This is a genomic window from Neobacillus canaveralius, from assembly GCF_047237705.1.
Taxonomy (GTDB): domain Bacteria; phylum Bacillota; class Bacilli; order Bacillales; family Cytobacillaceae; genus Neobacillus; species Neobacillus niacini_K.
In genome coordinates this window covers 2,793,701-2,909,043 of record NZ_JBDFLL010000001.1, presented here as the reverse complement: position 1 = coordinate 2,909,043, position 115,343 = coordinate 2,793,701, and the positions used below count along the sequence as shown (strand labels likewise).

The window sequence follows — 115,343 nt, the reverse complement described above, 5'->3', positions numbered from 1 at the left end:
TCTGCGATTCTGATACTGTTATGTTTTTTCAGTTCCATGCTTGTTACCAATGATGTGGCATTATTAACGTTCGTCCCTTTAACCCTTGTGATTAGCAGAAAAACGAAAATGCCCATGATGGAAACAATTATCCTACAAACAATAGCGGCAAATATCGGAAGCAGTCTAACACCCATGGGAAATCCACAAAATTTATTTATTTATTCGTTTTATGAAATAACCGCTAAGCCTTTTTTCGGGACAGTGCTACTGATTGCTATTCTTGGTATCATTTCTTTATATTTCTTCATTCAAAGACTGGATAAAAAAGAATTGAAGGTAGAGATTCCTCCGGTACAGATTAACGATTCAAAGAGTACAACGGTTTGGTGTATAGTTCTAGTTGTCATCATTGCTTCCATTTTTGATGTCATTCATTACCAAATTGCATTTATCATCACCTTAATGACAGTGGCAATTTTGAATCGTAAACTAATGTTTAAAATTGATTATTTCCTGCTTTTAACCTTTATTTGTTTTTTTATTTTTGTTGGAAATATCTCGAATACAAACGCTGTGCATACCATTGCCACAGCTAATCTGAAAGATGCTGATTCGATTTTTTTCAACTCAATTCTAATAAGCCAATTGATTAGTAATGTGCCTGCTTCCATCCTTCTTGCTGAGTTCACTTCAAATTGGAGGCCCCTGTTATTGGGTGTAAATATAGGGGGACTTGGGACAATTATTGCCTCAATGGCAAGTGTCATTTCTTATAAGTTATATATTCAATCCTATCCCAACCATGGTAAAAAATATTTACTAAAGTTTAGCTTGTACAACTTTTCGTTTTTAGCATTTTTAACTTTTATTCCATATGTAATTTTAAAAATCCTTCATATATTTTAATCCTTTTTCAACCCGCTATCGATAAAAATAGTGGGTTTTTCGTTTCTGATTCATTCATCTTTATTTTTATAAAGCTGTCGGTCTCGCATGTGGTCTATTCCTTTGTAAAAATTTACACATTAGCAATTTGGACTAAAAAATTTACGAACGCGCATAGTAAAAATATTACCAATAAAATGATACGAGGAGTAATAGGATGAAAAACAAATGGATGATCACCATTTTGACTATTTTTCTTTCAATAGGATTGTTAACAGCATGTAATGCTGAGAAAAGAGATGCGTTAAATGAGGATGACAATGTAAATTTCCGTCCTGTACGATATGAACGGAAAACTAACGAAAATGAGAGCAATAATGATTATAAAAACCGAGAAAACAGCCGATTCCCTCATAATGAAAACCCTCATCGTACAAAGGATGAATTGGAATAAGACAATGATCATTTAAAATAAACCGATAAATATAAATATGGCTATGGCAGGAGGAAAAAAATGACCAGTCATATCAAATCAGAATTATCATTATTAAGTGAGCTCTTCTTATCAATTTTGTTAACAGCATGTATAGCCATCTATTTATACAAAACATTTGAGACTTTTCCCTGGCTGCCCTTTATTGGGATTCCTATAGGGTTAGCAATCATGGTTGCTTGTTGGGAGAGGAAAAAACACAGTTGGAGTGTGTTTATTACAGGCTTAATAATTAGCAGCATTGTTTGGTCAATTGTATTCAATTGGTCCTATCTCCTAAGAATATTTCATTAAAAAACTCGTGGAGGATTTCATATGAAAAAAATATGGGCTACTACTGGAATCAATATCATTTTAGCAGGATTTCTTGTATTTTTGCTCTTTAATTACGAAGGAACTCCACATGCAGACAAAGCTGTTGAGAAAACTGCAGGGGGCGAAACAGACACTTCAGCAAAAGCAGAAGAAATTGCAAGTACCTCTTGTATAACATGTCATGGAGAAAATCTAAAAGGTGGAGCAGGTCCTGCTTTAAATAAAATTGGTTCAAAGTATGCCCAAAGTGATATCGAAAATATTATTAAAAATGGAAAAGGAGCGATGCCCGCAGGGGTCATTTCTCCAGAAGAAGCAAAAATCGTTGCAGCATGGTTAGCACAGAAAAAGTAATTATCATTTTTTTCACTCCCCGCTTAACCAACTGTCCACCCTAGGCGGACAAAATGGAGTGTTTTGTCCACGAGTGGTGACAGGCACCAAAAAAGGCACCGAATGGCGCCTTTTATCCTGTTTTTTTCATTAGGTATTTGATTTTGTCTACTACGCTTTTTGGATGTGGTGTGCTGTTGATAAGCAGCAGCAGTTGAATGATGACGACAGGCAGAAAGGTTTCTCTGTAGGCAAGGTACTTAGGTTCCCATCCGCTGGCGAATTTGCTTTTGAATTCTTTAAGTCCTTTGAAGTTATACATTGAATTTCCATGCAGGTAGGCTAATCTAATGAACTTTTCACTTTGAAAGGAGAATTTGCAATCCCCTACATTTGAAAGTGGAGCCATACCCAAACTACAATTCAGGTACCCGTTTTCTTTCGCCCACTTAAAGATCTGAATAAATAAAACATCCATTGTTCCATGTGGACTATTTGGGAATTTTCTCATTAAGTCGATGGTGATTGATTTTTTGTGATCAGTTGCAAGTGTCGCAAAAGCCAGAACTTTCCCTTCCGGATCGTACAATAGAGCAACCGGAAAACAAGAAACATATTCCTCACTAAAGGAAACGACGGAGAATCCCTTTTCCTTCTGGTTACCAAGCCACGAATCTGATATTTCCTTTAACTCAGAAAGGATTGCTTTTGAATACGGCGGCATGATTACGCTAAACGTATAAGAATTACGGGTAAATTTATTAACCCTCGTTCGTAATTTAGCTCCCTGCTTGCCCTCAATCGAAAAGTTATGAAGATTTACAACTCCTTCTTCCCCTAACTTTAAGAATCGATAGCCTGTATCATGATACAAATGCATGAATCGCGGGCTGATTTGGTAGAATATTGGCTTAAGACCTTTACTTACTCCGTATTCTTGAAATTCTTTAATAGACTTAGGAACCAATGCCTCTGGACCTATCGGGTCTCCTAATACGACTATTTTATTACCTATCCTCTTATAAACAATTAGTACTTGTTCTTCCACTGCCCAATATACATCCTTATCCTGTAACAAAATAAGATGGGATAAATGATTGCCGCCAGTTTCTTCTAAGAAAGCTATGACTCGGTCTAGTTGAGAGTCTATATTACTGGTAGTTAAGCTATTTTTAGTTTTTAATTTATTTATTTTATAAAAAGTTACAAAAGCAAAAATCAGGATTAAAAAATACCATAATGTGGTATCAAACATGCAGGCACTACCCCCTAGTAAAGTTCACCTTAATAAAGATACCATATTTATAGTTTTATATGTACATTGATTTTTTTCCAATTTTAGAACAATAGAAAACTTTTTAACTAAATAATAAATTTTGCCAGTCAATTTTAATCTTGGATTACTCAAAAAACTTTGAAACCATGATTTATTTCACATACAAGTTAATCTCGATAATTTAGAATATTCTTTAAAAACAGAAATCAGGTGAAGGAATGTCATTAGTAAAAGAAGACTTAGATGTAGAAGTATTATTAAACTCATTTAGCTCACTTGGGGTCGACTGTTTCTTTGGCAGTGATGCACAAGAATTTATGGTATCGAAAGACTCCAATGTCCGTTATTATCAGATGGTGCATGAGCAGGCAGCTGTTCATGCGGCCGATGGATACGCACGTGCAACAGGCAGACCTGGAGTGGTCCTGCTTACATCTGCTTCTGGAATTACCAACGGTGTAACAGGAATTGCAACCGCCTTTAGTGATTCCGTACCGTTAGTCATTATAGCGGGTCACCTTGAACAGCATGATCCGTTGAAAAAAGAAGCGCTTCAAGAAATAGTTATTTCAGGACTCACAATGGCGATCACTAAGCATGCCTTTAAAATTAAGGCAATTAATGGTCTTAAAGATGTTATTAAAAAGGCAATAACAATAGCGGCTTCTGGCAGACCAGGTCCTGTATTAATTGAACTCACCACAGATACTACGATAAAGGATGTTCCAATTCAGCGTCAGAGTCCAACAAAAGTGAACAAGACCATTCTAGAAAAATCAATTAATGCCGCAAGAGATTTAATTGAAAATGCAAGAAAACCTGTACTTTTTGTAGGTGGCGGTGTCATTGCTTCGGGGGCAGCTGATGATTTAAGAGAGTTTGTACAGCGGTCTCGAATTCCTGTCGTGAGCTCCCTTTTGGGAATTGGCTCTGTGGAAACGGGAAACCCGTTTTACTTAGGGATGTTAGGGATGCACGGAACGTTTGCCGCCAATAAAGCCGTACACCATGCTGACCTATTAATTTGTATCGGAGTTCGTTTCAGTGACCGTGTGACGGGAAGAATTAGCGGTTTTTCACCAAAGTCAAAGAAGATTCATGTCGATATCGATCCGGCTGAAATCAATAAAATCATTTCTGTAGATTTACCCGTTGTCAGTGACGCCAAACAATTTATTCAAAAAATAAAAAATAATTTAGATTATCAACAAATTAATAGAAATGCTGAAATTTGGACTAACGAAGTGGTGGAATGGAAACGCACAGTCCCCCGATTTGATAAGTCCAACAGTCTACTTAAACCTCAGAGTGTAATCCGGCTTATGAGTGACTATTCCAATCAGGATACCATAGTGGTTACGGATGTGGGTCAGCATCAAATATGGACCGCTCATCATTATGCATTTACGAAACCTAGGACCCTCATTACATCCGGCGGTCTAGGAACGATGGGCTACGGGTTACCTGCTGCGATTGGAGCAGCTGCCGCTCATCCTGGAAAATCCGTTATTTGTGTCTCTGGTGATGGCAGCTTTCAAATGAATATACAGGAATTGATCACGATAGTGAAGTACCAACTTTCAATCAAAATTGCCATTTTAAATAATGGCTATCTAGGCATGGTACGTCAATGGCAAGAATTGTTTTATCAGGGTAGGTATTCAGCGGTAAAAATGATTTCACCAGAATTCGCACAACTCGCTCAAGCCTATGGTATAAAAGGTTTTAAAGCCCAAACCGAGGAAGAAGCACGACAGATGATTCCTGAGGCATTTCAGCGTACTGGACCTGTTCTTTTAGAGTTTAATGTATTAGAGGAAGAAAACGTCTATCCAATGGTACCTCCAAACCAAAACAACCATCAAACCATACTATCCCGCTAATCAAAGAAACGCCAAACCCTTTTAAATATAAAGGTTTGGCGTTTTTCATATTATATAATATTCATATATATTCCAACTGTCCACCTCAGGCGGACAGTGTCCATGGACGGTGACAGGCACCATAGGTTAGCATTTTTAATCTATTTTACACTTCCACTTTTTGGGTGTAATATTGATAGCCTAGGTATTGATAGTTTTGTCTCTTGTACATTTCTTTTGGAGTGTCCTGACCATCTGCAACTAAAATAACTGTCTTATCATGAAAGGTATCCATCACATATTTTTGGATTCTGCTGCCGATTCCTTTCTTTTGAAAGGCCTCATCCACACCTAAATTATCAATTTCAGCTGTATCCTCTGAAATAATGACGTCCACTGCCCCCGCTGGCATTCCTTTATAAATAGCAAGCAGCTGCATGAAATTCGGGTCCTCAAAAATCTTCTTATTTAACTCAACCTTTTGATTGGCGAAATTACTGCCAAACATGATATCTTGCTGATACTGTAAAGCAAGAAAAGTCTTCAAATTCTTTTCTGTAACAATTTGAACCTCAATGTCAGGGTGATCCTTTACCTTTGGAAATTGATTCGGCTCAATTGCATATAATTCTAGAAAACCAATATCATAATGTTCCTTATTTAAGTAATTTACTAACTCAACTGGGATAGTTTTATTGACAGGAAATTTAAATTTTACATGCTTCTGACCATTTTTTCGATGGAAATCTCGTAAAAAACGTTCTGCCTCTATTATTTCATCTAGTGTAGGAAAGGTTTTAAACTCGATATAATTACTATCGTAGCGCGATAACATTTCCGGAAAGTGATAGTGTTGGTATAGATCATTTTCTGTCAGTAAATGAGTATGCTTATGAATATTTTCAAATGTAATTTGCATGAATACGTTCCCCTTTTTCCTAGATAAACTAATGAGTTTACTTTTTTCATTCCTGCCTTTTCCAATATTCAGAAATATACTCTTTTATCATTTCGTTTAAATCAGCTTTTTTTTGCTTTTTTAACCATTCGACCTGATCGATGGGCAAATTTAATTTTAGGCTAATGTTCTCATTCGGCATTTCGACTTTTCTTATCTCTTCTAATGTAATTCCCTCTTCTACATTGGGAAACGATGAACTATTTTCATTTACCCTTTCAAGCTCTTCGTAGTCATCAATGGATTCGAGGTCACAGAATAAATTAAGCTGCGGCAATCCTCCTGACAAGCTTTTTAAGTGCATAATGGAATCAATCAGCCTGCCACTTTCTAATTCTATCTCTATAATTAAATTTTGCTCTTTCTTATATTTTCTCTCCGTCACTTCACTAACGACCAAATCCAATTCAAGTGTATATCCCGAAGTAGATTCAAAAATATAAATCTCGCTATTAAAAATATGTATAGTCTCACCATCAATTTTAACCAACTTCACTGCAGCCATTAAACCATTCCCCCAAAAAGCAATAACAATAATAATTTCATTTTATACCAAAACAGAAGGCTTCTTCAAAAAATTTTCAACATATTTATTGTTTTAATTATTACATATGAGTAAACCATTATTCGTTCATAACATAAAATGGTAAGAGTGATTTTTTGAAGGAGCGAGGATTAATTTTAATGCAGGAATTAAAAAACGGAAGATATAAATATTTACCTGAGCATATAGGCGAGGGTCGAACCAGCCAGGTGTTTAAAGGAATCGATACAGCTTCTAATCGTGAAGTTGCCATTAAGCGCATGAGTAATAGTGAAGATGCGCATAAAGAATCTGATATCATGAAAAAAATCCCCAAACATCCCTTTCTCTGTGAATATATAGACTTTTTTGAAGATCAGCTCTACGTCTATATTGTAATGGGCTATATAAACGGCGAACGACTTGGTTACTATAAATATGGCAAAATTTATCCCCCTAACAAAGCACTAGAAATAACACTAAACATTCTAGAAGGGATAGAACCTTTTCATAATGCTGGGCTGCTGCACTGTGATATTTCACCGCACAATATACTCCTCTCTAAAGATCAACAATCTATTCAAATTATCGACTTTGGATGTACAGTTCACAAAGACAAGAATGGACAATTTAATGGCAAGCCTATGATAGGTACACTAGGTTTTTACCCGCCCGAGCAGAAAAGGAAAGGTTTATTGCCACTGACCGATAGTACCGATCTTTATAGTATTGCTTGTATCCTTTTATATTTATTAAATGGCAAAGCCCCCTTCTTTCTCGAAAAGGCTTGTAATCAAGTGAATGATGCTTCACTACAAAGTGTACTAAGAAAGGCTACAAGCTATAAAAAAAACGACCGCTATCAATCAGCAAATGAATTAAAAATGGCTATTTCCGCTCTCAAAAAAAGCTTGTAATCAAGTACAAGAGCTCGTATTACAGAGTGAATTAAGAAAGGAGTAAATCATGCAAAACAGGTCAATTGGCATTATGATCACAACCGTTAAAGTTAGGAAACAAGTATTGCTTGAGAATTTAGATCGCCTAGTTAAGTTTATCCCGCAACCCTTCGCGATTTATATTTATAATGATGCAGGACCACAGCTTTATGATGAGATTAAGAACGTCATACCTGAGTCGAAAAGTAATGAAATCATTCTTCATTGCTTCAATGACCTTGCAGAAATTGACAAGAATCCGGTTGGGTGTGGAGGGGGTCGGCATTTTTTATTTGAACAAATGAAAGAAAAATTTGATATTATTATTTCTCTCGATGATGATATGCTCATTCATGAAGGATGGTTTGAAGCCATCATAAAGGGCATTGAGGATCACCCTAAGCACTCAATCTATACGGGAGTTGTAACAGATTCACGCGGAAGAGTTCAAATTGCAGGATCCAGGATGAATTTTAGAGGTAATACCTTGAAAAGGAGAGCAAATCAAACTATCTCGGGAATGTACAGCGTGACTGACTGGGGTCCATTAGGTTGTTTAGTCCTTTGCCGCGATGCATTAAAGAAAGAAGTAATCATACCAAAATTGTTTGTTCGAGAAGACTCAGCCTTTTTTCTGATCTGCAAAAGTTTGGGCATTAATGAAACCATCGTATGCAAAAACGCTGTTGCGATTCATAAAGCAAATGCAGTTCCCAGCTCAAATCTTCGTCAGCCTGAGAAACTGCAGGAAGCTAAGGAATACTATAAAAAGCACTATGGGCTGGATATGTGATAAATGCAAAACACCTCCTTTTAGAAATCTAAAAGAGGTGTTTTTTTGCGGTGACCTTATATTTATCTATTATTATTTTTAGAAAGATTCACTTTTTCAATAAGACCATTTTTTTCAATAAATTCCGGTTTGTAAATATCCCCCCATTCTTTAAGCACTTCCTCTATCATTTCTTTTATTTGTTGCTCATTTTCTTTTTGTTGTAATAAAGTAATGTTATTCTTATGACGGCGCTGATTATAAAACGTTTTGTCTATCCAATAAAATTTATAGTGGTCTGCCAGCTTTAACATAATCTTAAAATCCTCAGCTTTACTTATTGGCCATCCACCAATGTGATTGAGTGCACTTTTTCGATACAAACGAGGGCAGTGTGTTTTCATTTCTGTTAATACTTCATATTTATTTTTATAATTCATCCCTTTGTATACAGGACCTGGTACAGCACTGTATCTCCTTTGAATCCATTTCTTTCTATTCCCATAGCATAGACCCACATCGTCCGGTTGTTTGGACATTTCTTCTACCATGGTCTGAAGCGTATCGTGTTCTAACCAATCATCACCATCAAGTTCCAAAATATATTCCCCTAATGCAAATGCTAATCCTATGTTTAATGCTCTTGCCTTCCCGCCATTTTCAATTTTAAGTGGGATGATTCTTGAATCGTTATATTTAAAAATCTCTTCCCAAGGATTATCTGTAGAACCATCATCAATTAATATTAATTGAAAATCTTTAAACGTTTGATTTAATACACTTCCGATTGCTTGTCTAATAAATTTTCTCTCATTATAAAAGCTAATCATTACAGTAACTTTAGGAGTATCCCCTTGCTTTAAGCGATGATAATTACTTGCCGCTGTACTTTTTATCTTTATGTCTTCTCGTGGTGTGATTGTTGTATACGAATGTTCCCCATTTAATCTGTATTCCATCAAAAAATGAGGGATAAATTTAATTTCACCAATTCTTAGAAGTCGAATCCAAAACTCGTAATCTTCAACCTTTTCGAACATGGAATCGTATCCTCCAGCTTTAACAAAAGCAGATTGTTTAAATAAAAAAGATGCTCCAATAAAGTTTTGTTGAAGTATTTCTTCTTTATTCTGTGACATAAAATTTACCATTTTATTTCGACGAATTTCATCATTATCCCTATTTATTCCATTTTGATCAATAAGATTAAAAAGTGAATAAACTAAAACTGTCTCCTTAGATGCATTTACCAATTGTTCGTAAAGTGTTTGTAAAAAATCAGGATAATGTCGATTATCACTTGAAACCCAAGTTAAAAATCTACAGTCATTTAAATGTGAGAATCCTTGATTTAAAGAATACGCAATCCCTTTATTCTCATTTCGCAAAATAATTTCATAAGGAATGGTTAACATTTTAGTTGCTTCATATACAGCTTGAACGGTTTCCTGATTAGCACCATCAATAACAATGACTATTTGAAAATCACGAAAATTTTGGGATTCTAATGATTGAATACATTCATCAATATAGTGTGGCTTCTGATTGTAAACTGGAAGAACTACTCCAATCTCCATTTTTATCCTCCTTGAAAACGATTGATACATTATATAACTCTCTTAAAATCATTTAGACAATTTCCAACAAACAATTTAACTATCATATTATTGTATGAGCTTATCCAAATTATGTTTGTATAAAGCTTTTATTTCATTAAAATAATTTTATTGTTTTGATACACGACCAATCACTTACCATCATATTATTCAAATAAGTCGAAAAAAGGATGTGAAAAATGGATAAAGACAAAATTAAAGTCCTAACTATTTTTGGGACGAGGCCAGAAGCAATTAAAATGGCTCCGGTAATACATGAATTAAACCGATATAAAGACAAAATAGAATCCATTGTGGCAGTAACAGCACAACATCGGGAAATGCTTGATCAAGTTCTTAGGGTATTTGATATAAAACCTAATTATGATTTAAATATTATGACAGACCGCCAATCACTCTCCAGCATTACTACTCGAGTTCTTAATGGTATCGATGAAATCATTAAAATAGAAAAACCCAACCTCGTATTAGTCCATGGGGATACAACAACAACTTTTGCAGCAAGTCTTGCGGCTTTTTACAATCAAGTATTAATTGGACATGTCGAGGCTGGCCTTCGCACTTATAATAAACATTCTCCTTATCCTGAAGAAATAAACCGACAATTAACAGGTAATTTGGCAGACCTGCACTTTGCCCCAACATTGCAAGCTGAAAACAACTTACTACGTGAAAATAAAAGCAGAGAATCTATTTTTGTGACAGGTAATACAGCTATTGACGCACTTAAGTTAACGGTTACAACATCTTATTCTCATGAAATATTTGAGAAAATAGGAAACGATCGTCTTATTTTAGTAACAGCCCATAGACGGGAAAATTTAGGCCAACCTATGCGTAATATTTTTCGTGCAATAAAAAGATTGGTTAATAAACATAAGGATATTCAAGTAGTCTTTCCAGTTCATTTAAATCCCTTAGTACAGGAAGATGCAAAAAATATTTTAGGCGGCCATACACGAATCCATTTGACTCAACCTTTAGGGGTCATAGACTTTCAAAATTTCGCAGCCCGATCGTATTTAATATTAACCGATAGCGGCGGCATCCAAGAAGAGGCTCCTTCGTTAGGTGTTCCAGTATTAGTCCTTCGAGATACAACAGAAAGACCCGAGGGAGTTAAAGCCGGAACACTAAAGTTAGCAGGAACTAACGAAACAGCTATCTTTTCAATGGCTCATGAACTTTTAACAGATACACAGGTTTATCAAAAAATGGCTCAAGCTTCAAATCCATTTGGAGATGGTGAAGCCTCAAGACGGATTGTTGAGACGATCCTTTATAAGTTTGGTAAACGTAATAACCCAACCGATTTATTTAAATGCCCACCTGTTGATTGACCCCCATAAAAATGCAGAGATTCCTTAATCTCTGCATTTTTATATTTCATCTGATTTTCTAATAACCGTACTTTTAAAGTTATCTGTATATGCAACAATTTCTCCATGTTCAATAAGTCTTTTATCACTAACTTTCCAGGTATGTTCATTTACATCATTTTCTCTTATCGCTGCAAAATTATACTTGCTAGTTGAATAGATTCTATAACCATGTTTAATGCATTTCTTTTGAAATTCAGTATCTTCTCCCAATGTCAAGTTGGGAAACTTAATTTTATCTATTATTGACTTTTCAAAAACCAAGGTTGCTCCACTAACATGCTTGACATATTTGTTACTAAGCCCGCGGCCTCGCAATAATAGCGCATTCATACTTTTCAAAAAAACAAAAAATTCTTCTTTACCAACGATATTAGCATTTGTTTTTTTAAATACATTCATTGCCTCAGTTAAATACTCTGGACCATAATAATCGTCATCATCAAACTTGGCGATGAAATCAAATTTTGCTTTTCCTATACCATAATTTAAACATTCGCCTAGTGAATAATCTTGGGGAAGCTGATAAATAGTAATTCCCTTAACGCCTCCAATTTTTCCCTTTATAAAGTTAATATCCATCTCATCTTTATTTAAAATAATGATAAGTTCCTTATCTTGAAATAATTGATTCGTATAGTTTTCAATGATATTACTAATTAAATGTTTTCTCACTGTACAAGTAATGATTGAAATTATTTTAAATCCCCCATCCTTATATATTTCTTTATAATATGTAAAATTTCAGGACAGGTTCCATTTCACAATATGCCTTTATCCTTAGAGGCTTCCAATAATGCTGGACATCGTAAATTATTCGTTTGTTATGACATGCACACAAACCAAAATGATGAGTTTTAATATAATAATATTGCATTCTTAAAAAAACCACCGATACAAACAATAATTACTGAATAGGCAGTGAATAAATTATGAAGGTATTAGTTACAGGGGGAGCCGGTTTTATTGGTCTTCATTTTGTTGAAAAATTATTAAATGAAAAAATGGATGTTGTTATTGTAGATAATTTATCAAGCGGTATCAAAGAACGAATCCCAAAATCTGCAACATTTTACGAGGCAGACATTGAAGATTTATTAATTGAAAACATATTTGCTACGGAGAAGCCTGATTACGTCGTTCATCTTGCAGCACAGGTATCCGTACCAGTCTCTATGAAAAACCCTTTAGCTGATTGTCTAGCAAATATTGCTGGAACCGTTAATCTCCTTCAAAATTGCGTGAAATATAATGTTAAAAAGTTTATTTTTGCATCATCAGCCGCGGTATATGGTGAACCAGCATATCTCCCAATTGATGAAGATCATCCACAACACCCCATCTCATTTTATTCCCTTTCGAAACAGACTTCAGAACAATATATCAAGTTATATGCTAAACATTTTGGTTTGAACCACAGTATTTTAAGATTTGCCAATGTATATGGACCGGGGCAAAACTCCCATGGTGAAGCAGGTGTAATTTCAATATTCTTAAATTCTATTTTTGAACAGATCCCTCCCATAATTTATGGTGGTGAGCAGACAAGAGATTTTGTCTATGTAAAGGATGTAGCAGATGGGATATATTGCGCACTCTATAATGGAAGTAATCACACATTTAATATCAGTATCAATACGGAAACGAAAATTAATGAATTATTAACTTTAATGTTGACCAAGGTTAACACTAATTTGACTCCAGTCATTAAACCACAGCGAATAGGTGATATTGCTCAAAGCAGATTGGATAATACTAAAGCCTTAACGGAACTACACTGGGTCCCTAGGTATTCACTGGAAAGAGGATTACAAGAAACCATTGATATATATCAATAAGAACTCATAGAAGCAAGACAGAAAAAATGGAGATGGTCGAATTGATTAATAGAGAAAAGAATTTGGTCAGTATCATAATCACTAGTTATAACAGGGAGAAATATATAAAAGAGTGTTTAGAAAGTATATTGGCACAAACTTATCAGGATATAGAAATTATTTTAGTAGACGATTGTTCCACCGATAGAACATTAGAGATTTTTTATGAGTTTCAAAGGGAAGCTGTAGAAAAAAGACCAGAAATGAAAGATCGAATTATCGCGGTATCACTGCCGAGGAATGTTGGATATGCAGGTCCCTTAACATTGGGGATGTTCCTCAGTAAGGGTGAATTTATCGCTATTCAGGATTCAGATGACCTTTCACATTCAAAGAGGATTGAGAAACAGGTCAGCTATTTAAACGCTAACCCGCAATATGAGCTTGTAGGAACTCTATTTTCCTCATTCTACAATTACAAAAACGGAAAATTTTTCGGCATACGTCGTCCTGTAAGCTGGATTAAATTCGATGAAGAAATTTATAAAGTTTATCAAAGTGGAGGACATTGCATCTGCCACGGGACAACCCTTTTCCGGGGATCAGTTTTTGACCAGCATGGCGGCTTTACTAGAAAATTAGGTAAGGAAGCAGATTTTGAATTTCTTCAAAAATGTATTAATAATGGTGTTAAGGCGAACAACCTCCCAGAAGTACTTTATTACTACAGGAGACATCCTGAACAAATGTCAAAACAAAAAGGTGATTGAGGCAAAAGAAGTGAAAATATCTCGAATGAAACCAAGAAATAATCGAGTGTAATACCAACTCGATGTTTCTTGGTTTTATTATATTAATAAAAAAGTTTACTTTAAAAGCATAATTAAGCCACAGACCAACACTGCCTGTGACTTTGTTTCTTCATATTATCTCTTCTATCAAATTCCGGTAAAGCTTTAACAGTCTTTCAACAGTATGCTGCCAGGTAAAATAGTTTCTTACCCGTAAAACACTTTCCTTGCCCATTTGCTCTAGCTTTCCGGGGTTTGAAAGTAAGTCGGGAATGTGTTTGATCAATTCTTCACTCACATTAGAAGGGTCTATTAATAAGCCTGTTTTTCCATGATCAATGATTTCAGGCATACCCCCGGATTTTGTTGCAATGACAGGAATACCCGTTGACATAGCTTCTAGATTTACAAGTCCAAAAGCTTCATTTTGCGCGGAAGGAACCAATAGTAAATCTGAAACTTGAAACAATTCGTGGATTTTATCATTCGGTATAAAAGAAGTAAAAACAACGTGGTCCTTTACACTTTCAGCGAGATTTCTTAAATGTTCAGAATATACCTTGTGTTCTCTTGGGCTACCTGCAATTATCAACCGAATAGTAGGGTCAGCTTTAATAAGCTCCGGCATAACTTCTAAAATATAATGAACCCCTTTAATTTCAACCAATCTACCTACATAAAGCAGAACTTTATTATTGGAAACACCTAGTTCTTGTTTTATGATCTCTAATGGTGCGGTACTGTCTAGCTGCCATTTGGGTTTAAATTGATCCGTATTGACTCCTAAATAATTAACAAATATTTTATTTGTATTACAATTAGTTTTTTCTATTAAATGATTTCTTAAAAAACGGCTATTTACAACGATTGCATTAGCCTGATCTAAATAATATGGCAGCATTTCATCTTTCATGTATGGGGGAGAGATAAATGTCACTGAATGCAGGCTAAGGATAATTTTAACATTTGGTATTGCCTGACGAATGTATTTTACAAATCTAGGGCGGTTCTCAATTTGAATAATATCGGGCTTATCCTGTTGCAGCTGCTCAACTATTTTTTTTATATATGTTTTGGTATTAAAGTGATACCGATAATACGTTAAATTCCCTTGTCTTTCGATAAAGGATTGGTTTTTAGTTTTCTTTCCAAATATGTTCACATCTACATATTTCTGAAGAAGATTGGATGTATTTTGTACAACTAACTCAACAGAACTAGATTTATTACCAGGAATCGGATAAACGCCTGGAGTAATGATAGCTATTTTAAGCCTCGACACCTCATTTGCACTCCTTTCTGAAACCCTTATTATACTAACTTACGCACCGAGGATAGAAAGGTGTGGACAAGTCTTCAATTATTTTTAAAGTTAATGAAATGTTCACAGCTTATTATGCCTTATTGCGTTAAAATAAAGTCGAAATTAATAATATGTGATGTACTTCACAATTAGAGTAATAAGAAAGAAGGAAAAATAGTCATGTCATTTTACAAGCCCGATCAAATACTAGAAATTTCAATTAAAAATGGAATTAAAAAGACTAGTTATCCATTATTAACAACAATTTTATTAGGTTTCCAGGCGGGTGCTTTTATTTCATTAGGATTCCTGCTCTATATACGTGTTACTGCTCCCTTATCCGAAGGTTTATCTGGACTTAGCGCAATTTTAGGTGCCTCTGTCTTTCCGATTGGGCTCATCCTTACATTAATAGCAGGCGGAGAACTTCTCACAGGAAATATGATGGTCGTTCCATTAGCACAATTCGCAAATAAAATTAACACTAAGCAAGTTGTGAAAAACTGGTTTCTCATCACAGTAAGTAATTTTCTAGGTGCGATTTTCGTTGCTTACTTTTTTGGACATATTGTAGGATTAACAGAAACAGGCGTCTATTTGGATAGCACTGTTCATATTGCTGAACATAAGGTAGATGCTACCTTTCTTCAAGCTTTTGTCTCAGGTATCGGGTGCAACTGGCTTGTGGCTGCAGCAGTGTGGTTATCATATGGAAGTGAAGATATGATGGGCAAAATCGCTGGGATTTGGTTCCCAACCATGGCTTTTGTAGCGATCGGTTTCCAACACGTTGTGGCCAACATGTTTGTCATACCAGCAGCGATTTTTGCTGGACATCTCACATGGATGGATTATTTAGGTAACTTTATTCCGGTTTTCTTAGGAAATGCCGTTGGCGGAGCACTCTTTATTGGAATGGCGTATTGGTTTGCATATAAAAAGAATGAATACACTGTAATCGAAGGAACTAAAAAGACTGGAATCTTTGACAAAAAAATACGAATTAAACCAGACAGCCTGCAACAACATAAAAAAAGCTGAAACGATTTCGTTCCAGCTTTTTCATATTTCTACAAAGACTACCACCGTGCAGTCAACATTTTCTTTCTAGTATAAAACTCTACACCATCTGTCCCATTTGCATGAAGATCCCCGTAAAAAGAATCTTTCCATCCTGAAAATGGAAAAAACGCCATAGGTGCTGGCACACCCATGTTAACACCTAACATTCCTGAATCAATCGTTTCCCGAAATTGTCGAACGCTTCCCCCATCTTTCGTATAAATGCAGGCACCATTTGCGAATCTAGATTTATTGGCAATTTCAATGGCTTCGATTAATGATTTTACACGGATAACCGATAAAACAGGAGCAAAAATTTCATCCTCCCATATTTTCATTTCTTCTGTAACCTCATCAAAGATCGTAGGACCTACAAAGAAGCCTTCGCCATTTACTGCACCATCTTCCCTGCCGTCACGAACAAGCTGAGCTCCTTCTTGAACACCTGTAGAAATATAATTTAACGTACGCTCTTTATGACCTTCACGAATTACAGGTCCCAAAAATACATCTTTTGCTAGACCATTACCTATTACTATATTGTCTGCAGCATCTTTTAATTTTTTCACGAATACATCTGCCACTTCCTCTTGAACGGTCACTACCGATGCAGCCATACATCTTTCTCCTGCTGAACCAAAAGCTGCAGAAGTGATTTGCGTAACGGCAAGATCAAGATCGGCATCATTTAAAACAATGGAATGGTTCTTTGCACCCGCTAAAGCTTGAACACGTTTTAAATTTCCTGTTCCTTTTTTATAAACATATTCAGCAACAGGCTGCGAACCAACAAATGAAATTGCTTTGATTTGTTTTTCCTCTAGTAATCCATTTACAACATCATGTGCCCCATGCACAATATTCAGTACTCCCTTTGGTAATCCCGCCTCTTCAAACAACTCAGCAAGGCGATTTGCTAATAGTGGAGTTCGTTCCGATGGCTTTAATATAAAGGTATTACCACATGCGATTGCAAGTGGGAACATCCAGCATGGTACCATCATAGGGAAATTAAATGGAGTGATTCCGCCCACAATCCCTATTGGATATCGATACATTCCAGACTCAATGTCTGTTGCAATATTTGGAAGTTGTTTTCCCATCATTAGAGTAGGTGCCCCTGCCGCAAATTCAACACACTCGATTCCACGCAAAACTTCTCCATGGGCCTCATTGTAACTTTTCCCATTTTCAATGGTAATTAATTTTGCAAGTTCATCCCAGTGATCGACCAGGATTTGTTGGTATTTAAAAAGAATTCTTGCTCGTTTTGGTACAGGAACTTGAGACCAACTTAGAAATGCTTCTTGAGCAGATTTTACAGCCATTATCACATCTTCATTTGTGGATAGTGGAACGTTCGCAATGATTTCTCCTGTTGCTGGATTATAGACAGGCTCTGTCTTAGTCGTTGATGCCTCTATCCATACACCATTTATATAATTTTGTACAACTTTGACTGTTGTCTGTGTCATGAATAAATTTCTCCCTATTAAGATTATTTTTAGTTTGCAGTCGCTAATACTTCGTCTGCTGTATCCATAAAACCTTGTATTTCTTCTAAAGTTGGCATAGCTTCGGAACAACTGTGCTTGGAAATAACAATTGAAGCAGCAGCACTTCCTAGCCTCATAGACTCTAAAACATTGAATCTATTCATTAATCCGTAAATAAAGGCAGATGCATAGGAATCACCTGCGCCAAATGTTTTTAGTACATTGGTCTTGAAAATTCCACATTGGAATTGATCACCATCTTTTGTATAGGCGATAGAACCTCCACCGCCATGTTTGATCACAACGAGTTTTGCATAGTATGAAAACCACCTTTGTGCTGTAGCTAGATTATCGGAATCGCCAAAATTCCTGATTTTTTCAATCATATCAAACTCCTCACGAGTTCCGATTATGACATCACACTTTTCTGCAGCTAAATGATAATAGATGGCAGTATCCGTTTCGGATTCCCATGTGTAAGGTCGATAGTCAAGATCAAATATAACCACTACATCATGTTTTCTAGCATACTCTAAAGCTAAAAATACGGCTTCTCTAGAGGGGCTCTTGGCTAATGCGGTACCTGAAACTAATAACGTCTTACATTGCTTAATATATTCCTCGGAAACTTCTCGAGGATCAAGTTTTAAGTCTGCAACATTATCACGGTACATTAAAATGCTGCACTCAGTAGGGCTTTTAATCTCAGTAAAAGCTAGACCTGTTACGGCACCTGTTTTATCTGTAAAAATATTATCAGCTTGAATATTATTTTCTTTTAAATACTGAAGGATAAAACGTCCCATTTGATCGTCAGATACCTTTCCAATAAAACCAGCCTTCATTCCAAGACGCGAAACCCCAATGGCTATATTCGCTGGGGAACCACCAACATATTTTGTAAATGTTTTCGTCTCTTCCATCGGTCGTTGTGTTTCATTCGCATTCAGGTCAATACATAAACGACCAATCGCGATTAAATCCAATGGACGATCTTGTTTAAAAACTAGTGAATCCATACACTCTACCTCCACTTATTAAATCTTTCAATTGCACCATTTTCTATTATTTATTAAATAGCCATTCAAGGTCTTTATCGTTATGGAATCTCCACAAGCGCTTAGGACCGGCCATAACATTTAGATAATATAGTTCATGTCCTGGGCTTGCAGCTACAGGATGATATCCCTTTGGCACGACAACTACATCTCCATCTTTAATGGCAAGAGCTTCATCTATGCTTTGATCGTCGGTATATACCCTTTGAAATGCAAAACCCTTATCTGGTTTCATCCGATGATAGTAAGTTTCTTCGAGCAAGGACTCTTCAGGTAAATTTAATACATCATGTTTGTGTGGGGGATAACTGGACCAATTTCCTTCAGGAGTAAATACCTCCACTACTAGGAGGCTATCTGCCTCCTTATCTTCGGGAAGGATATTATGAACATATCTTTTCATATTTCCCTTTCCCCTTTCAATCACTCCTACATCCGCAGGTTCAATTAACCTCGTTGGATAGCTTCCTTCTGTAGGTGAGGAACAAAATGCAATTTCGACCACTTCAGTTAGGGCTGCCATTTCACAAAAATCATTTTTTGTCACATAAACAGCATATGGGGGGATTTTTTCGAAAATATCCAATCGATTGCCGATTTCATCAAATGTCAGATCCTTCGTATTAATTTTCACCTTTCCGCTTAAGATTACAGCACAAATTTCATTTTCCTTGGCTTCCCTCTTAATCTTTTCACCTTTTTGAATTTTACATGCCTCAAAACCAACAAACTGTAGACCAGATTCCTCAGGCATCACTCGAACAAGCGATGGTAATTCTGTTTTAATAGATTTATATATAAACTTTTTTGGCATACAAACCCTCCTTCTAATTAATTTACTTAACACTCCCTGCAGTAAGTCCTTGAAGAAAATATTTTTGAACAAACAAAAAGACAATAATGAGTGGCGCGCTTGCCATAAAAGATAAGGCCATTAAGGCGTTCCATTCTGTTGTAAACTCACCAATTAACATTCCAATTCCAATCGTTAGTGGTCTAACCTCAATAGAATTGGTTAGAATGACGGCAAATAAAAATTCATTCCAAGCTAATATAAAAGTATAGACACCAGTAGCAATTAATCCTGGCAGACATGGGGGTAATATAATATAAAAAAATGATTTTAGTGGACCACATCCATCTATTTTCGCTGCCTCATCTAATTCTTTCGGAATGGTATTTATAAAATCTCTCATCATCATGATAGAAAATGGTAGTGCAAATGAAGTGTATGCCAAAATTAAGGCAAAATAGGTATTATATAAACCCACTCGTGTAATGAACAAAAAGTAGGGGATAACCAAAAGAACCATAGGAAACATCTGAGTTAATAGAATGTAAATTAAAGCTGACCTTTTTCCTTTGAAATCAAACCGTGAGAACCCATAACCCGCCATCGCAGCAGCAATGATACAAATAAACGTTACCGATAAAGCAATAATATAACTATTAACGAATAATTGAATTAAATCCCTGTTCTCAAAAACCGTTCTAAATGCATCTAAAGTAAATGTTGGGGGTAATAATTTTAAAGGAGAAGCAAATACTTCTGGATTTGTTCGGAATGCAATGCTAACCATCCAAAAAATTGGAATCATCGCAATACTACCAAGTACGATTAATGATAAATAAACGCCAAATTTGTTTTTCCTAAACAATTTATTCCCCCTCCTTCTTAATTGAAGATTTCAAATAGAAAAAGGATAACGCAACCATAATCAGTAGCATAACGATAGCTGTTGCAGAAGCATATCCAAAATCTAATGTTCTAAATGCATGATGATAAATATATGTAGACAGGACTTCTGTGCTATTCATTGGTCCCCCACCGGTCATAAGAAAAACCAAATCAAATGATCTGAAATTCCAAATAAACTCTAATACTACTAAAGTAAAAATAATATTTTTAAGTTGCGGGATCGTAATATAGAATAATTTCTTAAAAAATCCAGCACCATCAATATCAGCAGCTTCATATAAATCATTTGAAATGGTTTGTAACCCAGCTAATAGCATTAACATCATAAAAGGAAAACCTCTCCATATATTCGCGACAATTACAGCTAGTAGGGCTGTATTTTCATTTCCTAACCACGCTGTCTGGGAGAGTTCAGTTAACCCTAAGCTACTTAGAAATTTATTTACTAAACCAAAAGGATTGAATAGCAGCATGAAAATGGCGGCCACAACCGTCGATGACGTTAACCAAGGAAACATTAATACAGACCGAAAAATAGCCCTAAATTTTGTGTTGATTTGTTGATTTAAAAGTAATGCAAAAATTAAACCAATAGAGAGGCCAAAGAAAACACTAACAATTGTGAAAACGACCGTGTTCCCCAATGCATTCCAAAATAGGGGATCGACAATAAAATCTGAGTAGTTTTTAAGGCCTGCAAATATTGGGTTTGCCTTGTCGGTATAATCATAAAAGCTCATTAAAATAACCTGATATAAAGGATATGCCGTTAACAAAAGCAGTAAAGTAATTGCTGGTAGGATAAATGAAACTTTTCTAAAATACTCTACAAGATCATTCCTCGCATGGTTATTGTTCATTGTGTTCCTCCATAATGTCAGAGGCTCAAAATAAGCCTCTGACATTTTATTCATTTATTTATTTTTTTCAAAAGCGTCATTCCAGTAAGCTGCTGCATCATCTAGTGCTTCCTGTGCAGTCTTCTTACCAGTAATAAAGTTTTGGATTTCAATGGTGAATTGCTTTCTCAAATCAACAGCATTTGGTAAATAATGATCGATTACTTCTACACGATCAAAGGTTTCTAATTCCTCAACAAATACTTTCAAATATGGATCCTCTTTAAAGAACGGATCATTCATAGTGTCTTTGTTATAAGGGAAGAAACCTGTAGCTTTATCCCATAATAATTGTCCTTCAGCACTACTCATGAATTCAATAAACTTCCATGCAGCGTCTTTATTCTTACCCTTCGCACTTAGTGCTAAAACAGAACCTTGGGCGATTGTACCCGTTTTTTCACCTTTTGGTAAAGGTACAACACCGAAATCTAAGTCAGGATTTAAACCTTTCTGAATGTTTACACCCCATGGACCCTCAAACATGAAAGCAACATTTCCAGAAGAGAAATTTGCTCTTTTTTCCTTTTCCCCTGCACTTAATTCCCCTGGAGTGGACACCTTATTTGTTACTATTAAATCCTTCAAATAGTTTAAGGCTTTAACACCTTCTGGAGAATTAAATACTGCTTTGCCGTTATCTAATATCTTTCCACCTGCCTGTAAAATAAAGGGCATAACCTCATAGCTTATGACAGTTGGAGGTTCCGCTGCTAGATTCCCTGTTAATGCGTATCGATTTTTGCTTGGATCTGTTAGTTTAATAGAGGCCTCCATAAATTCGTCCCATGTAGTAGGAACTTCTACACCTGCTTCTTCAAGCAGCTTTTTATTATAGAACAATGCGATATTTCCATTTGTAACAGGAATCCCATAAAGTTTTCCTTTATATGGAAGCACCATTGGCCCTTCGTTTGCTTTTTTTATGTCTTCTGGTAATGAAGCAAATCGCTCATCAATTGGTTCAATAATACCTGCATCAGCAAATTCAGTTAACCATGCTCCGGATGCCGTGATAATATCTGGTGGATTACCAGCCAAATCTAAAGACAAAATTTTATCATGTTCTTGTGCGAAAGGAAGATCGTCAATGATTAATTCAATATCTGGGTTTTTTGCCTCAAATGCTTTTTTAACTTCATTGATTTTATCTGGTCCTTGCTCATTTACCCAATGCTGAAGCCAATGAATTTGTGTTTTTCCATCCTTTGTTTTAGATCCACTATCATTATTATTTTCCTCTGATGTATTGGCTGTTGAAGGTGGTCCACATGCTGCTAACAATAACAATAAAATTGTAAATAATGTGATCAACTTGAATTTTTTCATCTAAATAAAATCCTCCATCCTAATTTAAACTTTCAGTAGTTAAATAATCCGATTCCAAATTAATCTCTCTTTCTAACAATGGCTTTAAATAGTTTCTAAATTTATCTGTCGGCATAAAATTGGAATAATCCCAAAAGTCGGAGGGTAACACCCTTTCCTTTCCAGAAATTTCAGACAAATCAACACAAGTTAAGTTATATTCATATAGGGCACTTGAAGACCTTTCAATCCCAATCATCTTCCCGCTTTCCCCTCTTAAAGCAACTCTTATTGCCTCCCTTCCAATTATTTCAGCTTCATGTAAATCCTGATGTGAAACCAAGCACATAGAACTTCTATATAATTTGTTTGGGATTGTAATACTTGTTTTAATCTCAAATCGCTGCTGGATTTCTTGGGCTAGTCGATAACTTATGCCCCCGTTGTACTTTTGTCTTGGGTTATGGGTGGTAATATCAGAATTAAAAGATGCTAGTTTCATATGATCTGGTACCATTATTAAAATATTTGTATTTTCTTTCAATACCGATTCAACATCTGATAATATTTCATCGATTGAGGTTTCTCTCTCAGGTAAATAAACTAATTGAGGAAAGTCATTCCTGTGCTTTTTTCTTACAGCACTTGCCCCAATCAACCAGCCTGCGTTCCCTCCCATTACTTCCATAATCTCAATTTGTGGAGGAAAAGAATTCGATCGCATATCTGCTTCTATTTGATTTAATGATTGGATTAAGAATTTTGCTGCGCTTAAATAACCTGGAGTGTGGTCAGTACCACAAATGTCGTTATCTACGGTTTTAGGAATAAAAATACAATTAATTCCTAAATTTCGTGATTTACATATCTCATGAACTTTATTTGCAGTTCTTGAAGAGCCATTTCCACCAATGTAACAAAAAACATCAATAGAAAGTTCCAGTAATTTATCTACAATTCTTTCGAAATCTAGATCTGTAAGTTCAAACCTTGACGCACCTAAAATCGCTCCAGGCTGTTCTTTTGCTTTTTTTAAGAGTTCAACTTTATCATTTAATAGGATAATGTTATTTTTTAATAGACCTTCTAGTCCATCTACAGAAGCATAGACGTTTTTTATCTCATCAACGATTAGTGATTGGTCAAGGACACCAAATAGGGTGGAATTAATAACGGGTGTGGGACCGCCAGATTGTGCGACAAAAATATTCATATTTCACCTTCCGTCGATATTATGCAATGATAACATTCATCAATTTTTCCAGTTCATTTTGATTTTCCGGTTGGAGATTATCGTCCGTAATAATCGTGTGTGATGAATCAAAAGGAGAAATATGAAAAGAACTTATTTTCCCAACCTTTGATGAATCAACAAGCCAATAAACTTCTTTTGCTGATTTAAGCAATTGTTTTTTCACATCTGCTTCTAAAATGTCGTTACAGGTAAATCCATGTGTGTAGGACAAACCTGTAGCGGCAATAAATAGCTTATCTACATAAATAGAAGAAATCATTTGCTCCATCATAGAACTGACCATTGTTGTCGTTTTAGATCTGAACACACCTCCCAATACTATTTTAGTAATGTTTTCCCTATCTTCTAATACTTCTGCAATATTCATTGCTGTAATGAAGGCTGTAATCGTTAAATTAGGATTAATACTCTTCGCAAACTCGTATAAAGTAGACCCAGCATCAATCAGGATACTATCACCACTTTTCAGCGAAGAAGAAGCTTTTAAGGCTATCTGTCTTTTTTCTTTTAAATTCGTTTTGCTTTGTTTATGAAAACGATTGTTTAAGAAGTCTTTCGAAATGTTTCCAATACTTTCTTTGGTACCGCTTTCATTTTCCTCCCATACAGCTCCTCCTCTTACCTTTTTAATATTAGGAGTAATTTCTTCAAGATACTCTACATCCTTTCTGGCAGTCACAACTGAAATATCTAACAATTCAGCTATTTCATTTATACTAACCATTTTTTTCTCTTCAATAAACTTCATGAGGCTATCTATTCTTTTAGTTGTTATCATACCCTTCACACTTTCTTGTTTTTAGAATTTTCTTAATTTTCCTTAATTTTATTTTACTATCTTTAATTTGTAAAGAATAATTTTCTATTTTTTACTTTTACTTTCTATTTTTTTCTTTTTTGTTGTAATCGCTTACCATTTGTAATATTATAAATATTAAGTAAATTCTAACAATTAGGAGGACTTATATGAGTTATTCATTTATCGATGAATTATCTATTACAAACATCCGAATGCTGGCAATCGATGCGGTTGAGAACGCCAATTCAGGACATCCCGGAATGCCAATGGGTGCTGCACCAATGGCTTATGTTTTATGGACAAAAATCATGAATTACAATCCAAAGAATCCAAAATGGATAAATCGTGATCGTTTTGTACTTTCTGCTGGACACGGCTCCATGCTGCTGTATAGTCTTCTACATTTAAGCAACATGAATTTATCTATAGAAGATTTAAAACGGTTTAGAAGGTTGAAAAGCAAAACACCTGGTCATCCAGAATATGGTCATACCGCCGGTGTGGAAGCCACTACAGGTCCATTAGGGCAAGGCCTTTCAATGGCAGTAGGAATGGCAATTGGCGAGAGATATATGTCCACAAAATTTAATAAGGATCCATTCGAGTTAATCAATCATTATACTTACGCGATCTGTGGAGATGGCGACTTAATGGAAGGTGTTGCACAAGAGGCATCCTCTTTAGCTGGTCATCTAAAATTAGGGAAATTAATTGTTCTATATGATTCAAATGATATCTCATTAGATGGCAGTACAAGCCTTTCTTTCACAGAAAATGTGGAAGAAAAATATAAGAGCATGGGGTGGGAAGTACTTACAGTTGAAGATGGAAACGATGTACATGCTATTGAAGGAGCATTAGTTGAAGCAAAGAAAGACGAAACTAAACCTTCCCTAATTGTTGTAAAAACTATGATTGGTTATGGAAGTCCAAATAAAGGCGGAAAATCCGCAAGTCATGGATCCCCTCTTGGTACAAATGAAATTGAATTAGTAAAGGAGAACTATCAATGGAATCATGAACCGTTTTTCGTGGATAGCAGAGTAAGGAACCATTTTGAAGACTATATCAATAACAATGAACAAAAGGAAAGAAAATGGAAAGCAGTATTTCAGGATTATCAACACCATTTTCCAGAGGAGTCAAACCTATTAAAGAACGTTCTTTCACAGCCAATTGAAATAGAAAAGTCCATCCTACCAATTTTTGAAGAAAATACCTACATTTCAACAAGAGAAGCCTCTGAAAAAGTACTAAATGCCTTTGCTCAATCTAACATAAGCCTTATAGGTGGTTCAGCAGATTTATCCTCTTCTAATAAAACCTATTTATTTGATCAAGGCGACTTTAGTCCTGTTAATTATGGTGGACAAAATTTACACTTCGGAGTACGAGAGTTCGCAATGGGCTCGATCTTAAATGGTCTATCCTTATATGGCGGATTAAAACCATATGGTGCCACCTTTTTAGTATTTTCAGATTATATGAGACCTGCTATTAGGATGTCTGCATTAATGAATCAACCAGTTACCTATATCTATTCACATGATAGTATCCATTACGGTGAAGATGGTCCTACACATCAGCCCATTGAGCATATCCCAGCATTAAGATTAATTCCCAATTTATTGGTGTTCAGGCCAGCAGATGCGAACGAAACGGTTGAAGTATACAAAACAGCCTTTTCACAGACCAATCGCCCTTCTGCCATTATTCTTTCTAGACAAGATTTACCTGTCATTACCAATCCTGTAAATCTCTATCAAAACGTAAAGAGGGGTGGTTATGTTTATAAATTTGAATCAAAGAAAGAAATCGATGCCATAATTATTGCGACGGGCTCAGAAGTATATCTCGCTGATAAAGTACGTAATATCCTTTCAAATGAGGGCTATTCGATTCGAATTGTAAGTATGCCTTCACTAGAATTATTCAATGAACAAGATCAAGAATATAAGGAAAGTATCCTACCTTCTGAAGTTCTTCATCGAGTTATTCTTGAACTAGCCGCTCCATACGGATGGGACTCGGTTAAAGGTGAAAAAGGTATAAATATTGGAATTGAAACCTTTGCAGCTTCTGCACCTGGAGATGATTTAGTAGAAGAATTCGGTTTTACAGAGGAAGTCCTTTCACAAAAAATAAAGATTTATCTTAATAAAAATATAAGGGAGTTGTCCAAATGACACTTTTACCAATGACTGATATGCTTTTAAAAGCTAAAAAGGAAAAATATGCAGTACCACAGTTTAATATAATCAACATGGAATTTACCCAGGCAATTGTGGAGGTTTCCACTGAGGAAAATTCACCTGTCATTTTAGGTGTTGGTGAACCAACCATAAAATATATGGGAATGGATTATGTTATGGCCATAGCCGAGGCAGCTGCGAAAAATAGTTCTATCCCTATTTCCTTACATTTAGATCATGGCAGTAGTTTTGAGGTTGTCATGCAGTGTATCAGAGCTGGATTTTCCTCCGTTATGATTGATGGATCTAAATATTCATTTGATGAAAATATATCTCTTACAAAAAAGGTTGTGGAATCTGCACATTCTGTTGGGGTTTCAGTGGAAGCCGAATTAGGTACGATTGGTGGAACAGAAGACAATCTACATGTTCATGAAAAGGATGTCATATTGCCAAGTTCTGATGAAGCAATCGAATTTTGGAATAACACAAGGGTTGATGCCCTTGCCGTTGCAGTAGGTACAGCACACGGAATGTATAAGATTGAACCAAACATAAGGTTTGATGTCATTTCAGACATTTCAAATTCGATTCCAGTCCCTTTAGTTCTTCATGGGGGTTCAGGTGTTCCAGACCAAGATATTAAAAGAGCGATAGAATGTGGCATATCAAAAATAAATGTTAATACAGAAAATCAAGTCGCTTTTTCAAATGCAGTACGAAAAATAATTAATAGCCATGATGATATTCAAGACTCTAGATTATTCTTAAGACAAGGAAGAGAAGCTGTAAAAGAAATGGTAAGATCCAAAATACGATTATTTAATTCTATTAATAAAAATAATTCTTCCCTTCTTAATATTTAATCTATATAAAAAATCTATGTCTAAAAAACATAGATTTTTTTTGCCGTTCTTCAGTTTTATTGATCAAAATATCACTTGGTTTGAAAAGCTAAAATAAAATATTTTCAATATATTAATTACTAAACGCAGGGCAATGTTCTGGAAACCTCGCGTTGATGGAAAAAGCCGCGATTATCGCAGCTCTACTTGTTTTACCATTAATTCATTCCAATTGCCTGAATGTGGTCCCAGTATCTCTTCCTATGTTAATCGAGAAGAAATTTTATTCAAACAACGGACTTACAGCTCTTTCATTATGAATTCGGTCTATAGCATCTGCCAGTAATGGGGCTACAGACAGCATCGTAATTTTATCAATTCTCTTTTCTTCCGTCTGCTCAATCGTGTTCGTGATCACTAATTCTTGAATCGCTGATGATTCGATTTTTTGAACAGCGGATTGTGAGAGAACTGCATGTGTACAGCAAGCATAAACTGCCTTTGCCCCATACTCTACTAAAGCATTGGCTGCTAAGGCTTGCGTTGTGGCTGTATTAATTAAGTCATCACAAATAATGGCATTTTTCCCTTCAACATTCCCAATAATCTCAAGAATTTCGGAAACATTAGGTTCAGGACGTCGTCGATCAATGAGGGCGATCGGGGCATTTAAGTACTTGGCCATTTTCCTCGCTCTCCCGACAGCACCGTTATGTGGTGCGACAACAACTACATCCTCAAGTCCCTTTTTCTCAAAATACTGTGCTAGAATCGGAATTCCAAATAAATGATCCACTGGAATATCAAAAAATCCCTGTACCTGCGGTGAATGAAAATCCATCGTCAGCACCCTGGTAGCGCCTGATTTTTCAAGGAGGTTCGCAATTAATTTAGCTGTAATCGGCTCACGGGATCTAGCTTTTCGATCCTGACGTGCATAGCTGTAGTAAGGAATAACCACATTGATCATTTTCGCTGAAGCTCTTTTTAGAGCGTCAATCATAATCAATAGCTCCATGATATGGTCATTATTCGGGTGTGAAGTGGATTGAACAACATATACGTCGGAGCCACGCACACTTTCTTCTATATTTACCTGAATCTCTCCATCACTAAATTGAGTGACAGAGCTCTTCCCAACCTCACAACCTAAATGCTTAGCCATTTCCTTTGCCAAGCTTTGATTAGAATTTAGTGCAAACAATTTTATACCTTTTTTCAATTCATACGACACTTTATGTCCTCCATGCTTTGTTTATTTACAAATCCTTAACGTCTCATTTACCTATTTTACATGAAATGCAGTCATTAGAACAATATTTCATTTAGGGAACCTTAAAACTTAAAGTAGCTTTACAATCTTTTTTCTGCACAAAAAAATAGCTTAGTGTGATATCTTTTACACTAAGCTATTTCTTATTTGATTACAACCCAACTTCATCAGGTACATACAAGTCAAATGGAGTAGCGTTGTATGGGAGAATGGATAATTTCTCTTCGATGAGTCGGTAACCTCTGCCATAGGGATCTTGTCTGTTTTCAAGTTGTTCTTTTAGCATGTTGGCGTACGGTACTTCTCCCATTTGGGTCATCAAGTGTACTTCTACCCATGAGGCAAATCCCTCAAGTTCTACCGTTTGCAGCTGATCCACTTGTAAATTCTCATATTGCCAAATATGGGTTAATTCATGCGCTAAGGTGGAAAGTGTATGGGTTCTCGGTGACCCATTTTCAACTAGAACCTTGAGTTTACCATCATCATCCATACTGGCTTTCCCGGTTAATCGTGGATTACCAGCCTCAGGAATAAAGGGTAAACCGCTCATTTTGTGAATTTCTGCTGCACTTAACACGAATAGCGAGATATCTTCAGGTAAGTTTACTAAATATACATCTTTAAAAAATTGGCGAACTTCTCTATAAAGTGGCTCTACTCGTAATACATGGTCAATGGCCGACTCATTACAAGTAAAGCACCTTTGTCTGCCATCATTGAGTTGAATGACTTGCGCTGCAGAAACCGTTCTGCCACAGAACACGCATTGAGTTTCAATGCTGCTGATATTTACGACTTCTTCTTCTATCATTCGTCCATGATATCCTGTTCGAACTTCCCTTAGTTTTTTCCTCGTTAACAACGAATCTAATATCGAAAAGGCTTCGCATAAGACCAATTCCTTGGGGAAGTGGTCGTAACCAAAATAGAGATAATCACTATTTCCATTACTTTCATTTAATAACCAAAAAAGATAGTCGTTTAACATATCAAAGATTTTTTCCCAATTATGACTAATCGCTTCTAACATGCCAAGATGCATTGGAGAATCCTCAATAATAAATAGCGTAATCTGCCCCTCTTCCTCAGCGACATCATCTACATGGATGGAAGGAGTAATCCATTTTAAATTGTTTGACTGTGAATCTGACTGGTCAAAGAATAATTCCCCCAACCTAGCACAAACCTTCACAAAATGGTGTGTATCCGGGAATAAGGATACAAACAACTCATTCAATAAGAGAGAGAGAGTAAATTTGATGTTTGCGGCATTTTCAAACTTCCCCTCTTTGGAATGTATCTCAAAGCATAAAAGATGACCGTTTTCATAATTCCTTGTGATCTCTTCATCTTGATGATAAGAATGCAACTTCATCGATTTTAAGTTTAACATTTCACTCATTTCCACATATCCGCTTGTTTTAACACTTATATCCGCCTGTACCGCTCCCAAACAGACCTCAAACTGTTCCAAGAGAATAGTATTCCTCTTGAAATTGCGTTGTTCTGCCATCTTGCTTATTTTAAATTCCGTAATAGGACGGTAGTATTTCTGCTCAAAAATGTGTTCAAAGGTGACTTCCACGATTCCACGCTCAACATCCACTTTTTGGATTTTATATTGTTCGCCATTAAATGAATGGTATTGGCCAGGCAGGTATTGTTGATATAGGTGTCCTTCAAGAATCTCAGAAAGACACTTGTCGTTATGCTTAATCTGAAAGAAATGGAACCCCTTTGGCAGGATCTTTTCTTTAGCCGAATATGGGATTCTGTATCGTGTTTTCTTCACAAAGTCTTTCTTGGACCGGTCAAAGGTTACTAGTTCTTCTGATTCAATCGTAAAACGGTATGCTAATTTAGGACCAAAGGCGTTTGAGAACAACTCGTGAACACCCTCGACAACCGAGCGATAAGAGCTAATTTTTGCTCTTGTTAAATAGCTCTCTACTTCCTCTTTCATTATATAAAAATTAACTAATCGCTCTAATAGGGTATAAGCAATGCTCCAAAGTGATTGAGATAAGCGTGGAGCTAAAGGTGCAATGGTCCGATTCGTACTCATATAGAAATCCAACTGATCTGCTAAGTAATCTCGAAGTAAATAAGGAGGGCTGACGATGTGTACGAAAGAAGCCACTTTGCCGGTTCCTTTCCACAAATTTAAACGCCTCACTAAATTGTAGTGATCATCGCGAATGAGAAGAAGTGTAAAATCATCAACCGGAATCGTAAGGTTACTATCCTGGACCTGAATCATTTTTACCATGTGATCCAATGTTTCTAAATCAAACCCAAGATCAAATAACGCCTTCTTCATATCAATCATTTCGTGGATACTTTCTTTAACATTAGTGTTGCACTGGTTGATGAAGTGTACAGGTTCAATATTCGCCTTTAAAGCTAGTATGGATAAGACTACTTCAGCTTCTACTTGACGATGCGAAATTTTTGGCAGGATCTTTTGTTGAAACCAAATTTCACCTTCATTTTTCCAAACCATATAGTGTAAATTTTGACTTGTGTTGGACGATGAAACGATATCTCTAGGCTCACATTGCAGGAGTGAACGTACGGTATGTTCTAATCCTTCATACCATTCTGTTAATATGATGTACTGTGGTTTTTTCCCAATTAGCTCTCTAACATTTAGATTAAAAGTATGAATTATGGTGGAATAGGTTGGAATCAGCTTCTCAGCATGGAACAACAATATTCCTTCCAACAGTTTTGTTTTTTCCAACTGACGTAAGTAGTGCAAAAATCGTTTCTCCTTCAACGTATCGGGAGAAACAATCAATACATCTGAATTCATGTTTTGTTCAAGTGCATCTAAAAAGGTACTAACCTTCCATATCTGGTCCACCCCTGACACTTCTTTAATTCCCTTTGACACCCATTCTACCGCATCCTCTGCTGCACCTTGGCTATGTGCAATGATCAATATCTTCTTATTTTTGGCCAGCAAGTGATACAAAGCCGGAAAGAAATAGGAAGAAAAATCGTTATAATTGACATCTTCAATCACGACATCATGTTCTTGAATGATTTCTGACATCATCGTTGTATAGCTTTCATCGATAATGATATTCTTTTTCTTTAATTCCTCACAAATCGAATCAATAATCAATTGATGTTCCAGTTCTGGCGAGATATTCACATAGGAAAAATGATCTTTACGATGATGAAAATGTTCATCTTTTCTCACAATCCCAGAAGCCAGCAGTCGGTCTTCCCATAATTCCTTGTATTGATTAAATAATTCCTCATAGGTTGTTAGTCTTCTAGAGACGGCATCACTACCAGTAATAAAACCTTCACTATAGGGTACCTTTTCACCATTTAAAAACCAAGCAATCTCCATTAATAGAATAAAAGAAATAATTGGATATGCCGGCAAATACTGATTGATCGAAAGTTCATATACATTGGCAATTATAATAAGCACCAGAATAAGTAGTGGAAAAATCGCTGCAATCTTAAAAAAAGCAGATAGATAGGTCCACTCCTTTTTCAAATAGATCCTTCCTCGGCTTTTAAAATAAACAAGCGAAACGGTGCCCTTCTCCGAGAGCTTCGTTTTCGATTTTTCCACAAGTTCTTTCGGATAGAGAATAGACGAAGCCTTATTTACTATTTTCACAAATGGTTTAAAGATGCGATTATTTCCAAGATTCTTAGAAGGCAAACTTCCTGCGAATTTCCAACACCATTTTACAGTCAATACCGAGAACAAAATCGTTATATTTATCAACAGTTGGATATTCGACAAAAGAGATGGCATTCTTTCATTAAGAAATTCTTGGTATATACCCATAAGCCACTTATCCAAAAGAAGCCAGGATAAACAAATAAATAATGTCACTAGTGGAAGGTAAAGTTGTTTATATCGTTGATCCTGAGGAAAATTTGCCGTATAGAGAAGAGTGATACTAAGACATAAAACAAGGAAACTTCCTAACATTTCAAGGTATAAGTTCATAGTTTATACACCTTATCTTCTTGGATTCGAATTTGCTCAAGTTCTTTAATATAGGCTGATTGGTATTGTTCGATAGCACTACCGAGATACACTTCAATTCCATGTCCGTTTGACCCCTGTACCCCTAGCTGTTGAAACGGAGAATAGATTGGATTCTCGATGATATTTTTTTCAAACTTAATACCTGGTACCCGTATTTCTTGTTTAGAAGAAAATGATTCTTTATTAATCTGAAGGATATGAAGCAATCGATTTGACATCTGTACAAATTCGTCTAATTTAATTAGGTGGTAGCGGTAAAGAAGATTCTGCTTCTTCTTTTCTTCACCGATTACAGATAATTTTTCTTGATATTTACGTAACGAGAATAGCTTGAATAAATGGTTTAAATAGTCATTATAGCGGTGCTGGGCATCGACTTGCATTTGATAAATATTCTCGGTATATTCATAGGTTTTTTCTTGATATTTCGATATGTGTTGATGGGATATTTGTCTGGTAAAATAATACCCACTATACGTAACAAGAAGGGTGATAACCAAACCAATACCATAAAAATAGGCTGTTACCTTAGTAGATTCATTTGAACCCGAAATTTGCAGAAAAGGAATGAATAGGATCATAAAAATCAGGAAACTCATCATCAGTAACTGATGCTGGTTTGGAAGTAGCTGCAGGAGAAAATGCATTTGGTTTTTAGCTTGCGTCACAAAATTTTTCCATTTTGAAAGCGTTTCAGATGTCCCAGGAGCAGAATGGATGACATCCCTTTCCACTACACTAATTTTTTGGAGGATGTCCTGTTTATAGTCATTAATCTCGATCAATTCTTCCTCTTCCAAAAAGTCATTTCTTCTTTTTACAACATGCAATTTTTTTATCGCTTCTCTAGAATTTTTTAGCAATTCATTTTCGCGATCAAAGAGAATGGTTTCAACTTTATAAAGCTGATCCTGCCATTGGTCAAAGAATTGATAGTTCAGTTTAGTGTTCTTCATTAGTGGCTGATTAACATCTCTTCTCTTTTCAATACTTGCTGCTGTATAAGGCGAAAAATCATCGTCTCGAAATCGATTGGTATGAAACTGGTTTTGGAGCAATAATTGATCCTCTAATTGCCTTTTCGCCTTTAACAAGCTCATAAAATAATGATTGACTAATGTTTCCAGCCTCTCCATTTCTAACGAAATTTGTATCACACTGGTACTTCCCTTTTCCAACCTTTCAATTAGTTTTGGATGGTGGCTAATCGTGAGAATAAAATAGGTGAGTTCCAAATAACCTTTCATTCTTTCACGATGAGAACTTTGAACGATTTCCTGACGAATAAGGCGAATATCACCGATTTCGCTTTGGATACCAACATGGTACTTCAAACTGCTTGATAGCTCTCCTGATGGAGTAAAATTTGTTAATGACGGGGTTAATGGTAGCGTGCGTATTTGCTTAATCTTTTTCTCAAAATCTTCCATGATGATATCTAATTGATCCTTGGTCAACCATTCATCATGACTCGGCTTCTCTCCACGTAACAACAAATAATCTTTCTTTTTGTCTATCTTTTTAGCTAAGCAGGTTGTGACCCGCTCGCATTTCATTTCCAATGCCTCCATAAATTCTGCACCGGGTTGATCTAGGATTATATCTTGAAGCTGAATGGGTTCTCCCCATTCTTCATCGAGCTGTTTAATTTCCTCCTCGATAAAGGCATTACCGAGTATAGGCCACCCAGGACTTTTCATCAGATAGCCAAAATGGTCAAGTTCCCAATACCGTTTTAACCCTTCTTCTATTGGCGCATAATTAGAAGTTCTCTTGATTTTGTCAATTAAATGTAAAATACTTTGAGTTGGATAGAATCCCTTGTCCTTTAAAGGTTCAAGCAGGTCTCTTCTTATTTCCGAGAGATGCGTTGTGAGTCGTAGCCTTCTATTTAGCTCATCATCTAAATTCAATAGAATAATCAACTGCCAATCCTTTATTCGGTGACGGTCAAGATGTTCAATCATTCGATCGACTAATGATAAAAAAAGAGGATTAGAGGCCGGGGCCTCCTCCTCCCAGTAAAAGGTTAATTCATTACAACTCTGCAGCTTGTAAAAGAATGGCTCAATCAAATTCCAATCCTCATACTTTTTTCCAAAATGAATCACGATTGAGTGCATCAAAGATCACTCCTTTTTTTAACAAGCTATACTAAAACTCGTTCTTGATTTAGTGAGTTCAGTTTATTATTAATATCATTCAACCACTTGTGGTACTCCTCTGAATCCTGAGCTGTTCTTTGTCTGACCTCAGATTCCTTCCAAAGTTGGTAAATTAAATTTGCCGCTCCCCGTTTTGCCGACTCCGTTCTCTTTACTTTTTTAAAGTACTCACAAATCTCTGTTAACAGACATTGTCGCAGGCGGTCGGCCCGCTCGGTTAAGGAAGGATTGGAAATAAATTCTTGGTCATAAGCCAACACTAAATCTAAGATATTACCAATTCCATCTTTTCTAACTTTCGAAATTTCGACGGCTCCCCTAATAAAATCATGTTCATGAATATCTCGGTTATTTCTGATTTGGGTTTCTTGTATTTCTTGGAATCTTTCTAAAATTTCATCATAGATAACAGGATTATGAGGCAATGCTTCATGAAGGTTGAAAGTATCTTCCTCCACCTTTTCACCAAATTTGAGTAATAATTTTGTGCCTTGATTTCCACTATATTGATAGACTCTCTTCCCATCAGAGTTGACTAACTGAAGCCAGCCATAGATCACTCCAAGCAATAGCGCACGGTCCGTCCGATTGGTTTCAAGCTCAGCGCGTTCCGGGTTTAAGTCTGGCATATACGCAGGGAGATGCCAATTTCGGTCCAAATGCGGGGTTATCGTTCGATTTTCATCCTCATTTAGCTTACTCACTAACCGATGATAGGCCTCATAATATACACCTGGAGGCTTTCCATTTTTTCCAGAGGAAAATTTGGTAAAATCACTGACAGATAATCCATAATGGGCACGATAACAAACGATTTCATTTCGCTTAAAGGCATCATCCACAATTTGTTTTTCGTTGAATAACTCATTTTGCAGCTGCTCCGAGAGCAGGTTAAAACTTTCCGTATGGAGTCCCCAGTATTTCAAACTTCGATACTCATTTGTAATCGGAACATAAGGTTGCGCCAGTTCTTCTATAGCCTTCATTCTTTTATAAAGATACTCATCTGGGTCCAGCCCTAAACGAGCGGCTTCTATTTTGATTGCTTGGGTAATCGTTAAATCTAATTTATCATAATGCTTACTCGCCAATTCCATCCGGCAAAATTTTAAAACATTCTCTCTAAAAAACACTTCAACCTTGGTTTCTTTATAAAACTCCTCTGCCCCTCGATTGTTTTTGCGTTCGATAAACCGGTTATAGAGACTTTGATAAATCTTCTGAGAGATACTATCCGGCAAGAAACCATGATCAACCGATTGACGTATCCGCTCCCACGTTTGCTCCAGCATTTCCTTGTTGGCTAGAACATACCTTTTCGTCGGATCACTCACTCCATCAAACTTCCTTGCTAATTGATTTATTTCCATCAAGAGCGTTTCTCTTGTTTCAATTAAATGATCAAAGAATCTTTGCCAATCCTCGATCATTTCCCTGATAGATTGATTAAGAGCAGAAAAGACTAGTTCTAACAACATGGAATTTTTATAGCGATTAAGAGTACTCAGCTGATGAGACGCCTTTTCCGTATACTCATCAATAAAATCTTTAAATTGATTTCGAAACACACTGGAAACAAAGCCCTGTTTTAACGCTTTATCCACACGCCTGACCGCATCATCTACATCACCGTCATTACGGTCTAAATCATATATATCTTGATAACGATCAATCTGTTCTTTAAATCTGCGATTCTCTTCTTTTAAATGGGCAATCTTCTTAATCAATTTATTATGAATACTGTAGAGCAGATATCGCACCCCAACAGGATGAATAGGTGCATCTTTTTTCAAAATCCAAGTATTAAGCTGGAACCTGCTGCCATTCGCGCCATTGGGCGAATGATAATCCGCATCAATAATCTGGTAAACAATGAAATGACTGTATTCATTAATTTTCTTGTTAATTTCTTTGGCATAGTCTTCTAGGGAGGATTCCATTCGATTAATTTCTTGTTTCGCTCGATCTTTTATTTTCAGTTTTCCTCCATCAAGTACACAATGATCTTCATAATCCTCTTTTAATTCCACATCATCTTTAAGCACTTTTTTTGCATATTCCTCTACCTCAGATAAAAATATATCGGCTTTTGAAGCGCCTTTTTTACCCTTATCTTCGATTTCATGTACTTGGTAATCAAGCTGACGAAAAAAAGGGTTTGGTTTTTCTTGGTCATTCACAATTTGCTCAAAATACTTAACATAAAGCTCTCTTATTTTTGGTTTTTCTTTATGAATCCCGTTTCTTAAGTCATCGTCATGCCGTTTATTTTCATCATTAAATAACTTATCTAAGCGGAGCCAAGAGTCATCTAATCCACTAACAGACCATTTTAGTGCACAATAGTCAACAATCTCTTCATATGGATACGTTAAGGATGCAACACCAGCACCGCAGTACCGTGCCTGGCCGTTTGATTCTACCAAACTTCTTATTTGGTTATCTTCCTGTGAAAAGCTTCTTGCTGAAATCGGGCTAAAGAGTTGGAGATAAACAGATCGTGCCACCTGGTCTATATACTCAGAGACGTTTGTTAAATGCTGCCCTTTTGTGTTTTCATAATCAAATAGAAAGCAAAAATCATATGGGAGATGTTTATCTGTAATCGCATGTGCTGTTCTTCCCTCTAAATCAATTTGATTCGGTCGGTACTCGAGCTCAATCGTCACATTTTGTTTATGATTACCCGAAGCGCTCAAGCTTATGGCATTCAATTCTTTTAAGCTGGCGTACCCATTCCCTTGGACCGCTTCCCACTCCGTTTGGTCAACCGTATTACTTCTTACTAATATATCCGGTAGTAAAAAAACGCCGCGAATCAGTACACTTTCCGAGTTTAGCTTTCTCTCCAGCATTTCACGAAGATAAAGAGCGATTTGCAGAAAAATCCCTGAACCAGTGCCGCCAACTAAGGAACTAATAATAATCACTCGAACATTATACGCCTGGGCATGGCTGTCGACAGGAAAAATTCGTTCAATTCCATCCCACATCGCATTTAATTTCCCTTGTGACATCGCTGACCGAAAAGCAAGTCTCGATACTGCACGAACTTGACCAGCGCCATCTGTCATCGTTTTCCGCTTAATTTGGGGATTATTCGGAAACCATTTTAATACCTCTGGATTACCCTGTAGGTATTCATTTACCGAATGGCTGGTGCTGGTTTGTGTAGCGCTGTTTCTTAGGTGCTCTAATTTAGAAATGCTATTGGCATCAGTATCAAACGCATGGATAGCAACTCTTCCCCGCTGCTCGGGGGGCACACGGCCATATACCATATTGGCAATATTACTCCCTATTCCGCCTAGACCGATTAATATTGTTGGAACATTAAAGCTCATCTAGTTACCACCTCTTTAAGTACTTTTAATGGGATTTAAATATATAAACTGAATAGTCGTTATTTCTCTCAATTTGTATCTCATCGTTATGATAAATTTGTAAGTCTGCCTTTTTACTTCTTCCCTCAAGCTTTTCATGTCTCACAATAAGGTTAGGGTCCTGTGATTCTTTCACAAGCCAAACACGGTCCTTTTTTCGATCAGCCTTAAATGTTAATTCGCCAATACTCTTTTTTTCCGCCAGATATGGGACAAGCCATCTGTTGAACCAATTTGTATGGAAGTTTTCTGTCATCCCGCGCGCATCTCGGAGTCTCTCTCTTTTCCTGCTTTGCTTGTATTCTAGTGAAATATGGTTTTTGTCAAACCTTGGTTTTATGATGATTCCAAAGATATACACAAGGATGGCAAGCCAGATTAACGCTTTTACAGCAACACTCCCATATTTCTTAAGGAGTGAGATATCTTCAATCGTTAGGGTAAACGTCTCTTCCACGATTTCATTAGGGTACTGACCGGTAAGGGTAACATGAAGGGGTACGTCACCTACCGAAGTTCGGAATATCGGTGATAAACTCTTAGGGTAAATAAGAATTTGATTCCCTTTTTGTTCTTTTTCAATTTTTATATGGCTGGGGGTTTCTATTTTTAGTTGCTTGAAGACCTTTTTAAGCTCCTCCGAAGTCATTTCCTCCCCATTGACCATTGGAGTAATCACAAAGGGATCTGCTTCAGTTAACTTATCTAACGATGCACTCCAGGTATCAGTATTTGCCACTAGGCTCAACTTTCGCGTTGGGTTAATTTGAATGCTTGATTCCTTTACTTTTTGATAGAATCCCTTAATATTGACTTTTACATTGACAGGAATTTTATCCTTTTGAGGTAACGTGAAATCTCCGATGAATTTATTAACCTTAGAATCATATTTAAGAGGAAGCCTCGCCCCGTCAATTTCAGCTTCTACTTCAAACAAACTTTTTACGTCAATATCACGTAAATCGATTTCTTCTTCATTACTTTCACTCTTCAATAGTGTGGTTTCTAGCACCATCTTACTGCCTGTAAAGAAAACTTCAGGATTCTCATCACCAGTGGCTTTTTTTAAATTAACTCTAAAATCAATCGCCGGTTCTGCTAAAATCTTAATAGACTTTTGTTGTTCTTCAGATAGTCGCTTTTCAAAAACAATTTTATATGTCCCTCTGTCAATCACGCCATCACCATTCACATTTTTAAAATGCGTGAATGTTCCTTGAATGGGCGGATGTAATTTTGCTGGGTCATCGGGTGTAAATACTTTGTATGGACCCTCCATTCCTTGTTCAATGCGTTGGTTGTTTATATAAAATTCCTTAAAGGAAGCATTCTCTTCAGCGGATTGTTCAATGAGAGTAATTCTCCGTAATGGAAATGGAGACTCCAGGACTAATTGATTGCCGTCCCAAACAGGATGTAAATCAAACTGGTCCTGTTCACTCGGATCACGATTGGTCATGAGAGCTGCAACCTCGTTAATGCGTTGAATGATATCTTGCTCTCCATTGCTCACTAACACATTTCCAGCTGAACTTTCGGTCCATTGCCGTTTAAAATCGGCCATAATCTCTAGCTCTGCTGTGCTCAAATAGGACTCAATGGGAATCAAGGTACTGTGAAAACTAGCACCATTTTGGTCCATTTTCTCCTTTAATTCCCTCAAACTAGTAAAAAGGGCATTCTTGTTTTCTTCAATTTGTGCAGCTGAAAGCTTTTGTTCAAGATGGTTAAGTTCATTAAAAATCCCATCGGTAAGAACGATTAACCAGAAATCAGAGTTTTTATTGCTATCCACAGCTTTATTCAATTCCTTTATCGCTGTATATAAAGATTCTAGTGGAGTATTTCTTTTCCCAGTCCAGGTTCGAATTTGATCAATTTCATGTTGTCGAAGTCTTTCATCTAATTCAATTGGCTCCGGCACGGTGGGTGAGCTCATATAAACAACCCTTAACTGATCTTGTTTTTCTAAAAGAGAAACAAAGCTTTGAAGAGCGTAATTTGCATACTTCCAATTATCAATCGGAACATTTCCAGACTGTTCCCACATACTGCCCGAATCATCATATACAAGAGCAACAATTTTATTTTTAGGAATAGTGGAATGAGTTTTCGCTTCCGCCGCTGAAGCGAAAATGCTAAAGGAAAAAATAACCAGGACGTGCATGATAACAAGATGTTTATACTTAGCTATCATTCATTTAACTCCTTTCACGAACGAGCGAACACCTTAAAAACCCTTTTCGAATAATTACTCCTATCCTATTCAAAACATATATAACGCATGACCCAATTGTAAAAGTTTAGCTAAAAACCTGTACATAACATGGGGTCTCTACTAAAAATCTAGCCTCGAGATTAACAAATCGCTAACGCGGTTTTTATTCACAAACATTTCAGGTTTATTAACTTGGGGCTTTTCTAGGTCGCCTGATTGTGCCAATCAAAAAGGGCAAACTACTTCTTCATTTTCTTAAAATTCATATTGAAACTCTTCCACTAAATAAATTCATAGTCCGAAGACTAGCTGCATTTTGACCAGGTGACGCAGGAACCACGCTTTGTAGTACAAACATAACTAAAAGCAACAAGATAACTGGATTTTTCAGGGGGATGAGGACAAAACTCAAAAGGCTACCAAAACTTTTCCTTTATAAAGTCTATGAGGGATAAATCCTTGAAGGGTCCTTCATAATGGGGATGAAGGACAAATCCTTTAAGGCTACTGAAAGATTTGTCTTTCAAAGGGTATTAAGGACAAATCAAAATTACTATAAAAAGAATTTTCTTTAATCACTGGCGTTATATTAATCATTGGATTTTTATTAAGCTTCTCAGCCATTTTTATGACAAATACTTTTTTGGATTGAATTCTTGTGTATCCTTATCACACTCCTTCACAAACGGACATAGATTGCATTCATGAACATTGCTCGTCTTAAAGTAACTAGAAGGATCCTCAATGGAATACTTCATGACTTGTAGATAGTTAAGACCTTCCTGTAAATCTTCAGGGGTCTGTGTGTAGACATGCTTCTTTCCGTCGAGCAGTGTAATGACTTCTACTCTCTTCGGAGTTCTTTTAAATACCTTTTCAGAAAAAACAATCGTCAGATGATAGTAAAGCGTTAACATTTCTGGTGTTGCGTCAACTAAGTACTTCTTTATCACAAAAGAGGAATCAGACCACTCGGCAACATCAAATGTTAAGGATAAATCCACATCCAGCTCTTCAATATATGTATTTAGTTTTTCAAACAAAAACAAAGGTAGAGATTCCTTTGATTCGGCCTGTATATGTTGAATTAGATTATCTGTGATTTTGGCAATTACTAAATAGTATTGAATCCTTGATTCAAATAGGTGTGGAGCTACAATACTCCAATATTCATCAACAAGTCTTAGCACTTTTCCTGAGTTTCGGTGTTCAGCAGGGAGCTTATAAAAAGAATAAACTACCTTATTTACCACTTGTTGCACGACCTGTCTCCAGTTGATGGAATGCTTTCTCTTTTCGTAGTAATCAAGATAAAATTTGTAAGGACATGTGATGAAGTCCTTTAAGTTATCCTCTGTGATAGCCTGTATTTGATTCATGGACAAACCTCCCCCTAAATGTATTTGTTCAACGTAGTTATTTCGATAATAATTGATAATGATTATCAATGTCAATCGTATTTTCTAATTTAGGACCTAAATTATTTGAATAGTTAAATTGTTGTCAAGAATCTTGTTCTGCTACATATATTTTTGGCAGATGATAATAAAGGAGGACATTTAATGATGACAACTGAGAGTATACGTTTACGAAAAATTCAAAGGCTTGCTCATGAAATTATGGATGAGGTAAATCTTAGAAATGTGCAAATGCCGCCAGAACTCCTGACAATGGTAATCGATAACCTATCACGTGCCGTTGGTGATTTAACCGATCCTTCAGGAAACTTCTCTTTGAGTTATCTAGAAGAAAAAGTCGGTAATGCCCACTCCCTTCTCGTCAAAAAGAGACAATGTTAATTAGGAGGAAAAAAATCTAGAAACCAAATTTACAGAATAATAACCGTCCCACTATCAGGTCTGCTTAGGACCAATATAGTGGGTTTTCTTTTATAAAAATATTAAAACAAAGCAAAAGGAACTACATAAAGAGGTCTACATTAAGTCCAAGCAAAATATTACATAAATATATGAATAGATAGTCCTCCCTTCTTTACGTATGGAGGACTGTTCCATGCTAGTAATAAAAAACCTATGGAAAACAAATTTCCATAGGCATACAAATTCTATTCTACTTTTTTAAACTTTGTTTTCTACAAATATTTTATGGTTGGTCCCGCTTGCTTAATCCTAATATACTTGTCTACTCTTTTCTTTTGGAGGGAATCATACTTCTTATAAAAGTCCTTGCACGATCATTCATTATTCGATTTACTGGATGTAACAAATAACATTCCTCATTATTTTTAACAGCATTTATAAGTTCTCGTCTCGTATATTTTGGTCTGTCACGCATCCATTTACCAACATTAGCAGGATAAGGTTTTGATTTTACCCCTAGAGATTTTGCTAAAGTTGCAAATAACATTTCTTCTAAAGCCAATACATCATCTTCAGTTTGTTTCATAATCCTTTTCATCTCTGATAATTTGTTAAAGGAAAGTATTTGCTTAACAAACTTTCGACTAAAAACTTGTGAACCAAAACAACCATAAAAATGATCCATATCAAAAATTGGCTGCCATAAATGCCAAATCTTTTTCATTGTTTTCCCGGGATACCATTGATCTGTTGCCATTCCATAATGTGCAGCCATATAATCAAACTCGTTCATTTCCGAGATAATAAATTCCTCAAATCCCTTTTTTGCAAAAAGAGAATCTGAATCTAAATTGATTAAGTAGTCATATTCATAACCCGTATTTTCAAGCCATTCCATGATATTTAAAAAGAACCAGCCATATGTCCTTCCATATTTCATTGGATGTGACGTTGGGCAAATAGGATAACCAAGTCCATTACATAAATGATCGTCATTCCCACTTTGAAAAAAGACAATAGTAGAGTTTGGACAAAAGTAACGAATGTTCTTTATTTGATCTTGAATTACATCCCTATTTTCATGAACAAGGATCGCAAAGCAAATTTTCTTCATATTTTTATCACATTCCCTATTTCCATATTTTCCAAGGTGCTTTGTTCGACTTCCAAAGCTCCTCCAAATACTACTTATCACGCATTGTATCCATAAGCTGCCAAAAACCTGAGTACCTTCAGCTAACGTAATTTTTCCGAACACCGGATAGTGTCTAAAAACCTTAACAATCTAATCTATATTTATTAAATGATTATCATTGGGAATGTATCAGTATCATCTTTATTGTATTCTTTTGAGGAAATAGCAAGCATAATAAACGGTTCCTCTTCTTCATTTTTAAAGGCATGCACTACGTAAGGTGGAACTTTGAGAATAACATTATTATTTGCTGACATGATGATTTCTTCAAAAGCACCTGTATCCAAATTCCTTAATGCCACTCTCGCTTTACCGCTAATTACAGAAAAATATTCTAATGTTTCTTTATGATAGTGATTTCCCCTAACACTTCCCTGATTAGAAAATAGAACGTAAATCTCTTCGATTTTTTCATCTTCTTTAAGTTTACTTTTCATTAACAACTTCTTAAGGCTTCCGCGTTTATCCCCATAAGTTTGAAAGTGAATCAATTCATACCAATTCTCCATATTACCATCCCTTTATTTATTGTAAATTTTAAGCATGACCAACTCAGATATATTGGATACCCAGCTGCTTCATAGGTTGACTTACCTTACACCCTACGAGCATCAACTAATGATGGTTTTTTCATTGATTACTTGAATTCTTGAGGAGAGATTTTAATATAATCTGGCCACGGAGTAACAATTATTACAGCCAGAGCATCTTTAAGAGCAATTTTGAAATCAACAGAGTAATAGAGGGAATCATTTTGAGGAATAAGTTTCACTATCATGTGTCATCTCGTCGTTCCTATGAACTTATGTTTATTCTCCTTATACCATGTTACTGTTTTGGCAATCCCCTCTTTTAGACTTATCTTTGGCTCCCACTTTAAATGATTTTTAATCTTTGAAATATCCGGTTGTTGTCTCCAAACTTCATTTTCTCTATAGGGTAATGCCCCATAATTTGGTAGTTTAACTGATTGCATTTCATTATTAATCATATCCACGTAAAATTTAAGTTTGTGAATTTCACCACTTGCAATATTATAAATCTCATTTTTGGCGGCATTGTTTTGAGCGGCTAAAACAAATCCGTCAATCACATTTTCAATATAACAATAATCCCTAAATTGTTCACAAGGGGTCAAGTTCACTTGCTTATCCTCTATCATGGATAAAATAATATAGGGAAAGAACTTGTGTGAGCCTTCTTTTTCTCCAAAAACTCCAAAAGATCTTATTGTAACTAAATCAATATCATAGTTTCCTGCCATTTGGTGGGCAATGATGGAGGCTGATGCTTTTGTACTCCCATAAATACTATCTGGCTCTAAAAAAGAGTCCTCTTTAATGAGTTCCTGTTTATTTCCATACTCCATACTCGTTCCAACATTAATAAATTTTTTACAGCCAATACTTTTCAGGGAATGGATCAGATTCATAGTTCCATTAATATTGGCACCTGCAGCCACAAAAAAATCATTTTGTCTTCCATCTACGCCATATGCACCACAATGGAAAATAAAGTCTGGTTTTATTTGCATTACGTTTTTTTTGACCAACTCCAAATTCCTTAAATCTGTTCTATAGAGGTCTAAATTCTTTTTTACTTCATCCAGTCTCCATAAGTCAGAGGAATCCCTAACAAATACAGATACTTGCGCTTCTTCTTTTACCATTCTTTCAACCATATGAGAGCCTACGAAACCATTTGCCCCTGTTATTAAAACCCTTTGATTCTTAAAATTTGTTTCCATCTTAACCTCCATACATAGGCATGTTGTATGTCCAAGACATAGAATCCCTGTAAGCCCTCTTCTATTCATTATCCTAAAGCTACGAAGATTTTAATAGGAATGTAGCCTTATCCCCTAGACATGCATTATATGTTTATGCAAGAGAAAATTATATGACAATACTAAATTACTAATTTATGGAAAAAGCGTGCGATTTTATGTAGTCAATATTAAAAAGCCTATGGAGTTCAATACATTCCATAGGCACATTCTTTACTTTACTTATTTTTCACGTTTTGAAAAACCTTGTTGTTCAAGCATTTTTCCTACGTCTTTATAACCGTTATTTACATAAAACGGATCTTTATAAAAATTTGCCATTCTTTGTGTCCAGGTAGAACCTCCGCTTTGTCTTCCCCTCGTTGCTTCAAGATGAATTTGATTAAACTGTTGGATTTCTTCGTGAATATTCTCTTTGTATTGTTCTTCATGAAAGATGGCTTCCTTTGGTAATCGCGGTACCAAATCTGGAATTTCACTAGAATAACCAATACATAACCCTGAAACTGGAATGACATACTCAGGCAAATTCAGCAGATCAATATATTCTAGTGGACTTCTCCGTATTCCGCCAATTGGCACTGTCCCTAACCCGAGCGATTCTGCAGCAGTAATCGCATTTCCTAGCGCAATACCAACGTCTACCGATCCAACCAATAATAAATCAGGATTGACTGCAGACCGGAACTCGATTCCTTCCATTTCACAAGCCACCTTGATACGGTGGAAATCTGCGCAAAACACAAGAAAAATGGGTGCTTCAATTATATGTTTTTGGTTTCCTGCAAGCTCCGCCATTTTCTTTATTCGCTCAGGATCTTGAATGGAAATGATGGTAACGTGTTGACCGTTGACCCAGGAAGGTGCAGCTTGGGTAGAACGAATAATTGTATCCAAATCTTCATTTGAAACTGGTTGATTAGTGTATTTCCTGATTGAACGATGTGCCATCATGGTTTCAACTACTTGGTTCATTTGTTGTTCCTCTTTTTTCATATGTAATCATCCTTATACTAAATTTAATATACATTCTACCCTATCAAAAAAGTTGCTCTATAGGAAGAGCAACTCGTTTTGGGGATCACTGAAATGTAAGTGAAGTGCTCATTTCAATAATGTGGTTCTGGTCGGCCCAGAGGATAAAGTAATGATATTCTGTACCTCCTATTACAACAGGATTCGGATACCGCACAATCAATGCTGCTTGTTTTCTCATTTCGGCTGGTTGGTCTTGAGACGGGAAAATCAAGCAAGCTGGTTGATTTCCAATACGAGTGTGTTGGATGCGGGGCTGAGTGCCGTATGGGTTTAGTTGGTGGAAGGCTTCATTTTGACAAACCACTTCAATCGATTGGTCAGAGGCTATGGCTGAAATTTGAAAAAAACCATCTTCTCCTTCGTATCTTTCATCGTTTACCCGCTGCCAATGGGATGGATATTGGAAGCGAACTTTATAGACTGAATTAGAGTATGTTTTTTTGAGAGAAGTAATCGGTAACGGTGACCATTGCAATGCCGTAATCGCTCCACCTTCTACAAGTTGGATTGGAACGGGATGAGTTAAATCCATTTGCCAGATTTCGCTGGAACTGCCTTGTTGCTTACATCCAGAAAGATAAGCAATTTTCCTGCTATCTGGTGACCAGGTCACTGGGGTGGCAAAACAATCGGATATCGCTCTCGTAACTTCAGTCATCCCTTGTCTTCCAGCTGTTCTTACCAGTGAGAAATATCCAAGGTTTTCAAACGCCGTTGCACTATATGCGAATCTTTGTGAATCAGGTGACCAGGTTGGGAAGTAATTTTTCGCTAAAGGTCCTCCTTTAACTTCTATTACGTTTCCGGTTGCAAGGTTAACACTGTAAATGATGGAGATGCTCGCACCTGGGGTCGTATATAAAGCATAGGTCCCATCAGGAGATAGACGAACATCATTAAGCCGGCCACCTGTATTTCGAGTAATTTGCACTTTACTAGTTCCATTAATTTTGACACGAAAAAGCTGGCTTACTCCCGTGGAATCGGCTTGTTGAAAAAGTAATTCGGTCCCGCTCGGAAACCATTGGGCATCTGTTGCACCAACAGCATTTAGGGTTCGGGCACGATGAGTGATCACATTGTAAAGCATCAACCCATTTGGTTTTGTATAAACGATTTCTTGGCTATTCGGAGACCAATCAAGAAAAACACCTAACCCGTCTGCAAACTGGTCAATTTGAGCTATACTATTATCAACTAAATTAAGAATGTGGAGAATTCCATTTTTTCCAACAAAGGCGATCTTTGTGCTGTCATGTGACCAAAATGGAGTCGAATAAGTTTCTGCTAAACCATTCGTAATTTGTTGGTCCACACCGTTACTAGGATTATAAATCCAAATATCATAGCTGCCACTTCGATTGGAGGTATAAGCAATTACACCCCTATCACCTGGAGGAGCGTATGGAATGGTGAGTTTCATACCTGGTGAAATAACGGTAGACGACAGGTTATTAACTTTCATAATTAACTCGAAGTTGCTTTGACTTCCAGTTATTACGTTAAAACGGTTTGCGATTTGGAATAAGGTATCTCCTGGCTGGACCACATAGTAAGGAACACCAGGTGGTACTTTCAACAACTGACCTGCTTGGATTACGTAAGGGGGCTGAAGGGCATTAGCTTGAATGATAACCGAAGCTGGAACCCCAAAGTTTTGAGAAATTTGATAAACTGTATCTCCTGGTTTCACACGAATGACATCTACACCAGGAGGAACGGAAAGCTGCTGACCTACATAAATCGAGTTGGGCGAGGCCAGATTATTCGCCGCAATCAGCGTCTCTAACGGCAGCTCCCAGCGTCTCGCAATCTGGTAAAGTGTATCCCCAGGGCGGACTGTGTAAAATAGCTGCATTAACATACCTCCAATCTATCTATTACATTTGATGGACTCACCTCATTTGCAGTTCTGCTGACTGAACAACATGGGCGAACCCTTTTGCCTACATGCTATTCACCCGCAGGATGAAAGTTTCATCTTACTGTAATAAAAAAACCAACAGCATGTAAATTCTTGCTGTTGGTTCTTTGTATAACCCAAGTTTTATCTTCTTTTATTTAGAGAAAATCCTTTTCCAATCGGTGCATTGAGTGTGGTTACCATGTTGTTAACGGAACTAAACAAAGCTTTTACAGAGGATGTCATAATATCAGGGTCAATTCCACAGCCCCAATAGACAGTACCATCCATAGCAGTAATACCCACATAGGAAACAGCGTTGGATTTGGATCCTATTTCTAAAGCGTGCTCCTTATAGACCAAATCTTTATACTCGATTTCCAATTGGGTTTGAAGAACGTTGCTGATGGCGTCAAGCCTTCCGTTTCCGACACCCGTAAATTCATGCACTTCGTTATCTATACGGATTGATACAATCGTTTCATAATGGTCGCCATGGGTAGGTCGGTAATGGTTAAACCCAAGAGGAGCACTAATATTCACATATTCTTTATTGAATATTTCATAGATCTCATTAGGCATAATTTCCTTGTGCATTTTGTCTGATTCATCTTTCACCTTATACCCGAAGTTTTCACGCATTTTTGCAGGCATATCAAGTCCATAATGTTGCTGAAGCAGATAACCAATACCACCTTTACCAGATTGGCTGTTAATACGGATAATATCACCTTCATACTCTCTTCCAATATCCTTTGGATCAATTAGAAGATAAGGAACTGTCCAATATTGACGTTCTTGATCCTCACGCCATGTCATTCCCTTAGCAATGGCATCCTGATGAGAGCCTGAGAAGGCAGTAAAGACAAGGTCGCCCCCATATGGATGTCTTTCATGAACATTCATTTTAGTCAGTTCCTCATACTTTTCTCTAATTTCACGGATATTCTCAAAATTAAGGTGAGGGTTCACCCCATGTGAATACATGTTTAAAGCAAGCGTCACGATGTCTACGTTACCTGTTCTTTCACCATTTCCAAACAGTGTACCTTCAACCCTTTGTCCTCCAGCAAGCATACCCAACTCTGCATCAGCAACCCCCGTTCCTCTGTCATTGTGCGGATGCAGTGAAAGGATTACATTGTCCCGATAATTTAGGTGATCTCCCATAAATTCTATTTGGCTCGCATAAACGTGAGGCATTGACATGGAAACAGTTGCGGGAAGATTAATAATCACCTTGTTCTCAAGCGTTGGTTGCCAAATATCCAGTACAGTATTACAAATTTCAAGCGCAAACTCCATCTCTGTACCCGTGAAGCTCTCAGGTGAATACTGGAACTGGAAGTTCCCTTGTGTCTCAGCTGCATACTTTTTAAGCAATTTTGCACCGGTTACGGCAATTTCAATTATTTCTTCATTTGACTTTTTAAATACCTGTTCCCGCTGTGCCACTGAGGTAGAATTATATAGGTGGACCACAGCTTTGTTCACACCTTCCAGCGCTTCAAAAGTCTTTTTAATAATCGCTTCTCTAGACTGTGTTAACACTTGGACGGTAACATCCTCAGGAATCAAATCCTGTTCAATCAATGTACGTAAAAACTGAAATTCTGTTTCGGATGCAGCGGGAAAGCCAACTTCGATTTCCTTGAAACCTACTTCCAACAGCAACTGAAAATATTCTAATTTCTCTTCCAGACTCATAGGAACAACTAAGGCTTGATTTCCATCTCGTAGATCCACACTACACCAGGTAGGAGCTTCCGTTATGTACTCCTTCTCTGTCCATTTCAAGCTTTTGACAGGGGGCATAAAATAACCTCTTGAATACTTTTCAACATTTCTCATTCTAATGACCACCTTTTCATTTAAGTTCAGATAAAATAAAAAAAGCCTATCATCTCATAAGAGACGATAGGCTTTGCCTTCGTGGTACCACTCTTTTTGGTCCATTTAGATACAAACGAACCCACTTTGAGACTTTGTGACGGTTGTCAGCCGTTAAGACCTACATATCAGCCTTACCACTCCTGGGCGAGTTGGGGAGTTTATTGACTGTCTTTCACCAGCCGACAGCTCTCTAAACAATAAACGATCCTTAATACTCCCTATCATTGTGTTTTTATCATTTAATTTTTTATTTTCCTTATTTTATACTAAATTCAGATACTTTCCAAGACATATTGTGTAACTTTTTCTACTTATTAATACCATTTTTTGAAAATTTGATTTTTCAACCCTTATTTATTTAAGAAAAATTTAATACTTACTTTAGATTCCTTTTATATTTTCCTATTAAAATAGGTTTATTGAAAGATCATTCATTAAATTAAAGGAGTAATATTAAATGACGCATGCACACTTAACATCCCTGGTCTTGTCACTAATTTTTCTAATCATTATTGCCATTCTTCAAAATAAAGGAAAAAATATTAAAATATGGCATAGGGTTTTACGAGCTACATACATTCTTATTATCGTAACGGGTGGTATGCTCTTCTTTGCTGCATATTCCATTCCAGTAACGTACTATTTGAAAGCAATTCTCGGTATCATCATGATTGGTTTATTTGAAATGGTAATTGTCCGTAAACAAAAAGGAAAGAAAACAGACATCATATGGATTGCATTCTCTCTCGTTCTTGTTAGCCTATTTGCTCTAGGATTTACACTCCCAATGGGATTTGATTTATTGAAATAAAAATGAGTGTTTCACTGGTGCCTGCCACCGATGAAACACTCTTTTTTTATTTAAGGCAAGTTTATATTTGGGGCACACACTCTTGAAGGTTACTTCATTTTAATAGGAGTTACCACGGAAAATAAACTTTGGGCTGGATCTGTTACATTGATTTCAATAATTTTAAATCCAGTTCCGTTAGTAGTAGTTTCATTTTTGCTTGTTTTAATTATTGGATTAATATTCATCGTTCTTTCTTCCTTCCTAAGAAAATACTCACAGAAGCTACTATATGCAGGAAGGAAGAAAAGGTGCACATTAATTTTACGTGTGCCGTTTTCTAAGTTTAAACGTGAATTTACAACTTTATTATGGCTTTCATCGGATAAAATTCCGTTGTCATTAATCGTGCAATCACTGCGGGATCTTCTTCGATAAGTTTTGGTACTTGTTCCTCATTCTCGACTTCAATAATTGCCAGTCCGTGTGGGGCTGCAGGATTTAGAACAGGTCCGAAAACCAGAGCAATCCCCTGATTCTGCTTGTCCGTCCAATAGGCTATGTGTTGTAGCATAATATTCCTTTCTTCTTCAGTCATGTTCTGATGAAAAGTTACTCTTGGTGGAGTAGACTTTAGCATGAAGTGTATTTGACTCGGATTATTGCTAGAGATATTGTTCGACATTGCAACTTCTCCTTCAGTATGAATTTGTATTTTCCATAACACATTTGCTGGACCGATTATGCCATAAATTCCTTCTGAATATATAGACCGGTGCTTTTTTCATAAATCTTGATATGACCGCCACTTGGTCCATATGCAATCCCGTTATGATTCCATCTGTATTTTTCATAATAATTTTCTAGATCCGTTGTCAAATAAAGCTTCTTATACCCTTTTTTGGCTGCCTCACTCAAACCGTGTTCCAGAAGCTTCTCACCGATTTCTTGCCCCCGATATTCTCTATCAACAAATAAGCATGCAAACCATGGACATAGATCTTGACGGCTATTAATATCATTTCTCAAGATGGCATACGTACCAATAATAATACCATTTTCAATGGCGACATAGAATCTTGGAAGGTCTTCTGAAGTTTCTGCAGAATGAAGAATACAATTCTCGTAAAACTTATAATTATCTTCAGTTCCCCAGACCTTCCAAAATACCTTAATACCTTCCTCCAAATATTCATTCCCCTTTTGAAGCTCAACAATTTTCATAAATATCTCCCCCTCGTACCTATCTTTCTATTGGGAAATAACGGATTATGTCATTCAGTATTAAGCATTTAATACTATTTTTTCTTCAGTTTTTTCCTCTTTTATCATCATAGCTCCTAACACTCCCATCAAAGAAAACAGAACAGGAATGATGAACCCATAATGATATCCAATATTGATAGAATCTTGAGGAAATAAATCTAGTACCTTTCCAAAGACAATCGGTAACAAAACGGCGCTTATAAATCCACCCATATTGGAGAATCCTGTCACAACCCCGACTTCTTCTATAGGAAAGGATTTCCGGACCACTGCAAATGTCAAAGCACTTGCACCATTTCCAAAACCTACAAGAAAAAACAGAACAACTACTAATATAAATGAAGGATTCACACCTAATAAAAACAATCCTCCCCAACTAAAAAAGGTAATGATGTGAACAAAGGTATAAAGTTTTTTCATAGATCCTAGTCTGCTTGTAATCCAGCTAATTAAAGGGCCACCAAGAATGGCTCCAAAAAGACCATACATCATTAGCTGGCTGGCTCCTGAACGGGATAACTCGAGTACATGGATTCCGTACGGTACTCCCCATGAACCGATAAATCCGACATACGCCCCAACCAACCCAAAGTGACATAGAAACGTTGCCCAGGCCTGCCGTGCAGAAATGGTTCGGCGGAGAATCTTCCAAACACTTTCTCGATTTTTGTTCCTTTTCTTTTTTATATCGGTATCATTTGTAAAGATTCTTTTAGGTTTCAAAACAAGCACAGTATATAAGAAATAAGATAATAATATTAAAATGATACCTATCGTTAGGAAAGGTGTTCGCCAACCTGTGAATGAAATCCACACCGAAAAGGGAACAGTTGCCATTAATGAGCCTACGCTCGAAACAAGAGAAACCAGACCTAACAATTTTAAAAATTCATTTGCTTTAAACCACTGGCTTAAAATGATAACCAGGTTGACAAAGATCATTGAATCTCCCATACCAACCAAAAATCGAGAGAATATTAAAACATATTCATTTGGCGAGAAATTATAAATTATACAGCCTATTCCAGTGAGAATAGTACCCAAAATAAGAAAGCGATTGGGACCATACCTGTCCGATAATAAACCTACCGGAATTTGAAGTCCTGCATATGCAAAAAATTGAAAACTACTCATAAGACCTATAACAGCAGCTGAAAAATGAAAATCCTTCATTAACTGATCCGTAATAAGTCCTGGAGCAGTTCTTTGGCTTATTATGATAAAGTAAGCCAATAAGACAGTACTAAAAACGACCCATCTGTAGCTGCTTTCCTGTTTGTTCATATTGAATATCCTCTTCACTTTGAATTTTTGTGAAACCAAGGAAAATTTCTCCCTATTTGGCTGATAATAATATTATAAACTAAACAGTATTATACTAGTGAAATTCTCTCTATACTTCAAGTCTTTATTAGAAAAGCATAATATTTCTCTTTCCCGATCCTCCATTCAATAAGAAAGCAGAGTAAATTCATCAAGGAATTACTCTGCTACACTATTTTTTATGGGTTGATAATAGTTAACCTTACACTTTTCCTAGATAACTTCGGGTAAAGTTCGGCATGACGATTTTTCCATTATGGCTGTATTTTTCAAATAGGATTGTAATGGCTTCAACAAAATGTTGATATTCATCGTCTGACTCTTCTAGTGAATAGGATGCTGAAAGGTTCCTGCCCAAGAATCCTTCAAAACCCATGACTAAATCATTAGGAAACCTTTTAAGTTCGTATTGTCCATCTCGATAAAATTGATTAAACACTTCCTCACCCTCACCGATTCCACCGCTAAATCCATAAAAGTTCGGACAATATTTTTTAAATATCTCAACATTTTCCTTAATGAGAGGGCTTTTGAAATCTCTACTATTCCAAACTAGGGCAACCTTTCCCTCCTGCTTCAAAATCCGGTTACATTCTAATTTGAACTTTTCTTGGTCAAACCAATGAAAAGCCTGAGCTGCTATAACTAGGTCCACACTATCGTCCGGTAATGTAGTTTCTTCAGCTGAGCCTTTAATCGAAGTAAATTGTTCGAACCGTTGCAATTCTTGTTCAGCTTTCGTTCTCATATCATTATTGGGTTCCACCGCTAAAACGCTGACATTTCTCTCCAATAGCTGACGAGTTAGAATCCCTGTTCCTGAACCGATATCCGCTACTCTGCTAGTCTCATTCAAAGAATTTACTGAGAGTAAATAATCAATATACTCATTTGGGTAACTAGGACGAGACCTTGAATACACATTGGCCTTCCCACTGAATTTATCGGTTGGTTTCATAAACTCCCTCCCGTATCAATATCGTTTCTATGTTCATTTAATAAATGGAATAGAATACCCATGTACTCACAAAAATCAATAAAAAAGCAGAAAATTGACAAGTTGTGAACACACACTTGCAAACCTTCTGCCTTATGATTATGTTGTTTACTGTTTTCTGTATCTAATGACCTAATTATAAGCCAGTTCTTTATCTGTTAGACCGAGCGACTGCTCAGTCGAAGAATGAATTTGGCTTAACAAATCTGGGTTTTTCATTAGTGACACACCATAAGAAGGGATCATTTCCTTGATTTTGGGTTCCCACTCTATTGTTTGTTGCGGGAAGCATTTTTTGATTACCTGCAGCATAACGTGAACGGCAGTAGATGCACCTGGAGAAGCACCTAGTAATGCTGCGATTGAGCCATCAGAAGCAGTAATGACTTCCGTACCAAATTGCAGCGTTCCTTTTCCTGCCTCAGTATCTTTAATAACCTGCACACGTTGGCCAGCTACGACTAAATCCCAATCCTCGCTTTTAGCGCTCGGTATAAATTCACGTAACTCTTCCATGCGCTGCTCTTTTGATAACAACACTTGCTGGATTAGGTATTTGGTCAAAGGCATTTCTTTTGCGCCAGCTGCTAACATAGTTAACACATTATTCGGCTTTACCGAGGTTACCAGGTCGAGCATGGAACCCGTTTTCAGGAATTTTGGTGAAAATCCGGCGAATGGTCCAAATAACAATGATTTTTTATTATCGATAAATCTTGTGTCCAGATGAGGCACAGACATTGGCGGAGCGCCAACCTTCGCTTTTCCGTATACTTTTGCATTATGCTGCTCTACAACAGCAGGATTATTACATACCATAAAGATTCCGCTTACAGGGAATCCTCCAATATTTTTCCCCTCAGGAATACCGGATTTTTGCAGTAAATGCAGGCTTCCTCCTCCGCCTCCGATGAAGACGAATTTTGCAGTATGGCGTTTAACATTACCACTAAACTGATTTTGAATTTTTACTTCCCACAAGCCATCGCTGGTACGTTTAAGATCACTAACACTATGATTGTACTTAATATCTACATTTTTATTCTCTAAATGGTTAAACAACATGCGCGTTAACGCACCAAAGTTAACGTCCGTTCCAGAGTCGATTTTTGTTGCCGCAATCGGTTCATTCCATACGCGGCCTTCCATAATAAGTGGAATCCATTCCATCAGTTTTTCCGGATCTTCCGAAAATTCCATCCCCTTGAAAAGAGGATTTTTTGTGAGCGCTTCAAATCGTTTCTTTAAAAAAGTTATATTTTGTTCCCCTTGTACCAAACTCATATGAGGCAATTGTCTGATAAATTCTTGCGGATTCTTTACCAGCCCGCTGTTTACAAGGTAAGACCAAAACTGCATGGAAACTTGAAACTGCTCATTAATACTGATCGCTTTACTAATATCAATGGATCCGTCCGATTTTTCGGTTGTGTAGTTAAGCTCGCACAGTGCTGCATGCCCTGTTCCCGCATTGTTCCATTCGTTAGAGCTTTCTTCCCCTGCGTTTTCGAGTTTCTCAAACACTTTTATTTCCCATTCCGGTACTAATTCTTTTAAAATCGTCCCTAAAGTGGCACTCATGATTCCGGCGCCAATTAATATGACGTCTGTTTTAGTTTCTCCGTTGCTCATATTTACCAACCTTTTCTTTTAAAAATTTGAAGAAAGATGTAGAAAATCGCCAAGTTAGGCGTCACAAAAACACACATCTATTCTGTATCAATTACTACCATATCAAAGTCTATTATATTATTTATAGATTAACTATATACTATTATATGATAATTATAAATTATTTAAAAGATTTAAAAAGGGAGAAATAATCAAGAGGTTTTAAGTGCACGAAAAAAAAACCTTAACCTAGCTTTTGCCAAGGTTAAGGCTGTGGTCTCCCAATAATTATGGCTGCTGTTTTTTACTACTATCGAGAACTTCCTCATCTTCATCAATGATGGAAGTGGCAGTTCGTCTGAATTCGGATAATGTCTTTCCAAACGCAGACCCAATTTCCGGAAGCTTTTTAGGACCAAAAATGATTAAAGCGATGATTAATATGAGTATTAACCCTGGGATGCCTATATTCGAAAGCATATGTTCCTCCTCTTCGCATGTTTTAAGCTAATATGCCACCTTTTTGTCTATAGGATAAAATCCCTTCAGCTGCTCGATAAGCGAATGCCCCGACCGTACCGGTTGGATTATAGCCGCCATTATGGGCGAACGCTGTAGCGCCAACGACAAATATATTATCAGCATCCCACATTTGCATATAATTATTGACGGCAGAAGTACTCGGATCTGCTCCCATGATGATACCGCCTGTGTTATGGGTGGATTGATAGGTGGTAATATCATAAGGCCCAAGTTCCTCCATCGTTTCGATAAGATTAGCACCCATTTCTTTCATGATTTCTTTGCATCGATCCGTTAAAAATTTGGCTAGCTGGCGGTCCTGCTCTTCAAAATCATAGGTAATCCGAATTAACGGATCGCCAAATTCATCCTTGTATGTCGGATCAAGGTCAAGGTAATGATGTTTAAACGGCATACTTGCTCCTTGTCCGCCAACGGATAAAACCCGATTTGCATATTTGATCGAATTCGCTTTAAACTCTTTCCCCCATGTCGGAGTTCCTTTTGGAACTTTGTTATTTGAAATCGGCCGTAACCCGGTTTGAGAAATGGCAATCGAGCCTCCATGAATAAAATTAAGATTGGTATGGTCGAAATTGTCTCCATTAAAATCATCAACCACCATGCCGAGAGAACCTGCGCCAGCATAGGTATTAAATTCTTCCTTTTCAAAAAAGCCTGTCGCATTTCCTTTTTGGACTTGGTAGGCGTAATTTTTCCCAATCACCCCAGTCCCCGAAACCGGGTCATATGGTCGGCCAATGCCCGATTGTAACAATAAACGAACATTATTAAACACATAACTTGTTAACACCACAATATCTGCAGGTTGTTCGATTTCTTCTCCTGTTGTTATATCCACATACATGACTCCAGTTGCTTTATTTCCGGATTTCAATACGCGTCTGACATTGGAATGAGTGCGAATTTCAAATTTCCCAGTCTTTTTTGCAACTGGAATAACGGTAACAACAGGATCCGCTTTTGCCCCATATTCACAGCCGAACCTCTCACAATAAGCACAATATTGACAGGCTGCACGTGCTACCCCATCCGGATTTGTGTAAGCCTCTGAAAGATTTGCAGAAGGGCGATTATAGGGATGGAGCTTTAAGTTGGTAGCCGCCTTCCTAAATTTTTCAAGTGACGGTGTTGTTTTCATCGGTGGGGTTGGATATGGACTAGATCTTTTCCCGGCAAGCGGGTTTTCTTCTCCTGAAATCCCAGCCATTTTTTCAAATTTATCGAAATAGGGCTCTAATTCATCATAGGTAATGCCCCAATCTTGAATGGTCATATCCTTTGGAATCTTGTTTTCACCATATCTTTCAATGGTTTTGCTGCGAATTTCAAAATCGTAAGGGAGGAAGCGGTAGGTTTGTCCGTTCCAATGAACACCCGAACCCCCTAATCCCTCACCTAATAGAAAGGAACCGTATTGCCGCATTGGCAGAGCGCGGATTCTTTCATTTCCTCTGAATGTTATCGTCTCATTCGAAAGATTCTGCATCAGGTCGTACCTAAGGGCATAACGAAGTTCATCATGTATCATAAAATAATCTTCTGTTTTCCGTTCTTTTCCTCTTTCCAATCCAACACAATTTAAGCCTTGTTTCGTTAACTCGGCAGCAATAATCCCACCTGCCCAGCCAACACCAACAATGACAACATCCACTTTCGGTAATTTCTTTGCCACTTCACACACCTCATTCATAATCGATTTAGTGCAAATTCTCTATAACATTAATGGCCTAGGTGATCCTTTAGACTTTTTGGAGGAATGACTGTAAATTCTTTATCAATGACTTCTGTATAAGCCATTTGACTGCCTGGGTAATTCCGCATTTTCCAGCCCTCCATGTTTCGATTTCCGCTGTACAATGGATCACTATAGGCCCCTTCTAATGTGCTGCTCCTAAGCATGTTGAAAAAGCCACTTGGAGAAAGCGTCGTAAGGTTAACCTTGTCCCCAGCAAAATCTGTTAAAATATCGTCTTGTTCCTCTTCACTTAGTTCAACAAAATTCTTTTTATACTTCGTTAAACTGTGATTTTGCAATTCTCGTAAACCGATATCGAAAATTTCACGTCTTCTAAGACGACCTTGATACCCTTGGACTTTTTCTCCTTTAAAAAAAGGCGGCTGCATATATTCCCTTGAATTAAAGCCCCAGTCCCCACTTAATTGGTGATCGATAAAATAGGCAACACCTAAATCCTTTGCACCTGGTCCATTATCATCAGCTGGAAAAATCCGCTCCGTTGCGGCCTCAACCATTTTAAATTGCTCGGGGGAAAAATACATGAGTGCCAGATTATAGTTTTCTGATGTCCCTTGGTTTTTAACATCCACTTTATTCGTTGTTTTGTCTTTAAATGGGAGTAAACTCCCTAATGCCCCGCCTACAGCCAATCCACCAACCGCAATACCAGAACTCTTGAGGAATTTGCGACGAGAAAGTGATTCCTTCTTTTCTTGTTGGTTGGAGTTATCTGCCATAAAATCCACCTCCTACAGTTTAAAGATAGATTACCCCAAAAAAATCCATTCATACGTAAAAAAAAGTTGGGCATGATAACGTTAATTCTATTTTTATGAGGTGGTAAATAATGAAAAAAAATTGGAAAAATGCAGCTATTTTTAGTACAGCCTTATTCCTCTCTGCATGCTCAGGTCAACAAAATCTACTCGATGAATCCGTTAAAGCCGAAGAAAGTCAACATGACAATCATGGAGCACATCAAACAAGCGTCTATGATAAAAGTATTTCAACAAGAAATATGAATGATGGCTTAGTCATTCCAAGTGAAAACGGAGAAAAAAGACAAACAACGGATGAACATGGGGGAACCTCTCATGGAACAGGAACAAATGTATACAGCATGATTGGGAGCTCAGGTTTGAATGATGGCGGAATTTCTTCTCATCTGGAATCGAGATTAGGTGGGGAAGGAATCAATGGGGTCAAGGTATTTGTATTAGATGACACGGTCATCCTCGCGCGGGCAACACCTGAGGTGACTTCCAATCAATACGATTCCATGCAAGAGCATGTCCTTAATGGTGTCGATGGAATGTCAAGAAAAGACCAGAACAAAAAAGATCCTGCCAATATGAACAATACAGCTGCTCAAGATGTGGATGATAACCTCGACAAGGCAAAAAGTTATATGAACAAAGTCTTTAATGGAAATGTTCAAACCCTAACAGTAACAAATCCCGAGGCAGTTGTGCTAATTGAAAAGATTAAAAACAATTTAAAAGCGGAATCCGTTCCATATGATACCGTTTCACAAGATATTATTACGCTGGTAAAAATGACACGGGAAAAATAAACAGAATGGGAAAAGTGCCAGGATAATAATTCCTGAGTTTTTAAGGTCAGCCCTAAAAAAAACAGGTGTTTCGCGGCTTTCTTGACACCGAAGAAACACTTGTTTTATCCTCATGCAACTTTTCCCGATTTACGCCCCATATCCGTAAAAAGTACAAGCAGTTTGATGGTGTTCTTATTTATTGGCTCCAGTCCATTTCATGATGATTTCCTTAACCTTTGAAGATGATGTGGTAAGGTGATTTTGTCTTCCCTTTAACCAGCTTACTAGTTCTTCCTGTTCCTGTAATCGTACTTTTATAGTTTTTTCCATTCTATTAGGGCTAGGTCCGCCCTGAAGATCACGGATTCGAACAAAATATTCAGGACTCAGGCATAGTTTTAATTCCTCTTCAGTTAAAACAGATTCCTTTCCTACAACCTTTATTGATTGCTGATTCAAAAGATATAAAGTTAATGATTCTAATGAAGTTTTCCCATTCTTCATTAATTCCTTTACCGTTGAACTTACCACATGGTGGGCCTGACGGAATGATAGTCCATCTTTTCGCACAATGGTATCTGCCAATTCAGTGACGTTTGCAAAGCTTTCTTTTGCTCTTTTCAGAAGGGTTTCTTTATTCACTTCCATCGTAAGTAACACAGATGTTAATAATTCATAAATGCCGCCGAGTCTTTCAATCGCTTTCCAGATATACGGCTGCATATCATCCTCTGTGTCAACGATGTCTCCAAATGGTGTATTATGGACCATCAGTAAAACAGTCTGGCAATCTCCTGCTACACTGGATAAAAGGGCTCTCATATGCTCGATTGATACAGGGTTCCTTTTCTGCGGCATAATGGAGCTAATTTGCACATATGGTGCGGAAAGGAGAAATGCACCATACTCCTGTGTACCCCATAATAAAAAGTCTTGCATCGATCTTCCTAAATTTAATGCTGACAACTGAACGGCAGTCGCTGTCTCCGCTATATAATCTGCACCTGCAACCGCATCCCAGGCATTATCAATCATTTCTCCAAAGCCTAGGAGGTCTTTCATACGTTCACGATTAATCGGAAATCCCGAGGTGGTTAAGGCTGCTGCTCCCATACTGCTGCGATTCACCGTTTTATAAGATGCTTGAAGTCGATAGATATCACGTGTAAGCATATCTGTCATCGCATTTAAGTAATGACTTAATGTGGTTGGCTGCGCCTGTTGGGTATGTGTATATCCAATCATCACCGTTTCTTTATGTTCGTCAGTCAATTCGATAAGGCCCTCGCGAAGTGTTAACGCCTTTTTTATCAAAAATAATAGTTTCTTCCGTAATGTCATCCGATAAATGGCAATCCCCATATCATTTCGGCTTCTTGCAATATGAAGATTTCCTGCAATATCACCTGCTTCTTCGATTAATAAATGCTCCACTTCAAAAAATAAATCCTCAAACTCACCGGTGTAGCCTCTTGTTTTCACATTATCGATATCTAAGTTGGAAACTGCTTTAGCAATTTCTTCTGCTTCTTCTTTTCCCACAAGCCCTTGTTCAACAAGCATAATTAAATGGGCATGATGAATCTCCATCATAGAGTCAATAAATTGTTTCTTAGCCTCATCATAGGCAGGTTCAAGTACCATGGATGTATATGTTTTAGAAGGAAAAGTGGTACCTTCTTTCTTAAAAATTTGATCCCGAAGTGAGCTTTTCACCTTGGTCCATCCCCTCTGTGGCTCATTATTTATATATTAAAATATGGAAAAAAAAATGACGTGTGCAGTCTACGTCATTTTCTTAAGATTTCGATGTTCTCAAATATTTCTTTCTTATAAACATATTAACGAATCCCTTTACCTACCAGGGCTTCATCTGCATACATTGGTGAAATAATATTCATTACTAAAAATTTATTCTTTGTTTAGAATCTAGTCCCAGATTACAAAAAATACAATCTTTCACCATAGTAAAACTCCTTGAATCTTTTCAAAATGTTGTTAAAAAGACAGTGACGATGTAAAATTTATCCATATGATATAGACAGGGGATGAAACATGATGGAGCACGAAATAAAAGAGTTAATCAAGCAGTGTGACAATGCAATAAAAAACGAAGATTTTGATACATTAATGGCTTACTATACAGATGATGCAGTTTTAGTTGTAAAACCTGGAATGATTGCTAAAGGAAAGGATGAAATAAAAAAAGCGTTCATTGCCATTGCAAAATACTTTAATAACAGTATCGTACCAACACAGGGTGAGATGATGATCTTAGAAGCGGGTGATACTGCATTGGTTTTATCCCATACTTTCCTTGAAGCTGATAAAGAGGATTCGGAATATTCATTGGATAGAAAGGCAACTTATGTATTTAAGAAAAATTCACAAGGCAACTGGCTGTGTGCCATTGATAACTCTTATGGCACTGAGTTAATTACAAAATGAAATTGATTACTATTTTTCTAGTGAAAATAAGAAAACGATAGGTCTCTGACTGTCGTTTTCTATTTATGTACTGAACATGCTTTTTACCGTTTTTGACAAAAAATCGATTGCCAGCCTTCTTGTTCGTTCTCTTCAAAATAGAGAACCTTCCAATCACCAAATTCTGTTAACAACTCATTAGACTTTAGTTTATATTGGTCGGATACTCCTTGTTCATCAGTGAACGGTGACTGATAGTAGGTTTCCATAAAGAAATAACCCCCATCTTTTAAAACGTCTTTTACAATTGGAAACAATGACCGATCTAAGTAATAGGACATAACAATAAAGTCAAAGGGATTACTCGGCCAATTTAAAGTTTCCAAATCGGTAAGATCTGTAACTCGAGGTTGCACTCTTAAATTATCTTTGGCTGCCTGTTCTTGGACATAGTTGATAGCAACGTCTGAAATATCTATTGCCTCGACTTGATTGTTCATTCCTGCAAGGAACAAACTGTTTCCACCAAGACCACAAGCTATATCCAAGGCAGTACCCCCTTCCTTAAAATAAGAGGCCAGCTTCTTTAATCTGGGATTGGGTTGAGGTTCCTTTAGCTGAGTGATTCGATCGAGATGTTTCAGATTCCATTTGTCTTTCGTGTTCATACGAAAACCTCCTCTATGTTTAATCTTGGGGTATCTCTTTTCCTATTTTACTAGATTTTAACATAATTCTACTTAATTCTACGTATAATTCAAACTATTTTTATAATATAAATCTCAATAAAAAAACTTCCTCATCGTACTGAGGAAGTCTAATTATCTTTATTACTAAATCCTTTATAAATGTTAATCTCAATCTAATTATGTCCAATGATTAGGTGTGGTACGTATGGCTCTTCTAGATATGATACTTCTTCAGTGGTTAACTTAATGGATAGCGCACCAACGGCATCTTCAAGATGAGATATTTTTGTAGCTCCGATAATAGGAGCTGTTACTGGTTCTTTCTGCAGCAGCCAGGCAAGTGCGATATGGGTACGTGGAACACCATATTTCTCTGCGAGGGCAGCGACTCGTTCTACAACCACTCGATCAGCTTCAGCAGTCGAATCATATTTAAATTTTTGAATTTGATCGGTCTCTGAACGTTGTGTGGTTTCAGACCAATCACGTGTCAATCTTCCTGACGCAAGAGGACTATAAGGAGTTACCCCAATTCCTTCTTCCCTGCAAAGTGGCAGCATTTCTCTCTCCTCTTCTCGGTAAATGAGGTTTAAATGATTCTGCATCGATACAAATTTAGTCCATCCATTTTTATCAGCCACATGTAATGCCTTTTGGAACTGCCATGCGTACATGGATGAAGCACCGATGTATCTTGCCTTCCCCGCCTTCACAACATCATGCAATGCTTCCATCGTTTCTTCAATAGGGGTATTGTAATCCCAGCGGTGGATAATATAAAGGTCTACGTAATCAGTGCCAAGCCTCTTAAGACTCTTATCAATCTCACTCATGATTGCCTTCCTGGAGAGCCCAGAACCGTTAGGACCCTTATGCATTTGCCCGTGTACTTTCGTTGCGATTACCACTTCATCACGATTTGCATATTCCTTGAGTGCTCGTCCAAGGTATTCCTCACTTGTCCCTAGAGAGTAAACATTTGCTGTATCAAAAAAGTTAATTCCCAACTCGAGTGCTTTTTTTATAACGGGGCGAGAGTCCTCTTCATTAAGCACCCATTGGTGAATCCATTTGCTTGCGTCCCCTAAACCCATACACCCTAAACATAATCGAGATACATCTAATCCTGTATTGCCAAGTTTTACATATTCCATATAAATGCCCCCACACTTTCATAATAGATTGATATAGTTAAACACTGCTAAATCAATGAATTAATTTCATTTTACTAAATTGGTCTTCTATATATTGTAAAGCTTGAAGCTCGTCCGTCCCATTAGCCCTTATATTAAATGGAGCACCAGGTCGGATTTCCAACGACATTAAATCCATTATCGTCTCGGGTGAGTAATTTAATTCCACAGACATCCCCTCATATTCGAGAACTAGGTTTGATAAATATATAGTAGAAACACCTACTAAAATCCTTGCTGGACGGGCAAAACCCGTACTCGATTTAATATTATATTGTTTTTCAATCATTATTTACCGTCTCCTATAGCTATTCTTGAAAAATAAATTTTCTTATACGGCACTATGTATATTATGCAACAATCTAAAGAGCAATTGTTATCTCATTCCTATCAAGTTTTTGCCTAATCCTATCAAAACCATTTACATAGTCGAATATCTGAGATAGAATGTGACTATCATTGATGCAGGAGAATCCAATATGTCAGTTGAAATCTACAAACAGCAGCTTGAGCTCGTAAAACTTATTGACCGTTATTCAGAGCAGGACGGGGTTCATCCTACTGTTATCCCATCTTTATTTTTAATCCGTGAATCAATTGTTACCGAACCCATTGCAAGAGTGAACGAAACATCCTTTTGCATAATCGTCCAAGGAGAAAAGGAAGTATTGTTAGCAGAGGAACGATTTAGGTATGGTCCCGCACATTACATTGTGGTATCTGCTGACCTGCCGGTTACCGGGCAAGTTATAAAAGCCTCAGCTGATAGTCCTTATTTGGCTCTTAAACTGGAATTTACACCTAATCAAATCTTAGAAGTTTTAAGTGATTCTGAAATTCGTTCAGGAAAGAAAAAAAATGCCAAACGTGCTTTATACGTAAGCAAAGTTGAGCCAGCTCTGTTGGATGCAGCAATTAGGTTAGCCCGGTTGCTTGAAAATCCGAAACATATCCCCGTACTAGCTCCATTATTCACGAAGGAAATTCTCTATTGGATTCTACAAGGCCCTCATGGTGAGTCTCTGGAACAAATGGCCATTAAGGGTAGCAATGGCGATCGCATAAGAGATGTTATTGAACATATCATCAAAAACTATGACCGCTCTTTTAAAATCGAGGAGCTTGCAGAAATAGCGAATATGAGTGTTGCTTCTCTTCATCGACACTTTAAAGAGATTACAGCTATGAGCCCCATTCAGTTTCAAAAACAATTGAGACTCCAGGAAGCCAGGAGAATGTTAACAGCGGATACAACAGATATCGCTGATATCGCATTTCGGGTAGGCTACGAAAGTCAATCACAATTTAGTCGAGAATATTCCCGCATGTTTGGTTGTCCGCCAAGAGAAGATATAAATCGCATGAGGGAAAAATCAGACGAAATAATCAAGGCATAAGTTATGAAAAAAGCCAATCTTCAAGATTGAAGAACGGCTTTTTCTATACTTTTTGAAATGAATGCACTTAAACTTAAACTTAATTGCCTGTTAGTTGAAAAAGAAACTCCCACTGAATTTGGCAAATTTATCTCAATCTAGCTTCCTCGTCCAAATCTGCTTGAGTTATTTCTTTGTCCTTGTAATAGTATTTCATATCGTGTTCATTTATAGAGCGCAACACTTTGCAAGGATTGCCAACAGCCACGGAATTAGCTGGAATATCTTTCGTTACTACACTGCCGGCACCTATAACACAGTTATCGCCAATGGTTACCCCAGGACAAATGATGCTGCCGGCTCCGATCCAACAATTATCTCCAATTTTCACTGGATCAGCATACATATATCCTCTGTAATTTGGATTAATTGGATGACCAACGGTAGCGATAGTTACTGCCGGACCAAATAAAACATCTTTTCCGATGATAATTTTAGTGTCATCAACAAAATTGCAGTTAAAGTTAATATAAGTACCTTCCCCAATTTTAATGGACTCATTCCTTGCATTTCCAGTTAACTGGTTATTACAAAAATTAAAGGTATATAAATTAGTCAATTTTAAATCCATACATGTTTTTCTCATTTCGATGTTTTTTGCAATTGTTATATATCCCTATCAGTTATTCATATCTCAAACAGAATCCAGTGACTGAAACTGGATTTTCTGGATTTTCTCTAGGCTATTATTACCAGCACTAGTACCGTTAGAGACCATTCTGCGTAGTTCAAATAATATATGGAAAGATTTATGTTAAAGTAAAGAAAAAGAGGAAATGGAGGGAATATTGGTCAAAACTACGGTCATTTGCAGTGCCGTTTTGAGTACCAATTTTATTGATCTTTATAAGCTGGTCGATAAAAAGCTGCTGTTTCCCGTATCTAGGATAAATAGGGTGCGCACTTATCGGTAAGGGGATCAGGTTAAGCACCCGATCTGATAAATAGGCGGACATATTCCGCTTAATTAATAATTATTATTAAAAAAAGCTTCAATAGACGGAGAAATTCCGCCTATTGACTCGAAAAATTCTAAAATGAGAGAATTTGTTTTGCATAAGCGGAAAACATCCGCTTATAAACCCCGAAACGAGCACCATTTTGCATTTAACCAGAAAATCTCCGTGTATTTTACTTTTGCTGGTTACTCGATTTATCATATTTAAAATTGACCAATGTATCTTTATACGTATGTTACTGCTGAATGATTTGAATAAGATTACCGCATGTATCGTCGAAAACAGCTATTGTGACATCGCCCATTTTTGTCGGCTCCATAGTAAACTTCACGCCTATTTCCAATAACCGATTATACTCATTTTGAATATCTTCTACACCAAACATTGTTGCAGGGATGCCTTCAGAAGATATCTTAGCTTGATACTCCTTTGCAGCAGGGTGGACATTCGGTTCGAGCAAAAGCTCCGTACCGTTTTGTTCTTCTTGAGAAACAAGTGTGATCCACCTATATTCTCCGGTAGGAACGTCATGTTTTTTTACAAAGCCCAGCTTTTCTGTATAAAACTGTAGTGCCTTTTCTTGATCTTCAACGAACAAACTCGTAACAACGATTTTCATTATATATTTGCCTCCTTGGTATTAGTGCGTATGTACTGTAATAAGACCTTTCCCTATTATAAAATTACTCTACCCATCCTTTTAGCAAATTTTTAAGTGGTTCATTGTTAAAGATAATTACTCGATATTTTCCCTTTCTTTTTGATGTTATCAGACCTGCATCCTCCAATACGGCAAGATGTTTAGCTATTGCTTGTCTAGAAATGGCAAGGTCGTACTTCATAATAAGACGTACCGTTAATTCATACAACGTTAACTCGTTGCGTTCAGTTAGTTCGTCTAAAATGAGCCGCCGAGTCGAGTCACTAAGTGCTTTGAATATGGCGTCTTTGTCCCAATTCATAAATCGAGTATAAGCAACCCTACGGTTGCTTGTCAAGCACAAGTAACCCTAGGGTTGCATGATAAAGGAACCTATTATGCAATTGCAATACTTTATATGCGCAAGCCTCTCGTACTGCCAACTCCCTCCAACTAAAAAATATTAAAGAGAGCCTCCAAGACTCTCTTTTAACAACTAACCATTACCATAAAAAATCTAAGATATTAGATTGAAAAAGATTCGTGTCGATGTTACAGGTCTCTCCATCAATTCCATATTGCCAAATCGAGACTGGTACGTTTTCGGGTGAGCCTGGCTGAAATTCTGGGGCATTAGCCTGTGGAGTTACACCAGGATCCGGGTTACTACTCCAGATGATCGTTTGGGATTGGACATTCTGATTGACTGCAATAGCTGCTTGATATGCGGCAGTAAGAGCACTTTCGTTAGTAAAGACCCCGTATATACCAGGTTTATATGGCGAACCTGATAAGGTTTCGACCCATCCACGGATAAACGCCTCATCTACCGGGTAAGTCGGTTCAATATCCGCGAAAATCGCTTTCCCCTCTGGGATTCCTATTTGTTGTGCATATGCAATCGCCGCTTGTGCCTCAGAAGCCCCGCCTTCATAAGTTGTGGCGTTTGTGAAATGGTTATAAATGGGGATAATCTTAATCCCTTGTTGATGGAGAAGCTCCACTTCTTCAGGTGTCAAACCAGCCGATACCCCTTCTTTGGTCTCCAGATATCTTCCAAAGACAGAAGGCTTCCCATAGTTATCCACTACACATTGTAGAAAAGCCTGGTCTAGCGGACTAGCTGTATCAACTCCCCATAAAATTTGGGGTGGTTCCTGTGGTGGCGTTGCAGGTTGAGGCTCTGGCTCTGGCTCTGGTTGTGGCTGAGGTGGTTTATCTGGGGACTCCCCCTCTTTACCAGTTTCTGTTACAGCTTGTGGTTCTTTCACAGGTTCTGTAGTTGTGGGCGTGGAATATTGATGAGAAAAAACAAGAAGTATTGAAAGAACGAGGAAAGAACTTAGCAATATGACCCAAAACATTTTACCTGTTTTCATTTTTCCCCTCCATACGACTGACTTCAAATTAATGTATTCGGACAGTCGTATAGAGGCGTGAGGATTTGTACCTCCGCCTTTAGAATGAAAAATAACCTTTTTTTAATCAGTTAACATAATATTATTATTAAAAAACTGTCATATGTTAATGAATAACTATTCATTTTGTGTTAAAATTTGACAAAGGGCTAGTTATGGGAAGGATTGATTTTATGTTGCTCAAGAAGAATTTCAGCCAGCAGACCATTAATGGTGTTCAAGCTGGAAACGGTACTGTGGCATTTCAAGGGGTAAAATTAAATGTTCATTGCTTCGTCCTAGACGGTGTTCTCATTGATACGGGTTCCGCTTCATTAGAAAAGGAGTTTCAACCATTTTTCAAACAACAAGACCTCGATCAAGTGGTCATCACCCATTTTCATGAAGATCATACAGGCTGTGCAGCATTTTTACAAAAAGAAATGAATCTACCAATATATATGAATGATATTAAACTGGATTATTGTAAAAAGAAGTCAGATTATCCACTGTATCGAAAGGTTTTCTGGGGGATCCGCCGACCATTTCAAGCAAACGCCATTAGAAAAATTTTTACATCCCGTAATGCCACTTGGGATGTAATTGATACACCTGGTCATGCCATCGATCATGTAGCTTTTTTAAATCGTGAAACGGGACAGCTATTTACTGGGGACCTGTATTGCCAGGAAAAGACAAAGGTTATTTTACGAGAAGAAAGCATTCCAACCATAATAGATTCGTTAACAAGAGTATTAACCTATGATTTTGGGGATGTATTTTGCTGCCATGCAGGCTTTTTAAAGGATGGTCGTGCTGCTTTACAGAGAAAGCTAGATTATTTGATTGAGCTCCAAGGTAAAATTATTAAGCACTACGAAGACGGTATGCCACCTAGTCAAATTAGTAAAACCCTTTTTCCAAAGAAATATCCGATCATCTTTCTCTCTGCCGGAGAATGGGAATCTATTCATATTATAAACTCGATTATTCATGAACATAACCTTATAAATAAGTAAAATCAAAAGCCGAAATCCACATGCGATTTCGGTTGATTTCTTCTTATTCAGATTTACTTGGCAGTACATCATGGAAAATTCCCAGGTTTTGCCGATAACATTTAGCAGAACAATCCATAAAAAAGCCAGGACCATTTTTTAGGATGGTTCCTGGCTCTGAACATTTACTGGTTAACATAATATTATTACATGCTGCAAAAAGATAGGTCTATAATTTCGCTTGTACCGACTGCAACTTCCGCTCCATTGTATTTTCCTTATCGCGTCGATCATCAATGCGAACGTTCGTACAAACCCTCTGAAGACCTTTCTGAAACGGAACTTCATGAAGTTCGTTAACAATCTCCAGTAATAGTTTTAAATCACCTTCGATTAACGTACTCATTGGGGTTAACTGATACTTCACCCGTCCTTCATACTGTTGAAGTACCTTATGTATTTCAGCTACATACTCACTAACACTAGGTGTTCCTGTCCCAACCGGTATTACTGTAATATCAACAATCGCCATTTTTTTATTACCTCCTGCTTTCTTCTTTCTTCATAAGGATATCATGAAAATAGGCGGGACAAAAATCTAATAGAACTAAATGAAACGCTGTTGACCTATGGTCAACAATAGGTCAACAGCCATATCATATGTATTGAAGTAATAAGCAAGGAGAGTGAGTATGTTGAAAAATAACATAAAATTAATCGGTTATCTAATTCGTCAAAAAAATCACGCAATTCTTCAAACAAAAATGATTACCGTAGCCAATGGACATAGGATAATTCCATTAACTGTTCATGTTGCCGATACTCCCAAAAAAAGAGACAAGGGCTTAATGTTTGTTGAAAACTTGCCCGAAAACGAGGGAATGCTATTTGTATTTTCAGCAAAAACATATGGGGGTTTCTGGATGAAAAACACCTTAATACCTTTATCCATTGCTTTTCTTGATTCAAATGGAAAAATTTTAAAAATACTAGATATGGTTCCATGTAAAGGTAATTTTTGTCCTACCTATGATCCCGAACTTTATTATCATTATGCAATCGAAGTCAATCTAGGATGGTATAAAAGAAATCAAATCAAAGAAGGTGATTTTGTAATGTTTGTTTAAAATCATGGTTCTAAGAGTGATAATTTTTTTAGAACCGAATTTGAAAGAATGGTCCGTTTACCTCAATCATTCTTTCTCCTCAATTCATACACCCTCCGTGCCATTTCCTCTAATATAAAAATAACAGGAATTTGCGTGGTAATATTCGATGAGTCAAAGAACTCTTCCGTCACATAATACGATACATTTTTATCAGAAATCCTGGCAATCATGGACTGTGCGTTGTTTGTAATGCTTAAAATCTTACTGCCTTTTTCTTTTAATTTATGTATGTGAGAGATGGTAATCTCACTTTCTCCAGAAACAGAAAGAGCCACCGTAATGCTATTATGTAAGTCAGCGTGAACAGGCATATACCAGTCTTTTAAATACGTAGAGAACTTGCCTAAACTCGAAAGGTATCTTGCACCGTATTCTGCAAGGATTCCTGAACTGCCAATTCCAATGAAAAATACATGATCTGCTTTAGAAAGGGCTTCTGCTGCCTCCTCTAACTTCAAAATGAAATTCTCATTTTGCGTGCGCTCAAAAAACTCCGCTAACACATACTGGCCACTTTTAATCGTTGGGGCACTTTTTTCATCAAGTAAAAGCTTCAGTTTTACTTTAAATTCCGAAAACCCTTCGCAATTTAATTTTCTGCAGAACCGCATAATGGTGGAAGTGGAAACATGAGCTTCATCCGCAAGATCCCGTATACGCATATAAACGACTTTCTCTTTATTTTGCATGATGTATTTGTAAAGCAGCAACTCAAGTTCATTGAATGTTGCAATGACCTCATTTGTAAACAAAGTCTTCTCTCCCTTCATGGAACGTTATACCTTTTGTTAGTATACTTCAAAAGAGAAACACAGTGTTATTTTTGAGAAACAAATTTCTTTCGGTGAAATTCAAATCTAACGCTTTCAAATCTATATCATATTCCCTTTTTCTCCTCTACAATAGGTTTTGTAAATTCGTATTTATTAGGAGGATGACCATGAGTAAAGGAATTAAGATCGTAACTATTGGCGGAGGTTCAAGTTATACTCCAGAATTAGTGGAAGGTTTTATTAAACGATACGAAGAATTGCCTGTAAGTGAATTATGGTTGGTTGATATAGAAGCAGGAAGAGAAAAATTGGAGATTGTTGGAAATCTCGCAAAAAGGATGATTGAAAAAGCAGGTCTTCCGATTGATGTTCATTTAACACTTGATCGAAAAGCAGCATTAAAAGGTGCCGATTTTGTTACGACACAATTTCGTGTGGGTTTATTGGATGCTCGTGCAAAAGATGAAAGAATTCCTTTAAGCCACGGGGTATTAGGTCAAGAAACAAATGGTCCTGGTGGACTTTTTAAGGGATTGCGTACGATTCCAGTCATATTGGACATTGTAAAAGATATCAAAGAACTATGTCCAGATGCATGGCTCGTCAACTTTACAAACCCTGCCGGCATGGTGACCGAAGCGGTTCTTCGCTATACGGACCATAAGAAAATCGTTGGTTTATGTAATGTTCCGATTGGAATTGAAATGGGAGTCGCAAAGCTATTGGATGTTGACCATTCTCGTATTCGAATTGATTTCGCTGGTTTAAATCATATGGTTTATGGTTTAGATGTATATCTAGACGGCGTTAGTGTGAAAGATCGAGTAATCGAACTGTTAACAAGTCCAGAGAACAGCAGCTTTGTTAAAAACGTAGAAGGTCAAGGATGGGAGCCAGAATTTATTCGCGCGTTAAATGCCCTAACATGTCCATATCACCTTTACTATTATAAGAGTGATGAAATGCTAGAAAAAGAGTTGAAAAACTTTAAAGCGGGCACAACAAGAGCGGAAGTAGTAAAGAAATTAGAAGAAGAATTATTTGAGCTATACAAAGATACTAATTTAGCCATCAAGCCTCCTCAGTTAGAGGAACGAGGCGGAGCTTATTACAGCGATGCAGCGGTTCGTTTAATTTCTTCCATTTATAACGATAAGCGTGACATTCAGCCCGTCAACACAATTAATAATGGAGCAATTGCGAGTATCCCTTATGAGTCAGCAGTGGAAGTAAGTTGTGTCATCACAAAAGAAGGTCCAAAACCAATCATAAACGGCGATTTACCAGTTGCTGTTAGAGGTCTGGTACAGCAAATTAAATCATTTGAACGCGTAGCAGCTGAAGCAGCTGTTACAGGAAACTACGATACTGCTTTACTGGCTATGACCATCAATCCTCTCGTTCCTTCAGATAAAGTGGGGAAAGTGATTTTAGATGAAATGCTAGAAGCACATAAAGAGCATTTACCACAGTTTTTCCAAACTGTAGAAGTGTAAAAGTAGCAGGTTTACTAGAAGAAGCATATATTAATTTTTTGAAGCAGCTCAGTCCTATCAGGACTGAGCTATTTTATACAGAGGTGGAACTTTCGATTTTCATCCCTTTTTGTACCCTTAAATGCTCAGCAATTATACCAATGAATTGACCATTAGTTGGCCTCCCTTTTAATGGACTTACTGTGTTTCCAAAAACAAAATCTAACTGCTCAATACCTCCTCGATTCCATCCAACTTCAATTGAATGTCTTATGGCTCTTTCTACACGGCTTGGAGTGGTATGATATTTGGATGCAATAGCGGGATATATTACTTTTGAAAAACTAGTTTCACAGCCATTATTTATCATTTGAATAGCTTCTCTTAAAAAAAAATATCCTTTTAGTTTTGCTGGAATACCTATGGAACGTAAAATATCGGTAATTTGTAATTCTAATTTTTCATCATTATTGGTGTTATGCATTACCTTTTTTAATGCTGGTTTCATAGAAATATTTTCTGAACAAATAGACATGATCATTTTTGGTAAATGGCTTAGTTCAATTGGTTTCATCAAAAAGTAGGATGCACCTAACTCCTTTACTTGTGTTATGGCATCCTCAGTTCCTATAGAGGTAAGTATTATCACCTTTGTGGTTATGTTTTCTTCATATATATTTTTTAATAAAGAAAGTCCATCGGAATAAGGCATAATCAAATCTAAAATAATTAAGTCTGGTTTCTGATTCTTTATTAACTCCATTCCCTTCATTCCATTATGCGCAACTCCAATCACCTCCATATCAGTGAAAGTCGAAAGAAAATCTATTAGTATTTCTGTGAATTGAACATTATCATCTATTAATCCAATTTTTATCATATTATTAAATCTCCTTTTTTGTTAATCAGAATTAAATCTGTTTAATAAAAAAAGCCAAAATAGAATAACCCTGCAGGGTGTATCTATTTTGGCTTATGTTTGAGCTCAATAAAAATATTGTCTATACCATCTTCCAAATGGGAATATTTAATTATTATGTTTACTTTTACCAAGTTAAATATTACCTTACCATTTCAAAAAAATCAAGAGAAATAGATTAGATGATTACCTTGACAGGTTAAGTGTGAAAGAAAGAATATCATAATAGGAAGGAATATGGGAATTATAAGAAAAAAAATAAGGAGTCCCTAATAATGATAAGTCCTTCTGATCGTATACAAAAATTAATAAATGAACAGTATAAAACAATTGATGATGCTCATTCTAGACTAAGCGAAATTTGGCTAAACGATATTCTGTTTTCTTTCGGGTGGATAACAACATTGGTTTTAACAGTGGTTCCGTGGATAGTATGGTTTATGTTCAGGGATAAGGCGAGTTCAACCCGCTTAATGTTAGGTGGGTTATGGGCAATGCTTATCTCATCATGGTTGGATTATGTTGGGGTAACGCTGGGCCTTTGGAGATACTATAATAAATTAATTCCGCTAATCCCAGACTATATTGCATGGGATTTTGCACTTATGCCAGTTACCATTATGTTCTTTTTACAAATCAAACCTCAGGTAAGTTCCATCATTAAAGGGTTAATCTTTGCAGGCATGACAGCATTTCTAGCCGAACCTCTTTTTTTATGGTTAGGTTACTATAAATATCCTGGATGGAATTCAATTATTTCATTTCCATTCTTTTTTGTCATTTATCTTATAGCTCATAAATTGGCTTACAGTTCAGCAACTAAACCCCTTTTATAGCTAATCAACGACTTATATAAATCCTTTTAATTTCAAGCTTCATATAAAAAGGCTCTGATTTGTTAATCAGAGCCTTTAATCTATTATGTTTTTGCTTTGATTCCTAATCTTAAAGTAAGTAGGATTCTCCATCATTTGGCACTAAAACATTCGAGGAGATTCCTTTTTCATTTGCAAAATTTTTCAATTCTTCTCTAGACAATGCCCAATGGTTTACTGCTTCCATGTGGACTGCAATAATTTTCGCCTCAGGAGCAGCTTTATGCACTTCGTATACATCATCTTTACCCATGACTAAAGAACCGCCCTCAAAAAATTGGTTGTCTCCAGCATTGACTACAATGATTTCTGGCTTATGTGTATCGATTACTTCTTGTACTGCATCATACCATACTGTATCTCCGGCAACATATAAAGTCTTCTCCGTTGAGTGTTTGAAAACAACTCCACATACAAGACCAGTCATTTTTAGGATTTCACCTCTACCATGCTCGCCTTTTGTTTTAAATAATTGAATACCTTCAAAGATCGTATCCTCTTTTAATACCTCCACATTTAGAAAACCAGCGTTTCTTATTTCTGCAGCATCTTCTTCGTTTTGACTAAAAAGTTTTATATCTTTCGGCAATGCTTCCTTAGCAGCGTCATCCCAATGATCTAAATGCAGATGAGTAACGATGACGGCATCAATATTTTGAATAATATTGTCAATAGAAGTTGGTAAGCTTACCAGAGGATTATGTTGGTCTAGTCTAGGTGAATTCGGGAAAGATGGGTAAGTCCCCTTTTCCGCTAACATTGGATCGATTAGAATCTTTTTCCCGGCGTATTCAACAACTATAGTTGCATTGCGAATTTGATGTATGTTCATTTATATTAACTCCTTTTGTTTGTAATTTTCCTTGAACAATGTATATTCTAAACTATGACCCAATGACGGATACATAGATTAAATAAAGTGTTTAGTCGATTTTACTTTATTTATGAAAGGAGTTTAATAAAATGTTAGATAACACGGATCTTCTTATCCTAGATGAACTATCCAAAAATAGTCGGATTACGATGAAAGAATTGGGGAAAAAAGTTCATTTGACTGGACCAGCTACTTCAGCAAGAGTGACAAAATTAGAAGAAAGCGGGATTATTGAGGGATATACCATTAATGTTAACCAGGTAAAAATCGGATATTTAGTTCACGCAATTATACATATTTTTTCAAAAAGCACAAATCATCAACCTTATCTGTCATTCATAAAACAACAAGCTCAATATGTCATTAACAACTACAAAGTCAGTGGAGAAAGTTGCTATCTTCTCGAATGTAAATTCCCATCCAATGACATATTAAATGATTTCTTGACAGGCCTGAGTAATTATGTGAGCTATAAATTATCGATTGTTATTCATAAATAGTTGAATCATTTCACAAAAAAATGCACCGCATAAGCGGTGCTTTACTTTTTATGGATTTCACAGCCATCATCATCGCAATTTAGACCGTCTTCGTTGTTTAAAACCGTGATTTCATCTTCTGCAATCACTTTTCTCAAAGCCTGTACAAATGTCTCAGTAGGCTGGGCACCAGTCAGGACATATTTTTTATTAATCAGGAAGAATGGGACACCTGTAACCCCATATTGTTTGGCTGTTTGCTCATCTGCACGAACAACATCACTCATGTCATCACTGGCGAGCATTTTTGCGACCGCTTCCCTGTTCAACCCTACTTCAACCGCTAGATCCGTTAAGGTTTCATGATCTCCAATATGTTTGGATTCGGTAAAATAGGCACGGAGAATCCGCTCGGTCATCTCTTTCATTCTTCCCTGAGTTTTCGCATATAACGTTAATCGGTGCGCATCAAAGGTGTTCGTTTGGATGAGAGTATTCATCTGATAATCCAGTCCAACTTCTTTCGCCATTTGTACCACTCTTTCGACATTTGCCTTTGCCTGAGCGATGCTCATACCATATTTCTTGGCTAGCGTTTCGTACATAGATTCTTTTACATCTCGTCCCATTGTCGGATCCAATTCATAGCTTCGATACGTCACTTCAACGGGGTGATCTATCTGTTTAAGGGCGTCTTCCAGACGCCTTTTGCCAATATAGCAAAATGGTCAAGCAAAGTCAGTCCACATTTCAATATGCATACTAGTCCCTCCAATACATTATTCTCATATAGTATAGGAGTTGAGCAGGTATTTTACACGTATTATGCTTCAGTGTCTGCAGCTCCGAATTTTCTATATGGACAGAAAAAGCTGCCGAATTGGCAGCTTATCGAACATAAATGTAACCAGAACTAATTTCGTTTTCTAAAAATCCCTCACGGTTTATTAAACCGATGTAGCTAAGACATTGTTCAAAAAAAGTCCGATTTCTTTTGCCGTATTCTTCATACTTTCTCCAAAAGGTGGGTAGCTGAAGTAACCGTGAATATGACCTTCCATACAAATATATTGGACAGGCACACCCGCTTCTTGAAGTCGGTCAGCATACGCCTTCCCTTGGTCACGAATTGGATCAAGTTCGGCTGTAATGACAAGCGCCTGCGGTAAATTGCTAAAGTCTTCAGCCATTATCGATGAGGCATATTTATGATCACGTTCTGATGGATGATTGAGGTAATGATCCACAAACCAGTTAATCAATTCCACGTCCAGCCCATACCCTTCGCCATACTCCTGTACGGATTGATAGCCCAGATTTAAATCTGATCCAGGGTATAACAAGACTTGTGCTGCAATCGACGGTCCTTGACGCTCTTTAGTCAATTGTGTCATTACAGCCGATAGATTTCCTCCAGCACTATCTCCACCCACGATGATTTTTGAAGCATCTCCATTCAGCTGCTCAGCATTCGCATGGACCCATTCTAGTGCTTTATAGCAATCTTCCACTGGAATCGGAAACTTGTATTCTGGTGATTTACGATATTCTGCGGAGACGACGACACAATTACCAGCATTGGCAATGGAACGACAACCATGATCAACGAATTCCAAATTTCCGATCACATAGCCTCCCCCATGATAGTAAACAAAAAGTGGAAATGGTCCTGTACCTTCTGGAGTATAAATTCTCAGATTTATTTCTCCATTATCGACAGGTATGGTTTTATCTTCAATCTTTGAAACCACTTCCGGTTCTGAGCGAAGTGTAAGCATTGCATCAATTGCAGCGCGTGCTTCCACTGGAGACAACGATGTGATTGGCGGTCCAGCACTTAACATATCAAGAAATTGTTTCGTTATGGAATAAATCGTCATTTAGATCACTCCTAAATTTTCTATGAGTTTAATAGATTGAATTGCCATTTAAAACAGCACTAGTCAACAATGATAATAGCTGGAGGCTTAGGTAGAAATGCCATTAGATTTTTTAAATCTGCTGTTAATTCTTGTCCTTTTTGCGAAGCTAGGTTTTGATTTAGTTCATCTGCACTTTCAAATTCAAGTTGAACCACTAAGTAGGGATTAAGATCACTGTTTTGAACTCCCAATACTCGATTTGCTTGGACACTTTTTAAACCAGGTAACTCCTCCGCTAAAGGGATATGGGTGCCAAAATAGTGACCATCAAACCCTTCTTTGTTTGTTGGTTGGTCATAGACTACTAATAATTTTGCCATTTGATAATCCTCCGTTTTAATTAATCTAAGAAAACAGCATTGTGCCTGAATGTTCTATTAAAAAACCGTAATGTACATCCTCCAATAATCGCACTCTCCAACGGATCATGCCTCTAGTTATTTTTCTACAGCCACGTTTTGCTTTGGTGTAAAAGTAAACCCTTTGTAATCTCTGGCATTATTAAATTGTTCTTGAAACATTAAGTAATCTCCAGTGTAGCCTAAAAATCCACGCGGCTTCCCTTCAATATTGGCTCCTGTATACCAGCTGTCAACCTTAGCATAAATCGACTGTTCTCCAACTTCATTTGCATGGTTTGTCCAGGTTTCTTCTGCCTCAGAAGTTGCCTCAATTTCTTCAACACCATGCTCTTCAACATATTTAATGCAATCGAAAATCCATTCCACTATTACCTCATTCACTGTAATAGCATTCGTGGTTAACGGGAAATGGGGACCGGTAATGGTAAACATATTTGGAAATCCAACGTTACAAACACCGAGGAATGTCTTAAGGTTTCTTCCGCCATCCCATTTATCTTTTAAGAAAATCCCATTTCTACCACGGATATTTGCTTTCATTAATGGTCCTGTCATCGCATCGAATCCGCTTGCAAATACAATGATGTCAAACCCATACTCAGCTTCTGATGTTACCAATCCCTTTTTTGTGCATGCTACAATTGGAGTTTTTTTCAAATTGACGAGAGAAACGTTTTCTTGGTTATATGTTTCATAATAATTTGTTCCTACAACAGGACGTTTCCCGCCGATCAGGTAGGTCGGAAGTAAAGTCTCTGCGGTGTCAGGATCTTTTACAATTTCTTTGATCTTAGTACGGACGAATTCTGCTAATGTTGCATTAGCTTCATCATTTACTGTTATATCCAAGTATGAAAATAATAATTGAAAACCATTTTGTTCATTCCAGAGTTCCTCGTAAAACCTTTGACGTTCTTCTGGTGTATCTTCGAGTGCTGAATAAGGCCTTCTTAAGTCAAAGGTAGGCGCCCCGATAAAATGTTCTCGTATTTTACGTCTCAATTCAGGGAAATTATTCTTCATTTCCTTCACTTGATCTGGACTGAGTAAAGGGTTTTTCACGGGGCTGACAAATTGTGGTGTACGCTGAAAAACGGTAAGATGCTCCGCTTCTTTCGAAATAGATGTAATGGCTTGGACGCCGCTCGAACCAGTCCCGATAACCGCTACTCGTTTCCCCTTAAAGTCTACTTTTTCATGTGGCCAACGACTCGTATGGTAGGTTTCGCCTTGGAAATGTTCTAGACCTTTAATGTTAGGTGCATGAGGGATTGACACATTTCCTAAAGCTGGGATGAAATATTTTGCTTGAACAATGTCTCCATAACCGGTACAGACTTTCCATTTTTTACTCTTCTCATCATACTCCGCAGATGTAAGTCGAGTGTTGAACTGGATATCTCTGCGAAGGTCCAACTTATTTGCTACGAAATTACAATAGTCTAGAATCTCCGATTGCTCAGGATAAACGGAAGACCATGTCCATTCTCTATGAATTTCTTCTGAAAACGTATAACAATAACTTTCTGTTGGAATATCACACCTTGCACCTGGATAGCGATTCCAATACCAAGTACCCCCAACATTACTGCCTGCTTCATATAGGCGAACAGAAAAACCCTCTTCACGCAATAAATGAAGCATATACATTCCCGAAAAACCTGCCCCTACGATAACGGCGTCAAATTCTTTTGAAATAGTCATAGTTTTCTCCTCTCGTATCTCATTCTTCCTCAGATAGAAACTTAATTATTCATAAAATTCGAATAATTATGTATATAACTATTTTACAATGAGTACCAAACTCATAATACTCCTAGCATTAGGGGAATTACCCTTCATTTGAGGGGTTCTTACTAAAAAACACGCAAACTCCATATTTTTTATACTTGAATTTACGAGAAACAGTAAAGGATGGGGTTGCGTGCTAGATACTTTTTTCTATACCCTAAAAGAACTTGAATAGCTATTAAATAATCCCTTGCTTAATTAATATAGCAACTGCATGGGTTCGGTCTTTTACCCCTAATTTTTTGAGAGACAATTTAATATAATCCCTGATCGTGAATTCACTAAGATGCATGGACTGGGCGATAATTTTCGTCGTTTCCCCTATTGATAACTTCTGCATGATTTCAATCTCTCTCTTGTTTAACAAGCAATAATTATCATTGATAAGGTATGGTTCCTCAAACAGCTCCCCTAACATTTCTCCGAAAAGCGTAAATAAAGGAAGTAATTCTTCTATTTTCTTATTGCTTTCCGAAAACTGTGTACTACATGCCATTCCTACGACAACACTTCTAAAAGATATAGGTATAAATAAGATCGAAGAGGTCTTAGAAGTAAAAGTGTATCTAGGATTATACTTTACGAAGTCTTCCCCTTTAAGAAAGATTGCTCTGCGTGTCCTTACTGCATTGTAAACACAAGGCAAGGTTCGAACATCATCTCTCATATCCCTAATATGTTTAAGTCCCTCTTCTGGGGTGATGGCCATTATTCCTTCTGTTAAATATCCAAATGGAGAGTATCTGAATAATCCTATATCCAATAGCGGAAATAATTCAAGAAAGCTCTTAAGTACTTGGATAATCTGATCTTCATGTGATTCAATTGTCTTTATTCTTTTAATATATTTTTCTAAATCACATGTATCGTTCAATATTGAGTTATCATTAATAAGCACCATCTAACCCCTTTCTAAATCAATAAAAGCCTTTTCAAACTTAATACAATTCATAAAAATGAGGAAGAAGGTTATTGATAGTAAGAAATCCTAGTTAAGTAGAGCTTAGACATAATACTTTAACTAGTTTGGAGGTTTGTTGGTAACTTGCTGCTAACGTAATATTGATAAAATCCTTTGCCGCTTTTTCTTCCTAATTCTCCTTTAGCTACCATCTCTCTTAGTAATTCAGGCACCCGGTATTTAGAATCATTTGTCTTTACAAAAAGAGCTTCCTGTATATTCAACATCGTATCAAGGCCAATCATATCAGCGAGCCATAAAGGACCGATTGGATGATGCGCCCCCAACTTCATCGCTTTATCAATATCCGCCGGAGTGGCTGTTCCTTCCTCAACTAATGTAATCGCTTCACAAATAAGCGGCACTAGTAGTCGATTGACAACAAACAGCGGGGTATCCTTAACATGAATGCTTTGTTTGTTCATTTGCTTAACAAGATCTTCCGCAATTTGAATGGTTTCGACAGATGTCTCATCAGTTGCCGTTATCTCAACAAGCTCCATAAGTGGCACAGGGTTAAAGAAATGCATTCCACATACCCGATCCTTTCGGTTTGTGACGGCTGCCATATCGGATATACATAGGCTAGACGTGTTCGACGCTAAAATCGTCTTTGGCTCACATAATTCATCCAGTTCTATAAAAACCTTTTTCTTAACCTCGATGTTTTCCGTAATGGCTTCAATCACCAAGTCTGCATCATGTAGCTTTTGTTTGTCGGTGGTAAATTCTACGCGTCCTATTACCTCGACCGGATCAAGGTTTGCATCCTTTTGCGCAAGCTTGGTTAAGCTTTTTGTAATTGAATCTTCGGCATTTCTCAAAACATCGAAAGATATATCTACTAATGTAACGTTGTGTCCACTCGTCGCAAACACCTGTGCAATTCCATTTCCCATAACTCCAGATCCTAATACAGCAATTTTCATTTTACCTTTTCCCCTTTATTAAAAAATTCAGGTACGTCACTACTTTTTAATGGAAAATGAGCGGGACGTTTTTCTAGAAACGATTGAACACCTTCCATTGCATCAGCGTTGTTTCCTGCCCAAAATAAAAACTTTGACTCTGCTAGATGTGAGGCTTCTGGAGAATTCTCACTCAACATGCTCCATAGAAGCTGTCGGACAAATGTGTTGGATGTTGCAGCTGTTTCACTTGCAATTTGTTGAGCCAGTTCATATGCTTTTGCCAGTACATCTTCTACTTCATACTGGACTAATCCTGAGGCTAGTGCCTCAGACGTTGGTATGTAGCGAGCTGTATACATCCATTCCAATGCCTTTCCGATTCCAACAAGACGAGGTAGAAACCAGCCTGAGCACGCTTCAGGACCGATGCCTCGTTTGGCAAAAACAAAGCCAATTTTTGCGTCTTTTTTAACAATCCGAATATCCATTGCCAGTGTCATTGTTAAACCAATACCAACCGCAGGGCCGTTAATTGCCGCAATGATTGGCTTTTTCAAATCATGCACGACAAGGCTGACCTGACCGCCGCTGTCACGAAAATCTTCCATTGATTCTGATGCTGAGAACGTCTTTCCACCATCACCTAAGTCCATTCCAGCACAAAATGCTTTTCCTTCACCAGTTACAATAATGACACGAACATCATCATCCTCATCTGCGTTTTTGTAGGCGTCGATTAGCTCTTGTGCCATAACGTGTGTGTAAGCATTCATTTTCTCTGGGCGGTTTAAAAAAACCGTTAAAATTCCTTCATTTTGCTCTTTTCTAATCGTTTTGTACAAAGGCTGCCCCTCCCTCTTAATTCAAATGTTCCCTTCAGTTTAATTTGCTGATGAGTATTCGTGAATTCGATGGACCCATGTAAGTCATCCGATTCTGTTTTTGTGACCATAGTTTCAGTGACAATCAGTTCTTCCCCAGAATAGGTCGGGGAGAGAAATCGGACCTGGAAAGTTAATAATTTTCTCTCTGGATACCATTCTTCCAGTGCTTTTGAAACCAATCCCATGACATACATACCATGAGCAATTGGCTGTGGATGGCCACTTTTTCGGGCAGCATCAGGGATGGTGTGGACAGGATTTAAGTCACCTGAAGCACCCGCATACTGGACTAGGTCAATGGGTTGTATATGTTTGACTTTATATTGTTTATTGGACAATTTTCCCCCTCCATTCAAGGGCGCAGGTGCATTTTAAGGCATTTTTATCAATGTGGTCATACATATAACTGTTAGTTCATTAAATTGATTACAGTACATGGTCTTCAAATAATAAAAGGTCATGTTTCGCTTTTCCTCGATTCTTTCTACTGTAAGCGTCGCGGAAATAGTGTCACCTGCACAGATTTCCTCGTAGTATTCATACGATTGTTCACCATGGAGCACCTTTTCCGGATGAAGCTGTAACCTATCAAAAAATTGATAAAGATCGTGATCATTTGTGTACTCAATGACCGTTGGAAAAGTTGGAGGTGCCACGACATCACGATAACCCTGTCGCTGTGCTTCCTCTTGGCTATAATAATTCGAATTTTTAAGACCCAGTACCTTAGCAAATGTTTTGATTTTTCCCCGTTCTATCTCGAATGGCTTGTAGTGATGAGTCATCTCCTCTTTCATCTCATCCCTCTTTTTTACAAGATTTTGTTTGTCCGTGTTAAATTCGCCAAGTTAAATAAATTGGCAATCGGGGATTGAAGCTTCGCAAACCGATCGTCGTCTGCTGCACCTTTTTTCCAGCGATAATAAAGCTGTTGTAATATGACAGCAAGCTTGTAAAAGCCGAATGCTACGTAATAGTCAATGTGTGAGATGTCACGACCACTTTCCTTGGCATACTGTTCGGCCATTTCCCTTCTTGAAAAAAAGCCTTTCTGATTGGTCACCAGCGAAATTCCCATGTCTGGATCACTCGCTTCACCCCAGTATGCAAGAACTGCACCAATATCTGTCATCGGATCGCCAATGGTTGCCATTTCCCAGTCAAGTACCCCTTTTACTACACTAGGGTCATGTGGGTCAAGGACGAGGTTGTTAAGTTTAAAGTCATTATGAACAATCGTTGTTTCGACTGTTGCCGGCATTTGCTTTATCAGCCATGCCTCCAGTTCCGTAACTCCAGCAATTTCATGCGTTTTGGACACGCTGTAGCGTTTAATCCAGCTATGAACCTGCCTTTCTAAAAACCCTTCTGGTTTTCCTATATCCATTAAGTTTGCTTTCTTGTAATCTACTTTTTGAAGCTCAATTAAGCTGGTAATGATACTTTTTGATATGGCGGGGCCAACCAACTCTGGAGATCCATACGTGTCAGGAAGAACATCATTAACGACCACCCCTTGCTTTTTTTCCATGAGGTAAAAATGCCGCCCCATAATGGCAGGGTCGTCGCTGTATAAATAGGGTTTGGGGGCGAGGGAATAGACTCCATGAAGTTTGGATAGAATGGTATATTCTCGTTTAATATCATGAGCTTTCGCCGGAATTTCACCAAACGGCGGTCTCCTTAACACCGATTCCCAGTCCCCAAACGACAGTAAATAGGTGTGATTGGAATAGCCTTCAGAAAATTTCTTAACCTTCAAAGCTTCATTCGGAATGCCTGGAGCCGATTCACGGATCAACTTTTCCAATAAACCCCAATTAATATGTTCGTAATCAATATATTGGTTGACAGTTTTCATTATCCTTAATTCCCCCCTGTTTACTTACCGTAATAGGTTGGTATGCGTTTTTCTTTAAAGGCCTTTGCCCCTTCTAGCATGTCTTCTGTCTGACAAAGATCAGCAAAGCATTGTGTTTCAAAGGCTTGACCTTCCTCAAACGAAAGATCTAAACCTTGAGTAATCGCTAGTTTTGCTTTTTTGATGGCTAATGGGCCTTTGCTTGCGATTTGTTCAGCGAGTGCTAGTGCTTCGTTGACAGATTGACCGTTCGGCACCACTGCTTCAATCACTCCCCATTCGTACGCTTCATGTGCAGAAAGGACTGCACCTGTAAAAATCATTTTCTTTGCCCGTCCAGGTCCAATTAATTGTGTTAAGCGCTGTGTCCCGCTGTAGCCTGGCAAAATCGCCAATCCAGTTTCGGGTAAACCTATTTTTGCTTTTTGCTCAGCAATTCTAATATCACAAGCCAGTGCCAGTTCTAGCCCTCCTCCTAATGCAAGACCATTGATGGCACAAACTACCGGAAACGGTGCATAGGCGAGCTTATCAAAAATCTTTTTCCCTTTCTCTACTAATCTCGCACCCTCTCTGGCATCGAGATGAAGAAATTGATTAATATCTGCACCTGCAACAAATGCCTTTTCACCTGCTCCAGTGATGACGAGCACACGGCAGTCCACTTTGGCGATAATTTCGTCAACCATTACGTCTAAATCACTTAAAAGTGCATCAGTCAGCACATTCAAAGGCGGATTTGCAATGGTCAGCAGGTAAACAAATCCTTTTTGTTCGTATGTAACCAACATTCTGACCTCTCCCTTCCTATTTGAGATGTATAAAGTTTCCCATACCTATACACAGGCACGACCTCTACTTTTTCCACATGGTCAATGACCCATTGAGTGCAGCGCTCATAACCAGTTCTTCTTAACAGCCCTGCCGTTTCACTTTCCAGCAGGTTAACAAACTGTTTTAATTTGGCATCAACGAAAGAATCTCTTGCAAGCCTTGCTGCATCGGAAAGCTCAAAGACATTATTCCTCGTGAGGTGATCAATGATTTGTCCAGCCCCGATAAAATCTTCCATGGAGAAGCGTCCAGCATTTCCGGAACAGATAAGGACAATCGACGACCCATCGTCCTGTTGCCTAATATGTTCGGCGACAGTGTGGCCATTGATAAGCGAAGACGCATATAGCGCCTTCGCCTGCTTAGCTTTTTCAATCGCAATCGTTCCATTCGTTGAGCAAATAATGGCTGGTTGTTTTATTTTGGTTGTTTCGATTAACATGGGGTCTGGATAATTAAAATTCTCAATCGATTCTCCCTGCCATTCGCCCATTAACAAATATGGGCTGTTCTGCTTCTTTACGATATCAAGTGCTAATAATGCGTCTTTTACGGCATAGACAGGTTCATAGCCTTTTTCAAGTAAATAGGTAATTGTTGAGGTGGCCAGTAAGACATCAATGACCACCGCTGTACAATTACGAATCATTTCCGAATCGACTAATTCTTTTTGCGTGATCACATGGATTTTTCTCATTTTATTAACTATTTCTTTCTATTTTAAATAGGAAAGAAGGTTCTTTCTCCAGCAGGTTTCTTATCAGAATGAATAGGTTCTCGACAATGATTAATGCAAATCCTACGGGAATTAAAAAGAACAAAGGATATATCGGGTATAATGTTCCTGCCGCCGGAAATGACATTTTTCGTGCCAGACCATCCATGGCATAGTCCCAAGTAAATTGCGTCATTAGTACAAGAATAAAGAGTTCGACTATAATCATTCCAAAAATAAATATTTTTTTGGTTTTATTCTGAAAACGATCCATCAAAAGGTCCATTCTTGGAAGAACGTTAGAGGAATACATATACGCAAGAGCTGGAAACACGAGGACCGGCATAAAGTAATTCTGAACAATTTCAAACCCGCCGTTAATCGTGTCGCCGCCAGTGTTCCGCAAAAATACATCCACGGTAATAAACAACATCATCCCAAACAAACTGATTCCGCTAATCCATACTCCTATGAGTTTAATCCAATTAAAATATTTGTAGACATTTAATACCCCGTTCATCCTCATCATCCTTTCTGTTAAGAATCCATCGAATTTGGCAGGAATGTGGCAAGTTCAGGGAATAGAATCATTAGTCCACAGACCACAACGAGTGCCGCTAGGGCAAACACCATCCCAATACGGAATATCGGTTCTAATCGAATATTACTGACACCTGCTACCGCGTATACACTTAACCCAACCGGAGGAGTCAATAGGCCGATGGTACAGATAACACCGACAAAGACACCAAACCATAATATATCAATCTGCATGGCATTGATAATTGGAAGGAGTACTGGGATCGACATTAGAATGACAGCAGCCCCTTCAATGAACATAAACATGATGAAAAGCACCACAGAAATCACGATAAGTACTAATGCGGGTGTATCCATAATTGGCTCTAGCATCGCAATTAATTTTCTAGGTATCAGAGAAAGCGAGATGAATCGGCCAAAGATTTGAGCTCCAATCATGATAATTAGAACCATACCTGTTAAGCGAAGCGTTTCGATAACAGAGTATTTGATAAAACCAAAATTCACCTTTCCTAACACAAGTGCCGCTAAAAATGCGACAAATGATCCTACTGCACCCGCTTCTGTTGGAGTGAAAAGACCGCTATAAATCCCTACGAAAATGATTGCCATTACTAAAAAGGAAATGAAAATGACGGTTATTAGCTTTGGTACGGAGACATAATGTGCATCTTCGACTGTTGCAGCTACTTCGTCTTGAGCAACGTGCTGCTTTTTTTCCATTTTGTAATAGACCAGCATCACAGCGATAAACACAAGCATACATAGTATTCCTGGGATCACTGAACCAATAAATAAGGAGCCTATAGGAGTTTCAGTAGCTACTCCATAAAGAATTAAGATGATACTCGGCGGAATAACTCCTGAAAGAGAACCTGCTGCTGCCGCTATTGCACCTGCAAGCGGTCCACTATATCCGTGTCTGCGCAGCTCTGGAACGGCGACCTGACCAAGTGATGCGGCAGTAGCAGTACCCGAGCCTGATACTGCCCCAAGCAGTCCGCCAATAATCATGGTTAACACACCCAACGCACCATTTTTCCCTCTGGATACCTTATGTACCAAATAAAAAATGTCTTTTACAATATCAGCTTTCAAAATGAATTGGGCCATCAACACGTACAATGGAATTGTTGTTAGCGTATAACTTGCCACTCGGTTAAACGGCTCGTTTCCAAGAAGTCCAGGTAAAATATCGAAACCTTCTAATAGAATAATCCCAATGATTCCACAGGCAAACAACACGGAATGAATGTACAAACCAGACAGCAGAAAAAGGACTAATAATGTAAGTGTGATGGTAATGACGATGACTGCATCCATACTACTCCCCTACCTTCCAATAATTAAGTGTCCCTCAATTCCAAACTACAGTTCATAAGGGCAATTAGGAGTATTACCTATAAAAAATGATTTTCTTTTGAATAAATGCATGTCAGGGCTAGTCACGAACAACCGTACTGTGACTAGCACCCTTTTCTCGATTTATTTCATATTCTTAACGCCCGCTGGGACGTCTCCGCCTTGTTCGATAATAATGTCACGCCATAAAGTGACTAACTTGTTCCCTGGCTGTCCTTGTTTTTCAAGAAGGCTGGCGTAATCATTCCAGGTGTCCTCAATCCCCTTGTTAATTAAATCTTGAACTCCTTGATCGAGGGTGGAAAATTCAACAAACTTACCACCATCCGCTTCGTTTTGCTTTATCATATCTTCTGAACGCTTAATCCACTCATCTGCTCCTTTTGAGAACAATTCTTCGTTTGCCTGGGTCATAGCCTCCTGTACATTCTTTGGCAGACTATCCCACTTCTCATTGCTCATACCAATAAACGCATTAAAATGTCCGAAGTTTACTCCTGTAATCGTGTATTTGAATAGATCCTGGAAACCATAACCGGACCAGTCAGCTATACTATAGTAACTGCCATCAAATGAGCCTCTGCTGAGTGAATCATACATTTCAACCGCAGGCATCGTAACACTGTTAATGCCAATGATTTCGGAGTATTTTTCATGGATGCGTGAAGGAGTACGAAGAGAAGTACCTTTCACATCTTTGGCAGTCTTAAATTCTTTTCCAGTTGTAGAGATCGAATACTCCTGAGTTGTGGCAACTGGGAAAATTTTAAAATCGCCAAACTGCAATTCAGAAAATGTTTTTCCATCAGCAAGTTCAACATCACTGGTTAACAGTTCTTTCCATGCATTCGAACCGATATGGGCATCAGACTTTGCAAGCGGGAGCATAGTAATCTCAGCCATTGCATATTGATCCGGCTGATAGATGGGAAGTACCAGTCCGACATCTATTGTACCGCTTAAAACGGCATCTCCTTCATCCGGTGTCGAAACAAGTTCGCCTCCAGCGAATGTTTCAAACTCCACTTGACCATTCGTCAACTCTTCTACACGTTCCATCCATGGAATCATATTAGCTGACCACCACGCATGCTGGGAACTTAGACCTGTAGCTGCCCGTAGTTTAATGACTTCACCCGTCTCACCTTTTCCGCCTGTCGATCCACTTTTAGATGTTTCTGACGAACAGGCTGCCAAAATCATGAAAGCGCTTAAAATTAGTGTCAATAAAATCCCTTTTTTCCCTTTTCTCACACGTGTTTCCCCCTCGTTAATAAATGGACATGACTATATCTCTATCAAGGCTAAACGCCTTATTAATAGCCTTTTATGGACGTAACACCAATATTATTAAGAACCTGTAAAACTAGCTTTTCTTTTCTCAAAAAAGGCGGATACACCTTCCTTGTGATCATCTGTTTGAAGTAATATTGCCTGTATCGTATTCTCCTGCATAAGTGCTGTTTCATGGTGAAGAGAAGGGGCTGTATTCACAAGATACTTGACGTACTTGTTTGTTACTGAAGGTCCATTTACAATGAACTCTGCAAAAGTTTCCGCCTCCTTTACGACATCCCCTTCTGCCAAGCGGTTAATCATTTGATATGACAACGCTTCTTCGGCAGTAATAGTTTTTCCCGTGGAAATCCATTCCTTTACCAAAGGTGGTGAAAGCCTTTCTGATAGAAGCTTAATTAATCCCAAATCAGGAATTAAGCCAATATTCGCAAAACTCAAGGCAAATTTAGCTCCCCTTTCAGCAACAATGAAATCACAGGCGAGGGCGAGACTAAAGCCTGCCCCTGCAGCATAACCCTGGACCGCGGCTATTACATACTTATTGAGCTCTAAGATCTGTCGGGTGAGCCCTGAAACAAATTCGACCCACTCAGCAGCCTCTGCTTGATTTTTTAATTTGTTCATAGAATCAATATCTCCACCAGCACAGAAGGATTTGCCGTTGCCTGATAGAATGATTACTTTCACAGCTTGATTGTTTTCAAATCCAAGAAGTGCTTCACGTAATTCTGCTACTAAATCCCTTGATAGAGCATTTAACTTTCTTGGCCGGTTCAAGATAATATGTCCTATACCTTGTTCAACCTTTATTTCAATAAATTCACTCATAAGCGCCCTCCTTTGTCCCAACTACTAATTTCCCCCATGTTTCCCGGCTTCCCAATTGATTTAAGGCTGCTGGTACTTCTTCGAAGGGATAATTGTGATAAATAAGCGGTTTAATTTTTTTTGCTTTGTATAATTCCATCAGCTCGTCATGTGCCACCTTCACCTTTTCTGGAAATAACTTCCTAAAATAGCCAAAGTGAACACCAACGAGTGAGTAATTTTTAATTAAGGCATGATTCATCGGTGCTTCAGGAATAGTCCCTCCTGCAAATCCAATAATTAGGATCCTTCCATCAAATGCGATACATTTGCGTGACAAATGGAACACATTTCCTCCAACTGGGTCAAAGATTACATCTGCCCCATGCCCTGCAGTTTCCTTCTTTACTCGTTGACTAAAGTCTTCTTCTCGGTAATTGATAACAACATCGGCGCCTAGCTGCCTGCACATTTCGAGCTTTTCATCAGATCCAGCGGTTGCAATGACTTTTGCACCAAGGGCTTTTCCAATTTGGATCGCAGCGGAACCAACTCCTCCTGAACCTGCATGAACAAGAAGCGTCTCGAAAGGCTGGAGAAGTGCTTTTGTATGTAACGCATAGTAAGCAGTATGGTAGGTAATATACATCGCAGCAGCTTCCTTGTACGAAAGCTCATCTGGAATCGGAAAAACATCATCTTCTTGTACAACAACAGCTTCGGTATATCCTCCCTTGGGCAGAAGTGGAACTGCCAGAACACGCTGACCGACAGTTAGTGACACGCCCTCTCCAACTTCTACAATCACTCCCGCAACCTCCGCACCAGGGGTAAACGGAAGCGCCGGTTTCTCCTGATATTTTCCTTGGCATTGCAAAATATCAAAGAAATTAAGTGCGAAAGCCTTAACTCGAACAACCACTTCCCCTCTTGCCGGGACCGGCCTTTCAATTTCCCTAATTTCAAGAGCCTCTTGTGGGTCTCCTAACGTTGTCACAAACCAAGATCTCATTGGTGCAGCACCTCCTATAGCTGTTCTTTAATTTCCAATCTGGCAATATCTCTTAAATGGACTTTGTCTGGTCCATCAACAATTCTAAGCGTCCTTGCATTGGCATAATGAGCAGCCAGTGGGTAATCATCGGAGACACCAGCTCCACCAAATACCTCGATGGCGCGATCAATGACCCGAATGGACACTCGTGGCACAGCGACTTTTATCATGGCAATTTCTTTTCTTGCTGCCTTTGCCCCTTCTTGATCGATCTTGTTTGCTGCATGCAGGGTAAGTAATCTTGCCTGCTCGATATCAATACGGCTTTCGGCAATTTGTTCCCTTATCGTCTCTTTATCAATTAGTTTCGAACTAAAAGCCTCACGACTATTAGCACGCTTGATCATTAAATCAAGAGCACGTTCAGCAGCTCCAATCGCACGCATGCAATGATGAATTCTTCCTGGTCCTAAGCGTCCTTGAGCAATTTCAAAACCTCTGCCTTCACCTAATAAAATATTGGATACTGGAACGCGCACATTGTTGTAGTGGACTTCAGCGTGCCCGTTTGGTGCATGGTCATAGCCAAACACCGGCAAATGTCTTTTCACTTCTACTCCAGGCGTATCAAATGGTACAAGGATCATGGACTGCTGTTTGTGCTTCTGGGCATTCGGGTCTGTTTTCCCCATTACAATAGCTACTTTGCAGCGTGGATCTAGTGCCCCTGTTGACCACCACTTTCTTGCGTTTATTACGTACTCATCGCCGTCGCGCACAATACTGCTTTGGATATTGGTCGCGTCCGAAGATGCCACATCCGGTTCAGTCATCGAGAAAACCGAACGAATTTCTCCTTCTAATAGTGGCTCAAGCCACTGCTTCTTTTGCTCTTCGGTCCCGTACTTAATGAGAACTTCCATATTTCCTGTGTCAGGGGCATTGCAGTTAAAGATTTCCGGTGCCAGCAGGGAACGTCCCATTATTTCGCATAGATGCGCATACTCATAGTTTGAAAGTCCACTGCCGTATTCTTCATCCGGAAGGAATAAATTCCATAGTCCTTGCGCTTTCGCTTTCTCCTTCAATTCTTCAATCATAGGGGGAATTTCCCACCGATTTTCTTGACGGTTCAATTCTTCTTCAAAAACCATCTCGTTCCGATAAATATGTTCCTCCATAAATTCAATAAGTTGTGTTCGTAGTTGCTTAGCTTGACTCGACAGCTCTTTTAACATCGTGTTCCCTTCTTTCTTTCAAACTGTTTTTCAGAATTTTTCCAGCAGCATTTCGTGGCAGTTCATCTAGGAATTCGAATAACTCCGGAACCTTGAATTTTGCAAGATAGGTTTGACAATGGCCTTGAATGGCAGGAATATCTACTTCTTTCAGTTGGTCGCTAACGACGAATGCTTTCACACGTTCCCCGTAAATCGGATCAGGTTCACCGATAACTGCTGCTTCGCGAATCGATTCAAGCTTCTTCAGGACATCCTCAACTTCAATGGAAAAAATTTTCTCTCCTCCACGATTAATCATGTCCTTTTTACGATCGAGGATATAATAGTATCCCTCCTCATCCATTGTTCCAATGTCACCGGATTGCCAATAGCCATTAGTGAAGCTCTTAAAATTAGCATCCTCATTTCGCCAATACTCTTGAATGACCATTGGCCCCTTAATGAAAAGTTCGCCAACTTCACCAACATTGCATTCTTCTCCCTCACCTTTCATGATCTTGATATCCGCCACTGGAACCGCCAAGCCAACGGAAGCGACTTTTTCTGGTGGATGAGCTCTTGGCATTAGCGTAGCTGGAGATGATGTTTCAGTTGAGCCATAGGCATTATGTAGTTCAGCATTAGGAAAAGCACTTTGGAGTATTTGGTAGGTTTGTTTGTATATAGGTGATCCGCCATAGGCAACCTTCGTGACAAAATCAAAGGTGTGTTTTTTGAATTCTTCTTCAGTGGACATCATGATGAAAATAGTGGGTACGTTGAACAGGAAGTTGATTCGGTGTTGTAAGGTGAGTTCGATGTATTTCTTATTTTGGTAACGTTCCATGCTGTAGGATGTACCGCCGACATAGACCATGTGCAGGAGCTGACCGACTAAACCAGTAACATGAAACATCGGGACTGCAATCAAGGTTTTCATAGTGGAATTAGTGTTAAATACCGATTGGTAATTCATTAAGCTGTGAATGACTCCAATGTGCGATAATACGGCCCCTTTTGGCCTGCCGGTTGTCCCGGATGTATATAAAATAAAGGCAGGATCAACCTCTTCTAGTGGGGTAAGGTCAGGAGTTGAATTTCTACTATCCATTAAGTGGACAAATGAATCCTCCCCATCTATGAGAAAGATATTTGTCTTCTCTGGGAGAGCATTTTCATTAATCTCTTTTATTTGGCTGAGTTGTGTTGCATATTGGCTATCACTGACAATGACTTTAACTTCAGAATGACTTAAGATATATGCCATTTCATCGGGTGATAATTTAACATTGACTGGGACCATAATCGCTCCAAGTTTAACGCAAGCAAAGACTAGGAGCGGAAAGTGGTAGCGATTACCAATAATGGTGGCAACCCGGTCTCCTTTTTGAATGTTGTATTTTCGTTGAAGGTTGGCAGCTATTATGCTTGAGTATCTTTCTAGCTCTTCATAAGTGAGTGTTCTTTCCTCTGTTACAATCGCCTCCTTTTGTTTGTTGGCAGCGAGCTGCATGTTGAGGATATCGTTGATATTCTTTGGTCGGTTTGCAAAGACTTTAATCGACTGTCTTCCGAATAATTCCACTTCTTGAATCACACGGTGAACCTCCCTCTTATTTTAAAATTTTTAAAATAGATTTTGTGTATTTTTCAATCACTTCTTCTTTCAATAACCGACCATTTGGATTATACCATTGCTGCACCCAGTTCATGGCCCCAAGTATAATCATTCTCTCGATGGAAGGTTCCTCTACACAGAAGTCACCACTTGCGATTCCTCTTTTGATAATTTGGTCGAATAAACTTTCGTATTCCTTTCTCAGCTTTAACACGAGGTCAAGCTGCTCCTCATTATAAAAGCGCTTTGGCTCCATAATGAGATTGAAAACTTCTTTCTCTTCAATTGCGTACAACATGTGGGTAGAGATCATTTCCACAAGAACTTCTGTTGCACTTCCTTCCCCTGTATTCAGAATTTCTCGCAAATCCTCTGTTGCCTGGGAAAGGACAAAGTTATGACATTGGTACATTAAATCACTTTTATTTTTGAAATAATAATAGAGGGACCCTTTTGTCATTAAAAGTTCGGCTGCAATTTCCTCCATGGTTGCACCACTGTAGCCTCTTCTATTCACTATTTCAATGGCTGAAAGAAGAATTTGTTCCTTCTTTCGGAGGATTTTCTTTTCTGAAAGTTTCATAGGATCACCGCTTTGATAGAATTAGAAACCAAAGGAACCGCTTACATTATCTTTTTAAACAAGGTTCGGTTTTTAAACCTTATTTAATTATCTGAATATTTGGTGTTAAGTATAATTTAACAGCACCTTTTTAACTTTGCAAGCATTTTTTTGAATGATGTTTTATTTTTGAACAACGTTTAATTTTTGTATATAAAAAACCGAAGTAGGTGTAACTACTTCAGATGATAGAAACCTCCTGTATTCAAGGATCTTACCTTCATTGGTCTTTGAGACAGGTCGATTTATTAATATTTTGATAAAACATAAAAAGCTGCCGAATTGGCAGCTTTTCGAACATTAATATAACTAGAACTAATTTCGTTTTCTAAAAATTCCCCGCATTTTTCATCATTTGATTTTCACTCATAGCCCTTATTTTCTTAATATCAAGACGGATAAGCAGTGAAACCGTTAGAGCGACAATAAAGATTCCTGAAAAAATAACTAATGTCCCCTGATAGCTTCCGGTTGTTTCTCTAACCCATGATACAAAGATCGGTCCCGCTAGACCAGCTGCTGCCCATGCTGTCAAAATATATCCATGAATAGCCCCAAGCTGCTTAGTTCCAAACAAATCGCCGATATATGCCGGTATGGATGAAAAACCTCCTCCATAACAGGTCATAATCATATAAACGATTATAGAAAATAGAATAGCTACTGTTATATTTGGAAGCATAAAAAAGGCAACAATTTGAAAAGCAAAGAATAGTGTGTAGACATTTGGTCTTCCGATGTAATCAGAGATGGTCGCCCAAACAATCCTTCCTCCGCCGTTAAATAACCCCATTATTCCTACCATTGTTGCAGCCCCAGTTGCGGTCATTCCTACTAGCTCTTGAGCCATCGGCGATGCCACCGAAAGAATCGCAATTCCACAGGTAACATTGATAAATAACATCAACCATAATGCCCAAAACTGTCTTGTTTTGACTGCCTCATTTGCCGTTAACTGACGCAAATCTTCTTTTAATTTCATACCGCCTGATTTTTGTCCTGCCGCTGCCATACCCTTAGGTACCCAACCTTCTTTCGGTGGAGCAAGATATTGTGCAGAACAAAATATGATAATGAAGTATGCCGCTCCAAGTAAATAAAAGGTGTTGGAAATCCCATAATTCACGATTAAATGATTCATAACAGGACTGCTGATTAAGGAAGCAAATCCAAATCCCATAATCGCTAGTCCTGTTGCAAGACCCCTTCTGTCAGGAAACCATTTTACCAGCGTAGAAACCGGTGTAATATATCCAACGCCTAACCCAATTCCAGCGATCATCCCATAAAATAAATAGAGTAATAGCAATGATTCTATTTGAATAGCAAAACCTGCCCCAGCTACTCCAGTCCCAAAAAACACTGCGCTTAGTGTTCCAGCTGCTCGCGGACCAAACTTCTCCACAAAATGCCCTAAAAAAGCTGCAGAAAGTCCTAAGAAAAGAATTGCCAAGCTAAACGTGAAGGAAATTTGCTTTAACCCCCAGCCCATTTCTTGTTGAAGTGGTTTTGTGAAGACACTCCAGGCGTAAACCGAACCAATTGAAATATGTATGCCAACCGCCGATAGCGCGATTAACCAACGATTTTTTGTATGCATTCATCCATCCCTCTTTCCAAATTGTGGTCTTGTTGTCGATAATTCCACGACTAATTATTCATAGGTCACTGTCATTTTAGAAGCTCCCAATTCCGCTCTTTCTCTAGCCTCATCGACAGATTCCCCGTTGCTTAACACTACTGCCATACGTCGTCCCACTTTTGTTTCTGGTTTACCAAATACCCGAACTTGTGTATGAGGGATCGATAAGGTTTCTGCTATTCCAGATATGTGGTAAATCTTACTTTCTTTTGCAGCCTTAATCGTATGACTTGCACCCGATTTTACTAGCTGAACATCTGGAATCGGATATCCTAAAATAGCTCTTACATGTAAGGCGAATTCAGATAGATCCTGCGTAGCCATTGTTACCATCCCCGTATCATGTGGTCGTGGTGAAACTTCACTAAAATAGACACCTTGAGCTGAAAGAAATAATTCCACACCAAAAACTCCGTATCCACCAAGCGCATCCGTGATTTTTTTTGCGATATCCTGCGCCTCTAAGATTTGTTCCTCTGACATAGCATGCGGCTGCCAGGATTCTATATAATCACCATCTTTTTGCACATGCCCAATGGGAGCACAGAACGTTGTACCAGAAACAGAGCGAACGGTTAATAGGGTAATTTCAGAATCAAAATGGATAAATTCCTCCACAATGATTCGGGCTTTGTTACCTCTTCCACCAGAAATCGCCTCATTCCAAGAGCATTCTACATCCTCAATCGAACGGCAAATGGTTTGTCCTTTACCAGAAGAACTCATAATCGGTTTAATGACACAGGGAGTTCCGATTTTCTCTACGGCTTTCCTTAGTTCATAAAGGGTGTCTGCAAATGCGTACTTCGCTGTTTGAAGCCCTAGTTCTTCACTAGCCAATCGGCGAATTCCTTCCCTATCCATGGTGAGGTTCACGGCTTTAGCTGTCGGTACGATACGAAAACCTTCGTTTTCAAGTTCCACTAGTGTTTCTGTTGCAATCGCCTCGATTTCGGGAACCACCAAATCTGGTTTCTCTCTTTCTATTACTCTACGAAGTTCTTCTCCGTCAAGCATGTCCACCACATAAGAACGGTGTGCCACCTGCATAGCAGGAGCATTTTCATAACGGTCAACTGCAATCGTCTCCAGTCCAAGACGCTGAGCCTCAATGATCGTCTCTTTTCCAAGTTCGCCTGAACCAAGTAACATTACCTTTTTCGCATGTGTATCAAACACCTACTACAACCCCTTATTGTTTGTCTTTTGATTATAATATCTCATATTTTTATCGATTTCAAGCAAATGTTTTCACCAAAACACGAACGTTTAATTTTTAAAATTTAATATTGTTCGCTTTTATGAAAGTAAGCGGTATCGTAGGTTTTATTGGTTGACAGATTATCTGAATACGTGTAACTTAACAGGTAATTAAATAAGCAAGAATACTCTTATCAAGAGAGGTTGAGGGACTGGCCCTATGAAGCCTCGGCAGCAGACTAATTAATAGTACTGTGCCAATTCCAGTAGTGAATGCTTGAAGATAAGAAGAGATTGGTTATGGACTTCCCCCTCTTCTTTTTTTTAAGAAGAGGGTTTTTTTATAATATTGAAAGAAGGTAATAATAGATGACAAAAACACTAGTTAAAGCTCCTTTTAAAGCAGATCATGTAGGGAGTTTCCTTAGAACAGAACCGATTAAAGCAGCAAGAAAGGCTTTTGCAAACGGGGAGATTGATAAAGCAGACCTAAAGGATGTAGAGGATAAAGAAATCGCGAAACTAGTACAAAAACAAATCGAGGTAGGTCTTAAGTCCATTACGGATGGTGAGTTTCGACGTTCTTGGTGGCACTTGGACTTTTTAGCCGGGCTTCAAGGTGTAGAATTCTTTGAAAGCCAATATGTTAGTGCCTTCAAAGGTGCCAAAACAAGAAATAATGCCATTAAAGTCGTTGGTAAGGTCGACTTCGATCACCATTATATGATACAACACTTTCAATTTTTAAAAGAAGCGGTTGAAGAATATGGGGATGGCAGCCAAGTGGCGAAGTTCTCTATTCCTAGCCCAAATATGCTTTTTACTAGAATTCAAGGTGATGAGTATTATAACGGCAATAAAGAGGAGTTTTATAACGATACTGTTGCTGCTTACAGAAAGGCAATTCAAGCATTCTATGATGCAGGCTGTCGTTACTTACAATTAGATGATACCTCTTGGATTGATTTTGTCTCGGAAGAACGTATTACAGCTGTGGTAGAAAAAGAAGGCAAAAACGTACAGGATGTCATCAAAACTAGAGTCGCGTGTATTAATGACGTTATTGCAGACAAGCCGGATGATTTGTTAATTACAATGCACATTTGCCGCGGAAATTTTAAATCTACTTATATTACAAGCGGAGGATATGACCATATTTCAGATGCTATTTTCGCTGAATTAAATGTAGATGGCCTATTCTTAGAATACGATGATCAACGTTCTGGTGATTTTGAACCATTAAAAAGCTTTAACCGCCCTGACTTGACTGTTGTTCTGGGATTAATCACCTCAAAATTGCCGGAACTTGAAAATGTTGACACCATTAAAGCACGGATTAATGAAGCAAGCCAGTCTATACCTTTAGAAAACTTAGCTTTAAGTCCGCAATGTGGCTTTGCAAGTACAGAAGAAGGAAATATTTTAACAGAGGAAGATCAATGGAATAAGATCAAGCACGTTATAAACATAGCGAAAAGTGTTTGGGGTTCTCTCTAAATATATTGAATAAATAGTATATCCTTCAGATGTTTTTAAAATGTAAAAAAACCGGAAATATGCAAGAAATGAATAAACTCTTTCATATTTTCGGTTTATTCATTATAAAAATAAAAGCATCCTGTAGTGGAAAATGGGTTTAAAGTTTTCATTAAAGCTTTACTTCTACCTCAGTTCCATCCTTCAATTTCGTTTCAACCAGGATAACTCCACTGTGTTTTTGTAATCCCTGCAGCAACGGCTTCAAATCTTTTCTTTCAATCTCAGGGAAGATGAATTTGCTGCCATCCTTTTCAATCGCTTTGTTTATTAAGCGATTTATCTTTTTTGATGTAATAATTAAACTGACCAAATTTAACACTCCATAGGGAACGGGAATGGAGAATCGTTTATCTTTTACCTTCAACTTAACTTTTAACATAATCTACTCAATTACCACAAAAACTTTATCCCCATTGGCCGAAGTGATGTTAACAATCTCTCCGTCCAATTCGTTTTCAATTGCTTCGATGAGCAGGTCAACGTTAATATCTTTTACATATTTTTCAGCCTCAGGTATTTTTTCAGCAATATTGGTGCCTACTTTTAAAACAGCCTTTACCAGATTAATCGGTAAATTCACATTTACATTATCACCTTCTTGGGAGGTCACACGAACCTTTAGCATTTTATTTCCATACGGGGCTTCTTTCTTTATTGTCACTAGCTCTGGTTGATTTTTACCTTGTAAGATTGTAATTAATTCACTTGCTTTTTCCTTATCAATCTTACCTTCTTCTACCAGCGTTAAGACTCTCGAAATTTCGTCCTTCATTATACTTCCCCCTCTTTTAATAACTGAATAGCTTCCTCTGCCGTAATTTCGCCTTTTTCCAATAAAGATACAATTTTTTTCTTATCGACTTCCGGTTTCTTTTGAGAGGAATATCCCAGAGCAGAGATAATTTCATCTAATTTCCCTCTGACTGTCGGATAGGAAATCCCGAGCTCCTTCTCGACCTCTTTGATATTTCCACGGCATTTAAGAAAAATCTCAATAAAATGCAGCTGTTCCTGACCTAGGGCCGCCAAGCTTGATACTTCAAATTCATTTTCTACCGTTGTCTGGCAATGGTTACACTGTAGCTTAGTGATTTTAAGCGCTTTCCTGCAGACAGGACATGTTGTAAGTAAAGGATACGCCATAATGTTCTCCTTTCTTTTTATTTAAACATATCATACACCATATCTTTTTGTTTTCAAACAAAAACTTAAAATTATTTATGAAATTATAGATTTTAATTCAATAAATTAACTTCAACATTAAATAAATTGATTCATTAGACATTTAATTTAAAGTAAAAAACAGACTCACGTCGAGTCTGTTTTTTGCACTTATAGCAGATATTTAATTTGCTTCCACCTTTTTTATTTTTATGGTAAAAGTTGGACATATTATTGGTAGGAGGTGATAATGTGGCTGACAATAAGAAAACTTCCAAACCCATTGAAAGAAACAGTAACTTAGATAATTATAACAACAATCGACATAATGATAATGCTAAGGCAGCAGCGGCAAATGAAACAGGAACCCCAAGAATTAGTACAGATAATCTTTAACAGTGGGTTATTAGTATACCAAAAGTTATTAATTATTTTATTTCCACATCCTAAATTAGATTGGTTCATTAATAAAGAGCTACCCCCACAGGTAGCTCCTTTAGTCATTATAGTTCGTTTTGTTCAACAATCTGCCAGCTTCGTGACTTCATAAGAAAAAAGCGATCCTTCGTTATTGAAGCACCGCCCCCAAAATTGTATGATGATAATCCTCAAATATTAGGTTGTGAATTTTCAGCCTCTAATCTTTCATTATTTCCTTTGATACATTTGATGCCATTGCTGCCAGGAACCATGAGGATGCTGCTGATGCCATTGGTGCCAAGGGATGAATGGCATATGTGGATGGTGCTGTGGATGGTGCTGGTGCTGCCACTGTTGCCAAGTACCATGTGGATGGTGCTGATGCCACTGCTGCCAAGAGCCGTGCGGAAACTGTTGCTGATGATGATGTTGCTGTTGTTGATGATGCTGTTGCTGCTGCCAAGTACCATGCGGATGTTGCTGGTGCCATTGCGGCCAGGATTGACCAAAATGCATAAAATTCACCTGCCTTTAAATGAGTCTTAATAGCTTATGCACTACAGGGTGTTGAAGTTTGTACATATGCAAAATTTAGACTCGGCTTGGGTGAGAAAAGCAGTCCCATGACACTTTTCTAGGCATCATACTTGGATACAGTTATTAAAATAGAATGGTTTATCAATAAAGAGCTACCCCCTGGGTAGCTCCTTTAGTCGTTATAGAATTGTGTTTTTCATATTGTTGTACATCGTCTTTACTGTCTCATCAATTTCATCTCTGGACATCCTCATCGCTTTTTCAGCACGTCCGTATCCGATTTCGATTTTTCCTGCTTCAAGGCCTTTAAATACCGCATCGGCAAATTCATCTACAGGGGCGCCAAAGGTATGCAGGCCAATTCCGCCTAAATCGGTATTAACTGCCGGCGGCGCAACTTCGATCACCTCAATGGACGTATCTTCAAGCTGATGCCGTAAGCTCATCGTAAATGAATGAACCGCCGCTTTCGTTGCTGAATAAATCGGCGCAATCGCCATTGGGGTAAAAGCTAAACCGGATGATACATTAAGGATAGCACCATAATCTTTATTGGCAAAGTACGGCGCAAATAGCATGGCAAAATGAAATGGCGCCTCAATGTTAGAAGCTATTTCTTGACTGTAATAGCTCCACTCTTCCTTCGCGTTCGTTTTAAGAACATGGTAGCGCTGCTGTATGCCTGCGTTGTTTATCAGTACGTTAACATCGGGGTGCTCGCTCGTTATCCAGTCGAACAAAGCAATCCGATCAGATTCTTTGGTGACATCACAAACGCGTGTAATCAGTTCAGGATATTTTTCCTTTGCTTCCTGGAGCTTTACTTCGCGTCTGCCGCAGACAATGACTTTATTGCCTGCTTTTATGAATCTCTCTGCAAACGCAAACCCGATTCCTGCCGCACCGCCCGTAATCAGTACTGTATTCCCTGATAGTTTCATCATATCCCTCTTTCGTAGAACGTTAGGTAATTCCTCATAACTATTTAACCTTTTATTGTTAGTTGTACACTCGTTGCGCTTGTTAAAGTAGTTAACTTATATCTACGCCACATTAAGTATAATAATCATTTATCTCTTCTATTATGAACAGAGTTTCTTTTTATTCTATAAGCCACTTATAGATTTCTACTGTTGTTTTTTCTATATTACTTTGTCCATTTAAATAATATAATGGTGTTTTTATTTGACTCAATTCTTTCATGATTTTTTCATAAGGCTCTGTTAAAGTCTGTTGTTGATAATTTGATTCAGGAACTTACGTTCTATAACAGGGTTACCTATATAAAAGTTGGTGATGAACGTGAGAGCAACTGATATTCTTAAAGCCATTCAAAAACTATCTGAATAATTACCTTGTTTGGTTTCAGGTGTTAGAATCCATTCAACATCAAAGGAATCCTATTACTAAGAATGACTTGATGATTAAAGGGAATTTAATACAAAATATGGAAACATATGATACAATTAGGTTATCTAGATTCACGATATAAACGTTACTGCTTGTTCAACTAACGAAGCAGGTTAGTTTAATAAGGATACTTCCAGTCTTTGGGTAGACTACATTGTATTGGAGGGAAGTTATGTCTCCGAGCAAGTTTTTAAGGTGGATATTATGAAAGTTATGCACTGATCTTTTAATGAAAATGAGTTTATTTAATGTAATTCTGTCGGGCAGAGCTACAGTGCAAAACATAGCATCATATGAATCCGTGGCAACCCTCACTGGCGGCGAAACTCGGCTGGGATTAAAGCTCGTCAATGAGACCCGAATGATGAGGAACTCCTATTATTTACTTTGCTCCCTTTGGTTTCCCCGCAAAGATCAATCAAATGCTTTAAATGTTCTAATCCCCACTCATGCATTGACACCAATAATGGCATTAAACCTTTGCCGAGTTGGATATGTACAATTGGTCCAGGCTTCACAAGTGTCGGTGGACAAGAACTTGGTACTATTGCCGATTTGATAAGATCTAATAACAACATTATATCTGCTTGATTGTTTGAAAGTCGTCCATTAAGTAACTGAAACCTATTCCTTGTCTCTTTTATGGATATCTTCCGTTCCAGCATCCAATGCAGATTTGTAATATGAGCATTTATAATCAATGACTTCCAATGTTCTTTTAAGTTCTTCCATCTGAGCTTCTACAGCAGCCTTCCGCTCGAGGAACATCTCATATCTTTGCTGCAGAGTAGAGTCTCCCTCGGAACACCACTCTATGAAATTTTTAATTTTTTTGATCGGCATCCCGGATGATTTTAGGCACTCAATGATTTCGATCGCACCCATATCTGACTCTTTAAATAATCGTATTCCACTAGGTGTTCTTTCGACAAAAGGCAACAAACCTTCCTTATCGTAGTAACGCAGAGTGTGTGATGTAAGATTAAAGTGTTTCGCAACTTCGCTTATGGAATATTTCTTCATTACGTATCCCCATTCTTTAGTTCAATACTTAAAGTTAACTCTAACATATAGTTTACCACAGCAGGAGCGGATTGCCAGGATTGACTTATAAGAGCAAACTGAAAGACACCTGGGCGACAGATGATGTGATGATTATAAAGATAGCAGTTTAAGTAGGTAAACTACATGTTATAGAGGACAAAAAAAAGTAAAAAAAAATAAACCGACCGCTTGACTTAGAGTTAACTCTAAGGATTATCCTATGAAATGTGATTCCTTTACTACAAAAAATAGAAGAAGAGAGGTTGTTAAAAAAATGTCACAAATAGAGATATGATTACTGCTAATGCGCGTGCTTTATTCAATCAAGAAGGTCCGTTCAAACTGACCGAGATCAAACGGAGAGAACTTCAGCCGCATGATGTTCTCATTCAAATTAAATATTCCGGTATATTTGCATGAATTTGTTGAATAGCCGACAAATCCAATGAAATCAACGATTTATGTCTATAAGAAATGATTTATTGTTTATCTATAATTATAAACGACAATAATTATAAACGACACCAGTTGACTAATCAATTGGTGCTCTCAAAATTAGAAAGGGTGCTTTAAAAATGTCACATTATATTTTTAAGTTAAGCGAGAAAGTAACAAGGGAATCAGTTTCATATAAGAATAGATACGGAATTAAAGTTTCGGCAGATCTTTATTTGCCAAAGGATTTGGACGATTCAAAGAAATATCCAGCCGTTATTATCGGCGGACCCTATGGTGGGGTAAAAGAACAAGGTTCTGGTATTTATGCACAAAATTTGGCGGAACGTGGATTTGTAGCTCTTGCATTTGACCCAGCATACAACGGAGAAAGCAGCGGAGAACCTCGTCACGTTTCTTCACCTGATTCATTTGTAGAAGATTTCAGTGCAGCCGTTGATTATGTAGGTACTCGTTCATATGTCGATAGAAATAAAATTGGTGCAATCGGCATCTGTGGCAGTGGCGGATTTGTTCTTTCTGCTGCGAAGGTTGATCCTCGCATCAAGGCGGTCGCCACCGCAAACATGTACGAAATAAGTCGCTATGTACGAAACGGATGGCAAGATAGTATGACCAATGAACAACGTAAGGAATTCCTTAAACACCTTGGCGAGCAACGCTGGAAGGATTTTGAAAATGGGACTCCTCAGTTGGGTCCAACATTCCCTGACGAAATCCCAGAAGGATTAGACCCTATTACAAGTGAAATTTATGAATTTTATCTAACACCTCGTGGACAGCATCCCAATTCAATAGGTGCATTCACACTTACAAGTAATATGTCTTTTATTAACTTCCCTTTACTTACTGATCTCGAATCCATTTCACCAAGACCGATTTTGTTTGTCATGGGTGAAAATGCACATTCACGTTATTTTACTGAAGATGCTTTTAAGATGGCTGCTGAACCAAAGGAATTGGTTGTTGTCAAAGATGCAAGACATATCGATTTGTACGACAGAACAGACCTCATCCCATTTGAAAAATTAGAATCATTCTTTATCGAGAATTTAAAGTAGAATCTTTTTTAAACTGCCCCATTTACATTTTTGGGGCAGTATTTCTTCATTTTAAAGAATGGTTGATGGTGGGCTATGGTTGAAGTATGTAACAAAAGCTTTATAAATTACAAAGTAGTAAAATGGATTTCATAAACCAAGAGAGAAAAGGAGTTGTCAGAATGAATGTGTTAATCTTAGCTGCAAATGGTCGAATTGCGAGAATTGTAGAGCAACGCTTATTGTCAGCTCCAAAATTTGACAATATTAATTTAACTTTAGTCTTAAGAAACAGTAAACGCTTAGTTCATTTATCTGACCAACCTCGTGTAAATATCATTGAAGGTGATATTGAAGATTTTGATGTTGTAAATCAGGCTATGCAGGGGCAGGATTTGGTATATGTGTCAAATGTTGATATAACCCACGATAACAGTATAACCGTAAATGTTATACAAGCAATGCTTAACAACAATGTCAAAAGAGTAATTTCAAGCAATGCCATTGGAATATATGATGAAGTGCAGGGCGAGTTTGGTCGAATGAACAGAGATGCAATTGATTATGTGTTTACGGAAATAGTCAACTCCGAAAAATTGCTTGTTAATTCAGGCTTGGATTACACTATACTTCGCCTTCCTTGGCTTAACGACAACGAAGAAATTAATTATACAGTAACAACAAGATATCAAAAATTCTATGGAGATTATGTTTCAAGACAAAGTGTGGCAGAACTTGTGTTGAAAATCATAGATAATCCCGTATATGGCCTGAACGATAGCTTGGCATTGGCTATTCCAAACAAACAAGAGCAACCCCACTCAGATTTTTAATAAATCAGAAAAATAATAAAGCTCACATACATAATCACTTGCTTATGTATGTGAGCTGTTTTTTTTGCAAAGTAAGCAATAGAAAATACGTTTTTCAATATCTCTAAATTAAAGTTTTAATAAGAGGTCTATAATAACAGTCAACCCGAGTGGTACATCAGCCTGATAACACCCTTTAAATATTGAAAGGGAGTTTTTTAATTGTCTATAAGTTTGTGAATTATTTCACTTAAACTAACGGGGTGCGTTAGTTTAACAAGCAAATATTATAAAAATGGAACTTCCACAAATTGGGAAAGAATGAGCAAAAACTGATGTATTGATAAAGACTGCATCTACTCGTTTAATCTTTGAAATAACTCGATTTTTCTCATCTACTTCAACAAATTCTACTGTAGGTAAATGCTCTCTTAATTTTACTTGCCAACTTTGGGATCCCTCAAAACTCAACAAAACCAAACAAAACTTAACGATTTGTGATAAAAATTAAAGGAAGGTCCTTTTTGAAGGGTCCTTCCTTTTTAATCAAATTTTAGATATATCTATTGGTTAATCCTTCACCATTTTTGTTATCCGAAGATAATTAGGAAAATTCGTGATTATGTGATAAACTCAATTTACCATTTGATTTACTTGTTTACATGTGCCCTACTCATTCGTGAGTGGGGCTCCTTGTTTTTAAAAGGATAAATTAAAAAAACAGACTCTAAAAGAGCCTGCTTTAGTTTGTTCTTAATTATTAAGCTTTACGCACGTTAGCTGCTTGAGCTCCACGTTGACCTTGCTCAACGTCAAAAGTAACTGCTTGACCTTCGTCTAAAGATTTGAAACCTTCGCCTTGGATAGCTGAGAAATGAACGAATACGTCTTCTCCGCCTTCACGCTCGATAAATCCGAAACCTTTTTCTGCATTAAACCATTTTACTTTACCTTGTTCCATTTTGTTTCCTCCAGCTGTGCTTTACACACAATGTATTACTATCCTTGCACTCAGTGATCATCAAGACGAAAAGTTAATCTGATACTATCCTTTACACCGAACAAAAATAATTCTTCTAAAGCATAACACTTTTTAAAAGCATTTGCAAGCAGACAAATGGACAACCATTTTTTCAATCATTAATTTTCAAATATGGTTTTGGATTCGCTATGCGTGATCGAGACTTTTTATGCGGTTGGCACACGTCAATTTAGGAAACTGTTAAAAACCCTTTTTTTAATAAGACTTTTCTAAAATCCGGGTGCTTGAATAATCGTAACAAAATTCCTACGGGAATATTTTTATATCTTTTACCTTTGAATAAAGTTTAAATAAGTATATAATTAATGATAATTGTATACGTAAATGTTTTCTAGGGTTCCGCAATACTTGTGTTGGTCTGGACCGAGAGAAAACTCACAGCTTTGCTGTGTCACGGAAGGATAAAAGCCTGGGAGATACTGTTTAACAGTGGTCTTTCAGGTTTTTTTGTTTATGAGAAAAATCAACTTCTTACTTTAACAGAACCTTGTTTTTTAAAATTAATGGAGGTAATAGGTAATGAATGCAAATTGGATGAAAGTGTTTGTTGGAGCATTTTTCGAAGTATTTTGGGTGATCGGCCTAAAACATGCAAGTGGCTTTTGGACTTGGACAGGAACTGTGATCTCGATTATGGTGAGTTTCTACTTAATCATCATCGCTAGCAGGAAACTTCCCGTCGGTACGGTATATGCAGTTTTTGTAGGATTAGGGACAGCAGGAACGGTCATATCTGAAATTATATTCTTCGGTGAACCCATCAAGGTGGAAAAAATCATGTTGATAGCACTACTACTAGTTGGTGTTCTTGGCTTGAAGTTATTAACAAAAGACGATAATCAAGAAGGAGATGAGTCCTAATGGCTTGGATATCTTTAATTTTAGCAGGATTATGTGAAGCATTTGGTGTTGTTACCATAAATAAATTGAATAACAGTCGTAATTGGCAATCGTTATTACTATTAATTCTCGGATTTGGAGCTAGTTTTCTTTTCCTTGCCTACGCAATGAAAACTCTACCTATGGGGACCGCATATGCGATATGGACAGGTATTGGCTCAGCCGGTGGAGCACTTTTAGGAATCATGATTTATCGCGAATCAAAAGATTGGAGAAGGATCGCTTGTATTGCAATAATTTTAGGTGCAGCCATCGGTCTAAAACTCGTTGCATAAATCTAGTAAAGATAATCTAAGATTTTTGCCAGTATCCATTCATCTTCAGCTGACTTTTTATCATGATGATAAAAAGTCAGCATGATAAATCAATGATTACATTCTTGTAATGGTTTCCTTAACAAGGTTGATAAATTTCTCTCTTACCAAAGCCGCCACTTCAATGACTTCATCATGACTTAATGGTTGATCTAAAATCCCACATGCCATATTGGTTAAACAGGATATACCGAGTACTTTCATTCCTCCGTGAATCGCTACTATCGCCTCTGGGACAGTTGACATCCCAACTGCATCCGCTCCTAATGTTCGAATCATACGGATTTCAGCAGGAGTTTCATATGCTGGCCCGCTCCACCAAGCATAAACGCCCTCTTGTAAGGTAATGTTTTGTTCTTTTGCTACATTAGCGGCAATAGATCGCAATTCACGATTATATACTTGAGAAACATCAGGGAAACGGGTTCCTAATTCATTATTATTTGGCCCAATCAATGGATTTGTACCAACTAAATTAATATGATCCGTAATTAACATTAAATCTCCTGGGTTGAAACTTGTATTGATTGCCCCGCATGCATTCGTGATGAGTAGATTCTCTACACCCAGCGCCTTCATTACACGTACAGGAAAAGTGACTTCATCTAACGTAAAGCCTTCATAATAATGAAAACGTCCCTTCATCGCCACTACCGTTTTTCCCATTAATTCCCCTATTACTAATTCGTTTGCATGGCCGACTGCTTCAGATTTTGCATAGTGAGGAATCTCGCTATAAGGAATAGTGACAGGGTTCTCAATTTCATCTGCAAGCGTTCCTAATCCTGATCCTAAAATCATCCCAATCGTTGGACGATCGACAGTTTTACTCATGATGAAATCTCTAGCTTCTAAAATATCTTGCATTTTATGCATAGTAAAATATCTCCTTTTTTCATAACAATTTACAAAAGAAGTTTAATTGATTTTGCTATTAAAGTAAATGTATTGATCGATAACGGAACAAATCTGGCAACATTAGCGCAAATTACGTAAATATATCAACTGTGAGCCGCCTACAACATCGTAGCCCAAAGGAGCTGGATGTATGATACTGATTATTTCATTGAAGTGATCCGGAAAAGTTGTTGATTGACATCCAAGATGAATCGCTTTAGAATAAACAAAGTAATATTGAATCCAAAAAAATTTGTTAGTGGACTTTTCTAGAGACATCTCTATTTTCGCCACACAGCTACTATAGCTGTGTGGCTTTTTATGTTTTATAGAATGAAAGGGGTATTTTAATAATGAAAAATTGGCATTACGCTCTACTTGTTTTACTCGGGGGATGCTGTTACGGTGCATTATCGACTTTTGTAAAGTTAGCTTATTCAGCTGGATTTTCCTCCTCAGCGGTAACCGGAAGTCAACTCTTAATGGGGACACTAATAATCTGGATCGCAGCTCTCTTTTCGAAAAAGAAAAAACTAACGCTGCGGAAAATAGGCAAATTACTTTTATCGGGAATTCCACTTGGTTTAACCAGTCTATTTTATTACCAATCACTGCAATCACTTAACGCTTCGCTTGCGATTATCTTTTTATTTCAATTTGTCTGGATTGGCAGCTTATTTGAATGGTTTTTTTATAAGAAGAAACCAACCATGGGAAAAGTGGTTTCAATTGGCATTCTGGTGATTGGTTCCATATTTGCTTCAGGAATTATCGCTGAAGGCAGCGGGGGAATGACATGGCAAGGCACCATTTGGGGTATGCTTTCTGCACTAACCTATACCACTTTTATCTTTCTTAGCAGTAGTGTGGAGAAAGATACACCCGTTGTGCAAAAAAGTGCTCTATTTACCACGGGGGGCATGATTACTGTTTTCCTTCTAAGTCCGCCAACAGAGTTACTACAATTACCAGTCTTAATGGAAATTGCACCATACGGATTGTATCTTGGTTTATTAGGAGTAGTATTGCCGCCAATTCTATTTACCATCGGCATGCCACATATTGGACCAGGACTTGGTACCATTTTAACATCCGCTGAACTTCCTATTGCTGTTATCTTATCAGCGCTAGTCTTATCAGAACAGGTAAGTACGTCGCAATGGCTTGGAGTTATTTTAATATTAGGCGGGATTATAGCGGGAAATCTGAAGATATCTAAAACGAAAATAAAGTCCTCTTATTTGGAAAGGGAATCTACTTTATAAGAATAATATTTCGGGGTGGAGAGAATCCTTTGCGGTTACCTTCTCCCCCTTTTAATTACTCTATATAGCTCTCCTTTCTATTTCTTTCTATCTTTTTCTCCTAGTTTACTAGCTAAGGTGATTAAACTCTCACTCCTGAAAAACCTCACTTTCTAAAACATCTCCACTAAAGTTGTGTACTCCAAATGGATTAGCCTAATACTAGTTACCAAGACTCATAGACCCTTTCTTATATTATTCGTATAATTTAGAACAATGAAATAGAAATGACAACAGACAGGAGCAGCAGTAATGGAATACAGCTATGAGTTAATCAAACTCCGTGAGGATTTGCCCATTAAATTGATCACCCATACTTCAGATAATCAGGCATTCATCCCTAGGCATTGGCATGAAAGTGTAGAAATCTCCTATGTTCTTTCTGGAAAGATTGACAATATCTATATTGATGGGAAGGAGTATGAATCAAGAGAGGGGGATATTGTTGTGATCAACTCTAATGCCATACACTCCTTTTCGGTCAACAGGGGACAGAACAGAAAGGCACTCACGCTCTTTATTCCCTATGAATTTATAAAAGCCGTTTATCCTGATATTGACGAGGTGGGGTTTGACTGTATTTCGATTGATCAACAAAACGGTCCGAAAAAAAGAGAGTTTGCTGAGCTGCGCGAGAATTTGAATTCTATCAACAATGCCTATCTTGATTCTGAAAATAACCCTTTAGCCTACATAAAAGTAACAAGCTTAACCTATAAGCTAATTTATCTTTTATTAAAGCATTTTAAAATAAAGAAAAAGAGCAGCAGCAGAATCAAATCATGGAAATATATTGAACGGCTGACCATAATCACAAATTTTATCAAAGAAAACTACCAGCAAAATTTATCCCTGGAACTTCTATCAAATCAATTTAATTTTTCACCAGAGTATCTATCCCGATTTTTCATGAAGCACACGGGGATGACGTTACTGAACTATATTACTGCAATCCGCCTGGAAAAATCGTTCCCTGATTTGATGAATACCGATCATCCTATCATCCAGATTGCCTTAAATCATGGTTTTCCGAATGAAAAATCATATATTAGAGCCTTCAGGACCGTGTACCAGCTTACGCCTTCACAATATCGAAAAGATCAAAAATCCAATCGAAATTATAGACAAACTTGATCTCTCTATCAGTCTATGATTTTTTAATTGGTCAGGATTTGACCATAAACAGGTTAAATAATGACAGGATTTGAACTACGCAGTCTAGTAAAGTATATGTAAGTGCTTTCAACGGATAGCACGTTATATTTAAAAATCGGGAGGCAATGGAACATGTTAAAGAGATTCAAGAAACACTTTAAAACGGCATTGTTATGTACTTTAGCGACGGGCACCACCCTTTCATTCAGTGCAGGGGTGCAAGCCAAGGAAGTCAAAACTCAGACGGTATCCTATCAGACGGTTACTGAAATAGAAGACTGGGGACCAGCAATTACGAAGGTGATTGTCGATTTGGGCAGGCCAGTACCTGTAAATTCTGTAACAGCTGATACCTTCAATGTTCATGTGCAAAGAGTTGACAGCAGTCTAGCCAATCCTATGTTAGAGGAAGGGATCCGTAAAGTCACCAACGCTTATGTAGCTGACAAACATGGCAACCTTGTGGATCAAACAGGAAAATATGCTGTACTGGAAATGGAAATTGGTCCGGCTGTTACCTTAGGGTCACCAATGAACTTCAATTTGGGAACATTCCGTAATAACTGGGTTGACAGCGATTACACAATTACCCAGCAAAAAGACATTCTTACACCAGCAGGGACGGTTTCTGGATTGGTTGTTGACACTTTTACTGGGGGAGTAAGAGAACTCGTAGATGATTTCGAAAGCGCTGAAGCAACCTACGATGATGTAACGTTAACCTATGCGGATTATACTCCTGCGAAAGACAACAAAAAGAATCCGTTAATCATCTGGCTCCACGGCATGGGTGAAGGTGGTACAGACCCAACGATTGCGATATCCGGAAATAAGGCAGCAAACTTTGCTTCCGAAGAAATTCAAGCCTATTTTGATGGTGCCTATGTGCTTGCTCCTCAAACTCCTACCTTCTGGATGGACGGATTTACAGGATTCGGAGACGGAACGTCAAAATATGAAGATGCGCTCATGTCACTAATAAAAGATTATGTAGCGAACAATAAAGACATCGACACTGATCGAATTCTTATTGGTGGAGATTCAAATGGCGGCTATATGACTATGTTGATGATCCGCGATTATCCAGAATACTTTGCGGCCGCATTCCCGGTATGCGAGGCTTTAGATGATACACTTATAACGGACGAAGACATTCAGAGCATGAAGGACCTCCCGATCTGGTTCACTGCGGCTAAAACAGATACAACTGTGCCTGTTAATAAGTATGTCGTTCCAACCTACAACCGCCTGATTGATGCCGGAGCAAAAGATGTTCAAATGTCTCTTTTCGATAATGTGGTCGATACTACTGGCCTGTACAAAAAAGCAGACGGTACACCATATGAATACGATGGACACTGGTCCTGGATCTATGTGTACAACAACGAGGTTTCAAACATTATTGATGGTAACACCACCACGCTGATGGAATGGCTGGCTGGTCAATCATTGGAAAAATAAGATACGAACAGGCCCTGGTTTTATCATGCCGGGGCCATTTTACTTCTTCCTTTTACTGTACCATCTCTTCTTCACCTAAACTGACTCGTTGAATAACTCAGGGTATTTTATGTGTAGTTTTAAGTTTATTATTATCATTTTACTATTACTATTTGTTGTGTTGTTTAGAACCGCACCCAAGCTTAGTCCTTCTTCATCCCCTCCACCTGTTGGTTCATAATCCCATTCATCTGGAACACTTGATACATATATCTTGTAAAAAAGTCTATTATGTATATCACCATCATCATATTCCCAATAATCTTCTGCAATTAGATTCTCAACTCAAAACCTTAAATCCTGTTTCTTCTGCAATTTCCATAATAACTGCATTATAAGTGTCTTCTTCGACATTCACTGTCCCTTTAGGGATCTGTATCCCTGCTTCGGTTAATGGATGTTGAAAAACTAATACTTGTATTTTGCCATCTTTAATTCTTGTTATATATCCGTAGGCTTTTCTAATCGAATTCAAACCGATTCCCCCTCATTTAGTTTATTCAAGATGATACAGATAAGGACAAATCTTATTAATCCCATTATTCACCAACCTTTGAATTAAACATTTATATAAAATCCTAATAATAACACTAAAGAAATTACCGTACCGATAACAAAAGTCATTTTCAAATTAGTTTCTAGATTCTTGTTTCCATTGGCTGTTTTGTTAATAAATTTCTTTACTGATACTCCAAAAACTACACTTATAGCAATCATAAAAATAAGGGTTATTATAAATTGGAAGTTCGGAAAAGTAAGTTGTGTTGTAGAGCCCATTAAATTTTGTAATGAGAGATGGGTAAATAAAATGAAGATTACTACATACGCACTAACGAAAATGAAATGTCTTATTTTCAAAATTTCCCCTCCATCAATAAGACCTTAGTATCCCCTTCCTCTTGGGATCTGCCAAATGATTGTCTTTCTATATTCGCTAAGGGAAAATGTTAAATTCTGTCCTGGGAAACTTTTACAAAAGAGTCCATCAAATAATTTGATGGACTCTTTTTCTGTATATTTTTTATTCCAATATTGGTTGATGAGATTATTAAGTGAAAATCACACCCCAAAGAATTATGGTATAAATGATCCAGTAATTTCATTTGTACTCTTATTGTTCAAAGAAGCATTTTCGCTTAATTGTTGGTTAGCTGATTTGATGTGTTCTGTATCATTAAAATTTACTTTGTTTCGAAAAAATTTATCGACAAATACTCCGAAAAGTATGATTCCTCCTAAAAGGCCCCAAAATAAGTAAGCGATACTTGACATAAAAATACCCCTTTCACTTAATTATTTTAAAATTCAAATAATGTTAATTTCATTATATCACAAAAAGACAATTATTGGAAATATAATAAAAATTTCCACTCTTTTGCCCCCTATTATTTAAGTGAGCATTTGCATAGAGTCCGCTACGTATGTAAGGTTTTGTTTGTTCTTTTTTAAAAGGATATGGGATAATGGCACAGGGAAAGGAGTGGGCAATGTGCAAAAGATTTTTATTATTGAGGATGACCCTAAAATTGCTGAACATCTGCAATCCTACATAAATAAATACGGATATGAATCGTTCATTGT

General features: G+C 37.6%; 113 protein-coding genes, 2 pseudogenes, 2 riboswitches and 1 other annotated feature (2 of these 118 running past the window's edge). Of the genes and pseudogenes, 37 read left to right on the top strand and 78 right to left on the bottom strand.

Annotated elements, in window-relative coordinates:
- The 4 genes from ABC255_RS14630 to ABC255_RS14615 all read left to right on the top strand — a co-directional run.
- A protein-coding gene (locus tag ABC255_RS14630; RefSeq protein ID WP_412998563.1) for an SLC13 family permease crosses the window boundary here: on the top strand, nt 1-888 show its 3' portion. 264 nt of this gene lie to the left of the window's left edge; 888 of the gene's 1,152 nt are visible here — the last part of the coding sequence; its start codon lies off the left edge, out of view; its stop codon occupies nt 886-888.
- 196 nt (nt 889-1,084) lie between these two features.
- On the top strand, nt 1,085-1,321 hold the full coding sequence (locus ABC255_RS14625) for a hypothetical protein (protein WP_412994528.1): 237 nt from the start codon (nt 1,085-1,087) through the stop codon (nt 1,319-1,321).
- Between the two features lie 60 nt (nt 1,322-1,381).
- On the top strand, nt 1,382-1,654 hold the full coding sequence (locus ABC255_RS14620) for a hypothetical protein (protein WP_335533313.1): 273 nt from the start codon (nt 1,382-1,384) through the stop codon (nt 1,652-1,654).
- Between the two features lie 21 nt (nt 1,655-1,675).
- Nucleotides 1,676-2,029, top strand: coding sequence for a c-type cytochrome (locus ABC255_RS14615; RefSeq protein ID WP_412994526.1), 354 nt, complete (start codon nt 1,676-1,678; stop codon nt 2,027-2,029).
- A gap of 112 nt (nt 2,030-2,141) precedes the next feature.
- Here the strand turns inward: ABC255_RS14615 and ABC255_RS14610 are convergent, their stop codons facing one another.
- Complete coding sequence (locus tag ABC255_RS14610; protein ID WP_412994525.1) at nt 2,142-3,263, bottom strand: phosphatidylglycerol lysyltransferase domain-containing protein; 1,122 nt, start codon at nt 3,261-3,263, stop codon at nt 2,142-2,144.
- Between the two features lie 239 nt (nt 3,264-3,502).
- Here ABC255_RS14610 and ilvB point away from each other — a divergent pair, with 239 nt between their 5' ends.
- Nucleotides 3,503-5,167 (top strand): biosynthetic-type acetolactate synthase large subunit, encoded by a 1,665-nt coding sequence (ilvB, locus tag ABC255_RS14605; protein WP_412994523.1) that lies wholly within the window; start codon nt 3,503-3,505, stop codon nt 5,165-5,167.
- A 145-nt stretch (nt 5,168-5,312) separates the two neighbouring features.
- Here the strand turns inward: ilvB and ABC255_RS14600 are convergent, their stop codons facing one another.
- Complete coding sequence (locus ABC255_RS14600; RefSeq protein WP_412994521.1) at nt 5,313-6,065, bottom strand: GNAT family N-acetyltransferase; 753 nt, start codon at nt 6,063-6,065, stop codon at nt 5,313-5,315.
- Between the two features lie 46 nt (nt 6,066-6,111).
- Entirely contained in the window at nt 6,112-6,609 is a 498-nt protein-coding gene (locus ABC255_RS14595) for a hypothetical protein (protein WP_412994520.1), read from the bottom strand.
- 179 nt (nt 6,610-6,788) lie between these two features.
- On the opposite strand from ABC255_RS14595, the gene ABC255_RS14590 reads away from it, so the two are divergent.
- Nucleotides 6,789-7,544 (top strand): serine/threonine-protein kinase, encoded by a 756-nt coding sequence (locus ABC255_RS14590; RefSeq protein ID WP_412994518.1) that lies wholly within the window; start codon nt 6,789-6,791, stop codon nt 7,542-7,544.
- 49 nt (nt 7,545-7,593) lie between these two features.
- A complete protein-coding gene (locus ABC255_RS14585; RefSeq protein ID WP_412994516.1) occupies nt 7,594-8,358 on the top strand; it encodes a glycosyltransferase in 765 nt (254 codons plus the stop codon).
- 62 nt (nt 8,359-8,420) lie between these two features.
- On the opposite strand, the gene ABC255_RS14580 is transcribed toward ABC255_RS14585, so the two are convergent.
- Nucleotides 8,421-9,914, bottom strand: coding sequence for a glycosyltransferase family 2 protein (locus ABC255_RS14580; RefSeq protein ID WP_412994514.1), 1,494 nt, complete (start codon nt 9,912-9,914; stop codon nt 8,421-8,423).
- 218 nt (nt 9,915-10,132) lie between these two features.
- On the opposite strand from ABC255_RS14580, the gene wecB reads away from it, so the two are divergent.
- The gene (wecB, locus tag ABC255_RS14575; RefSeq protein ID WP_412994512.1) at nt 10,133-11,293 is read left to right on the top strand and encodes a non-hydrolyzing UDP-N-acetylglucosamine 2-epimerase; all 1,161 of its coding nucleotides are present in this window, start codon (nt 10,133-10,135) and stop codon (nt 11,291-11,293) included.
- 39 nt (nt 11,294-11,332) lie between these two features.
- Here the strand turns inward: wecB and ABC255_RS14570 are convergent, their stop codons facing one another.
- Nucleotides 11,333-12,019 (bottom strand): glycosyltransferase family 2 protein, encoded by a 687-nt coding sequence (locus tag ABC255_RS14570; RefSeq protein WP_412998562.1) that lies wholly within the window; start codon nt 12,017-12,019, stop codon nt 11,333-11,335.
- 245 nt (nt 12,020-12,264) lie between these two features.
- Here ABC255_RS14570 and ABC255_RS14565 point away from each other — a divergent pair, with 245 nt between their 5' ends.
- Together ABC255_RS14565 and ABC255_RS14560 are read left to right on the top strand one after the other, a co-directional pair.
- Nucleotides 12,265-13,170, top strand: a complete 906-nt coding sequence (locus tag ABC255_RS14565) for an NAD-dependent epimerase/dehydratase family protein (RefSeq protein WP_412994510.1) — start codon at nt 12,265-12,267, stop codon at nt 13,168-13,170.
- Nucleotides 13,171-13,211: 41 nt separating this feature from the next.
- Entirely contained in the window at nt 13,212-13,919 is a 708-nt protein-coding gene (locus ABC255_RS14560) for a glycosyltransferase family 2 protein (RefSeq protein WP_412994509.1), read from the top strand.
- A 151-nt stretch (nt 13,920-14,070) separates the two neighbouring features.
- Here ABC255_RS14560 and ABC255_RS14555 read toward each other — a convergent pair whose 3' ends face one another.
- Nucleotides 14,071-15,222, bottom strand: a complete 1,152-nt coding sequence (locus ABC255_RS14555; RefSeq protein WP_412994507.1) for a glycosyltransferase family 4 protein — start codon at nt 15,220-15,222, stop codon at nt 14,071-14,073.
- A 201-nt stretch (nt 15,223-15,423) separates the two neighbouring features.
- Here ABC255_RS14555 and ABC255_RS14550 point away from each other — a divergent pair, with 201 nt between their 5' ends.
- Complete coding sequence (locus ABC255_RS14550; protein ID WP_412994505.1) at nt 15,424-16,284, top strand: formate/nitrite transporter family protein; 861 nt, start codon at nt 15,424-15,426, stop codon at nt 16,282-16,284.
- A 38-nt stretch (nt 16,285-16,322) separates the two neighbouring features.
- Here the strand turns inward: ABC255_RS14550 and ABC255_RS14545 are convergent, their stop codons facing one another.
- From ABC255_RS14545 to ABC255_RS14510, 8 genes are read right to left on the bottom strand one after another with little or no spacing between them, the layout of a single operon-like run.
- Nucleotides 16,323-17,780 carry a CoA-acylating methylmalonate-semialdehyde dehydrogenase gene (locus ABC255_RS14545; protein WP_412994504.1) on the bottom strand — a complete coding sequence of 486 codons (1,458 nt, stop codon included), beginning with the start codon at nt 17,778-17,780 and terminating at the stop codon, nt 16,323-16,325.
- A gap of 29 nt (nt 17,781-17,809) precedes the next feature.
- Nucleotides 17,810-18,820: a 5-dehydro-2-deoxygluconokinase gene (iolC, locus tag ABC255_RS14540; protein ID WP_412994503.1), complete on the bottom strand. Its 1,011-nt coding sequence runs from the start codon at nt 18,818-18,820 to the stop codon at nt 17,810-17,812.
- Nucleotides 18,821-18,866: 46 nt separating this feature from the next.
- A complete protein-coding gene (iolB, locus tag ABC255_RS14535; protein WP_412994501.1) occupies nt 18,867-19,673 on the bottom strand; it encodes a 5-deoxy-glucuronate isomerase in 807 nt (268 codons plus the stop codon).
- Between the two features lie 22 nt (nt 19,674-19,695).
- On the bottom strand, nt 19,696-20,517 hold the full coding sequence (locus tag ABC255_RS14530) for a carbohydrate ABC transporter permease (RefSeq protein WP_412994499.1): 822 nt from the start codon (nt 20,515-20,517) through the stop codon (nt 19,696-19,698).
- A 1-nt stretch (nt 20,518) separates the two neighbouring features.
- Nucleotides 20,519-21,418, bottom strand: a complete 900-nt coding sequence (locus ABC255_RS14525) for a carbohydrate ABC transporter permease (protein WP_412994498.1) — start codon at nt 21,416-21,418, stop codon at nt 20,519-20,521.
- A 54-nt stretch (nt 21,419-21,472) separates the two neighbouring features.
- Nucleotides 21,473-22,786, bottom strand: coding sequence for an ABC transporter substrate-binding protein (locus ABC255_RS14520; protein WP_412994496.1), 1,314 nt, complete (start codon nt 22,784-22,786; stop codon nt 21,473-21,475).
- 19 nt (nt 22,787-22,805) lie between these two features.
- A complete protein-coding gene (locus ABC255_RS14515) occupies nt 22,806-23,978 on the bottom strand; it encodes a diphosphate--fructose-6-phosphate 1-phosphotransferase (RefSeq protein ID WP_412994494.1) in 1,173 nt (390 codons plus the stop codon).
- Between the two features lie 19 nt (nt 23,979-23,997).
- Nucleotides 23,998-24,798: a DeoR/GlpR family DNA-binding transcription regulator gene (locus ABC255_RS14510; protein ID WP_412994493.1), complete on the bottom strand. Its 801-nt coding sequence runs from the start codon at nt 24,796-24,798 to the stop codon at nt 23,998-24,000.
- 188 nt (nt 24,799-24,986) lie between these two features.
- Between ABC255_RS14510 and tkt the strand changes: the two genes are divergently transcribed.
- Entirely contained in the window at nt 24,987-27,005 is a 2,019-nt protein-coding gene (tkt, locus tag ABC255_RS14505; RefSeq protein WP_412994492.1) for a transketolase, read from the top strand.
- On the top strand, nt 27,002-27,877 hold the full coding sequence (fba, locus tag ABC255_RS14500; RefSeq protein ID WP_412994490.1) for a class II fructose-1,6-bisphosphate aldolase: 876 nt from the start codon (nt 27,002-27,004) through the stop codon (nt 27,875-27,877). Before tkt ends, fba begins: the two co-directional genes overlap by 4 nt.
- Nucleotides 27,878-28,139: 262 nt before the next feature.
- On the opposite strand, the gene ABC255_RS14495 is transcribed toward fba, so the two are convergent.
- From ABC255_RS14495 to ABC255_RS14470, 6 genes are all read right to left on the bottom strand, one after another.
- Nucleotides 28,140-29,090: a ribose-phosphate diphosphokinase gene (locus tag ABC255_RS14495; RefSeq protein ID WP_412994488.1), complete on the bottom strand. Its 951-nt coding sequence runs from the start codon at nt 29,088-29,090 to the stop codon at nt 28,140-28,142.
- Nucleotides 29,091-29,280: 190 nt separating this feature from the next.
- Nucleotides 29,281-32,949: a hypothetical protein gene (locus ABC255_RS14490; protein ID WP_412994487.1), complete on the bottom strand. Its 3,669-nt coding sequence runs from the start codon at nt 32,947-32,949 to the stop codon at nt 29,281-29,283.
- 161 nt (nt 32,950-33,110) lie between these two features.
- Complete coding sequence (locus tag ABC255_RS14485) at nt 33,111-35,279, bottom strand: hypothetical protein (protein ID WP_412994486.1); 2,169 nt, start codon at nt 35,277-35,279, stop codon at nt 33,111-33,113.
- Nucleotides 35,280-35,305: 26 nt separating this feature from the next.
- A complete protein-coding gene (locus tag ABC255_RS14480) occupies nt 35,306-38,665 on the bottom strand; it encodes a tubulin-like doman-containing protein (RefSeq protein ID WP_412994485.1) in 3,360 nt (1,119 codons plus the stop codon).
- Between the two features lie 25 nt (nt 38,666-38,690).
- Nucleotides 38,691-40,901 carry a vWA domain-containing protein gene (locus ABC255_RS14475; protein WP_412994483.1) on the bottom strand — a complete coding sequence of 737 codons (2,211 nt, stop codon included), beginning with the start codon at nt 40,899-40,901 and terminating at the stop codon, nt 38,691-38,693.
- 647 nt (nt 40,902-41,548) lie between these two features.
- Nucleotides 41,549-42,301, bottom strand: coding sequence for a hypothetical protein (locus ABC255_RS14470; protein ID WP_412994481.1), 753 nt, complete (start codon nt 42,299-42,301; stop codon nt 41,549-41,551).
- A gap of 183 nt (nt 42,302-42,484) precedes the next feature.
- Here ABC255_RS14470 and ABC255_RS14465 point away from each other — a divergent pair, with 183 nt between their 5' ends.
- The gene (locus tag ABC255_RS14465) at nt 42,485-42,721 is read left to right on the top strand and encodes a hypothetical protein (protein WP_412994480.1); all 237 of its coding nucleotides are present in this window, start codon (nt 42,485-42,487) and stop codon (nt 42,719-42,721) included.
- A 343-nt stretch (nt 42,722-43,064) separates the two neighbouring features.
- Here ABC255_RS14465 and ABC255_RS14460 read toward each other — a convergent pair whose 3' ends face one another.
- The 6 genes from ABC255_RS14460 to ABC255_RS14435 form a co-directional block, all read right to left on the bottom strand.
- Nucleotides 43,065-43,856, bottom strand: coding sequence for a hypothetical protein (locus ABC255_RS14460; RefSeq protein WP_412994478.1), 792 nt, complete (start codon nt 43,854-43,856; stop codon nt 43,065-43,067).
- A 185-nt stretch (nt 43,857-44,041) separates the two neighbouring features.
- Nucleotides 44,042-44,446: a polysaccharide biosynthesis C-terminal domain-containing protein gene (locus ABC255_RS14455; RefSeq protein WP_412994476.1), complete on the bottom strand. Its 405-nt coding sequence runs from the start codon at nt 44,444-44,446 to the stop codon at nt 44,042-44,044.
- Between the two features lie 272 nt (nt 44,447-44,718).
- Complete coding sequence (locus tag ABC255_RS14450; RefSeq protein ID WP_412994474.1) at nt 44,719-45,684, bottom strand: NAD-dependent epimerase/dehydratase family protein; 966 nt, start codon at nt 45,682-45,684, stop codon at nt 44,719-44,721.
- A gap of 261 nt (nt 45,685-45,945) precedes the next feature.
- On the bottom strand, nt 45,946-46,719 hold the full coding sequence (locus ABC255_RS14445) for an NADPH-dependent oxidoreductase (protein ID WP_412994472.1): 774 nt from the start codon (nt 46,717-46,719) through the stop codon (nt 45,946-45,948).
- Nucleotides 46,720-46,804: 85 nt separating this feature from the next.
- Nucleotides 46,805-48,619 carry a LysM peptidoglycan-binding domain-containing protein gene (locus tag ABC255_RS14440; RefSeq protein ID WP_412994470.1) on the bottom strand — a complete coding sequence of 605 codons (1,815 nt, stop codon included), beginning with the start codon at nt 48,617-48,619 and terminating at the stop codon, nt 46,805-46,807.
- A gap of 189 nt (nt 48,620-48,808) precedes the next feature.
- Entirely contained in the window at nt 48,809-50,515 is a 1,707-nt protein-coding gene (locus ABC255_RS14435) for a 2-isopropylmalate synthase (RefSeq protein ID WP_412994469.1), read from the bottom strand.
- Nucleotides 50,516-50,571: 56 nt separating this feature from the next.
- Nucleotides 50,572-50,791, bottom strand: a binding site (T-box leader).
- 223 nt (nt 50,792-51,014) lie between these two features.
- Here ABC255_RS14435 and ABC255_RS14430 point away from each other — a divergent pair.
- Nucleotides 51,015-51,368: a DUF1516 family protein gene (locus tag ABC255_RS14430; protein ID WP_412994467.1), complete on the top strand. Its 354-nt coding sequence runs from the start codon at nt 51,015-51,017 to the stop codon at nt 51,366-51,368.
- Between the two features lie 89 nt (nt 51,369-51,457).
- Here the strand turns inward: ABC255_RS14430 and ABC255_RS14425 are convergent, their stop codons facing one another.
- The 9 genes from ABC255_RS14425 to ABC255_RS14385 all read right to left on the bottom strand — a co-directional run bounded on the left by ABC255_RS14425 (nt 51,458) and on the right by ABC255_RS14385 (nt 59,565).
- Nucleotides 51,458-51,595, bottom strand: coding sequence for a hypothetical protein (locus tag ABC255_RS14425; RefSeq protein WP_335531498.1), 138 nt, complete (start codon nt 51,593-51,595; stop codon nt 51,458-51,460).
- Between the two features lie 110 nt (nt 51,596-51,705).
- The gene (locus tag ABC255_RS14420) at nt 51,706-52,032 is read right to left on the bottom strand and encodes a YciI family protein (RefSeq protein ID WP_412994466.1); all 327 of its coding nucleotides are present in this window, start codon (nt 52,030-52,032) and stop codon (nt 51,706-51,708) included.
- Between the two features lie 56 nt (nt 52,033-52,088).
- The gene (locus tag ABC255_RS14415; protein ID WP_412994465.1) at nt 52,089-52,571 is read right to left on the bottom strand and encodes a GNAT family N-acetyltransferase; all 483 of its coding nucleotides are present in this window, start codon (nt 52,569-52,571) and stop codon (nt 52,089-52,091) included.
- Between the two features lie 60 nt (nt 52,572-52,631).
- On the bottom strand, nt 52,632-53,897 hold the full coding sequence (locus ABC255_RS14410) for an MFS transporter (protein ID WP_412994464.1): 1,266 nt from the start codon (nt 53,895-53,897) through the stop codon (nt 52,632-52,634).
- 241 nt (nt 53,898-54,138) lie between these two features.
- Entirely contained in the window at nt 54,139-54,894 is a 756-nt protein-coding gene (locus tag ABC255_RS14405; protein WP_412994462.1) for a class I SAM-dependent methyltransferase, read from the bottom strand.
- Nucleotides 54,895-55,065: 171 nt separating this feature from the next.
- Nucleotides 55,066-56,565 (bottom strand): malate:quinone oxidoreductase, encoded by a 1,500-nt coding sequence (locus ABC255_RS14400; protein WP_412994461.1) that lies wholly within the window; start codon nt 56,563-56,565, stop codon nt 55,066-55,068.
- Between the two features lie 267 nt (nt 56,566-56,832).
- Complete coding sequence (gene tatA / locus ABC255_RS14395; RefSeq protein ID WP_335531489.1) at nt 56,833-57,024, bottom strand: twin-arginine translocase TatA/TatE family subunit; 192 nt, start codon at nt 57,022-57,024, stop codon at nt 56,833-56,835.
- Nucleotides 57,025-57,046: 22 nt separating this feature from the next.
- Complete coding sequence (locus tag ABC255_RS14390; RefSeq protein ID WP_412994459.1) at nt 57,047-58,762, bottom strand: GMC family oxidoreductase; 1,716 nt, start codon at nt 58,760-58,762, stop codon at nt 57,047-57,049.
- Between the two features lie 47 nt (nt 58,763-58,809).
- Complete coding sequence (locus ABC255_RS14385; protein ID WP_335531486.1) at nt 58,810-59,565, bottom strand: gluconate 2-dehydrogenase subunit 3 family protein; 756 nt, start codon at nt 59,563-59,565, stop codon at nt 58,810-58,812.
- A 110-nt stretch (nt 59,566-59,675) separates the two neighbouring features.
- On the opposite strand from ABC255_RS14385, the gene ABC255_RS14380 reads away from it, so the two are divergent.
- A complete protein-coding gene (locus ABC255_RS14380; protein WP_412994457.1) occupies nt 59,676-60,401 on the top strand; it encodes a hypothetical protein in 726 nt (241 codons plus the stop codon).
- 174 nt (nt 60,402-60,575) lie between these two features.
- Here ABC255_RS14380 and argH read toward each other — a convergent pair whose 3' ends face one another.
- The gene (gene argH / locus ABC255_RS14375) at nt 60,576-62,099 is read right to left on the bottom strand and encodes an argininosuccinate lyase (RefSeq protein ID WP_412994456.1); all 1,524 of its coding nucleotides are present in this window, start codon (nt 62,097-62,099) and stop codon (nt 60,576-60,578) included.
- A gap of 342 nt (nt 62,100-62,441) precedes the next feature.
- On the opposite strand from argH, the gene ABC255_RS14370 reads away from it, so the two are divergent.
- Nucleotides 62,442-62,831, top strand: a complete 390-nt coding sequence (locus ABC255_RS14370; RefSeq protein WP_412994454.1) for a YybH family protein — start codon at nt 62,442-62,444, stop codon at nt 62,829-62,831.
- 83 nt (nt 62,832-62,914) lie between these two features.
- On the opposite strand, the gene ABC255_RS14365 is transcribed toward ABC255_RS14370, so the two are convergent.
- The 3 genes from ABC255_RS14365 to ABC255_RS14355 form a co-directional block, all read right to left on the bottom strand.
- Nucleotides 62,915-63,478 (bottom strand): class I SAM-dependent methyltransferase, encoded by a 564-nt coding sequence (locus ABC255_RS14365; RefSeq protein WP_412994453.1) that lies wholly within the window; start codon nt 63,476-63,478, stop codon nt 62,915-62,917.
- A gap of 194 nt (nt 63,479-63,672) precedes the next feature.
- On the bottom strand, nt 63,673-64,653 hold the full coding sequence (locus tag ABC255_RS14360) for an aldo/keto reductase (protein WP_412994451.1): 981 nt from the start codon (nt 64,651-64,653) through the stop codon (nt 63,673-63,675).
- Between the two features lie 52 nt (nt 64,654-64,705).
- The gene (locus ABC255_RS14355) at nt 64,706-64,981 is read right to left on the bottom strand and encodes an HPr family phosphocarrier protein (protein ID WP_412994449.1); all 276 of its coding nucleotides are present in this window, start codon (nt 64,979-64,981) and stop codon (nt 64,706-64,708) included.
- 190 nt (nt 64,982-65,171) lie between these two features.
- On the opposite strand from ABC255_RS14355, the gene ABC255_RS14350 reads away from it, so the two are divergent.
- The gene (locus ABC255_RS14350) at nt 65,172-66,089 is read left to right on the top strand and encodes an AraC family transcriptional regulator (protein WP_412994447.1); all 918 of its coding nucleotides are present in this window, start codon (nt 65,172-65,174) and stop codon (nt 66,087-66,089) included.
- 127 nt (nt 66,090-66,216) lie between these two features.
- On the opposite strand, the gene ABC255_RS14345 is transcribed toward ABC255_RS14350, so the two are convergent.
- The 4 genes from ABC255_RS14345 to ABC255_RS14330 form a co-directional block, all read right to left on the bottom strand.
- The gene (locus ABC255_RS14345; protein ID WP_412994445.1) at nt 66,217-66,699 is read right to left on the bottom strand and encodes a sugar O-acetyltransferase; all 483 of its coding nucleotides are present in this window, start codon (nt 66,697-66,699) and stop codon (nt 66,217-66,219) included.
- Nucleotides 66,700-67,322: 623 nt separating this feature from the next.
- The gene (locus ABC255_RS14340) at nt 67,323-67,706 is read right to left on the bottom strand and encodes a VOC family protein (RefSeq protein ID WP_412994444.1); all 384 of its coding nucleotides are present in this window, start codon (nt 67,704-67,706) and stop codon (nt 67,323-67,325) included.
- A gap of 64 nt (nt 67,707-67,770) precedes the next feature.
- Complete coding sequence (locus ABC255_RS14335) at nt 67,771-68,049, bottom strand: ArsR/SmtB family transcription factor (RefSeq protein WP_412994442.1); 279 nt, start codon at nt 68,047-68,049, stop codon at nt 67,771-67,773.
- A gap of 181 nt (nt 68,050-68,230) precedes the next feature.
- On the bottom strand, nt 68,231-69,106 hold the full coding sequence (locus tag ABC255_RS14330) for a glycoside hydrolase domain-containing protein (protein ID WP_412994440.1): 876 nt from the start codon (nt 69,104-69,106) through the stop codon (nt 68,231-68,233).
- A 212-nt stretch (nt 69,107-69,318) separates the two neighbouring features.
- Between ABC255_RS14330 and ABC255_RS14325 the strand changes: the two genes are divergently transcribed.
- Nucleotides 69,319-70,143, top strand: coding sequence for an MBL fold metallo-hydrolase (locus tag ABC255_RS14325; RefSeq protein ID WP_412994439.1), 825 nt, complete (start codon nt 69,319-69,321; stop codon nt 70,141-70,143).
- A 208-nt stretch (nt 70,144-70,351) separates the two neighbouring features.
- Here ABC255_RS14325 and ABC255_RS14320 read toward each other — a convergent pair whose 3' ends face one another.
- On the bottom strand, nt 70,352-70,654 hold the full coding sequence (locus ABC255_RS14320) for an MTH1187 family thiamine-binding protein (protein ID WP_335536705.1): 303 nt from the start codon (nt 70,652-70,654) through the stop codon (nt 70,352-70,354).
- A 160-nt stretch (nt 70,655-70,814) separates the two neighbouring features.
- On the opposite strand from ABC255_RS14320, the gene ABC255_RS14315 reads away from it, so the two are divergent.
- Complete coding sequence (locus tag ABC255_RS14315; RefSeq protein WP_412994436.1) at nt 70,815-71,249, top strand: DUF192 domain-containing protein; 435 nt, start codon at nt 70,815-70,817, stop codon at nt 71,247-71,249.
- A 62-nt stretch (nt 71,250-71,311) separates the two neighbouring features.
- Here the strand turns inward: ABC255_RS14315 and ABC255_RS14310 are convergent, their stop codons facing one another.
- Nucleotides 71,312-72,043 (bottom strand): MurR/RpiR family transcriptional regulator, encoded by a 732-nt coding sequence (locus ABC255_RS14310; protein ID WP_412994434.1) that lies wholly within the window; start codon nt 72,041-72,043, stop codon nt 71,312-71,314.
- Nucleotides 72,044-72,231: 188 nt separating this feature from the next.
- Between ABC255_RS14310 and ABC255_RS14305 the strand changes: the two genes are divergently transcribed.
- Nucleotides 72,232-73,560 carry a 6-phospho-beta-glucosidase gene (locus tag ABC255_RS14305; RefSeq protein WP_412994432.1) on the top strand — a complete coding sequence of 443 codons (1,329 nt, stop codon included), beginning with the start codon at nt 72,232-72,234 and terminating at the stop codon, nt 73,558-73,560.
- Nucleotides 73,561-73,633: 73 nt separating this feature from the next.
- Here the strand turns inward: ABC255_RS14305 and spo0A are convergent, their stop codons facing one another.
- Complete coding sequence (gene spo0A / locus ABC255_RS14300; protein ID WP_412994430.1) at nt 73,634-74,419, bottom strand: sporulation transcription factor Spo0A; 786 nt, start codon at nt 74,417-74,419, stop codon at nt 73,634-73,636.
- A 314-nt stretch (nt 74,420-74,733) separates the two neighbouring features.
- Between spo0A and ABC255_RS14295 the strand changes: the two genes are divergently transcribed.
- On the top strand, nt 74,734-75,294 hold the full coding sequence (locus tag ABC255_RS14295) for a CBO0543 family protein (protein ID WP_412994428.1): 561 nt from the start codon (nt 74,734-74,736) through the stop codon (nt 75,292-75,294).
- 109 nt (nt 75,295-75,403) lie between these two features.
- Here ABC255_RS14295 and ABC255_RS14290 read toward each other — a convergent pair whose 3' ends face one another.
- Nucleotides 75,404-76,165: an MBL fold metallo-hydrolase gene (locus tag ABC255_RS14290; RefSeq protein WP_412994426.1), complete on the bottom strand. Its 762-nt coding sequence runs from the start codon at nt 76,163-76,165 to the stop codon at nt 75,404-75,406.
- A 131-nt stretch (nt 76,166-76,296) separates the two neighbouring features.
- Here ABC255_RS14290 and ABC255_RS14285 point away from each other — a divergent pair, with 131 nt between their 5' ends.
- The gene (locus tag ABC255_RS14285) at nt 76,297-76,707 is read left to right on the top strand and encodes an Lrp/AsnC family transcriptional regulator (RefSeq protein ID WP_412994424.1); all 411 of its coding nucleotides are present in this window, start codon (nt 76,297-76,299) and stop codon (nt 76,705-76,707) included.
- 41 nt (nt 76,708-76,748) lie between these two features.
- Here the strand turns inward: ABC255_RS14285 and ABC255_RS14280 are convergent, their stop codons facing one another.
- The 22 genes from ABC255_RS14280 to purT all read right to left on the bottom strand — a co-directional run bounded on the left by ABC255_RS14280 (nt 76,749) and on the right by purT (nt 98,183).
- Entirely contained in the window at nt 76,749-77,402 is a 654-nt protein-coding gene (locus ABC255_RS14280; RefSeq protein ID WP_412998561.1) for a DsbA family oxidoreductase, read from the bottom strand.
- Between the two features lie 231 nt (nt 77,403-77,633).
- Entirely contained in the window at nt 77,634-78,566 is a 933-nt protein-coding gene (locus ABC255_RS14275; RefSeq protein ID WP_412994422.1) for an alpha/beta hydrolase, read from the bottom strand.
- Nucleotides 78,567-78,625: 59 nt separating this feature from the next.
- The gene (locus tag ABC255_RS14270; protein WP_412994421.1) at nt 78,626-78,928 is read right to left on the bottom strand and encodes an EthD family reductase; all 303 of its coding nucleotides are present in this window, start codon (nt 78,926-78,928) and stop codon (nt 78,626-78,628) included.
- A gap of 117 nt (nt 78,929-79,045) precedes the next feature.
- Entirely contained in the window at nt 79,046-80,674 is a 1,629-nt protein-coding gene (locus ABC255_RS14265; RefSeq protein WP_412994419.1) for a flavin-containing monooxygenase, read from the bottom strand.
- Between the two features lie 265 nt (nt 80,675-80,939).
- Nucleotides 80,940-81,635, bottom strand: coding sequence for a response regulator transcription factor (locus ABC255_RS14260; RefSeq protein ID WP_412994417.1), 696 nt, complete (start codon nt 81,633-81,635; stop codon nt 80,940-80,942).
- 143 nt (nt 81,636-81,778) lie between these two features.
- Nucleotides 81,779-82,651 carry a 3-hydroxyacyl-CoA dehydrogenase family protein gene (locus ABC255_RS14255; protein ID WP_412994415.1) on the bottom strand — a complete coding sequence of 291 codons (873 nt, stop codon included), beginning with the start codon at nt 82,649-82,651 and terminating at the stop codon, nt 81,779-81,781.
- Nucleotides 82,648-83,475 (bottom strand): enoyl-CoA hydratase-related protein, encoded by an 828-nt coding sequence (locus ABC255_RS14250; RefSeq protein WP_412994413.1) that lies wholly within the window; start codon nt 83,473-83,475, stop codon nt 82,648-82,650. The genes ABC255_RS14255 and ABC255_RS14250 overlap by 4 nt, the downstream gene beginning before the upstream one ends.
- Nucleotides 83,433-83,855, bottom strand: coding sequence for a MaoC/PaaZ C-terminal domain-containing protein (locus tag ABC255_RS14245; protein ID WP_412994411.1), 423 nt, complete (start codon nt 83,853-83,855; stop codon nt 83,433-83,435). Before ABC255_RS14245 ends, ABC255_RS14250 begins: the two co-directional genes overlap by 43 nt.
- Before the next feature lie 33 nt (nt 83,856-83,888).
- Nucleotides 83,889-84,314, bottom strand: a complete 426-nt coding sequence (locus ABC255_RS14240; protein ID WP_412994410.1) for an FAS1-like dehydratase domain-containing protein — start codon at nt 84,312-84,314, stop codon at nt 83,889-83,891.
- A gap of 14 nt (nt 84,315-84,328) precedes the next feature.
- Complete coding sequence (locus ABC255_RS14235; RefSeq protein ID WP_412994409.1) at nt 84,329-85,378, bottom strand: phosphotransferase family protein; 1,050 nt, start codon at nt 85,376-85,378, stop codon at nt 84,329-84,331.
- A gap of 20 nt (nt 85,379-85,398) precedes the next feature.
- On the bottom strand, nt 85,399-86,169 hold the full coding sequence (locus ABC255_RS14230; protein ID WP_412994408.1) for an enoyl-CoA hydratase/isomerase family protein: 771 nt from the start codon (nt 86,167-86,169) through the stop codon (nt 85,399-85,401).
- Nucleotides 86,127-86,909, bottom strand: coding sequence for a 2-phosphosulfolactate phosphatase (locus tag ABC255_RS14225; protein ID WP_412994407.1), 783 nt, complete (start codon nt 86,907-86,909; stop codon nt 86,127-86,129). The genes ABC255_RS14230 and ABC255_RS14225 overlap by 43 nt, the downstream gene beginning before the upstream one ends.
- Nucleotides 86,910-86,913: 4 nt before the next feature.
- A complete protein-coding gene (locus ABC255_RS14220) occupies nt 86,914-87,447 on the bottom strand; it encodes a TRAP transporter small permease (RefSeq protein WP_412994406.1) in 534 nt (177 codons plus the stop codon).
- 17 nt (nt 87,448-87,464) lie between these two features.
- Entirely contained in the window at nt 87,465-88,790 is a 1,326-nt protein-coding gene (locus ABC255_RS14215; protein WP_412994404.1) for a TRAP transporter large permease, read from the bottom strand.
- A gap of 162 nt (nt 88,791-88,952) precedes the next feature.
- Nucleotides 88,953-90,083: a TRAP transporter substrate-binding protein DctP gene (dctP, locus tag ABC255_RS14210; protein ID WP_412994403.1), complete on the bottom strand. Its 1,131-nt coding sequence runs from the start codon at nt 90,081-90,083 to the stop codon at nt 88,953-88,955.
- A gap of 96 nt (nt 90,084-90,179) precedes the next feature.
- Complete coding sequence (locus ABC255_RS14205) at nt 90,180-90,956, bottom strand: enoyl-CoA hydratase/isomerase family protein (protein WP_412994401.1); 777 nt, start codon at nt 90,954-90,956, stop codon at nt 90,180-90,182.
- Nucleotides 90,949-91,947, bottom strand: a complete 999-nt coding sequence (locus ABC255_RS14200; protein ID WP_412994399.1) for an NADPH:quinone oxidoreductase family protein — start codon at nt 91,945-91,947, stop codon at nt 90,949-90,951. Before ABC255_RS14200 ends, ABC255_RS14205 begins: the two co-directional genes overlap by 8 nt.
- Before the next feature lie 14 nt (nt 91,948-91,961).
- Nucleotides 91,962-93,167 (bottom strand): acyl-CoA dehydrogenase family protein, encoded by a 1,206-nt coding sequence (locus tag ABC255_RS14195; RefSeq protein WP_412994397.1) that lies wholly within the window; start codon nt 93,165-93,167, stop codon nt 91,962-91,964.
- Nucleotides 93,139-94,746 carry a class I adenylate-forming enzyme family protein gene (locus tag ABC255_RS14190; RefSeq protein ID WP_412994395.1) on the bottom strand — a complete coding sequence of 536 codons (1,608 nt, stop codon included), beginning with the start codon at nt 94,744-94,746 and terminating at the stop codon, nt 93,139-93,141. Before ABC255_RS14190 ends, ABC255_RS14195 begins: the two co-directional genes overlap by 29 nt.
- Before the next feature lie 16 nt (nt 94,747-94,762).
- Complete coding sequence (locus ABC255_RS14185) at nt 94,763-95,350, bottom strand: TetR-type transcription factor C-terminal domain-containing protein (RefSeq protein ID WP_412994393.1); 588 nt, start codon at nt 95,348-95,350, stop codon at nt 94,763-94,765.
- A 367-nt stretch (nt 95,351-95,717) separates the two neighbouring features.
- Nucleotides 95,718-96,989 (bottom strand): L-lactate MFS transporter, encoded by a 1,272-nt coding sequence (locus tag ABC255_RS14180; RefSeq protein WP_412994391.1) that lies wholly within the window; start codon nt 96,987-96,989, stop codon nt 95,718-95,720.
- A gap of 54 nt (nt 96,990-97,043) precedes the next feature.
- Nucleotides 97,044-98,183 (bottom strand): formate-dependent phosphoribosylglycinamide formyltransferase, encoded by a 1,140-nt coding sequence (purT, locus tag ABC255_RS14175; protein WP_412998560.1) that lies wholly within the window; start codon nt 98,181-98,183, stop codon nt 97,044-97,046.
- A gap of 236 nt (nt 98,184-98,419) precedes the next feature.
- Nucleotides 98,420-98,521: riboswitch (SAM riboswitch) on the top strand.
- 79 nt (nt 98,522-98,600) lie between these two features.
- On the opposite strand from purT, the gene ABC255_RS14170 reads away from it, so the two are divergent.
- Nucleotides 98,601-99,728 (top strand): 5-methyltetrahydropteroyltriglutamate--homocysteine S-methyltransferase, encoded by a 1,128-nt coding sequence (locus tag ABC255_RS14170; RefSeq protein ID WP_412994389.1) that lies wholly within the window; start codon nt 98,601-98,603, stop codon nt 99,726-99,728.
- 151 nt (nt 99,729-99,879) lie between these two features.
- Here the strand turns inward: ABC255_RS14170 and ABC255_RS14165 are convergent, their stop codons facing one another.
- The 3 genes from ABC255_RS14165 to ABC255_RS14155 are packed head-to-tail and all read right to left on the bottom strand — an operon-like array spanning nt 99,880 to nt 100,913.
- Nucleotides 99,880-100,149, bottom strand: a complete 270-nt coding sequence (locus ABC255_RS14165; protein WP_335537142.1) for a hypothetical protein — start codon at nt 100,147-100,149, stop codon at nt 99,880-99,882.
- A gap of 3 nt (nt 100,150-100,152) precedes the next feature.
- Nucleotides 100,153-100,542 carry an SHOCT-like domain-containing protein gene (locus tag ABC255_RS14160; RefSeq protein WP_412994387.1) on the bottom strand — a complete coding sequence of 130 codons (390 nt, stop codon included), beginning with the start codon at nt 100,540-100,542 and terminating at the stop codon, nt 100,153-100,155.
- Nucleotides 100,542-100,913 (bottom strand): DUF2089 domain-containing protein, encoded by a 372-nt coding sequence (locus tag ABC255_RS14155; RefSeq protein WP_412994385.1) that lies wholly within the window; start codon nt 100,911-100,913, stop codon nt 100,542-100,544. The genes ABC255_RS14160 and ABC255_RS14155 overlap by 1 nt, the downstream gene beginning before the upstream one ends.
- A 270-nt stretch (nt 100,914-101,183) precedes the next feature.
- Here ABC255_RS14155 and ABC255_RS14150 point away from each other — a divergent pair, with 270 nt between their 5' ends.
- Together ABC255_RS14150 and ABC255_RS14145 are read left to right on the top strand one after the other, a co-directional pair.
- Complete coding sequence (locus tag ABC255_RS14150; protein ID WP_412994383.1) at nt 101,184-101,327, top strand: hypothetical protein; 144 nt, start codon at nt 101,184-101,186, stop codon at nt 101,325-101,327.
- A gap of 332 nt (nt 101,328-101,659) precedes the next feature.
- Nucleotides 101,660-101,869, top strand: a complete 210-nt coding sequence (locus tag ABC255_RS14145; protein ID WP_412994382.1) for a hypothetical protein — start codon at nt 101,660-101,662, stop codon at nt 101,867-101,869.
- 198 nt (nt 101,870-102,067) lie between these two features.
- Here ABC255_RS14145 and ABC255_RS14140 read toward each other — a convergent pair whose 3' ends face one another.
- A complete protein-coding gene (locus tag ABC255_RS14140; RefSeq protein ID WP_412994380.1) occupies nt 102,068-102,829 on the bottom strand; it encodes an SDR family oxidoreductase in 762 nt (253 codons plus the stop codon).
- Between the two features lie 398 nt (nt 102,830-103,227).
- Between ABC255_RS14140 and ABC255_RS14135 the strand changes: the two are divergent.
- Both ABC255_RS14135 and ABC255_RS14130 read left to right on the top strand, forming a co-directional pair.
- Nucleotides 103,228-103,380, top strand: a pseudogene (locus ABC255_RS14135) (IS1595 family transposase); the annotation flags it as partial.
- Between the two features lie 147 nt (nt 103,381-103,527).
- A complete protein-coding gene (locus tag ABC255_RS14130) occupies nt 103,528-103,857 on the top strand; it encodes a hypothetical protein (RefSeq protein WP_412994378.1) in 330 nt (109 codons plus the stop codon).
- Between the two features lie 65 nt (nt 103,858-103,922).
- On the opposite strand, the gene ABC255_RS14125 is transcribed toward ABC255_RS14130, so the two are convergent.
- Nucleotides 103,923-104,321, bottom strand: a complete 399-nt coding sequence (locus tag ABC255_RS14125) for a MerR family transcriptional regulator (protein WP_412994376.1) — start codon at nt 104,319-104,321, stop codon at nt 103,923-103,925.
- 312 nt (nt 104,322-104,633) lie between these two features.
- On the opposite strand from ABC255_RS14125, the pseudogene ABC255_RS14120 reads away from it, so the two are divergent.
- From ABC255_RS14120 to ABC255_RS14110, 3 genes and pseudogenes are all read left to right on the top strand, one after another.
- A pseudogene (locus tag ABC255_RS14120) lies at nt 104,634-104,753 on the top strand (alcohol dehydrogenase); the annotation flags it as partial.
- A 164-nt stretch (nt 104,754-104,917) separates the two neighbouring features.
- On the top strand, nt 104,918-105,859 hold the full coding sequence (locus ABC255_RS14115) for an alpha/beta hydrolase (protein ID WP_412994374.1): 942 nt from the start codon (nt 104,918-104,920) through the stop codon (nt 105,857-105,859).
- A 161-nt stretch (nt 105,860-106,020) separates the two neighbouring features.
- Entirely contained in the window at nt 106,021-106,671 is a 651-nt protein-coding gene (locus tag ABC255_RS14110) for an NAD(P)H-binding protein (protein ID WP_412994372.1), read from the top strand.
- Between the two features lie 739 nt (nt 106,672-107,410).
- Here ABC255_RS14110 and ABC255_RS14105 read toward each other — a convergent pair.
- Complete coding sequence (locus ABC255_RS14105; protein WP_027322891.1) at nt 107,411-107,611, bottom strand: cold-shock protein; 201 nt, start codon at nt 107,609-107,611, stop codon at nt 107,411-107,413.
- A gap of 401 nt (nt 107,612-108,012) precedes the next feature.
- A riboswitch (guanidine-I (ykkC/yxkD leader) is annotated at nt 108,013-108,110 on the top strand.
- A 101-nt stretch (nt 108,111-108,211) separates the two neighbouring features.
- Between ABC255_RS14105 and ABC255_RS14100 the strand changes: the two genes are divergently transcribed.
- Both ABC255_RS14100 and ABC255_RS14095 read left to right on the top strand, forming a co-directional pair.
- Nucleotides 108,212-108,553 carry a DMT family transporter gene (locus ABC255_RS14100; protein ID WP_412994369.1) on the top strand — a complete coding sequence of 114 codons (342 nt, stop codon included), beginning with the start codon at nt 108,212-108,214 and terminating at the stop codon, nt 108,551-108,553.
- The gene (locus ABC255_RS14095) at nt 108,553-108,867 is read left to right on the top strand and encodes a DMT family transporter (protein WP_412994368.1); all 315 of its coding nucleotides are present in this window, start codon (nt 108,553-108,555) and stop codon (nt 108,865-108,867) included. Before ABC255_RS14100 ends, ABC255_RS14095 begins: the two co-directional genes overlap by 1 nt.
- Nucleotides 108,868-108,963: 96 nt before the next feature.
- Here ABC255_RS14095 and ABC255_RS14090 read toward each other — a convergent pair whose 3' ends face one another.
- Nucleotides 108,964-109,782 carry a purine-nucleoside phosphorylase gene (locus tag ABC255_RS14090; RefSeq protein WP_412994367.1) on the bottom strand — a complete coding sequence of 273 codons (819 nt, stop codon included), beginning with the start codon at nt 109,780-109,782 and terminating at the stop codon, nt 108,964-108,966.
- 374 nt (nt 109,783-110,156) lie between these two features.
- Here ABC255_RS14090 and ABC255_RS14085 point away from each other — a divergent pair, with 374 nt between their 5' ends.
- From ABC255_RS14085 to ABC255_RS14075, 3 genes are all read left to right on the top strand, one after another.
- The gene (locus ABC255_RS14085; protein WP_412994366.1) at nt 110,157-111,068 is read left to right on the top strand and encodes an EamA family transporter; all 912 of its coding nucleotides are present in this window, start codon (nt 110,157-110,159) and stop codon (nt 111,066-111,068) included.
- A 291-nt stretch (nt 111,069-111,359) separates the two neighbouring features.
- The gene (locus ABC255_RS14080) at nt 111,360-112,241 is read left to right on the top strand and encodes an AraC family transcriptional regulator (RefSeq protein WP_412994364.1); all 882 of its coding nucleotides are present in this window, start codon (nt 111,360-111,362) and stop codon (nt 112,239-112,241) included.
- Nucleotides 112,242-112,394: 153 nt separating this feature from the next.
- A complete protein-coding gene (locus ABC255_RS14075) occupies nt 112,395-113,723 on the top strand; it encodes a prolyl oligopeptidase family serine peptidase (RefSeq protein ID WP_412994362.1) in 1,329 nt (442 codons plus the stop codon).
- 319 nt (nt 113,724-114,042) lie between these two features.
- On the opposite strand, the gene ABC255_RS14070 is transcribed toward ABC255_RS14075, so the two are convergent.
- Entirely contained in the window at nt 114,043-114,237 is a 195-nt protein-coding gene (locus ABC255_RS14070; protein ID WP_412994360.1) for an NUDIX hydrolase, read from the bottom strand.
- A gap of 599 nt (nt 114,238-114,836) precedes the next feature.
- Nucleotides 114,837-115,034 (bottom strand): hypothetical protein, encoded by a 198-nt coding sequence (locus tag ABC255_RS14065; protein WP_412994359.1) that lies wholly within the window; start codon nt 115,032-115,034, stop codon nt 114,837-114,839.
- Nucleotides 115,035-115,251: 217 nt separating this feature from the next.
- Here ABC255_RS14065 and ABC255_RS14060 point away from each other — a divergent pair, with 217 nt between their 5' ends.
- Nucleotides 115,252-115,343, top strand: partial view of a response regulator transcription factor gene (locus ABC255_RS14060; RefSeq protein ID WP_412994358.1) — the start only. The gene runs 616 nt beyond the window's last position; the window shows 92 of its 708 coding nt (coding positions 1-92); the start codon lies at nt 115,252-115,254; the stop codon falls past the right edge of the window.

Excerpts from the sequence above, each read along its gene's own strand:
- ABC255_RS14625 (WP_412994528.1), top strand. The coding sequence starts at position 1,085 with ATGAAAAACAAATGGATGATCACCATTTTGACTATTTTTCTTTCAATA.
- ABC255_RS14620 (WP_335533313.1), top strand. The coding sequence starts at position 1,382 with ATGACCAGTCATATCAAATCAGAATTATCATTATTAAGTGAGCTCTTC.
- ABC255_RS14615 (WP_412994526.1), top strand. The coding sequence starts at position 1,676 with ATGAAAAAAATATGGGCTACTACTGGAATCAATATCATTTTAGCAGGA.
- ABC255_RS14610 (WP_412994525.1), bottom strand. The coding sequence starts at position 3,263 with ATGTTTGATACCACATTATGGTATTTTTTAATCCTGATTTTTGCTTTT.
- ilvB (WP_412994523.1), top strand. The coding sequence starts at position 3,503 with ATGTCATTAGTAAAAGAAGACTTAGATGTAGAAGTATTATTAAACTCA.
- ABC255_RS14600 (WP_412994521.1), bottom strand. The coding sequence starts at position 6,065 with ATGCAAATTACATTTGAAAATATTCATAAGCATACTCATTTACTGACA.
- ABC255_RS14595 (WP_412994520.1), bottom strand. The coding sequence starts at position 6,609 with ATGGCTGCAGTGAAGTTGGTTAAAATTGATGGTGAGACTATACATATT.
- ABC255_RS14590 (WP_412994518.1), top strand. The coding sequence starts at position 6,789 with ATGCAGGAATTAAAAAACGGAAGATATAAATATTTACCTGAGCATATA.
- ABC255_RS14585 (WP_412994516.1), top strand. The coding sequence starts at position 7,594 with ATGCAAAACAGGTCAATTGGCATTATGATCACAACCGTTAAAGTTAGG.
- ABC255_RS14580 (WP_412994514.1), bottom strand. The coding sequence starts at position 9,914 with ATGGAGATTGGAGTAGTTCTTCCAGTTTACAATCAGAAGCCACACTAT.
- wecB (WP_412994512.1), top strand. The coding sequence starts at position 10,133 with ATGGATAAAGACAAAATTAAAGTCCTAACTATTTTTGGGACGAGGCCA.
- ABC255_RS14565 (WP_412994510.1), top strand. The coding sequence starts at position 12,265 with ATGAAGGTATTAGTTACAGGGGGAGCCGGTTTTATTGGTCTTCATTTT.
- ABC255_RS14550 (WP_412994505.1), top strand. The coding sequence starts at position 15,424 with ATGTCATTTTACAAGCCCGATCAAATACTAGAAATTTCAATTAAAAAT.
- ABC255_RS14545 (WP_412994504.1), bottom strand. The coding sequence starts at position 17,780 with ATGACACAGACAACAGTCAAAGTTGTACAAAATTATATAAATGGTGTA.
- iolC (WP_412994503.1), bottom strand. The coding sequence starts at position 18,820 with ATGGATTCACTAGTTTTTAAACAAGATCGTCCATTGGATTTAATCGCG.
- iolB (WP_412994501.1), bottom strand. The coding sequence starts at position 19,673 with ATGCCAAAAAAGTTTATATATAAATCTATTAAAACAGAATTACCATCG.
- ABC255_RS14525 (WP_412994498.1), bottom strand. The coding sequence starts at position 21,418 with ATGAACAATAACCATGCGAGGAATGATCTTGTAGAGTATTTTAGAAAA.
- ABC255_RS14520 (WP_412994496.1), bottom strand. The coding sequence starts at position 22,786 with ATGAAAAAATTCAAGTTGATCACATTATTTACAATTTTATTGTTATTG.
- ABC255_RS14515 (WP_412994494.1), bottom strand. The coding sequence starts at position 23,978 with ATGAATATTTTTGTCGCACAATCTGGCGGTCCCACACCCGTTATTAAT.
- ABC255_RS14510 (WP_412994493.1), bottom strand. The coding sequence starts at position 24,798 with ATGATAACAACTAAAAGAATAGATAGCCTCATGAAGTTTATTGAAGAG.
- tkt (WP_412994492.1), top strand. The coding sequence starts at position 24,987 with ATGAGTTATTCATTTATCGATGAATTATCTATTACAAACATCCGAATG.
- fba (WP_412994490.1), top strand. The coding sequence starts at position 27,002 with ATGACACTTTTACCAATGACTGATATGCTTTTAAAAGCTAAAAAGGAA.
- ABC255_RS14490 (WP_412994487.1), bottom strand. The coding sequence starts at position 32,949 with ATGGGTATATACCAAGAATTTCTTAATGAAAGAATGCCATCTCTTTTG.
- ABC255_RS14485 (WP_412994486.1), bottom strand. The coding sequence starts at position 35,279 with ATGCACTCAATCGTGATTCATTTTGGAAAAAAGTATGAGGATTGGAAT.
- ABC255_RS14480 (WP_412994485.1), bottom strand. The coding sequence starts at position 38,665 with ATGAGCTTTAATGTTCCAACAATATTAATCGGTCTAGGCGGAATAGGG.
- ABC255_RS14475 (WP_412994483.1), bottom strand. The coding sequence starts at position 40,901 with ATGATAGCTAAGTATAAACATCTTGTTATCATGCACGTCCTGGTTATT.
- ABC255_RS14470 (WP_412994481.1), bottom strand. The coding sequence starts at position 42,301 with ATGAATCAAATACAGGCTATCACAGAGGATAACTTAAAGGACTTCATC.
- ABC255_RS14465 (WP_412994480.1), top strand. The coding sequence starts at position 42,485 with ATGATGACAACTGAGAGTATACGTTTACGAAAAATTCAAAGGCTTGCT.
- ABC255_RS14460 (WP_412994478.1), bottom strand. The coding sequence starts at position 43,856 with ATGAAGAAAATTTGCTTTGCGATCCTTGTTCATGAAAATAGGGATGTA.
- ABC255_RS14455 (WP_412994476.1), bottom strand. The coding sequence starts at position 44,446 with ATGGAGAATTGGTATGAATTGATTCACTTTCAAACTTATGGGGATAAA.
- ABC255_RS14450 (WP_412994474.1), bottom strand. The coding sequence starts at position 45,684 with ATGGAAACAAATTTTAAGAATCAAAGGGTTTTAATAACAGGGGCAAAT.
- ABC255_RS14445 (WP_412994472.1), bottom strand. The coding sequence starts at position 46,719 with ATGAAAAAAGAGGAACAACAAATGAACCAAGTAGTTGAAACCATGATG.
- ABC255_RS14440 (WP_412994470.1), bottom strand. The coding sequence starts at position 48,619 with ATGCAGCTATTTTACACAGTCCGCCCTGGGGATACACTTTACCAGATT.
- ABC255_RS14435 (WP_412994469.1), bottom strand. The coding sequence starts at position 50,515 with ATGAGAAATGTTGAAAAGTATTCAAGAGGTTATTTTATGCCCCCTGTC.
- ABC255_RS14430 (WP_412994467.1), top strand. The coding sequence starts at position 51,015 with ATGACGCATGCACACTTAACATCCCTGGTCTTGTCACTAATTTTTCTA.
- ABC255_RS14425 (WP_335531498.1), bottom strand. The coding sequence starts at position 51,595 with ATGAATATTAATCCAATAATTAAAACAAGCAAAAATGAAACTACTACT.
- ABC255_RS14420 (WP_412994466.1), bottom strand. The coding sequence starts at position 52,032 with ATGTCGAACAATATCTCTAGCAATAATCCGAGTCAAATACACTTCATG.
- ABC255_RS14415 (WP_412994465.1), bottom strand. The coding sequence starts at position 52,571 with ATGAAAATTGTTGAGCTTCAAAAGGGGAATGAATATTTGGAGGAAGGT.
- ABC255_RS14410 (WP_412994464.1), bottom strand. The coding sequence starts at position 53,897 with ATGAACAAACAGGAAAGCAGCTACAGATGGGTCGTTTTTAGTACTGTC.
- ABC255_RS14405 (WP_412994462.1), bottom strand. The coding sequence starts at position 54,894 with ATGAAACCAACCGATAAATTCAGTGGGAAGGCCAATGTGTATTCAAGG.
- ABC255_RS14400 (WP_412994461.1), bottom strand. The coding sequence starts at position 56,565 with ATGAGCAACGGAGAAACTAAAACAGACGTCATATTAATTGGCGCCGGA.
- tatA (WP_335531489.1), bottom strand. The coding sequence starts at position 57,024 with ATGCTTTCGAATATAGGCATCCCAGGGTTAATACTCATATTAATCATC.
- ABC255_RS14385 (WP_335531486.1), bottom strand. The coding sequence starts at position 59,565 with ATGGCAGATAACTCCAACCAACAAGAAAAGAAGGAATCACTTTCTCGT.
- ABC255_RS14380 (WP_412994457.1), top strand. The coding sequence starts at position 59,676 with ATGAAAAAAAATTGGAAAAATGCAGCTATTTTTAGTACAGCCTTATTC.
- ABC255_RS14370 (WP_412994454.1), top strand. The coding sequence starts at position 62,442 with ATGGAGCACGAAATAAAAGAGTTAATCAAGCAGTGTGACAATGCAATA.
- ABC255_RS14365 (WP_412994453.1), bottom strand. The coding sequence starts at position 63,478 with ATGAACACGAAAGACAAATGGAATCTGAAACATCTCGATCGAATCACT.
- ABC255_RS14360 (WP_412994451.1), bottom strand. The coding sequence starts at position 64,653 with ATGGAATATGTAAAACTTGGCAATACAGGATTAGATGTATCTCGATTA.
- ABC255_RS14355 (WP_412994449.1), bottom strand. The coding sequence starts at position 64,981 with ATGATTGAAAAACAATATAATATTAAATCGAGTACGGGTTTTGCCCGT.
- ABC255_RS14350 (WP_412994447.1), top strand. The coding sequence starts at position 65,172 with ATGTCAGTTGAAATCTACAAACAGCAGCTTGAGCTCGTAAAACTTATT.
- ABC255_RS14345 (WP_412994445.1), bottom strand. The coding sequence starts at position 66,699 with ATGGATTTAAAATTGACTAATTTATATACCTTTAATTTTTGTAATAAC.
- ABC255_RS14340 (WP_412994444.1), bottom strand. The coding sequence starts at position 67,706 with ATGAAAATCGTTGTTACGAGTTTGTTCGTTGAAGATCAAGAAAAGGCA.
- ABC255_RS14335 (WP_412994442.1), bottom strand. The coding sequence starts at position 68,049 with ATGAATTGGGACAAAGACGCCATATTCAAAGCACTTAGTGACTCGACT.
- ABC255_RS14330 (WP_412994440.1), bottom strand. The coding sequence starts at position 69,106 with ATGAAAACAGGTAAAATGTTTTGGGTCATATTGCTAAGTTCTTTCCTC.
- ABC255_RS14325 (WP_412994439.1), top strand. The coding sequence starts at position 69,319 with ATGTTGCTCAAGAAGAATTTCAGCCAGCAGACCATTAATGGTGTTCAA.
- ABC255_RS14320 (WP_335536705.1), bottom strand. The coding sequence starts at position 70,654 with ATGGCGATTGTTGATATTACAGTAATACCGGTTGGGACAGGAACACCT.
- ABC255_RS14315 (WP_412994436.1), top strand. The coding sequence starts at position 70,815 with ATGTTGAAAAATAACATAAAATTAATCGGTTATCTAATTCGTCAAAAA.
- ABC255_RS14305 (WP_412994432.1), top strand. The coding sequence starts at position 72,232 with ATGAGTAAAGGAATTAAGATCGTAACTATTGGCGGAGGTTCAAGTTAT.
- spo0A (WP_412994430.1), bottom strand. The coding sequence starts at position 74,419 with ATGATAAAAATTGGATTAATAGATGATAATGTTCAATTCACAGAAATA.
- ABC255_RS14295 (WP_412994428.1), top strand. The coding sequence starts at position 74,734 with ATGATAAGTCCTTCTGATCGTATACAAAAATTAATAAATGAACAGTAT.
- ABC255_RS14290 (WP_412994426.1), bottom strand. The coding sequence starts at position 76,165 with ATGAACATACATCAAATTCGCAATGCAACTATAGTTGTTGAATACGCC.
- ABC255_RS14285 (WP_412994424.1), top strand. The coding sequence starts at position 76,297 with ATGTTAGATAACACGGATCTTCTTATCCTAGATGAACTATCCAAAAAT.
- ABC255_RS14275 (WP_412994422.1), bottom strand. The coding sequence starts at position 78,566 with ATGACGATTTATTCCATAACGAAACAATTTCTTGATATGTTAAGTGCT.
- ABC255_RS14270 (WP_412994421.1), bottom strand. The coding sequence starts at position 78,928 with ATGGCAAAATTATTAGTAGTCTATGACCAACCAACAAACAAAGAAGGG.
- ABC255_RS14265 (WP_412994419.1), bottom strand. The coding sequence starts at position 80,674 with ATGACTATTTCAAAAGAATTTGACGCCGTTATCGTAGGGGCAGGTTTT.
- ABC255_RS14255 (WP_412994415.1), bottom strand. The coding sequence starts at position 82,651 with ATGAAAATTGCTGTATTAGGATCTGGAGTTATGGGAAATGGAATTGCA.
- ABC255_RS14240 (WP_412994410.1), bottom strand. The coding sequence starts at position 84,314 with ATGAAAGAGGAGATGACTCATCACTACAAGCCATTCGAGATAGAACGG.
- ABC255_RS14235 (WP_412994409.1), bottom strand. The coding sequence starts at position 85,378 with ATGAAAACTGTCAACCAATATATTGATTACGAACATATTAATTGGGGT.
- ABC255_RS14230 (WP_412994408.1), bottom strand. The coding sequence starts at position 86,169 with ATGTTGGTTACATACGAACAAAAAGGATTTGTTTACCTGCTGACCATT.
- ABC255_RS14225 (WP_412994407.1), bottom strand. The coding sequence starts at position 86,909 with ATGAGAAAAATCCATGTGATCACGCAAAAAGAATTAGTCGATTCGGAA.
- ABC255_RS14220 (WP_412994406.1), bottom strand. The coding sequence starts at position 87,447 with ATGAACGGGGTATTAAATGTCTACAAATATTTTAATTGGATTAAACTC.
- ABC255_RS14215 (WP_412994404.1), bottom strand. The coding sequence starts at position 88,790 with ATGGATGCAGTCATCGTCATTACCATCACACTTACATTATTAGTCCTT.
- ABC255_RS14205 (WP_412994401.1), bottom strand. The coding sequence starts at position 90,956 with ATGAGTGAATTTATTGAAATAAAGGTTGAACAAGGTATAGGACATATT.
- ABC255_RS14200 (WP_412994399.1), bottom strand. The coding sequence starts at position 91,947 with ATGAGATCTTGGTTTGTGACAACGTTAGGAGACCCACAAGAGGCTCTT.
- ABC255_RS14195 (WP_412994397.1), bottom strand. The coding sequence starts at position 93,167 with ATGTTAAAAGAGCTGTCGAGTCAAGCTAAGCAACTACGAACACAACTT.
- ABC255_RS14185 (WP_412994393.1), bottom strand. The coding sequence starts at position 95,350 with ATGAAACTTTCAGAAAAGAAAATCCTCCGAAAGAAGGAACAAATTCTT.
- ABC255_RS14180 (WP_412994391.1), bottom strand. The coding sequence starts at position 96,989 with ATGCATACAAAAAATCGTTGGTTAATCGCGCTATCGGCGGTTGGCATA.
- purT (WP_412998560.1), bottom strand. The coding sequence starts at position 98,183 with ATGTTACTTGGTTCAGGCGAACTTGGAAAAGAGACGATCATTGAGGCT.
- ABC255_RS14170 (WP_412994389.1), top strand. The coding sequence starts at position 98,601 with ATGACAAAAACACTAGTTAAAGCTCCTTTTAAAGCAGATCATGTAGGG.
- ABC255_RS14165 (WP_335537142.1), bottom strand. The coding sequence starts at position 100,149 with ATGTTAAAAGTTAAGTTGAAGGTAAAAGATAAACGATTCTCCATTCCC.
- ABC255_RS14160 (WP_412994387.1), bottom strand. The coding sequence starts at position 100,542 with ATGAAGGACGAAATTTCGAGAGTCTTAACGCTGGTAGAAGAAGGTAAG.
- ABC255_RS14155 (WP_412994385.1), bottom strand. The coding sequence starts at position 100,913 with ATGGCGTATCCTTTACTTACAACATGTCCTGTCTGCAGGAAAGCGCTT.
- ABC255_RS14145 (WP_412994382.1), top strand. The coding sequence starts at position 101,660 with ATGGCATATGTGGATGGTGCTGTGGATGGTGCTGGTGCTGCCACTGTT.
- ABC255_RS14140 (WP_412994380.1), bottom strand. The coding sequence starts at position 102,829 with ATGAAACTATCAGGGAATACAGTACTGATTACGGGCGGTGCGGCAGGA.
- ABC255_RS14130 (WP_412994378.1), top strand. The coding sequence starts at position 103,528 with ATGAAAATGAGTTTATTTAATGTAATTCTGTCGGGCAGAGCTACAGTG.
- ABC255_RS14125 (WP_412994376.1), bottom strand. The coding sequence starts at position 104,321 with ATGAAGAAATATTCCATAAGCGAAGTTGCGAAACACTTTAATCTTACA.
- ABC255_RS14115 (WP_412994374.1), top strand. The coding sequence starts at position 104,918 with ATGTCACATTATATTTTTAAGTTAAGCGAGAAAGTAACAAGGGAATCA.
- ABC255_RS14110 (WP_412994372.1), top strand. The coding sequence starts at position 106,021 with ATGAATGTGTTAATCTTAGCTGCAAATGGTCGAATTGCGAGAATTGTA.
- ABC255_RS14105 (WP_027322891.1), bottom strand. The coding sequence starts at position 107,611 with ATGGAACAAGGTAAAGTAAAATGGTTTAATGCAGAAAAAGGTTTCGGA.
- ABC255_RS14100 (WP_412994369.1), top strand. The coding sequence starts at position 108,212 with ATGAATGCAAATTGGATGAAAGTGTTTGTTGGAGCATTTTTCGAAGTA.
- ABC255_RS14095 (WP_412994368.1), top strand. The coding sequence starts at position 108,553 with ATGGCTTGGATATCTTTAATTTTAGCAGGATTATGTGAAGCATTTGGT.
- ABC255_RS14090 (WP_412994367.1), bottom strand. The coding sequence starts at position 109,782 with ATGCATAAAATGCAAGATATTTTAGAAGCTAGAGATTTCATCATGAGT.
- ABC255_RS14085 (WP_412994366.1), top strand. The coding sequence starts at position 110,157 with ATGAAAAATTGGCATTACGCTCTACTTGTTTTACTCGGGGGATGCTGT.
- ABC255_RS14080 (WP_412994364.1), top strand. The coding sequence starts at position 111,360 with ATGGAATACAGCTATGAGTTAATCAAACTCCGTGAGGATTTGCCCATT.
- ABC255_RS14075 (WP_412994362.1), top strand. The coding sequence starts at position 112,395 with ATGTTAAAGAGATTCAAGAAACACTTTAAAACGGCATTGTTATGTACT.
- ABC255_RS14065 (WP_412994359.1), bottom strand. The coding sequence starts at position 115,034 with ATGTCAAGTATCGCTTACTTATTTTGGGGCCTTTTAGGAGGAATCATA.